General features: G+C 44.1%; 113 protein-coding genes, 11 tRNA genes, 5 pseudogenes and 1 riboswitch (1 of these 130 running past the window's edge). Of the genes and pseudogenes, 88 read left to right on the forward strand and 41 right to left on the reverse strand.

All coding sequences use genetic code 11. The features are described from left to right. Positions 1-51 precede the first annotated feature (51 nt). From WA279_RS16695 to WA279_RS16740, 10 genes are all read left to right on the forward strand, one after another. Positions 52-127, forward strand: a tRNA-Phe gene (locus tag WA279_RS16695). 5 nt (positions 128-132) lie between these two features. Continuing rightward, positions 133-205, forward strand: a tRNA-Thr gene (locus tag WA279_RS16700). Positions 206-227: 22 nt separating this feature from the next. Then, positions 228-312, forward strand: a tRNA-Tyr gene (locus WA279_RS16705). A gap of 5 nt (positions 313-317) precedes the next feature. Beyond that, positions 318-391, forward strand: a tRNA-Trp gene (locus WA279_RS16710). Between the two features lie 24 nt (positions 392-415). Further along, a tRNA-His gene (locus WA279_RS16715) sits at positions 416-491 on the forward strand. A 9-nt stretch (positions 492-500) separates the two neighbouring features. After that, positions 501-572: transfer RNA gene (locus WA279_RS16720), tRNA-Gln, on the forward strand. A gap of 49 nt (positions 573-621) precedes the next feature. Next, positions 622-696: transfer RNA gene (locus tag WA279_RS16725), tRNA-Gly, on the forward strand. A 5-nt stretch (positions 697-701) separates the two neighbouring features. Further along, positions 702-772, forward strand: a tRNA-Cys gene (locus tag WA279_RS16730). 7 nt (positions 773-779) lie between these two features. Next, positions 780-868 (forward strand) — tRNA-Leu (locus tag WA279_RS16735). 266 nt (positions 869-1,134) lie between these two features. Continuing rightward, positions 1,135-1,216: transfer RNA gene (locus tag WA279_RS16740), tRNA-Leu, on the forward strand. Positions 1,217-1,294: 78 nt separating this feature from the next. Here WA279_RS16740 and spo0M read toward each other — a convergent pair. Next, complete coding sequence (gene spo0M, locus WA279_RS16745; protein WP_003233481.1) at positions 1,295-2,071, reverse strand: sporulation control protein Spo0M; 777 nt, start codon at positions 2,069-2,071, stop codon at positions 1,295-1,297. 141 nt (positions 2,072-2,212) lie between these two features. On the opposite strand from spo0M, the gene WA279_RS16750 reads away from it, so the two are divergent. Further along, positions 2,213-2,416 carry a hypothetical protein gene (locus tag WA279_RS16750; protein WP_014479229.1) on the forward strand — a complete coding sequence of 68 codons (204 nt, stop codon included), beginning with the start codon at positions 2,213-2,215 and terminating at the stop codon, positions 2,414-2,416. Positions 2,417-2,500: 84 nt separating this feature from the next. Here the strand turns inward: WA279_RS16750 and WA279_RS16755 are convergent, their stop codons facing one another. Continuing rightward, positions 2,501-2,773, reverse strand: coding sequence for a spore coat protein (locus WA279_RS16755; protein ID WP_336156059.1), 273 nt, complete (start codon positions 2,771-2,773; stop codon positions 2,501-2,503). A 41-nt stretch (positions 2,774-2,814) separates the two neighbouring features. Here WA279_RS16755 and WA279_RS16760 point away from each other — a divergent pair, with 41 nt between their 5' ends. After that, positions 2,815-3,507 (forward strand): Type 1 glutamine amidotransferase-like domain-containing protein, encoded by a 693-nt coding sequence (locus tag WA279_RS16760; RefSeq protein ID WP_336156060.1) that lies wholly within the window; start codon positions 2,815-2,817, stop codon positions 3,505-3,507. Positions 3,508-3,576: 69 nt separating this feature from the next. Next, a riboswitch (TPP riboswitch) is annotated at positions 3,577-3,684 on the forward strand. 132 nt (positions 3,685-3,816) lie between these two features. Further along, positions 3,817-5,589, forward strand: coding sequence for a phosphomethylpyrimidine synthase ThiC (gene thiC, locus WA279_RS16765; RefSeq protein WP_336156061.1), 1,773 nt, complete (start codon positions 3,817-3,819; stop codon positions 5,587-5,589). A gap of 38 nt (positions 5,590-5,627) precedes the next feature. Here the strand turns inward: thiC and WA279_RS16770 are convergent, their stop codons facing one another. Next, the gene (locus WA279_RS16770) at positions 5,628-6,983 is read right to left on the reverse strand and encodes an FAD-binding oxidoreductase (protein ID WP_336156062.1); all 1,356 of its coding nucleotides are present in this window, start codon (positions 6,981-6,983) and stop codon (positions 5,628-5,630) included. Positions 6,984-7,233: 250 nt separating this feature from the next. On the opposite strand from WA279_RS16770, the gene senS reads away from it, so the two are divergent. Beyond that, positions 7,234-7,431 carry a transcriptional regulator SenS gene (gene senS, locus WA279_RS16775; protein ID WP_015715547.1) on the forward strand — a complete coding sequence of 66 codons (198 nt, stop codon included), beginning with the start codon at positions 7,234-7,236 and terminating at the stop codon, positions 7,429-7,431. 26 nt (positions 7,432-7,457) lie between these two features. On the opposite strand, the gene katA is transcribed toward senS, so the two are convergent. Further along, complete coding sequence (gene katA, locus WA279_RS16780; protein ID WP_014476225.1) at positions 7,458-8,909, reverse strand: catalase KatA; 1,452 nt, start codon at positions 8,907-8,909, stop codon at positions 7,458-7,460. A 406-nt stretch (positions 8,910-9,315) separates the two neighbouring features. On the opposite strand from katA, the gene WA279_RS16785 reads away from it, so the two are divergent. The 6 genes and pseudogenes from WA279_RS16785 (at position 9,316) to rpsN (ending at position 14,070) form a co-directional block, all read left to right on the forward strand. Beyond that, positions 9,316-10,083, forward strand: a complete 768-nt coding sequence (locus WA279_RS16785) for an ABC transporter ATP-binding protein (RefSeq protein WP_021479704.1) — start codon at positions 9,316-9,318, stop codon at positions 10,081-10,083. 17 nt (positions 10,084-10,100) lie between these two features. Continuing rightward, positions 10,101-11,099, forward strand: coding sequence for an aliphatic sulfonate ABC transporter substrate-binding protein (locus WA279_RS16790; protein ID WP_024572624.1), 999 nt, complete (start codon positions 10,101-10,103; stop codon positions 11,097-11,099). Continuing rightward, positions 11,096-11,926, forward strand: a complete 831-nt coding sequence (locus tag WA279_RS16795; protein ID WP_336156064.1) for an ABC transporter permease — start codon at positions 11,096-11,098, stop codon at positions 11,924-11,926. The genes WA279_RS16790 and WA279_RS16795 overlap by 4 nt, the downstream gene beginning before the upstream one ends. A gap of 22 nt (positions 11,927-11,948) precedes the next feature. Beyond that, positions 11,949-13,079 (forward strand): FMNH2-dependent alkanesulfonate monooxygenase, encoded by a 1,131-nt coding sequence (gene ssuD / locus WA279_RS16800; RefSeq protein ID WP_134154994.1) that lies wholly within the window; start codon positions 11,949-11,951, stop codon positions 13,077-13,079. 104 nt (positions 13,080-13,183) lie between these two features. Then, positions 13,184-13,689 (forward strand): annotated as a pseudogene (locus WA279_RS16805) (hypothetical protein). 111 nt (positions 13,690-13,800) lie between these two features. Beyond that, positions 13,801-14,070, forward strand: a complete 270-nt coding sequence (gene rpsN, locus WA279_RS16810; protein WP_003233455.1) for a 30S ribosomal protein S14 — start codon at positions 13,801-13,803, stop codon at positions 14,068-14,070. A 17-nt stretch (positions 14,071-14,087) separates the two neighbouring features. Here rpsN and WA279_RS16815 read toward each other — a convergent pair whose 3' ends face one another. Then, positions 14,088-14,561: a hypothetical protein gene (locus WA279_RS16815; RefSeq protein ID WP_251188519.1), complete on the reverse strand. Its 474-nt coding sequence runs from the start codon at positions 14,559-14,561 to the stop codon at positions 14,088-14,090. A 1-nt stretch (position 14,562) separates the two neighbouring features. Continuing rightward, positions 14,563-14,763 (reverse strand): helix-turn-helix transcriptional regulator, encoded by a 201-nt coding sequence (locus WA279_RS16820; RefSeq protein WP_009966860.1) that lies wholly within the window; start codon positions 14,761-14,763, stop codon positions 14,563-14,565. A gap of 193 nt (positions 14,764-14,956) precedes the next feature. On the opposite strand from WA279_RS16820, the gene WA279_RS16825 reads away from it, so the two are divergent. Then, a tRNA-Gly gene (locus WA279_RS16825) sits at positions 14,957-15,030 on the forward strand. A gap of 90 nt (positions 15,031-15,120) precedes the next feature. Here WA279_RS16825 and WA279_RS16830 read toward each other — a convergent pair. Beyond that, positions 15,121-15,744 carry a B3/B4 domain-containing protein gene (locus tag WA279_RS16830; protein WP_106610807.1) on the reverse strand — a complete coding sequence of 208 codons (624 nt, stop codon included), beginning with the start codon at positions 15,742-15,744 and terminating at the stop codon, positions 15,121-15,123. An 82-nt stretch (positions 15,745-15,826) separates the two neighbouring features. On the opposite strand from WA279_RS16830, the gene queG reads away from it, so the two are divergent. The 19 genes and pseudogenes from queG to WA279_RS16925 all read left to right on the forward strand — a co-directional run bounded on the left by queG (position 15,827) and on the right by WA279_RS16925 (position 32,061). Beyond that, entirely contained in the window at positions 15,827-16,987 is a 1,161-nt protein-coding gene (queG, locus tag WA279_RS16835) for a tRNA epoxyqueuosine(34) reductase QueG (protein WP_336156067.1), read from the forward strand. Positions 16,988-17,053: 66 nt separating this feature from the next. Continuing rightward, the gene (locus WA279_RS16840) at positions 17,054-17,989 is read left to right on the forward strand and encodes an amidase domain-containing protein (RefSeq protein WP_336156069.1); all 936 of its coding nucleotides are present in this window, start codon (positions 17,054-17,056) and stop codon (positions 17,987-17,989) included. Between the two features lie 37 nt (positions 17,990-18,026). Further along, the gene (gene trmL / locus WA279_RS16845; protein ID WP_003233442.1) at positions 18,027-18,509 is read left to right on the forward strand and encodes a tRNA (uridine(34)/cytosine(34)/5-carboxymethylaminomethyluridine(34)-2'-O)-methyltransferase TrmL; all 483 of its coding nucleotides are present in this window, start codon (positions 18,027-18,029) and stop codon (positions 18,507-18,509) included. Positions 18,510-18,634: 125 nt separating this feature from the next. Further along, positions 18,635-19,276: a YhbD family protein gene (locus WA279_RS16850; protein ID WP_336156071.1), complete on the forward strand. Its 642-nt coding sequence runs from the start codon at positions 18,635-18,637 to the stop codon at positions 19,274-19,276. Then, entirely contained in the window at positions 19,267-19,980 is a 714-nt protein-coding gene (locus tag WA279_RS16855; protein ID WP_336156072.1) for a bactofilin family protein, read from the forward strand. The genes WA279_RS16850 and WA279_RS16855 overlap by 10 nt, the downstream gene beginning before the upstream one ends. Positions 19,981-19,991: 11 nt before the next feature. Further along, positions 19,992-20,699, forward strand: coding sequence for a hypothetical protein (locus WA279_RS16860; RefSeq protein WP_336156073.1), 708 nt, complete (start codon positions 19,992-19,994; stop codon positions 20,697-20,699). A gap of 348 nt (positions 20,700-21,047) precedes the next feature. Next, the gene (gene prkA, locus WA279_RS16865; RefSeq protein WP_003239626.1) at positions 21,048-22,943 is read left to right on the forward strand and encodes a serine/threonine protein kinase PrkA; all 1,896 of its coding nucleotides are present in this window, start codon (positions 21,048-21,050) and stop codon (positions 22,941-22,943) included. A 179-nt stretch (positions 22,944-23,122) separates the two neighbouring features. After that, the gene (gene yhbH / locus WA279_RS16870) at positions 23,123-24,301 is read left to right on the forward strand and encodes a sporulation protein YhbH (protein WP_003233432.1); all 1,179 of its coding nucleotides are present in this window, start codon (positions 23,123-23,125) and stop codon (positions 24,299-24,301) included. A 159-nt stretch (positions 24,302-24,460) separates the two neighbouring features. After that, positions 24,461-24,925 (forward strand): MarR family transcriptional regulator, encoded by a 465-nt coding sequence (locus WA279_RS16875; protein ID WP_003233431.1) that lies wholly within the window; start codon positions 24,461-24,463, stop codon positions 24,923-24,925. A gap of 35 nt (positions 24,926-24,960) precedes the next feature. Beyond that, on the forward strand, positions 24,961-25,626 hold the full coding sequence (locus WA279_RS16880; RefSeq protein ID WP_014476241.1) for an HlyD family efflux transporter periplasmic adaptor subunit: 666 nt from the start codon (positions 24,961-24,963) through the stop codon (positions 25,624-25,626). A 40-nt stretch (positions 25,627-25,666) separates the two neighbouring features. Further along, a complete protein-coding gene (locus tag WA279_RS16885; protein ID WP_003233429.1) occupies positions 25,667-27,265 on the forward strand; it encodes an MFS transporter in 1,599 nt (532 codons plus the stop codon). A 22-nt stretch (positions 27,266-27,287) separates the two neighbouring features. Then, positions 27,288-27,818, forward strand: a complete 531-nt coding sequence (locus tag WA279_RS16890) for an NAD(P)H-dependent oxidoreductase (RefSeq protein ID WP_003233428.1) — start codon at positions 27,288-27,290, stop codon at positions 27,816-27,818. Positions 27,819-27,830: 12 nt separating this feature from the next. Beyond that, positions 27,831-28,205, forward strand: coding sequence for a hypothetical protein (locus WA279_RS16895; protein ID WP_003233427.1), 375 nt, complete (start codon positions 27,831-27,833; stop codon positions 28,203-28,205). Beyond that, positions 28,205-28,359 (forward strand): annotated as a pseudogene (locus WA279_RS16900) (hypothetical protein). The gene WA279_RS16895 and the pseudogene WA279_RS16900 overlap by 1 nt, the downstream one beginning before the upstream one ends. A 4-nt stretch (positions 28,360-28,363) precedes the next feature. Next, positions 28,364-29,125, forward strand: a complete 762-nt coding sequence (locus WA279_RS16905; protein ID WP_336156075.1) for a hypothetical protein — start codon at positions 28,364-28,366, stop codon at positions 29,123-29,125. A gap of 2 nt (positions 29,126-29,127) precedes the next feature. Next, positions 29,128-29,493 carry a GntR family transcriptional regulator gene (locus WA279_RS16910; protein ID WP_015252495.1) on the forward strand — a complete coding sequence of 122 codons (366 nt, stop codon included), beginning with the start codon at positions 29,128-29,130 and terminating at the stop codon, positions 29,491-29,493. Position 29,494: 1 nt separating this feature from the next. Then, positions 29,495-30,193 carry an ABC transporter ATP-binding protein gene (locus WA279_RS16915; protein WP_336156077.1) on the forward strand — a complete coding sequence of 233 codons (699 nt, stop codon included), beginning with the start codon at positions 29,495-29,497 and terminating at the stop codon, positions 30,191-30,193. Positions 30,194-30,209: 16 nt separating this feature from the next. Next, positions 30,210-31,127, forward strand: a complete 918-nt coding sequence (locus WA279_RS16920) for an ABC transporter ATP-binding protein (protein ID WP_336156078.1) — start codon at positions 30,210-30,212, stop codon at positions 31,125-31,127. Beyond that, positions 31,120-32,061, forward strand: a complete 942-nt coding sequence (locus WA279_RS16925; RefSeq protein ID WP_336156079.1) for an ABC transporter permease — start codon at positions 31,120-31,122, stop codon at positions 32,059-32,061. Before WA279_RS16920 ends, WA279_RS16925 begins: the two co-directional genes overlap by 8 nt. 91 nt (positions 32,062-32,152) lie before the next feature. Here the strand turns inward: WA279_RS16925 and cspB are convergent, their stop codons facing one another. After that, entirely contained in the window at positions 32,153-32,356 is a 204-nt protein-coding gene (gene cspB / locus WA279_RS16930; protein WP_003224086.1) for a cold shock-like protein CspB, read from the reverse strand. A gap of 435 nt (positions 32,357-32,791) precedes the next feature. On the opposite strand from cspB, the gene WA279_RS16935 reads away from it, so the two are divergent. Further along, entirely contained in the window at positions 32,792-33,622 is an 831-nt protein-coding gene (locus WA279_RS16935) for a MetQ/NlpA family ABC transporter substrate-binding protein (RefSeq protein WP_336156080.1), read from the forward strand. A gap of 2 nt (positions 33,623-33,624) precedes the next feature. On the opposite strand, the gene dgcK is transcribed toward WA279_RS16935, so the two are convergent. Then, positions 33,625-34,704, reverse strand: coding sequence for a diguanylate cyclase DgcK (gene dgcK, locus WA279_RS16940; protein ID WP_015383186.1), 1,080 nt, complete (start codon positions 34,702-34,704; stop codon positions 33,625-33,627). 172 nt (positions 34,705-34,876) lie between these two features. On the opposite strand from dgcK, the gene tcyP reads away from it, so the two are divergent. Further along, positions 34,877-36,268, forward strand: coding sequence for an L-cystine transporter TcyP (gene tcyP / locus WA279_RS16945; protein WP_336156081.1), 1,392 nt, complete (start codon positions 34,877-34,879; stop codon positions 36,266-36,268). 39 nt (positions 36,269-36,307) lie between these two features. Here the strand turns inward: tcyP and WA279_RS16950 are convergent. Beyond that, positions 36,308-36,747, reverse strand: a pseudogene (locus WA279_RS16950) (hypothetical protein). Between the two features lie 149 nt (positions 36,748-36,896). Here WA279_RS16950 and WA279_RS16955 point away from each other — a divergent pair. Together WA279_RS16955 and WA279_RS16960 are read left to right on the forward strand one after the other, a co-directional pair. Next, positions 36,897-37,472, forward strand: coding sequence for a YhcN/YlaJ family sporulation lipoprotein (locus WA279_RS16955; RefSeq protein ID WP_326223866.1), 576 nt, complete (start codon positions 36,897-36,899; stop codon positions 37,470-37,472). A 120-nt stretch (positions 37,473-37,592) separates the two neighbouring features. After that, a pseudogene (locus tag WA279_RS16960) lies at positions 37,593-38,562 on the forward strand (hypothetical protein). Here WA279_RS16960 and WA279_RS16965 read toward each other — a convergent pair. Beyond that, positions 38,494-39,147 carry a spore coat protein gene (locus WA279_RS16965; protein WP_100506262.1) on the reverse strand — a complete coding sequence of 218 codons (654 nt, stop codon included), beginning with the start codon at positions 39,145-39,147 and terminating at the stop codon, positions 38,494-38,496. The pseudogene WA279_RS16960 and the gene WA279_RS16965 overlap by 69 nt on opposite strands. 82 nt (positions 39,148-39,229) lie before the next feature. On the opposite strand from WA279_RS16965, the gene yhcR reads away from it, so the two are divergent. Further along, a complete protein-coding gene (gene yhcR / locus WA279_RS16970; protein ID WP_336156083.1) occupies positions 39,230-42,886 on the forward strand; it encodes an endonuclease YhcR in 3,657 nt (1,218 codons plus the stop codon). Then, positions 42,883-43,479 carry a sortase SrtA gene (gene srtA, locus WA279_RS16975; RefSeq protein ID WP_251188510.1) on the forward strand — a complete coding sequence of 199 codons (597 nt, stop codon included), beginning with the start codon at positions 42,883-42,885 and terminating at the stop codon, positions 43,477-43,479. The genes yhcR and srtA overlap by 4 nt, the downstream gene beginning before the upstream one ends. A gap of 29 nt (positions 43,480-43,508) precedes the next feature. Here the strand turns inward: srtA and WA279_RS16980 are convergent, their stop codons facing one another. Next, positions 43,509-44,417 (reverse strand): RluA family pseudouridine synthase, encoded by a 909-nt coding sequence (locus WA279_RS16980; RefSeq protein ID WP_336156084.1) that lies wholly within the window; start codon positions 44,415-44,417, stop codon positions 43,509-43,511. A gap of 110 nt (positions 44,418-44,527) precedes the next feature. Here WA279_RS16980 and WA279_RS16985 point away from each other — a divergent pair, with 110 nt between their 5' ends. From WA279_RS16985 to yhdA, 14 genes and pseudogenes are all read left to right on the forward strand, one after another. Next, positions 44,528-44,923 carry a YhcU family protein gene (locus WA279_RS16985; protein ID WP_003233401.1) on the forward strand — a complete coding sequence of 132 codons (396 nt, stop codon included), beginning with the start codon at positions 44,528-44,530 and terminating at the stop codon, positions 44,921-44,923. 137 nt (positions 44,924-45,060) lie between these two features. Beyond that, entirely contained in the window at positions 45,061-45,483 is a 423-nt protein-coding gene (locus WA279_RS16990; protein ID WP_003245462.1) for a CBS domain-containing protein, read from the forward strand. 127 nt (positions 45,484-45,610) lie between these two features. Further along, on the forward strand, positions 45,611-46,273 hold the full coding sequence (locus tag WA279_RS16995) for an HAD family hydrolase (protein WP_003233396.1): 663 nt from the start codon (positions 45,611-45,613) through the stop codon (positions 46,271-46,273). A 15-nt stretch (positions 46,274-46,288) separates the two neighbouring features. Further along, positions 46,289-47,830: a bifunctional GNAT family N-acetyltransferase/carbon-nitrogen hydrolase family protein gene (locus tag WA279_RS17000; protein ID WP_032725279.1), complete on the forward strand. Its 1,542-nt coding sequence runs from the start codon at positions 46,289-46,291 to the stop codon at positions 47,828-47,830. A 170-nt stretch (positions 47,831-48,000) separates the two neighbouring features. Next, positions 48,001-48,102, forward strand: a pseudogene (locus WA279_RS20910) (AEC family transporter); the annotation flags it as partial. Between the two features lie 145 nt (positions 48,103-48,247). Next, entirely contained in the window at positions 48,248-49,600 is a 1,353-nt protein-coding gene (locus WA279_RS17005; protein WP_326214135.1) for an aspartate aminotransferase family protein, read from the forward strand. Positions 49,601-49,627: 27 nt separating this feature from the next. After that, positions 49,628-50,206 (forward strand): glycerol uptake operon antiterminator GlpP, encoded by a 579-nt coding sequence (gene glpP / locus WA279_RS17010; RefSeq protein WP_003233388.1) that lies wholly within the window; start codon positions 49,628-49,630, stop codon positions 50,204-50,206. A gap of 178 nt (positions 50,207-50,384) precedes the next feature. Next, a complete protein-coding gene (glpF, locus tag WA279_RS17015; RefSeq protein WP_268549476.1) occupies positions 50,385-51,209 on the forward strand; it encodes a glycerol uptake facilitator protein GlpF in 825 nt (274 codons plus the stop codon). A gap of 18 nt (positions 51,210-51,227) precedes the next feature. After that, positions 51,228-52,718: a glycerol kinase GlpK gene (glpK, locus tag WA279_RS17020; protein WP_336156089.1), complete on the forward strand. Its 1,491-nt coding sequence runs from the start codon at positions 51,228-51,230 to the stop codon at positions 52,716-52,718. A 140-nt stretch (positions 52,719-52,858) separates the two neighbouring features. After that, entirely contained in the window at positions 52,859-54,526 is a 1,668-nt protein-coding gene (glpD, locus tag WA279_RS17025) for a glycerol-3-phosphate dehydrogenase (RefSeq protein WP_336156090.1), read from the forward strand. 131 nt (positions 54,527-54,657) lie between these two features. Next, a complete protein-coding gene (gene pgcA, locus WA279_RS17030; protein WP_336156092.1) occupies positions 54,658-56,403 on the forward strand; it encodes a phosphoglucomutase in 1,746 nt (581 codons plus the stop codon). Between the two features lie 148 nt (positions 56,404-56,551). Continuing rightward, a complete protein-coding gene (gene yhcY, locus WA279_RS17035) occupies positions 56,552-57,691 on the forward strand; it encodes a two-component system sensor histidine kinase YhcY (protein ID WP_336156093.1) in 1,140 nt (379 codons plus the stop codon). Beyond that, entirely contained in the window at positions 57,688-58,335 is a 648-nt protein-coding gene (gene yhcZ, locus WA279_RS17040) for a two-component system response regulator YhcZ (RefSeq protein ID WP_038428674.1), read from the forward strand. Before yhcY ends, yhcZ begins: the two co-directional genes overlap by 4 nt. Then, on the forward strand, positions 58,332-58,856 hold the full coding sequence (gene yhdA / locus WA279_RS17045) for an FMN-dependent NADPH-azoreductase (RefSeq protein WP_029726342.1): 525 nt from the start codon (positions 58,332-58,334) through the stop codon (positions 58,854-58,856). Before yhcZ ends, yhdA begins: the two co-directional genes overlap by 4 nt. A 14-nt stretch (positions 58,857-58,870) precedes the next feature. On the opposite strand, the gene WA279_RS17050 is transcribed toward yhdA, so the two are convergent. Next, positions 58,871-59,113 (reverse strand): YhdB family protein, encoded by a 243-nt coding sequence (locus tag WA279_RS17050; RefSeq protein ID WP_003233373.1) that lies wholly within the window; start codon positions 59,111-59,113, stop codon positions 58,871-58,873. Between the two features lie 200 nt (positions 59,114-59,313). Here WA279_RS17050 and WA279_RS17055 point away from each other — a divergent pair, with 200 nt between their 5' ends. After that, positions 59,314-59,637: a YqzG/YhdC family protein gene (locus WA279_RS17055; protein ID WP_014476269.1), complete on the forward strand. Its 324-nt coding sequence runs from the start codon at positions 59,314-59,316 to the stop codon at positions 59,635-59,637. 41 nt (positions 59,638-59,678) lie between these two features. Here WA279_RS17055 and lytF read toward each other — a convergent pair whose 3' ends face one another. From lytF to WA279_RS17070, 3 genes are all read right to left on the reverse strand, one after another. Then, on the reverse strand, positions 59,679-61,139 hold the full coding sequence (gene lytF / locus WA279_RS17060) for a peptidoglycan endopeptidase LytF (protein ID WP_038829247.1): 1,461 nt from the start codon (positions 61,137-61,139) through the stop codon (positions 59,679-59,681). Between the two features lie 152 nt (positions 61,140-61,291). Then, complete coding sequence (nsrR, locus tag WA279_RS17065) at positions 61,292-61,732, reverse strand: nitric oxide-sensing transcriptional repressor NsrR (protein ID WP_014479293.1); 441 nt, start codon at positions 61,730-61,732, stop codon at positions 61,292-61,294. A gap of 106 nt (positions 61,733-61,838) precedes the next feature. Then, positions 61,839-63,365, reverse strand: a complete 1,527-nt coding sequence (locus WA279_RS17070) for a mechanosensitive ion channel (RefSeq protein WP_442894668.1) — start codon at positions 63,363-63,365, stop codon at positions 61,839-61,841. Positions 63,366-63,527: 162 nt separating this feature from the next. Between WA279_RS17070 and spoVR the strand changes: the two genes are divergently transcribed. Continuing rightward, positions 63,528-64,934, forward strand: coding sequence for a stage V sporulation protein SpoVR (gene spoVR / locus WA279_RS17075; protein ID WP_014479295.1), 1,407 nt, complete (start codon positions 63,528-63,530; stop codon positions 64,932-64,934). A 29-nt stretch (positions 64,935-64,963) separates the two neighbouring features. On the opposite strand, the gene phoA is transcribed toward spoVR, so the two are convergent. Beyond that, positions 64,964-66,349 (reverse strand): alkaline phosphatase PhoA, encoded by a 1,386-nt coding sequence (phoA, locus tag WA279_RS17080; protein ID WP_336156098.1) that lies wholly within the window; start codon positions 66,347-66,349, stop codon positions 64,964-64,966. 529 nt (positions 66,350-66,878) lie between these two features. Between phoA and lytE the strand changes: the two genes are divergently transcribed. Beyond that, positions 66,879-67,883, forward strand: coding sequence for a peptidoglycan endopeptidase LytE (gene lytE, locus WA279_RS17085; protein WP_251188503.1), 1,005 nt, complete (start codon positions 66,879-66,881; stop codon positions 67,881-67,883). Between the two features lie 70 nt (positions 67,884-67,953). On the opposite strand, the gene citR is transcribed toward lytE, so the two are convergent. Next, positions 67,954-68,829 carry a transcriptional regulator CitR gene (citR, locus tag WA279_RS17090; RefSeq protein WP_003233357.1) on the reverse strand — a complete coding sequence of 292 codons (876 nt, stop codon included), beginning with the start codon at positions 68,827-68,829 and terminating at the stop codon, positions 67,954-67,956. Between the two features lie 108 nt (positions 68,830-68,937). Here citR and citA point away from each other — a divergent pair, with 108 nt between their 5' ends. The 4 genes from citA to WA279_RS17110 all read left to right on the forward strand — a co-directional run bounded on the left by citA (position 68,938) and on the right by WA279_RS17110 (position 74,102). Continuing rightward, on the forward strand, positions 68,938-70,038 hold the full coding sequence (gene citA / locus WA279_RS17095; protein ID WP_336156100.1) for a citrate synthase CitA: 1,101 nt from the start codon (positions 68,938-68,940) through the stop codon (positions 70,036-70,038). Positions 70,039-70,111: 73 nt separating this feature from the next. Then, positions 70,112-70,981 (forward strand): SDR family oxidoreductase, encoded by an 870-nt coding sequence (locus WA279_RS17100; protein WP_336156102.1) that lies wholly within the window; start codon positions 70,112-70,114, stop codon positions 70,979-70,981. Positions 70,982-71,230: 249 nt separating this feature from the next. Then, positions 71,231-72,628, forward strand: a complete 1,398-nt coding sequence (gene bcaP / locus WA279_RS17105) for a branched-chain amino acid transporter BcaP (RefSeq protein WP_003245791.1) — start codon at positions 71,231-71,233, stop codon at positions 72,626-72,628. A gap of 118 nt (positions 72,629-72,746) precedes the next feature. Then, on the forward strand, positions 72,747-74,102 hold the full coding sequence (locus tag WA279_RS17110) for a sodium-dependent transporter (protein WP_003245615.1): 1,356 nt from the start codon (positions 72,747-72,749) through the stop codon (positions 74,100-74,102). 34 nt (positions 74,103-74,136) lie between these two features. On the opposite strand, the gene pdxR is transcribed toward WA279_RS17110, so the two are convergent. Next, entirely contained in the window at positions 74,137-75,546 is a 1,410-nt protein-coding gene (pdxR, locus tag WA279_RS17115; protein WP_336156105.1) for a MocR-like pyridoxine biosynthesis transcription factor PdxR, read from the reverse strand. 109 nt (positions 75,547-75,655) lie between these two features. Here pdxR and WA279_RS17120 point away from each other — a divergent pair, with 109 nt between their 5' ends. Next, complete coding sequence (locus WA279_RS17120; protein ID WP_009966899.1) at positions 75,656-76,084, forward strand: GNAT family N-acetyltransferase; 429 nt, start codon at positions 75,656-75,658, stop codon at positions 76,082-76,084. A 30-nt stretch (positions 76,085-76,114) separates the two neighbouring features. On the opposite strand, the gene WA279_RS17125 is transcribed toward WA279_RS17120, so the two are convergent. Genes WA279_RS17125 through sigM form a run of 3 tightly spaced genes read right to left on the reverse strand, consistent with a single transcriptional unit; the run spans position 76,115 to position 77,950 of the window. After that, positions 76,115-76,405, reverse strand: coding sequence for an anti-sigma-M factor (locus WA279_RS17125; protein WP_003233341.1), 291 nt, complete (start codon positions 76,403-76,405; stop codon positions 76,115-76,117). Continuing rightward, a complete protein-coding gene (locus tag WA279_RS17130; RefSeq protein ID WP_010886459.1) occupies positions 76,393-77,469 on the reverse strand; it encodes an anti-sigma factor in 1,077 nt (358 codons plus the stop codon). The genes WA279_RS17125 and WA279_RS17130 overlap by 13 nt, the downstream gene beginning before the upstream one ends. Further along, the gene (sigM, locus tag WA279_RS17135; protein ID WP_003224177.1) at positions 77,459-77,950 is read right to left on the reverse strand and encodes an RNA polymerase sigma factor SigM; all 492 of its coding nucleotides are present in this window, start codon (positions 77,948-77,950) and stop codon (positions 77,459-77,461) included. Before sigM ends, WA279_RS17130 begins: the two co-directional genes overlap by 11 nt. Before the next feature lie 196 nt (positions 77,951-78,146). On the opposite strand from sigM, the gene akrN reads away from it, so the two are divergent. Further along, positions 78,147-79,142 carry an aldo/keto reductase AkrN gene (gene akrN, locus WA279_RS17140; protein WP_003245422.1) on the forward strand — a complete coding sequence of 332 codons (996 nt, stop codon included), beginning with the start codon at positions 78,147-78,149 and terminating at the stop codon, positions 79,140-79,142. Positions 79,143-79,533: 391 nt separating this feature from the next. Next, positions 79,534-80,133, forward strand: a complete 600-nt coding sequence (locus WA279_RS17145; protein WP_003233335.1) for a 1-acylglycerol-3-phosphate O-acyltransferase — start codon at positions 79,534-79,536, stop codon at positions 80,131-80,133. 68 nt (positions 80,134-80,201) lie between these two features. On the opposite strand, the gene WA279_RS17150 is transcribed toward WA279_RS17145, so the two are convergent. Continuing rightward, on the reverse strand, positions 80,202-81,536 hold the full coding sequence (locus WA279_RS17150; protein ID WP_009966903.1) for a hemolysin family protein: 1,335 nt from the start codon (positions 81,534-81,536) through the stop codon (positions 80,202-80,204). A gap of 60 nt (positions 81,537-81,596) precedes the next feature. Next, positions 81,597-82,028: a Cu(I)-responsive transcriptional regulator gene (gene cueR, locus WA279_RS17155; protein WP_010886460.1), complete on the reverse strand. Its 432-nt coding sequence runs from the start codon at positions 82,026-82,028 to the stop codon at positions 81,597-81,599. Positions 82,029-82,184: 156 nt separating this feature from the next. Between cueR and WA279_RS17160 the strand changes: the two genes are divergently transcribed. Both WA279_RS17160 and WA279_RS17165 read left to right on the forward strand, forming a co-directional pair. Beyond that, on the forward strand, positions 82,185-83,366 hold the full coding sequence (locus WA279_RS17160; protein WP_225721934.1) for a pyridoxal phosphate-dependent aminotransferase: 1,182 nt from the start codon (positions 82,185-82,187) through the stop codon (positions 83,364-83,366). A 321-nt stretch (positions 83,367-83,687) separates the two neighbouring features. Beyond that, entirely contained in the window at positions 83,688-85,073 is a 1,386-nt protein-coding gene (locus WA279_RS17165) for a hemolysin family protein (RefSeq protein WP_015252465.1), read from the forward strand. A gap of 13 nt (positions 85,074-85,086) precedes the next feature. Here the strand turns inward: WA279_RS17165 and crcB are convergent, their stop codons facing one another. The 3 genes from crcB to WA279_RS17180 are packed head-to-tail and all read right to left on the reverse strand — an operon-like array spanning position 85,087 to position 86,553. Next, positions 85,087-85,443 carry a fluoride efflux transporter CrcB gene (gene crcB, locus WA279_RS17170; protein ID WP_041335608.1) on the reverse strand — a complete coding sequence of 119 codons (357 nt, stop codon included), beginning with the start codon at positions 85,441-85,443 and terminating at the stop codon, positions 85,087-85,089. Next, a complete protein-coding gene (locus tag WA279_RS17175; RefSeq protein WP_015715584.1) occupies positions 85,440-85,835 on the reverse strand; it encodes a fluoride efflux transporter FluC in 396 nt (131 codons plus the stop codon). Before WA279_RS17175 ends, crcB begins: the two co-directional genes overlap by 4 nt. Next, positions 85,822-86,553 carry a glycerophosphodiester phosphodiesterase gene (locus tag WA279_RS17180; RefSeq protein ID WP_120027933.1) on the reverse strand — a complete coding sequence of 244 codons (732 nt, stop codon included), beginning with the start codon at positions 86,551-86,553 and terminating at the stop codon, positions 85,822-85,824. Before WA279_RS17180 ends, WA279_RS17175 begins: the two co-directional genes overlap by 14 nt. 233 nt (positions 86,554-86,786) lie before the next feature. On the opposite strand from WA279_RS17180, the gene WA279_RS17185 reads away from it, so the two are divergent. The 3 genes from WA279_RS17185 to srtN all read left to right on the forward strand — a co-directional run bounded on the left by WA279_RS17185 (position 86,787) and on the right by srtN (position 88,969). Further along, on the forward strand, positions 86,787-86,894 hold the full coding sequence (locus WA279_RS17185; RefSeq protein WP_009966908.1) for a YhdX family protein: 108 nt from the start codon (positions 86,787-86,789) through the stop codon (positions 86,892-86,894). Between the two features lie 148 nt (positions 86,895-87,042). Continuing rightward, positions 87,043-88,158 (forward strand): small-conductance mechanosensitive channel protein MscY, encoded by a 1,116-nt coding sequence (gene mscY, locus WA279_RS17190; RefSeq protein ID WP_015252461.1) that lies wholly within the window; start codon positions 87,043-87,045, stop codon positions 88,156-88,158. Positions 88,159-88,225: 67 nt separating this feature from the next. After that, positions 88,226-88,969 (forward strand): sirtuin NAD-dependent deacetylase, encoded by a 744-nt coding sequence (gene srtN, locus WA279_RS17195; protein WP_336156110.1) that lies wholly within the window; start codon positions 88,226-88,228, stop codon positions 88,967-88,969. 23 nt (positions 88,970-88,992) lie between these two features. Here the strand turns inward: srtN and WA279_RS17200 are convergent, their stop codons facing one another. Then, the gene (locus WA279_RS17200) at positions 88,993-89,841 is read right to left on the reverse strand and encodes a polysaccharide deacetylase family protein (protein ID WP_123373305.1); all 849 of its coding nucleotides are present in this window, start codon (positions 89,839-89,841) and stop codon (positions 88,993-88,995) included. Between the two features lie 284 nt (positions 89,842-90,125). Here WA279_RS17200 and dat point away from each other — a divergent pair, with 284 nt between their 5' ends. Then, positions 90,126-90,974: a D-amino-acid transaminase gene (gene dat / locus WA279_RS17205; RefSeq protein ID WP_336156112.1), complete on the forward strand. Its 849-nt coding sequence runs from the start codon at positions 90,126-90,128 to the stop codon at positions 90,972-90,974. Between the two features lie 42 nt (positions 90,975-91,016). On the opposite strand, the gene nhaC is transcribed toward dat, so the two are convergent. Together nhaC and WA279_RS17215 are read right to left on the reverse strand one after the other, a co-directional pair. After that, positions 91,017-92,378, reverse strand: coding sequence for a Na+/H+ antiporter NhaC (gene nhaC, locus WA279_RS17210; RefSeq protein ID WP_336156113.1), 1,362 nt, complete (start codon positions 92,376-92,378; stop codon positions 91,017-91,019). 126 nt (positions 92,379-92,504) lie between these two features. After that, the gene (locus WA279_RS17215; RefSeq protein ID WP_133953577.1) at positions 92,505-93,005 is read right to left on the reverse strand and encodes a universal stress protein; all 501 of its coding nucleotides are present in this window, start codon (positions 93,003-93,005) and stop codon (positions 92,505-92,507) included. 163 nt (positions 93,006-93,168) lie between these two features. Here WA279_RS17215 and WA279_RS17220 point away from each other — a divergent pair, with 163 nt between their 5' ends. The 3 genes from WA279_RS17220 to bmrD all read left to right on the forward strand — a co-directional run bounded on the left by WA279_RS17220 (position 93,169) and on the right by bmrD (position 97,225). Continuing rightward, complete coding sequence (locus tag WA279_RS17220; protein WP_160244997.1) at positions 93,169-93,330, forward strand: hypothetical protein; 162 nt, start codon at positions 93,169-93,171, stop codon at positions 93,328-93,330. Positions 93,331-93,449: 119 nt separating this feature from the next. Further along, a complete protein-coding gene (gene bmrC / locus WA279_RS17225; protein ID WP_336156116.1) occupies positions 93,450-95,207 on the forward strand; it encodes a multidrug ABC transporter ATP-binding protein BmrC in 1,758 nt (585 codons plus the stop codon). Continuing rightward, positions 95,204-97,225 carry a multidrug resistance ABC transporter ATP-binding protein/permease BmrD gene (gene bmrD, locus WA279_RS17230; protein WP_336156118.1) on the forward strand — a complete coding sequence of 674 codons (2,022 nt, stop codon included), beginning with the start codon at positions 95,204-95,206 and terminating at the stop codon, positions 97,223-97,225. The genes bmrC and bmrD overlap by 4 nt, the downstream gene beginning before the upstream one ends. A 49-nt stretch (positions 97,226-97,274) precedes the next feature. Here the strand turns inward: bmrD and WA279_RS17235 are convergent, their stop codons facing one another. The 6 genes from WA279_RS17235 to spaC form a co-directional block, all read right to left on the reverse strand. Continuing rightward, positions 97,275-97,895 (reverse strand): SDR family oxidoreductase, encoded by a 621-nt coding sequence (locus tag WA279_RS17235; protein WP_336156120.1) that lies wholly within the window; start codon positions 97,893-97,895, stop codon positions 97,275-97,277. A gap of 38 nt (positions 97,896-97,933) precedes the next feature. Further along, positions 97,934-98,044: a hypothetical protein gene (locus WA279_RS17240; protein ID WP_336156121.1), complete on the reverse strand. Its 111-nt coding sequence runs from the start codon at positions 98,042-98,044 to the stop codon at positions 97,934-97,936. Between the two features lie 105 nt (positions 98,045-98,149). Continuing rightward, positions 98,150-98,353, reverse strand: a complete 204-nt coding sequence (sspB, locus tag WA279_RS17245; protein WP_003233287.1) for a beta type acid-soluble spore protein SspB — start codon at positions 98,351-98,353, stop codon at positions 98,150-98,152. Between the two features lie 208 nt (positions 98,354-98,561). Next, positions 98,562-98,780: a YheE family protein gene (locus tag WA279_RS17250; RefSeq protein ID WP_010886462.1), complete on the reverse strand. Its 219-nt coding sequence runs from the start codon at positions 98,778-98,780 to the stop codon at positions 98,562-98,564. 149 nt (positions 98,781-98,929) lie between these two features. Then, complete coding sequence (yheD, locus tag WA279_RS17255) at positions 98,930-100,291, reverse strand: spore coat associated protein YheD (protein WP_003233284.1); 1,362 nt, start codon at positions 100,289-100,291, stop codon at positions 98,930-98,932. Then, on the reverse strand, positions 100,281-101,372 hold the full coding sequence (spaC, locus tag WA279_RS17260) for a spore coat associated protein SpaC (protein WP_003245845.1): 1,092 nt from the start codon (positions 101,370-101,372) through the stop codon (positions 100,281-100,283). Before spaC ends, yheD begins: the two co-directional genes overlap by 11 nt. A 266-nt stretch (positions 101,373-101,638) precedes the next feature. Here spaC and WA279_RS17265 point away from each other — a divergent pair, with 266 nt between their 5' ends. Both WA279_RS17265 and WA279_RS17270 read left to right on the forward strand, forming a co-directional pair. Then, positions 101,639-102,772: a DUF445 domain-containing protein gene (locus WA279_RS17265; RefSeq protein WP_021479649.1), complete on the forward strand. Its 1,134-nt coding sequence runs from the start codon at positions 101,639-101,641 to the stop codon at positions 102,770-102,772. A gap of 92 nt (positions 102,773-102,864) precedes the next feature. Further along, the gene (locus tag WA279_RS17270; protein WP_003224239.1) at positions 102,865-103,218 is read left to right on the forward strand and encodes a YlbF family regulator; all 354 of its coding nucleotides are present in this window, start codon (positions 102,865-102,867) and stop codon (positions 103,216-103,218) included. Positions 103,219-103,261: 43 nt separating this feature from the next. Here WA279_RS17270 and WA279_RS17275 read toward each other — a convergent pair whose 3' ends face one another. Then, positions 103,262-104,335, reverse strand: a complete 1,074-nt coding sequence (locus WA279_RS17275) for a DNA alkylation repair protein (protein WP_336156123.1) — start codon at positions 104,333-104,335, stop codon at positions 103,262-103,264. Positions 104,336-104,820: 485 nt separating this feature from the next. On the opposite strand from WA279_RS17275, the gene WA279_RS17280 reads away from it, so the two are divergent. Together WA279_RS17280 and WA279_RS17285 are read left to right on the forward strand one after the other, a co-directional pair. Further along, complete coding sequence (locus WA279_RS17280; RefSeq protein WP_003233277.1) at positions 104,821-105,687, forward strand: Cof-type HAD-IIB family hydrolase; 867 nt, start codon at positions 104,821-104,823, stop codon at positions 105,685-105,687. Positions 105,688-105,798: 111 nt separating this feature from the next. After that, a complete protein-coding gene (locus tag WA279_RS17285) occupies positions 105,799-107,304 on the forward strand; it encodes a coproporphyrinogen III oxidase (protein WP_014476306.1) in 1,506 nt (501 codons plus the stop codon). A 17-nt stretch (positions 107,305-107,321) separates the two neighbouring features. On the opposite strand, the gene khtU is transcribed toward WA279_RS17285, so the two are convergent. The 3 genes from khtU to khtS form a co-directional block, all read right to left on the reverse strand. Beyond that, a complete protein-coding gene (khtU, locus tag WA279_RS17290; RefSeq protein ID WP_003233272.1) occupies positions 107,322-108,539 on the reverse strand; it encodes a K(+)/H(+) antiporter subunit KhtU in 1,218 nt (405 codons plus the stop codon). A 6-nt stretch (positions 108,540-108,545) separates the two neighbouring features. Then, positions 108,546-109,043 (reverse strand): K(+)/H(+) antiporter subunit KhtT, encoded by a 498-nt coding sequence (gene khtT / locus WA279_RS17295; RefSeq protein ID WP_003233269.1) that lies wholly within the window; start codon positions 109,041-109,043, stop codon positions 108,546-108,548. Positions 109,044-109,106: 63 nt separating this feature from the next. After that, positions 109,107-109,445, reverse strand: a complete 339-nt coding sequence (khtS, locus tag WA279_RS17300) for a K(+)/H(+) antiporter modulator KhtS (protein ID WP_080475155.1) — start codon at positions 109,443-109,445, stop codon at positions 109,107-109,109. Between the two features lie 165 nt (positions 109,446-109,610). Here khtS and WA279_RS17305 point away from each other — a divergent pair, with 165 nt between their 5' ends. Next, positions 109,611-110,378, forward strand: coding sequence for an enoyl-CoA hydratase (locus tag WA279_RS17305; RefSeq protein WP_327845617.1), 768 nt, complete (start codon positions 109,611-109,613; stop codon positions 110,376-110,378). A gap of 20 nt (positions 110,379-110,398) precedes the next feature. On the opposite strand, the gene WA279_RS17310 is transcribed toward WA279_RS17305, so the two are convergent. Next, a complete protein-coding gene (locus WA279_RS17310) occupies positions 110,399-110,584 on the reverse strand; it encodes a YhzD family protein (protein ID WP_003233264.1) in 186 nt (61 codons plus the stop codon). A gap of 126 nt (positions 110,585-110,710) precedes the next feature. Between WA279_RS17310 and WA279_RS17315 the strand changes: the two genes are divergently transcribed. The 4 genes from WA279_RS17315 to sbcE form a co-directional block, all read left to right on the forward strand. Further along, a complete protein-coding gene (locus WA279_RS17315) occupies positions 110,711-111,607 on the forward strand; it encodes an ABC transporter ATP-binding protein (RefSeq protein WP_123373318.1) in 897 nt (298 codons plus the stop codon). Further along, the gene (locus WA279_RS17320) at positions 111,600-112,859 is read left to right on the forward strand and encodes an ABC transporter permease (RefSeq protein WP_003244912.1); all 1,260 of its coding nucleotides are present in this window, start codon (positions 111,600-111,602) and stop codon (positions 112,857-112,859) included. The genes WA279_RS17315 and WA279_RS17320 overlap by 8 nt, the downstream gene beginning before the upstream one ends. A 106-nt stretch (positions 112,860-112,965) precedes the next feature. Continuing rightward, positions 112,966-114,192 carry a metallophosphoesterase family protein gene (locus tag WA279_RS17325; RefSeq protein ID WP_336156131.1) on the forward strand — a complete coding sequence of 409 codons (1,227 nt, stop codon included), beginning with the start codon at positions 112,966-112,968 and terminating at the stop codon, positions 114,190-114,192. A gap of 4 nt (positions 114,193-114,196) precedes the next feature. Beyond that, positions 114,197-115,343, forward strand: the 5' end (the start) of a protein-coding gene (gene sbcE / locus WA279_RS17330; RefSeq protein WP_336156133.1) for a DNA repair/recombination ATPase SbcE. The gene runs 1,745 nt beyond the window's last position; 1,147 of the gene's 2,892 nt are visible here — the first part of the coding sequence; its start codon is at positions 114,197-114,199; its stop codon lies off the right edge, out of view.

Consider the following 115,343-nt stretch of genomic DNA (forward strand, 5'->3'; position numbering starts at 1 on the left):
CGCAGGAGGTCGCGGGTTCGAGTCCCGTCCGGACCGCCATTTAAATACTTAGGCTCGGTAGCTCAGTTGGTAGAGCAACGGACTGAAAATCCGTGTGTCGGCGGTTCGATTCCGTCCCGAGCCACCACCTATGCCGGTGTAGCTCAATTGGTAGAGCAACTGACTTGTAATCAGTAGGTTGGGGGTTCAAGTCCTCTTGCCGGCACTGTTTTTTCAAAATTTAATGTGGAGGGGTAGCGAAGTGGCTAAACGCGGCGGACTGTAAATCCGCTCCCTCAGGGTTCGGCAGTTCGAATCTGCCCCCCTCCACCATTTATAGGGGCATAGTTTAACGGTAGAACAGAGGTCTCCAAAACCTCCGGTGTGGGTTCGATTCCTACTGCCCCTGCCAAATTTATGACATCTTGAGATTATGGCGGTTGTGGCGAAGTGGTTAACGCACCAGATTGTGGCTCTGGCACTCGTGGGTTCGATTCCCATCAATCGCCCCATATTATCATTGGGCTATAGCCAAGCGGTAAGGCAACGGACTTTGACTCCGTCATGCGTTGGTTCGAATCCAGCTAGCCCAGTCTCACTTTTTATATCAACTGCATATAATGTATTAAGTCCATTAAAAATGCGGAAGTAGTTCAGTGGTAGAACACCACCTTGCCAAGGTGGGGGTCGCGGGTTCGAATCCCGTCTTCCGCTCCAATTACGGCGGCATAGCCAAGTGGTAAGGCAGAGGTCTGCAAAACCTTTATCCCCGGTTCGAATCCGGGTGTCGCCTTCTTATTGCCGGGGTGGTGGAATTGGCAGACACACAGGACTTAAAATCCTGCGGTAGGTGACTACCGTGCCGGTTCAAGTCCGGCCCTCGGCACCAATTTTACTTACATGGTAAGTTGAATTGGTGTTTGTGTTTTATCATTATAACTAATTATATTAATGATCTACTTATGTAGATCATTTTTTTAATGCTTTGATTTATCATAACAAGTTAAGTTCCGATGCCTATTATAAAGCGGCTGTATAGCTAGTCTTTCAACACTTTTATTTTATATTTCCATAAAAACTTTTTTTGAAATACGTTGACACTTTATGAGATCCATGATATATTTATATTCGTCGGTTAGATACGACGTAAAACTTGCCGGTGTGGCGGAATTGGCAGACGCGCACGACTCAAAATCGTGTTCCTTCTGGAGTGTCGGTTCGACCCCGACCACCGGTATACTGAAAAACCCGTTTCTTAATAGAAACGGGTTTTTATTTTTTATTAAAGAAAAGGAGCCGAGGCTCCTTTTTATACTTACTCAGCGTATTGATCTAGGATCTCTTCTAGCACCTCTTCTAGCTCTTCGGTATCTTCAAGCTCTGATTGGCTGAAACGGACGCGTACAAGCTGTTCTCCGTCATTATACATCTCTTCCAGCCACCCTCGGAGTCCTCTTGCCCTGCGGTCGACTTCGAAAATGATTTCCAAACCGTCTTCGTCTAAAAGGAAAATGAGCTCTAATTCATCAAGCATCTGACGATAATATCCGGAAGTCGGAACGAATTCGAATTCTTGAACGAACGGAAGACGACGCTGGAAGTAGGGCGCTTGTTCGCAGTCTGCTTCGTTAAGACGGAAGCCCAGGTTTTCGATTGCTTCAAGCACATTTTCAATCCAAGGGTGTGCTTCAACGAAAATGCGGTCATGATCGGATTTATCGATACCGCCTTGAATGTCAAGGTCTGTCACCACGGCAACCTCTACTTTCCCTACAGTGATCGGCGTATCTAGAGGCAGAGTGAATGTGAACGGAAATTGATGCTCTTCACCAGGCTGTATGGTAAATGAACCAGTGACCCGGAAAGAATGAATTGTAGCGTATTTCCGGTGCTCTTCATCGTCTTTTACAATGACATACCGTGTGCTAAGCTGTAAATCGATATAACGGATGTCCTGAGCGATTTTTCCGCCTTTGACATGTACCGTTCCCTGTACTTCTTCTCCTGGAAAATATGCGTCTTTTTCTAAAATTGTATCTACTTTTGCAGCTCCAATTCCGGCACTTGCCGCAAGCTTCTTAAAAAATGACATGTTAGATCTTCCCCTTTTTCTTTTTTCTCAACAGATATACGTAAGAAGGAGGAAAAAAGATTCATCTGATTCATACTTTTTTCCTATTATTCGTCTCGGCCTAGGGACAGACTAAGAATAATATTGAAAATAAAGGAGTGGATGGAAGTGAATAAAGAAAGTTTGGTTGCAGATGAATTACACAGAATGTTTTTGGCTGGTGAGCTGCAAATCACAGTAGAGGAGGATATAAACAATATTTCCGAAAGGCTGAGAAACGGCGATCTCAGTTTAGACCGATTAAGCGGTGAAGACGCGTTTATAAAAGAAACGGTAAATGAGGCTTTAAGAAGAGTGGAGCAATAAAAAAGAGACGGCATCTCATCTTTGAGATCCCGTCTCTTTTTGTGGTCTTTGCTGTAAGATAAAAGCGAATCGATTTGGAATTGCTCACCCGAGCCATCCCTTTTCTAACAGAAGATCTGACAGTTCATCATGGAGATATACAGTTGTATCTAATTGATCATGCAATGCTCTTCTGATGTGGGGATTTTCGGCTTCTGTTATTGCGACAGTGTATTTGTTAATGCTGGTTTTTATTGTTGTTAACAAATCAAGTATATCTTTGAGACAAAGACTTTGTTCAATGGGAAACCACCTCCTTTGTTTTTTTAGCAGCTCCTGATAAGAAAGTATTTGACTTTGTTTCTTGCTTCTATACAAAATGCTATAATAAGCAACAAATTTTGTTGGGGGGTGTGATGATGAAGCAGATTATTGCGATGGGGGGCGGGGGTTTTTCGATGGAGCCGGATAATTTGTCCCTCGATCAATATATCCTCAATCAATCAAAACGAGAGCAGCCTCGTATTTGTTTTTTGCCGACGGCGAGCGGAGATTCCCAAAATTATATTCAGCGGTTTTATCATGCATTTCAAACACTGGATTGTGTGCCGTCTCACTTATCTTTGTTTAAGCCGCCATCAACAGATTTAGCTTCTTTTGTTATGGACATGGACGTGATTTATGTTGGCGGGGGAAATACGCGGAATTTACTTGTGTTATGGAAAGAGTGGGGGCTGGATCATATTCTCAGGGAAGCATGGAAGAACGGTGTGGTTTTAGCTGGATTAAGTGCCGGTGCGATCTGCTGGTTTGAAGAAGGGGTGACGGATTCAGTCGGACCGCTGACAAGTTTGAAAAGTTTAGGTTTTTTGCAAGGGAGCTTTTGTCCCCATTATGACGGGGAAAAGGATCGGAGACCGGCATACCACCAGCTGATATCTAACAAGTTCTTATGCAGTGGCTATGCAGCGGATGATGGGGCTGGTCTCCATTTCATAAATGATCAGCTGTTTCAGACTGTGAGTTCAAGGTCGGGTGCAAAGGCATATCGGGTGATGATGGCTGAACATGAAATAGCTGAAATCCCGTTGCCGGTCAAATATTTAGGGTGAAATTGGCTGAATATTATCTATATTCCTCTTTTTTTCAGATTGGTTTTATGTTAAGATGAGGGCGAAATCAATAGTTACTGGGGGTGCCCGCTTTCGGGCTGAGAGAGAAGGTAAGCTTCTTAACCCTTTGGACCTGATCTGGTTCGTACCAGCGTGGGGAAGTAGAGGAATTGTTTTTGTTATTGTCTTGCTGGGCAATAATATGTTTCTTTCTGACTGTAACCGGGTTCATTTATATGGATCCGGTTTTTTGTGCTGGTTATGGGCTTGATTTTGTCCTTTCAAACGTAGAGAGGGGAAGGAAAAGTAATGCAAAACAATTCAGTGCAGCAAGCCAACATTTCCATTATGTCAAGTTTTTCAGGTAGCAAGAAGGTATACGTGGAGGGTTCTTCTTCGGACATCCAAGTGCCGATGAGGGAGATCCTATTGAGTCCGACGACGGGATCGTTCGGCGAAGAGGAAAACGCGCCTGTGCGTGTCTATGATACAAGCGGACCGTATACGGACCCTGAAGTAACCATTAATATTCAAGAAGGATTAAAGCCGCTCCGCCAAAAATGGATCACAGAGCGCGGTGACGTGGAAGAGTATGAAGGTCGGGCTATAAAACCAGAAGATAACGGTTATAAAAAAGCAAATCCAAACGTAAGCTACCCAGGATTAAAGCGGAAACCGCTGAGGGCGATGGCAGGTCAAAATGTCACACAAATGCACTATGCAAAAAAGGGGATCATTACACCTGAGATGGAATTTATCGCCATTCGTGAGCATGTGTCTCCTGAATTCGTCAGAGACGAGGTAGCCAGCGGCCGGGCGATTATTCCTTCAAACATTAATCACCCTGAAAGTGAGCCAATGATTATCGGCCGGAATTTTCATGTGAAGATTAATGCAAATATCGGGAATTCAGCGGTTACGTCATCTATTGAAGAAGAAGTGGAAAAAATGACGTGGGCCATCCGCTGGGGAGCGGATACGATGATGGATCTCTCTACCGGAAAAGATATTCATACGACGCGTGAATGGATTATCCGCAATTGCCCCGTGCCTGTGGGAACTGTTCCGATTTATCAGGCGCTTGAAAAAGTAAACGGCGTAGCGGAGGATTTAACGTGGGAGATTTATCGTGATACGCTAATCGAACAGGCAGAGCAGGGAGTGGATTATTTTACGATTCACGCGGGTGTTTTGCTTAGGTATGTACCGCTGACTGCCAAACGGACAACTGGTATTGTGTCACGCGGGGGAGCGATTATGGCGCAGTGGTGTCTGGCTCATCATCAAGAAAGCTTTTTATACACACATTTTGAAGAAATCTGTGAGATTATGAAAACGTATGATATTGCTTTCTCTCTTGGGGATGGTTTGCGTCCTGGATCAATTGCTGATGCCAATGACGAAGCGCAGTTTGCTGAATTAGAGACGCTTGGAGAGCTGACGCAAATTGCCTGGAAGCATGATGTTCAGGTGATGATTGAGGGTCCTGGACATGTTCCGATGCATAAAATCAAAGAGAACGTCGATAAACAAATGGACATTTGTAAAGAAGCGCCTTTTTACACATTGGGGCCGTTGACAACGGATATTGCTCCGGGATATGACCATATTACTTCAGCGATCGGAGCGGCGATGATCGGTTGGTACGGGACAGCAATGCTTTGTTATGTAACGCCGAAGGAGCATTTAGGGCTGCCAAACCGTGATGATGTTCGTGAAGGAGTCATTACATATAAGATCGCTGCGCACGCTGCGGACCTTGCAAAAGGGCATCCCGGAGCGCAAATCCGGGATGATGCGTTATCGAAAGCCCGTTTTGAATTCCGCTGGCGGGATCAGTTTAATTTATCTCTTGATCCGGAGAGAGCCCTTGAATACCATGATGAAACCCTGCCTGCTGAAGGAGCAAAAACCGCTCACTTTTGTTCCATGTGCGGTCCGAAATTTTGCAGCATGAGAATTTCACAGGATATTCGGGATTATGCGAAGAAAAACGATCTCAGTGAAGCAGAAGCCATAAATAAAGGATTAAAAGAAAAAGCAAAAGAGTTTGTCGATACGGGAAGCAATTTATATCAATAAAAAAAATGAAGATGGAGAATGCTCCATCTTCATTTTTTTTAGAAAAACAGAGAGCGCCGAAGCGGCGGAATACTCTGTTCAAAGCGGAAAACATTTTCTGGATCATATTTCGTTTTGACACGGCGGAGTCGTTCAACGTTTTCGCCGTAATATGTTCTTGGCCAGTTTCTGATTTCGATATCTGGCCAATTTACGTAGTCTCCCATTGTTTCTCTCGAAAGGGACGTTCTCAGCCCCTCAATCCAGCGGACGTTTTGTCTTTTTTCTCCAGGGGATGTCCAGTTTGTTAAGTATTCCTGGGCAATGATTGCGTCACGATAATAAAATGCCGTTTGGTCGGGAGTGATCCGTCCGGCTGCCCCGCCGAGTGCTTGCTGCCAGACACTGGCGTTTTGATTCGGAGCGTGCTCTAAAAAGTGTTTTATTGTTGAAATCGCACGTTCTGATAATGGCTTTTCAATGAAAGAGCCGGAGCGTTTCATTTTTTGAGGCTGATTGCCTCCCGGGCTGTTAAAAAAGGTTACCGCTTCGATGAACGGCATTGTTTTTATCATTCCGCTTGTTGGGCTTCCTGCTTTCAATAAAGGCTTTAACAGTTTTTTTAACTCTGTTTTTGGCCCGACAAATTGGCCGAGGGCTTCTATGCGGTTTACTTCTTTAGGCCAAAACTCTATTGATGATGTAAGCCGGTCATCTGTATACGGGGCCCAGTGCTGCCACGTGTTAAATACTTCCTCAAAATCATCCCATCCCCATGTTATAGAAAAAATCGACACTTGAGAGATGGGCACTGCTTTAAATGTCATGGAGGTGACTATGCCGAAATTGCCTCCTCCGCCTCCCTGAGACGCCCAAAATAAGTCTGGATGATTTGAACAGCTGACTGTAATTAGATCAGCGCCCTCTTTTTCGTCTGCTACGATCATCTCAAGCTGCACGAGGCTGTCGCAAGTAAGGCCGGCAGCCCTTGTTAAAAGTCCAATTCCCCCTCCGAGAGTTAAACCTGTGAGCCCTACATTAGCAATGGTGCCTGCGGGAAGCGTCAGGCCGTATTGCCAGAGTGTCCGATAGACTTCTCCCAATTCAGCCCCCGCTTCAATATAGGCCAGCTTTTTATCCTGATTCACAGTTATTTTTTTCATCTCGCTTAAATCAATAACAAGACCGTTATTTAAAAGGGAAAAGTTCTCATAGCTGTGTCTGCCGCCTCTAATACGGAAAGGCACACGGTTTTCACGCGCCCATTTCAGCGCATTGAGTGCATCCTGTTTGTTTTGGCAAAACACAATGATGTCAGGATACCTTTCTAAGCTTAGGTTAATATTGGTTCTTGCTTCGTTATAGTCCGGATCATCCCGTGTCACGATACGTCCGGTCAATTTTGTCTTTTCCACACTCCCACATCTCTTTCTCTCGTATTCTAGTTTCTCTAGCTTATGCGTCAAGGGAAAAGAGTGTATAAGGAAAAAGCGGGGATGCAATCTGATACAGTGTCAACTCCCTTAAAAAATAGTTGACAGGTCGGTATTGTATGAATTAACATGGTCAGTACAAATTTTTCAAATTTATCGCGCTGATCGGAACACCGAAGGCTCTTATCGTTTAGATAAGGGCCTTTTTTGTATGAAAAAGGAGGGATTATTGATGGGAGTCAAAAAAGAAAAGGGGAGAAAACGATTCAGGAAGCGAAAAACCTACGGGAATCAGATTTTGCCGCTTGAGCTGCTGATTGAAAAAAACAAACGAGAGATTATAAACAACGCGGAGCTCATGGAAGAAATTTATATGAAGATTGATGAGAAGCATACGCAATGTGTAACTAAATATAAAAAAACCCGCTGACTACAGCGGGTTTTTGCATTTCTACATTAAGCATCTTTTTTAATCGGCAATCCAAGGCCTTCTGCCACGCGTTTTCCGTATTCAGGATCCGCTTTGTAGAAGTGCTCGATTTGGCGCAGCTTGATTTCTTCTTTTTCTACCGGCTTCATAGCATTAACGATATTTTCAACAAGGCGGGTACGTTCATCTTCACTCATTAAACGATACAGATCACCGGCTTGAGTATAGTGATCGTTGTGATCGTAGCTTACGCTGTCAGCGATACCTTGTACCGGATATGCTGCTTGCTTATCTTCAGGTGACTCTTTTGGACCGCCGAAGCTGTTAGGCTCGTAATACACAGATCCGCCGCCGTTATCGTCAAAGCGCATTTGTCCATCACGCTGATAATTGTTTACTTTGTTGCGTGCGCGGTTGATTGGCAGCGCTTGATGGTTTGCACCGACACGGTAGCGGTGTGCATCATGATAAGCAAAAAGTCGGCCTTGAAGCATTTTATCTGGTGAAACATCAATACCAGGCACGAGGGTTCCAGGTGAAAATGTCGCTTGTTCTACCTCTGCAAAGTAGTTTTCCGGATTTCTGTCTAGAACCATGCGTCCGACCTCGATTAACGGGTAGTCTTTTTGAGACCAAACTTTTGTGACATCAAACGGATCGAAACGATACGTATTTGCATCTTCTAAAGGCATGATTTGCACATATAGTTTCCATGCAGGATAATCACCGTTTTCGATTGCGTTGAAAAGGTCTTCTGTATGGTAATCAGGGTTTTCACCGGCAATTTTTGCTGCCGTATTGACATCAAGGTTTTTCACGCCTTGTTCTGTTTTAAAGTGATATTTAATCCATACGCCTTCACCTTCGGCATTTGTCCATTTGAATGTATGGCTTCCGAAGCCGTGCATGTGGCGAAGTGTTGCAGGAATTCCGCGGTCAGACATCAGGATTGTCACTTGGTGAAGTGACTCTGGTGAAAGTGACCAGAAATCCCATACAGCCGTAGGGTTTTTTAGATGTGTTTTTGGATCTCTTTTTTGTGTATGGATAAAATCAGGGAACTTAATCGCATCGCGGATAAAGAATACAGGCGTATTGTTGCCGACGATGTCGTAGTTTCCTTCTTCAGTATAAAATTTAACAGCAAATCCGCGCGGATCGCGAACTGTGTCAGCAGAGCCAAGTTCACCGGCAACTGTTGAGAAACGGATGAACAACGGTGTGCGTTTGCCGACTTCAGAAAGGAAAGCGGCTTTCGTGTATTTTGTTACGTCGTTTGTCACTTCAAAATATCCGTGTGCGCCTGCTCCTTTGGCGTGAACAACACGTTCAGGAACACGTTCTCGGTTGAAATGGGCCAATTTTTCGAGTAAATGTACATCTTGAATTAAAGTTGGTCCGCGAGAACCGGCAGTCATTGAGTTTTGATTATCTCCAACCGGAGCGCCCCAGCTAGTTGTCAGTTTATTTGAACTCATGTTATCACCTCTTGGAATTTATAAGAACATAATATCATCTCTAAGTAAAAAGTCAATATTATTTTATAATTATTATAAAATAGTTATCTCTATTAATCGATATCTAGTATCGAAAGTGTTGAAAAACCTTGTTGTAACAGCTTTTTATGACACTTAATAATTTTTGGAGAAATAATTTTTCCTTCTCTATTTGCGAAACAAGCAGAGTAAGTGATAAACAAGGATATCAAAAATCGTATTTAAAAAAGAGTTGACATATCGGAATAATTTGAATTAACATGTTATTCAAACAAAAAAACAATTGGGCAGCTGATCGGACCGCCGAAGGCTCTCATCTCTACAAGAACAGAGATGGGGGCCTTTTTGTTTTTTTGAAGGCGGGGTTGGCAGAAAGAGAGGGATAAAAGTGGCTGTGACCATCAGCATCAAAGAAAAGGCATTTGTTCAAGAGGGCCGCAAAAACACGGTCTTAGAGAACATAGAATTATCAATCGCACCAGGCGAATTTCTAACGCTTATCGGACCGAGCGGTTGCGGAAAAAGCACCCTGTTAAAGATTATTGCAGGGCTTGATTCTGAATATGACGGGAGTGTGGAAATTAACGGCCGCAGCGTAACAGCTCCGGGTATTCAGCAAGGATTTATTTTTCAGGAACACCGCCTCTTTCCTTGGCTGACTGTTGAGCAGAATATTGCAGCCGACTTGAATTTGAAGGACCCAAAAGTCAAACAAAAGGTGGATGAACTGATCGAGATTGTCAGATTGAAAGGATCGGAAAAAGCATATCCGCGCGAGCTGTCAGGCGGCATGTCACAAAGAGTAGCCATCGCCCGGGCCCTTCTGCGGGAGCCTGAGGTGCTGCTTTTAGATGAACCGTTTGGTGCACTCGACGCTTTTACAAGAAAACACCTGCAGGACGTGCTGCTGGATATATGGAGGAGGAAAAAAACAACGATGATTCTCGTGACTCATGATATAGATGAATCTGTTTATTTAGGAAATGAGCTTGCGATCCTTAAGGCCAAACCGGGGAAAATCCATAAGCTGATGCCCATTCACCTGGCGTATCCGCGGAACCGGACGACTCCGGATTTCCAAGCGATCAGACAGAGAGTGCTGTCGGAATTCGAGAAAACAGAAGATTTGGAATACGCAGAAGGATCAGGGATATAGAAAGGGCGGAAGCGGAAATGAAAAAAGGACTCATTGTATTGGTTGCCGTTATTTTTCTGCTCGCAGGCTGTGGAGCAAATGGAGCCAGCGGTGACCACAAACAATTGAAGGAAATTCGTATTGGTATTCAGCAAAGCTTAAGCCCGCTTTTGATCGCAAAGGAGAAAGGCTGGTTCGAAGATGCATTTGAAAAAGAAGGCATCAAAGTGAAATGGGTGGAGTTTCAAAGCGGTCCGCCCCAATTTGAAGGCCTTGCGGCAGACAAACTTGATTTTTCTCAAGTCGGTAATTCGCCTGTGATCGCTGGACAGGCGGCAGGCATTGACTTTAAAGAAATCGGTTTGTCTCAGGACGGCTTGAAAGCAAACGGCATCCTTGTCAATCAAAACAGCGGCATTCAAGACGTTAAGGACTTAAAGGGGAAGAAAATTGCAGTCGCCAAAGGCAGCAGCGGGTTTGATTTTTTGTATAAAGCGCTTGATCAAGTGGGGTTGTCAGCTAACGATGTGACAATTATTCAGCTTCAGCCTGATGAAGCAGCTTCCGCATTCGAAAACGGATCCGTTGATGCCTGGTCCATTTGGGAGCCGTACTTGTCCTTAGAAACAATGAAACACGGAGCAAAAATCCTTGTGAACGGAGAAAGCACAGATTTATATTCACCAGGTTTTACTTTAGTAAGAACAAAGTTTTCAGAAGAGCATCCAGACGAAGTGGTCCGTTTTCTGAAGGTGTTTAATAAAGCCGTTGTATGGCAAAAGGAACATCTGGATGAAGCAGCGGACTTATATTCTGACATTAAAGATCTCGATAAAAAGGTCGTCGAAAATGTGCTGAAAAATACTGAGCCACTTAATGAGGTCATCAGTGACGACATTGTGAAAGCGCAGCAGGAAACAGCAGATTTTCAATTTCGAACAAAGGCGATAGATAAGAAGATTGATGTGAAGGATGTTGTCGATAACACTTTTATCAAAAAAGCATTAAAGGAACATTCCTCAGGAGGTGATCAATGATGAAAGCAGAGGCTGCGGGCTCGCTGCCCAAAACGAATGCGGAAGCGGTGCGAAAAAAGCCCGGAAGGAAGAGATACGGCTGGATGAAGGGGCTTTTACTGCCCGCTGTCATCATTGCCATCTGGCAGATCATCGGCGGGCTGGGAGTTGTGTCCGCTACAGTGCTGCCTACACCTGTTACGATTGTTCTGACCTTTAAGGAGCTTATTTTGTCCGGCGAACTGTTCGGCCATCTGCAAATCAGCATTTATCGGGCGGCGCTTGGTTTTTTGCTTGGCACGGGACTTGGATTGATGATCGGGATTTTGGCCGGATTCTCCAAACGGACGGAGCTGTATCTTGATCCGTCGTTGCAAATGCTTAGAACCGTACCTCATCTGGCCGTCACGCCGCTGTTTATTTTATGGTTCGGATTTGACGAAGTATCTAAAATTTTGCTAATTGCGCTCGGTGCCTTCTTTCCTGTCTATATCAATACGTTTAACGGCATCCGCGGGGTTGACGCGAAGCTGTTTGAAGTCGCCCGGGTGCTTGAATTTAAATGGCACCAGCAGATATCCAAAGTGATATTGCCGGCAGCCCTGCCCAATATATTGCTAGGCATTCGCTTATCGCTCGGCATTGCATGGCTCGGGCTCGTTGTGGCAGAGCTGATGGGCTCAAGCTCGGGAGTCGGCTATATGATCATGGATGCGAGACAGTTTTCACAAACGAATAAAGTCTTTGCAGGAATTATCATTTTTGCAGTGGTTGGAAAGCTGACGGATTCCTTCGTCAGGCTGCTTGAACGAAAGTTGTTAAAGTGGAGAAACAGCTACGAAGGATAAAAGATATAAAGGGGAGATGAATATGGAGATTCTTTGGTTTATACCGACTCATGGAGACGCGAGATATTTAGGATCTGAAAGTGATGGACGGACTGCGGATCATCTTTACTTTAAACAAGTCGCGCAGGCGGCAGACAGGCTGGGATATACAGGAGTTCTTCTGCCAACGGGAAGATCGTGCGAGGACCCGTGGCTTACAGCGTCGGCACTGGCAGGAGAAACAAAGGACTTAAAGTTTTTAGTCGCGGTAAGACCTGGTTTAATGCAGCCTTCTCTGGCAGCCAGAATGACATCCACCCTAGACCGCATTTCAGACGGCCGGCTGCTGATCAACGTTGTGGCAGGGGGCGATCCGTATGAGCTGGCAGGCGATGGCCTGTTTATCAGCCATGATGAGCGCTACGAAGCAACAGACGAATTTTTAACCGTTTGGCGGAGACTTTTGCAGGGAGAAACGGTTTCCTATGAAGGAAAGCATATAAAAGTGGAAAACAGCAATCTGCTTTTCCCGCCGCAGCAAGAGCCGCATCCGCCCATCTATTTCGGCGGTTCGTCACAGGCTGGGATTGAAGCTGCCGCAAAGCATACAGACGTGTACTTGACATGGGGTGAGCCGCCTGAACAAGTAAAAGAAAAGATAGAAAGAGTCAAAAAGCAAGCGGCAAAAGAAGGGAGATCCGTTCGATTTGGCATTAGGCTGCATGTCATTGCCCGTGAAACTGAACAAGAGGCATGGGAAGCGGCAGAGCGCTTGATCAGCCACTTGGATGATGACACCATTGCCAAAGCGCAGGCAGCTTTGAGCCGTTACGACTCTTCAGGCCAGCAGCGGATGGCCGTCCTTCATCACGGCGATCGGACGAAGCTTGAAATCAGCCCGAATCTGTGGGCGGGGATCGGCCTGGTCAGAGGAGGGGCAGGAACAGCTCTTGTCGGTGATCCGCAGACGATTGCCGACAGGATAGCGGAGTACCAGGCACTCGGCATAGAATCGTTTATATTCTCCGGCTATCCGCATTTAGAAGAAGCGTATTATTTTGCAGAGCTTGTATTTCCGCTTTTGCCGTTTGAAAATGATCGGACGAGAAAGCTTCAGAACAAAAGGGGAGAAGCGGTAGGAAACACTTATTTTGTCAAAGAGAAAAATGCATGAGTTTAACTAAAATACAGCCCCCCCGAACATGGTATGATATTCAAAAAAAGGGGGCTTTTTTTCTGAAAACATTGAGAAGCGCGGCAGTCATTTGCCTCATAGCTATGCTGTCTGCATGCGGACATTCAAAACAGATGGAAATCAAAGCGGCGGACATATCAGATCTTGAAAAAAACAGAATGGATGTCGCAGCTTCACAGGCATTCACTGCCGAAGCCGTCAATATCGGTGAAGGTATTTCTTCAGCTGACATGTACATCGAACATTATCAAAAGGGAAAGCTTGTTGAGAGGTTTGGACCGGTTCGTGCAGATTATTCAGAGGAAAAACCCGATACCATACAATTTGTTTATTTTGAGAATGAAGAGGGGGAAGGAAAGTGGATAAACAGGGAAATATAGCGGCTGATTCATCGGTGAAACGCGACGATAGCACAACACAGGAAATGACTCAGAATATTTCATCGCCGGAACCGATTACTTTCGAGAAGCCTGCTTTGATCGGCAGCAGTATTAGAGGGACTGACGAGACAATGCACACCTCTGAACATAAAAAAGAGCTCATTAAGCATCAAGATGCGTTACTGTATTATGTGGAATTGCATCATTAAAATGGGCGGCTTCAGGACGTCTGTTTTACAAAGCGGTATGCTTGCTTTTTTGAATGGTGCATGATACATTTTAAATCGTAACAATTTCGATTTAAAGGGAGGCTATGTGACTTGGCTAAAAAATCAAAAGTGGCAAAAGAGTTAAAACGCCAACAGCTTGTTGAGCAATACGCTGGTATTAGACGCGAGTTGAAGGAAAAAGGAGATTACGAGGCACTCAGCAAGCTGCCAAGAGATTCAGCACCGGGAAGGCTTCACAACCGCTGCATGGTAACGGGGCGCCCGAGAGCATATATGAGGAAGTTTAAAATGTCCAGAATCGCTTTCAGGGAGCTGGCCCATAAAGGCCAGATTCCCGGTGTAAAAAAAGCAAGCTGGTAAGAAAAAACTCCGGCCGATTACAGCACGCCGGAGTTTTTTTCGTTTTTCTTGAAAGAGATGACGTAGGAAAGGTGCTGGATGATCATGATGATAAACACAATAATAATAGGGAAAAACGGAATGCGCGATTGAAATAGCGGATAAAAAATGAGAAGAACCGCTGCGGCAGGCAGCGAGAAGTAGACAGCGATATATGACGCGCGACATGCTTTTGCCGTCATCATCTGCTCTCTTTCATCCTGCTCTTCAAACTCATCAGGCAGAAGAAGCTGTTTTCTGGCAGGGCGGCTTTTTTTCTGTAAGTACAAATAAACCGCAGACGCCGCAACAAACAGAATAAAGGGGGTGAGGTTTAATTCAAATACCATCCCGCCGCTCTTTGTGCCGAAAAAAGATGCTATGCCTTCTGAGGCTTCAAAGTATGAAATCAGCGTCCAGCATGCAAGGCCAAATAAAACAAGGTGAAAAGCTGCTTTTGTTTTCATGCTCATCTTAGTTTTCCTCCTCTAACCAAAAGACATCCTCCATTTTCATGGAGAAGGCTTTGCAGATTTTCAGTGCTAACAGCAGTGAGGGAACATAATCGCCTTTTTCGATAGCAGCCACAGTCTGTCTTGTGACGCCGACTGTTTCTCCTAGTTTTTCCTGAGAATAGCCGAAGCGTGCCCTCAGCTCTTTTACTTTATTTTTCATCATGACGTCTGTCCCCTTCACAATCTCGATTGATTATATTGTATAGTATACTTAACATTATGTAAATGGAACTTAACAAATTTACAAAAAGATAACTTTTTTTCGACAAAATTTTTATATTCCCTTGACGAAAAATAAATAAACATGTAATATAAAAAAAGTCAGAGCGGTACTGTTGCTGACAATCACAAATGCGGGTGTAGTTTAGTGGTAAAACCTCAGCCTTCCAAGCTGATGTCGTGAGTTCGATTCTCATCACCCGCTCCATACATACGTTATTAACGCAGTGTTTCGTTTCTCAGATAAACGAAGTATTGCGTTTTTTTATGTAAAAAAGAACACGACATTCGTGTTCTTTTACGTAAGCCAATGTACTGTATGGGTGCCGCCGTGAATTTGTTCAAACATTTTCGTTAATGATGATAAGAGGTTAACAGCGCTGCTTTTCTCAATCGATGGCGGGAAAAAAATGATTTGCAGCATATTCTTAGTCTCGTTTGAAACGGGATAGTGGTTGACGCTGTTTTTGAAATCGCCAAAAATGCCGTTTTCATCAGAGAAAAGCAGTATGTTTTCTTTTTCTCCCAATGAGATCCGGACCGGCTCATGAAGCTTTCCGGCATCATAAATCATAATAGGCAGAGAATATTTTAATGCGAAAAAATCGATTGTGTCATGGGCCGAGTCTTTACTTTCCATGAATTGTTCCTTGGATATCGGGACCAGCATGTCCTCCATTGGGGTTGTTTCTCCCTCAAATGAAGGGTTAAGCTGTTTAAAGAGTTCCTGCCATTCCTTGACGAAGGATTCATCGGATATACCGCCGTCCGCATAGTCGAAAAACAAGGATTCTTGAAACAGGCGGAGTCTGCCTTTCAGCATTTGCGGTGAGGAGCCGACTTCGATATTCTCATAAATGACAGCAGCTGCATGTAAGCCGGCCGCACGTTCAGTAATAACAGAATCAAGTTTGATATTCACTAGCATTCACTCCAGTTACGTGATATCAACCTATTATAAACGCTGTATCGTTTTATCACAAAGAAAGGAGGCTGTGCAAAACATGAACGTTTATCAGCTCAAAGAAGAATTAATTGAATACGCGAAAAGCATTGGCGTGGACAAGATTGGTTTTACGACCGCTGATACTTTTGACAGTTTAAAAGACCGTTTGATTCTTCAAGAATCACTCGGCTATCTCTCCGGCTTTGAAGAGCCGGATATCGAAAAAAGGGTGACGCCGAAGCTTCTTTTGCCGAAAGCGAAATCAATAGTGGCAATTGCTCTCGCATATCCTTCTAGAATGAAGGATGCGCCGAGAAGCACGAGAACTGAGCGCAGGGGCATTTTTTGCAGAGCTTCCTGGGGAAAAGACTATCATGATGTGTTGAGGGAAAAGCTTGATCTGCTGGAGGATTTTCTAAAAAGCAAGCATGAGGATATCAGAACGAAGTCAATGGTTGATACAGGTGAATTATCTGATCGCGCCGTTGCGGAACGTGCCGGAATTGGATTCAGTGCGAAAAACTGTATGATCACAACACCCGAGTATGGCTCCTATGTGTATTTGGCGGAAATGATCACAAATATCCCTTTTGAGCCTGATGTGCCGATTGAAGATATGTGCGGGTCCTGCACGAAATGCTTGGACGCCTGTCCGACGGGAGCACTGGTTAATCCCGGGCAGCTTAATGCGCAGCGCTGCATCTCTTTTCTGACCCAGACAAAAGGATTTTTGCCTGATGAATTCCGGACAAAAATCGGAAACCGACTGTACGGGTGCGATACGTGCCAAACGGTATGCCCTCTCAATAAAGGGAAGGATTTTCATCTTCATCCGGAAATGGAGCCTGATCCTGAGATTGCCAAACCGTTATTGAAGCCGCTTTTGACCATCAGCAATCGAGAATTTAAGGAGAAATTCGGGCATGTCTCAGGTTCTTGGCGCGGGAAAAAACCGATTCAGCGAAACGCCATTCTCGCGCTTGCGCATTTTAAGGATGCTTCCGCACTGCCTGAATTGGCGGAACTGATGCATAAGGATCCGCGTCCTGTCATCAGGGGGACAGCCGCATGGGCAATCGGAAAAATCGGAGACCCCGCATACGCGGAAGAGCTTGAAAAAGCGCTGGAAAAAGAGAAGGATGAAGAGGCAAAGCTGGAAATTGAAAAAGGGATTGATTTGCAAAAAGCTTCAGGCATGACTAAACAAGGCTTGTCCTGACATACGTATAGAGCAGAAGGAAAAAACACTTGAGATCATCCAAGTGTTTTTTCTCTATAAAAAAGTATGGCGGGTGGGGTGAGCTTGAAGCACATTTTAGAACAATTAGCGGAGGAGCGGCTGGGCTTTCTGGTTAACGGGCATGCTATGAGACAGGAGTCTCAAGTCGGAGACCTTAAAGTCATGGAGCGTAAGAAAAAGCTTCTGGAAAAACGTAAAGTTGACATCATAAAAGCGAAAGCAAAGGCCGTGATTAATCATGTGCGGGTTGAGGATGACGGAACGACCTGCCTTTCGTATACCATCCATTACGAATACGTGTGTAAGGAACAAGATGACAGCTTGTATATAGAAGAGCACATAGAGGAGCGAATGGCTTTCCTGTATGATCACATTTTGATTAGTGATCAGGAAATTGCGAAAAAGCCGGCTGGATTTCATGAAGGGACCAGTATTATTGACTATTCTGAAGCTGAAGAGGAAAGAGAAGCGTTTGGCAGGGCTTTTCAATACGATCGTCTCGGCGCTGTCCAATATGCCGAGAAATTTTGGAACAAGCGCAATTCTGCTTATAAAAATTTCAGCGATAACTGTACAAATTTTATTTCTCAGTGTCTTCATGCAGGAGGCGCGCCGATGCGCGGTCATCCGAACAGGGGATCAGGCTGGTGGATGAAACAAAGCTCATGGAGCTACAGCTGGACGGTGGCTCACTCTATGAAAATGTATTTGTCGAATTCAAAGGCCGGACTGCGTGCGGTGCGGGTGAAATCAGCGGAAGAACTGATGCCGGGCGATGTGATTTGCTATGACTTCGAAGGAGACGGCCGGTTTAATCATACAACGATTGTCGTGGCAAAGGACAAAGGCAATATGCCGCTTGTCAACGCCCAGACCTATGACAGCCGGATGAGGTATTGGTCATATGAGGATTCTACGGCATACACGCCGTCAATACGATATGCCTTTTTTCATATCGTTGATGATACGACAAAAGAGTAATTAATGTTATAATGATGGGCGGATAAGAAAAACAGAGGTGAACATTGTGGCATTACATGTCGTTTTATATCAACCAGAAATTCCCGCTAACACAGGGAATATTGCACGTACTTGTGCAGCAACCAATACAACGCTACACCTGATTCGTCCGCTCGGCTTTTCAACGGATGATAAAATGCTGAAGCGTGCCGGACTCGATTATTGGGAGTTTGTTAACGTTGTGTATCATGATTCGTTAGAAGAATTGTTTGAGGCATATGAAAAAGGCCAGTTTTTCTTTATTACAAAATTTGGCCAGCAGCCTCATACATCATTTGATTACACTGATCTTGACGAGGATTATTTCTTCGTGTTCGGAAGAGAAACAAGCGGTTTGCCAAAGGATTTAATTCAAAATAATATGGACCGCTGCCTGCGTCTTCCGATGACAGAGCACGTCAGATCGTTAAATCTGTCCAATACTGCCGCGATTCTTGTTTATGAAGCGCTGCGCCAGCAAAATTACCGTGATTTAAAATAGTGAAAAAACCCGCTCATCGATGATGGGCGGGTTTTTTTGCGGATGTTGAAATGCTTTGTTTCGTTTTTGGGCTTAACAACGTAACAGTGTTATGTTACAATGTACCCATCAAAGGAGCTGGACTTATGGAAGAACAATTAATCTCTAAAAAAGAATTACTTGAAAGAACATCGATTTCATACGGTCAGCTGTATCGATGGAAGCGGAAAAACTTAATACCTGAGGAATGGTTTATTCGTAAATCCACATTTACAGGGCAAGAGACGTTTTTTCCGAGAGAGGAGATTTTAAAACGTATATCAATGATTCAAAAGATGAAAGAAAATTTGTCTTTGGATGAAATGAGGGAAATGCTGTCGCCGAAAATGAAGGATGTCAGCATGACCGCTGATGAATTGCTTCATAAAGGTTTGGTTTCAAGGCCTGCTCTTGAAGCCTATTCAGAAGACGGAGGAAGTCGGGTTTTCTCATCCGGCGATTTGCTTTCGCTGTATGTGCTTGAGGGACTGCTGCAGTCTGGAAATGTCAGCCTTGCAGAAGCAAAAATGGCTGCAGAGGTATTAAAGAAGCATGATACTGAAGAGATTGAAAAACAGACGGAGCTGATTGTGCTTCGCAAGCTCGGTGTCACAACTTGTTTTATAGCGGCTGCGGCGGACAGCATTTTGTTTGAATCATCCGTAAAGGTTGTGGAACGGGTAGATTTATTAAAAGCTTCAGAGGAATTAAAAACAACATTTATGCAGGAGGGCCATCGATGGATGTAGTGGAAAAGCTGGTGATAAACGGATCAGGAAGTTCAAAGGGAGGAACATTTCAATCAGTTGAGATTAATGGCAGCGGGACAGTGGCGGGGGACGTGGAGTGTGACACTTTTTCTTTTAATGGAAACGGAAAAGCTGACGGCAGCGTCAAAGCGAAAGCGGTAACCATCAGCGGTTCAGGAAAGATACATGGAGACGTTGAAGCAGAATCTATCCGGATGAATGGCACTGGTTTTATTCAAGGAGAGGTATCTGCAAAACAATTGAAAATCGCTGGATCATCAACATTTGGCGGCACTGTCAAGGCTGATGGCATTGACATTAGCGGAAAAGCTGTCATGGAAGCAGATTGTGAAACAGAAACCTTTCAATCAGAAGGGAAATGCAAAATCAGCGGGCTTTTAAATGCAGACCAGGTGATCATTAAACTTTCTGCAGGGGAAAGCTATGCGCGGGAGATCGGCTGCCGCCATCTTCAAGTGACCTGCAGAAAAGGAATGCTGACATTGCTCAGATTGATGCCGCAGCCTATTCTAACAGCAGAGCTGATCGAAGGTGACGTGATTGAATTGACAAATACAAAGGCGAAAACCGTGCGCGGAAATAAAGTGGTCATCGGCCCGGATTGCCAGATTGAAACCGTCGAATACAGCGGGGACTATACCTGTGATCCAAGCGCGTCGGTTGAAACATCCACAAAGTTGTAAGGAGGATCGTAATGGAGACAACAAAACTGGGAAATTTAAAATTATATGGCGCTGGGCATGCCGCAGGAGGCGCGTATCACAATGTCAGCATCAAAGGAGAAGGTGTAGTTGGAGAAGGGCTGTCTGCTGTAGGCTGCCGCATATACGGAACGGGCCTTTTTCTCGGAAAAGCAGAGACTGAGCGGCTGCGTGTGCTCGGAGAAAGTGAATGTAAAGGCGATCTGACAGCCGGCAAAATCAATATATATGGGACAATGAAAGTCAGCGGCTCACTTCAATTTGATCGATTCAATCTGAAAGGCCAGACTGAAATTGGCGGGAATATGACTGGAGAATCCTGCGATGTGAAAGGGAAGCTTAGCGTAAAAGGTGATTGTGAAACAGAAATGTTCCATGTCACAGGCTGTGTTGATGTATCGGGGTTATTAAATTCGGGTGAGATCAAGCTGGGATTGATCCATGATATAAGCCATGTGCAGGAAATCGGTGGAACAACAATTACAGTGAAAAGACGCGCGAGTTTTTTTAACCGGAAGAAAGGGAAGCTGATCGCCGATGTCATAGAAGGAGATCGGGTTTATTTGGAGAATACCGAAGCGGCAGTTGTCAGGGGAAAAGAAGTGATCATCGGGCCGGGATGCAGCATCGGAACAATTGAGTACGAAAACAAATATGAATGCGATCCGCATTCACAGATTAAAGAAAAAACAAAACTGTAAAACATTGTTCTGTTATACAAAAAGGTGCTCTTTCAGGAGCACCCTTTTTTATTCTTTTCCAGGCTTGCTATCGTATCCTGCGGTAAAAATTGATACTAAAAAAGTGACAATGACACCCATCATGATGATTGTTTTCACCGTCTCTCCCCCTCTTCAATTTTTCCGTGCTGTCCGAGTCTGGATGATTCTGTATTTTTCTATATTATGAACGGTCGCAGTCTGCCTTGTCAACGATGTATAAGTATCTTTATTTTTAAGAAACCAAAGCATGTATCACGAGATGGCGGCATAGATTGTATCAAAGTACCTTATTTGCATAGTGTATCAAACATGATAGAGGAGGTCCTTATGGATATATTAAAGAAAATTGAACAGTACAGAGAGGAAGAGCAGCGGCTGAAATGGGAAGGAACTTTCGCCGATTATTTGGAGATTATTAAAGAAAATCCGATGGTCGCGCAATCTGCTCATTCTCGAGTTTTTAATATGATAAAAGACAGCGGGATAGAGGAGATTGACGGACGCAAGAAGTACAGTTTTTTTGACCGCGAGCTGTTTGGGCTTGAAGAATCTCTGGAGCGTCTTGTGGAAGAGTATTTTCATCCGGCTGCCAAACGTCTAGATGTCAGAAAGCGGATTCTATTGCTGATGGGGCCTGTGAGCGGCGGTAAATCCACGCTGGTCACGATGCTCAAAAAAGGTCTCGAAGCGTACACGCTGACAGATAATGGCGCTGTATATGCGATTAAAGGCTGCCCGATGCACGAGGACCCTCTACATTTAATCCCCCATCATTTACGCGATGACTTTTACAGAGAATACGGCATTAGAATAGAAGGAAGTCTTTCTCCTTTAAATGTCATGAGGCTGGAGGAAGAGTACGGAGGAAGAATTGAGGATGTGAAGGTGGAGCGCATCTTCTTTTCAGAAGATAAGCGTACGGGAATTGGAACATTCAGTCCCTCTGATCCGAAATCTCAGGATATTGCCGATTTGACGGGGAGTATTGATTTCTCAACAATCGCCGAGTACGGTTCAGAATCGGATCCGCGCGCTTACCGGTTTGACGGAGAGCTGAATAAAGCGAACCGCGGGATGATGGAATTTCAGGAGATGCTGAAATGTGATGAGAAATTTCTCTGGCATTTGCTTTCCTTGACACAGGAAGGGAATTTTAAAGCTGGGCGGTTTGCGTTAATTTCTGCTGATGAGCTGATCGTGGCTCACACGAATGAAACGGAGTATCGCTCATTTATTTCTAATAAGAAGAATGAAGCCCTGCACTCGAGAATCATCGTGATGCCGGTTCCTTATAATTTAAAAGTGTCTGAGGAAGAGAGAATTTATGAAAAAATGATCGCAGAAAGCGATGTGGCGGATGTTCATATTGCCCCGCATACGTTGAAGGTCGCCGCGATGTTCTCAATCCTTACCCGGTTAAAAGAGCCGAAGCGGTCGGATATTGATCTGGTCAAGAAAATGAGACTGTATGATGGAGAAAGTGTGGAAGGATATAATTCTGTCGACGTTGAGGATATGAAAAAAGAATATAATGATGAAGGCATGAGCGGCATTGATCCGCGGTACGTGATCAACCGGATTTCTTCAACGATTATCAGAAAAAATATGGAATCGATTAATTCTCTCGATGTCCTTCGTTCCTTAAAAGAAGGTCTTGATCAGCACCCATCAATTTCAAGCGAGGACAGGGAGCGGTATTTGAATTTTATTTCTGCCGCCCGCAAGGAATATGACGACATTGCGAAAAAGGAAGTTCAAAAAGCGTTTGTATATTCGTATGAAGAATCAGCAAAAACACTTATGGACAATTACCTCGATAACGTAGAGGCTTATTGCAATAAAAATAAGCTTCGTGATCCTTTGACAGGAGAGGAAATGAACCCTGACGAAAAGCTGATGAGATCCATCGAAGAGCAGATCGGCATTTCGGAAAACGCCAAAAAAGCGTTCCGCGAAGAAATTTTAATCCGCATCTCGGCCTATGCGAGAAAAGGCAAGCGGTTTGATTACAATTCCCATGAAAGACTGCGTGAAGCTATTCAGAAAAAGCTGTTTGCTGATCTGAAGGATGTCGTTAAAATTACGACCTCAACAAAAACGCCGGATGAGCAGCAGCTGAAAAAGGTAAATGAAGTCGTGGCCCGTTTAATTGATGAGCACGGCTACAACTCGACGAGCGCCAATGAGCTGCTGAAATATGTCGGCAGCCTGCTGAACCGATAAGCAACGTGACCCGTCCGAATAGGGCGGGTTATTTTGTCCCATTTTCTAAATAGTTTGTCAATTAAACGTGCATATGTGCATATGATGAATATAAATCTTTTCGAAAGACTTGTTTCATAATCTGGCACAAGCCGGAATACGTATGTATCACGACCACAAATGGTTAAGGAGGGGAATTCATGTCCCAAAATGACAGCGGCCATTTTTTGATTTCTGAGGAAAACTGGTCCCTCCATCGCAAAGGCTTCGATGACCAGCAGCGCCACCAGAAAAAAGTGCAGGAAGCGATCAAAAACAATCTTCCGGACCTCGTAACTGAGGAAAGCATTATTATGTCTAATGGAAAAGATGTAGTGAAGATCCCAATCCGTTCACTTGATGAGTATAAAATCCGTTATAACTATGATAAAAATAAACATGTAGGGCAAGGAGACGGCGAGAGCCAGGTTGGAGATGTTGTGGCCCGGGATGGATCAGACAAAAAACAAGGGCCTGGAAAAGGGCAAGGTGCCGGTGATCAGGCAGGCGAGGATTATTATGAAGCGGAAGTTTCATTAATGGATTTAGAAGAAGCGCTTTTTAAAGAATTAGAGCTTCCGAATCTCCAGCAAAAAGAGCGGGACAATATCATTCATACAGATATCGAGTTTAATGATATCCGTAAAACAGGGTTAACCGGTAATATTGATAAGAAAAGAACGATGATGTCAGCCTTTAAACGAAACGCAATGTCAGGAAAACCGTCGTTCTACCCAATTTATCCGGAGGACCTGAAATATAAGACGTGGAATGACATCACAAAGCCCGAATCAAAAGCCGTCGTTTTAGCCATGATGGATACAAGCGGCAGTATGGGGGTTTGGGAAAAATACATGGCCAGAAGCTTCTTTTTCTGGATGACCCGTTTTTTGCGGACAAAATACGAGACTGTGGAAATTGAATTTATTGCCCATCATACAGAAGCAAGAGTGGTCTCGGAGGAGGATTTTTTCTCAAAGGGAGAAAGCGGCGGAACCATTTGTTCTTCCGTATATCGGAAGTCGCTTGAGCTTATTGATGAAAAGTACAATCCCGCCCGCTATAACATTTACCCGTTTCATTTTTCTGACGGTGACAACCTGACATCTGATAACGCGCGCTGTGTGAAGCTGGTCAATGATATTATGAAGAAGGCCAATCTGTTTTGCTACGGCGAGGTCAATCAGTACAACAGGCATTCAACGTTAATGTCTGCATATAAAAATGTAAAAGATGAGAAATTTAAGTACTATATTTTAAAACAGAAATCTGATGTTTTTCAGGCTCTAAAGAACTTTTTCAGAAATGAAGAGTCTGGTGTAAGCCATCAATTTTCGTAATGAAAAGCCCATTTCAGGGCTTTTTTTTATTTAATAAAAGCAAGAAAACGCTTGCGAAAAAAATACGGGAGAAAAAGAAATTTTTCCTTTGACAAATCTTCTTTCATTTATTAATATTTTATCTTGTGAACTATTATTGAGGAATGAGGTGAAAAGGAGTTGACTGAATCAGAACGTGCTTTGCTCACTTTTGAACAGCTCTTCGATACGTCTCGGGCGATATATAAAAAACAGAAGAAGATATTGGAGATTGTGCTTGAGCCTTTTGATATTACAGTCCTTCAATATTTGCTGATGTTTAAAATTCATCAAAGCGGAAGCACCCCGCTAAGCAAGCTGGCAATGTCGCTTGATCTTAAGCCTGCTTCTGTGACGCGGATGACAGATATTCTGTATAAGCGCCAATTGATGAATCGATATGACAGTCCGGATGACCGCCGTATCGTCATGATTCAGTTAACCGAAGAGGGGGAAGAACTGATAGAAAAAGCCGCTGTGCAATATGCAAAAATGGGTGCCGGCTTGTACCAAAAGCTTGATACCTCCCAGCTGCAGTATTTGCGCAAACTAGCCGGAAGCTTAACGAAGCTTGCTGAAGGCTGTTCAGAAAAAAGCGGTAATTAAAAACTTCTCACATATTTTCACCAGCTTTCCGCAAAATGATAGAGGATGAAACGAAAGGAGAAAACAAAATGAACAGAGGACGTTTAATTCTGACCAACATTATCGGTTTGATTGTTGTTCTTGCAATTATAGCTGGAGGTGCTTATTACTATTATCAAAGCACAAACTACGTAAAAACAGATGAAGCAAAAGTAGCGGGCGATATGGCTGCTATTACTGCTCCAGCAGCAGGTAAAGTATCTGACTGGGATCTGGACGAAGGAAAAACAGTGAAAAAAGGCGACACAGTTGCAAAAATCAAAGGCGAACAAACTGTTGACGTAAAATCCATTATGGATGGAACAATTGTGAAAAACGAAGTGAAAAACGGACAAACCGTACAAGCTGGTACAACAATTGCACAAACGATTGACATGGACAACCTATACATCACAGCAAATATTAAAGAAACAGATATTGCGGATATTGAAGTAGGAAATAGTGTAGACGTAGTAGTTGACGGAGACCCTGATACTACATTTGACGGTACTGTAGAAGAAATTGGTTATGCGACTAACTCAACTTTTGATATGCTTCCTTCTACAAATTCAAGCGGAAACTACACAAAAGTAACACAAAAAATTCCTGTGAAAATTTCAATCAAAAACCCATCTGATAAGGTGCTTCCTGGAATGAATGCATCTGTTAAAATTTCTGAGTAAAACAGATCAGTCATCAAACCATGAAAGGAGGTTGTCTTAGATGGCTACAGGCAAAGAAAAAAATGCAAAAAACCCTATGTCATTGCTGATTGTGCTAATGGCGGGTTTATTTTTGGCAATTCTAAACCAAACACTGCTTAATGTTGCAATGCCGCACTTAATGACTGAATTTGGCGTAAGTGCAACGACGATTCAGTGGCTGACAACAGGTTACATGCTTGTTAACGGTGTATTGATTCCGTTATCTGCTTTCCTGATTACACGATTTGGCCAGCGGAGTCTCTTTCTCGTCGCGATGTTTTGTTTTACGCTCGGTACGTTAGTCTGCGGTATCGCACCTAACTTCTCTACAATGCTGATCGGCCGTTTGATTCAGGCCGTGGGCGGAGGTATCTTGCAGCCGCTCGTTATGACAACCATTCTGTTAATTTTCCCGCCTGAAAGCAGGGGGAAAGGAATGGGGATTTTCGGGCTAGCGATGATGTTTGCTCCAGCGGTCGGCCCGACTCTTTCCGGGTGGATTATTGAGCATTATACATGGCGCATTATGTTTTACGGACTTGTGCCGATCGGCGCAATTGTTATCATTGTGGCTTTCTTCATCTTTAAAAATATGGTGGAGCCGCAAAAAATCAAACTCGATACTCTTGGCGCAATCCTCTCGATTGTCGGATTCGCCTCCTTATTATACGGAGTCAGTGAAGCCGGGTCTGACGGCTGGACCGACCCGATTGTATTGTCTACAGTTATTATCGGAGCCATTGCAATTGTTGCTTTTGTTGTTCAGCAATTGCGTCATGATGATCCGATGCTTGATTTCAGAGTGTTTAAATATGACATTTTCTCACTCTCGAGTGTCATTAATATCATTATAACAGTGGCACTTTACACTGGTATGTTCCTTTTACCGATCTATCTGCAAAACCTGGTCGGCTTTACGGCGCTTCAATCCGGTCTGCTTCTGCTTCCGGGTGCGATCGTTATGCTGATTATGTCACCGATCTCAGGTATTTTGTTTGATAAATTCGGGCCGAGACCGCTTGCGATTATCGGGCTTCTCGTGACAGTGGTAACAACATATCAATACACGCAATTGACAATTGATACACCATATACACACATCATGCTGATCTATTCAATTCGTGCATTTGGTATGTCTCTCTTAATGATGCCAGTCATGACCGCCGGGATGAACCAGCTTCCTGCCCGTCTGAACAGCCACGGAACGGCGATGAGCAACACGCTTCGCCAAATCAGCGGATCAATCGGAACAAGTTTAATTACGACGATTTATACAAACCGGACGACATTCCATTATTCACAAATTGCAGATAAAACAAGCACGGCGGACCCGAACTTCCTCCATGCGTTCCAAAATGCAGTTTCGAATTTAATGGTGAATATGAATGTGTCTTATGATACGGCGAAAACATATGTGTACTCACATATTTATAAACACGCGTCACTCGATTCCAATGTCATGGGGATAAATGATGCCTTTATGTGGGCAACCTTATTCTGTGTAGCAGGTTTGATTTTAAGTATCTTCCTGCGTGACGTCAGAAAAGATAAATTGCGTAAGAAGAAAAAAGAGGAGCTTTCATTACTTCCTGCTCCAAAAGAAGCTAAGGAATCTTAATCTGTACAGGGAGGTTTCCTGAATGAAAATTTATGTAGTGTATGATAGTGAAGGCGAACATACTAAAGTGCTTGCAGAAGCAATTGCTGAAGGCGCGCGAGAAAACGACGCGGCTGAAGTGTTCATCGACCATGTAGATCAGGCTGATATCCGCAAGCTTAAAGATATGGATGCGATTATTTGGGGATGCCCAGGGCATTTCGGAACAATCAGCTCCGGTCTTAAAACTTGGATCGACAGACTTGGCTACTTGTGGGCTGAAGGCGAGCTGATCAACAAAGTCGGTGCTGTCTTCTGCACAACGGCAACAACACACGGCGGCTTGGAAATGACAATGCACAATTTAATCACGCCGATGTTCCACCAAGGCATGATTGTTGTCGGACTGCCTGGCAACGTGCCTGAAAACGCACTTTATGGCTCTTATTACGGAGCAGGTGTCACTTGTCCGGTAGACAGTGATGAGTTAATGTCTGAGGAAGGTATTCAGCTTGGACGCGCGTTGGGAAGACGTGTCAGCCAAGTCACAGGAAACCTAACAGCAGGACAGTAAGGAGAGGTTGAAATGGCCATTATTATAGCAATAATTGCTGCTGTCATTGTCATTGCGGCCCTTATTACATTTAACGTCCGCAACGCCTCACCTGGACCTGAGAAGCAAGAAGCAACCGATAGAATCGCACCTCCAGAAGAGGAAAAAAACGAAGCGCATTACCCTGCTGAAGCAAGGGCTGCCGAGCATACGCCATCCGTTGTCAAAAACGATTCTCCAAAAGAGAAGCGTGACACAATGGGTGATGATATTTACAGGCAGGCGCTGCAAAAGTTTAAGCATTCTGATGAAGTTCATGCAGAAGAAGAGGTCACTGAGGAAAGTGACAAAATGCAGGACCGCAGCTATCGTGATGCGCTGCTCTCTATGAAAAATAAGAAAAAGTAATGAAAAAGGCAAATCCGTTTACTCATGCGGGTTTGCCTTTTTGCTGTTTCCATCAATTATGTTTTTATCAAATAAATCCATGGAATATGTTGTAATCCATCTTGATCTAGTGTACTATGTTACTCATACACCGAGGATTTTTTCCGGGAGGTAAAGACATGAATTCTTTTTTAGGTTTATTAAAGAAAGATATCAAGCTTTCAAGAATGTGGCTGCTAGTATGGATATGCGGAATCATTTTCTTATTGGGAACAGGCCATATTATAGCTTCTCGCGCGAAAGAACCTCTAGTCATTTTTGGTTTTTTTGTTGCAGTTGCTTTTTTTCTGCTTTTCTTATCTCCTGTTTTTGTGTTTTATCACCTTCGCAAGGAAGGGAAATCACAGCTTTGGCTGTACAATCCAAATGGCGGCTTATGGCTGTTTTCTTCTAAATTGGCAGCATCTTTGCTCTATCAATTTGTGATTCAGTTGGCATTAACAGCCTATGGCATATGGATGTATCATATGCTCTCTGTAAAAAATCTGCTGGAGCATCAAGTTGATATAACGAGTACAGTGGCTTTGCTGAATATGTATGGGCTTATTTCTTCGTTAGATATGTCAGTAACAGTCATTGTGTTTTGGACTGTTTTTCGCTCTCTCAGAAATTGGCGCGGAATGCGGTGGGCTGCGATGGTTCTGTTGGTCGCAATGTGGTTATTCTTCGATGAATACATCATAAGCCCTTTGGTTGAATCTCAAAAGCATTTCTGGCCTGTAACAGTCTATTGCAATTTTGATTTCCACTTCCATAATGTTTGGAGATTGGAACTAAAACCTATCCATCTGTCTGTGCTAGGGTTTCCTATTGCTATAGTCATCACGTTCTTGCTGCTCATCATGGCTTCAAAACTGCTTGATCGTAAAGTAGAGGTGTAAATATGGACAATCAATTCCAATCCTCGAAACCGATTTATCTGCAGATCGCTGATCAGATCTTTTATAGACTGGTCAGGAAGGAGCTGCTCCCAGGAGACAAGCTTCCTTCAGTAAGAGAAATGGCGATTCAAACTAAGGTAAATCCCAATACAATTCAAAGAACTTACAGTGAGATGGAAAGGCTGGGTATTGTGGAGACAAGAAGAGGTCAAGGGACGTTTATTGCGGAAAAAGCAGAAATCGTAGACGAGCTGAAAGACAAGCTGACACGAGAGGTGCTGGAAGGCTTTGTCAAGCAAATGAAAGAGCTGGGGCTAACGAAAGAGGAAATGGTAGAAGGGATTAAAACATTCACAGAGGGAGGCTAAAATGGAAATCAAGCTAGAACATGTATCAAAAAAATACGGCCGCCATACGGCCGTCAATGATGTGTCAATCACCCTATCATCCGGACGGATTTATGGCCTGATCGGACCGAACGGCAGCGGCAAGTCAACGACCCTGAAAATGATGGCTGGCCTTCTGTTTCCGACTTCAGGATTTGTGAAAGTTGATGAAGAGCAGGTTACGAGAGAAATGGTGCGTCAAACGGCTTATCTTACTGAGCTTGATATGTTTTATCCGCATTTCACTGTTAAAGATATGGTGAATTTTTATCAGTCGCAGTTTCCTGATTTTCAAACAGAACAGGCTTATAAGCTATTGAATGAGATGCAGCTGAATCCGGAAAAAAAGATCAAAAAGCTATCAAAAGGAAATCGGGGCAGGCTGAAAATCGTTCTTGCTTTAGCGAGACGGGCAGACGTCATCTTGCTTGATGAACCTTTTTCCGGGCTTGATCCGATGGTCAGGGACTCCATCGTAAACAGCCTTGTGTCGTACATTGATTTTGAGCAGCAGATTGTCGTGATTGCGACACATGAAATTGATGAAATCGAGACTTTGTTAGACGAAGTAATCATCCTCGCCAATGGAGAAAAAGTTGCGCATCGTGAAGTAGAAGATATTCGTGAACAGGAAGGCATGTCTGTTTTGCAATGGTTTAAATCAAAAATGGAAGTTTGCTAGAAAGAGGAGGAATATGATGAAAACAGTGTTGGAATTGAAAAACGTGACTAAAAACATCAGAGGCCGAACGATCATTGATGATCTCAGTTTTACGATTCGTGAAGGCGAGGTATTCGGTTTTTTAGGACCAAACGGAGCGGGGAAAACGACAACCATCCGGATGATGGTGGGGTTAATGAAGCTGTCGAAAGGTGATGTCCTCATTTGCGGCCAATCAATTACGAAAGAATATGCCAAGGCGATTAAGCATATCGGAGCGATCGTTGAGAATCCCGAGCTGTATAAATTTTTGAGCGGATATAAAAATCTCCAGCAATACGCAAGGATGGTCAAGGGTGTCACGAAGGAAAAAATTGATGAAGTTGTTGAACTGGTCGGTTTAACAGACAGAATCCACGACAAGGTGAAAACATATTCTCTGGGGATGAGACAGCGTCTTGGCTTGGCACAATGCCTTCTGCACGATCCGAAAGTGCTGATTTTGGATGAACCGACAAACGGCCTTGATCCAGCGGGGATCAGAGAAATCAGAGATCATTTAAAGAAGCTGACCCGAGAAAGAGGAATGGCTGTCATCGTTTCAAGCCACCTGCTGTCAGAAATGGAACTGATGTGTGATCGAATTGCGATTCTGCAAAAAGGAAAGCTGATTGATATTCAAAATGTAAAAGATGAAAACATTGATGAGAACGATACATATTTCTTCCAGGTTGAGCAGCCGAGTGAAGCCGCTGCTGTTTTAAATCAGTACGATTTGCTGAGTAAGACAAATGGTGTAGAAATCAAACTGGCTAAAGACGAAGTCCCTGCGGTTATTGAATTGCTGGTGATGCAGCAAATCCGTATTTATGAGGTCAAGGTCATAACAAAATCATTAGAGGACCGTTTCTTAGAAATGACAGGTGAAACAAAAGAGGAGGTTCAGCATGCTTAATTTGATTTATAATGAGTGGCTCAAAATTTTCAGCCGTGCCGGAACATGGGTGATGATCGGAATTCTGGGGCTGACAATGGTTGGATTTGCATTTTTGGCGAATCATTTTTCTGCCGGTGAAGCAAATTCTCATTGGAAACAAGAACTTCAAGCACAAAACGCCGAATTAAAGAAAGAAATCAAAGACGATCCTTCACTGAAAGATGGATATAAAGAAATAATCACACTCAACAACTATCGCATTGAACATAACATCTCAAATGACACGGGCTATACTGTATGGTCTTATGTAACGGATTCAGCAGGTTTTACCATCCTTACCGGACTGTTTACCATTATTATCGCAGCCGGAATTGTCGCGAACGAATTTAATTGGGGAACCATTAAGCTGTTAATGATCCGCCCGCTCAGCCGTTTTCAAATTTTGATGTCAAAATATATTACAGTTCTCCTGTTTGGGTTCCTATTGCTGTTGATTTTATTTATCGGTTCTACTTTGTTAGGGTTGATTTTCTTCGGGACGGGTGGTGAAACCGCCGCGAATATTCATTTAATCTATAAGGATGGCCATGTCATTGAGCAAAACATGATGAGTCACTTGGCCACAACGTATCTTTCTGAATCCGTCTCGGCTTTAATGGTGGCGACGATGGCGTTTATGCTGTCTGCGGTATTCAGAAACAGCTCTCTTGCGGTTGGTTTTTCCATCTTCTTGTTGGTTGCCGGTACGACTGCAACGGCATTTATTGCAGCGAAATTTGACTGGGCAAAGTATATATTGTTTGCTAATGTCGACTTGACTCAGTATGTGGATGGCACACCGTTAATAAAAGGGATGACTATGACGTTTTCTATCGTCATGCTGGCGATCTACTTTATCATCTTCCTGTTGCTTGCTTTCGGAATCTTCATGAAGCGGGATATTGCAAACTAATAAAGAAAGCTGTTTTGCTTATGCAAAACAGCTTTTTTGTCAAAATAAAAACTGCAGGTTTGCACCTGCAGTTTTTCATATCAATATATGCTTACGCTTCTTTAGTAACGTTAGCAGCTTGTGGTCCGCGGTTTCCTTCAACGATTTCAAAAGAAACAGCTTGGCCTTCTTCTAAAGTTTTGAAGCCTTCGCCTTGAATAGCAGAGAAATGAACGAATACATCGTCTTGACCTTCTACTTCGATGAATCCGAAACCTTTTTCAGAGTTGAACCATTTTACTTTACCTTCTAACATGAAATTTCCTCCTAAAGCGATCATAACGCTTAAATTCACTATTCTTGCTCTTAACAAACTTTCAAGACGAAAACTCTTACAAAACTTTCTTCTTAAAGATAGTTCGAACAAAAATAATTACCTTTACTCTACCAGTAATCTTCAGAAAAAACAACTGCTTATTGAAATTTTTTTCGGAAAATACCATATTTATTTTTCAATTTGATATTTATTTACGGAAATTCATCTGTTTTCTCGATATGTGATCATACGTTTGCCTTAGTATTCCTTCATTTTGGGAAGATAAGTAATAGGAATTGACAACCTTATTGGATATGAGTAAGGTAAAAGTTAATCAATATTACAAATGACAACGTTTATCAACTAAGAGAGCGTATGATTTTTATGTCTGATATTGCTTGCATGCTCTAATACATAGATAGGAGTATGGTCACAATGAAAAAGTGGCTTATATGCAGTTTCGTCCTTGTTCTTCTCGTTTCATTTACTGCATGTTCACCGTCTGCAGAACATGAATCGATAAAAATCGGGATTGCTGAGTCTGACAGGGCAATATGGAGCTATATTGCTCAAAAGGCTGAAGAGGCAGGGCTGGATATTCAGCTGATCCCTTTTTCTGATTATGCGGAGTCTGATATCGCACTTGCTAACAAAGAAATTGATGCCAACGCCTTTCAAACCATTTCATATTTTCAGGCGTTCACCCAAAAATACAAACTTAATTTGGCGCCGCTCGGGACGACATACATAACGCCTATGGGCATTTATTCAAAACGATATGACCGAATCCAAGATATACCGCGAGGAGCTGTCGTTTCTGTTCCGGATAAAGCGTTCGATTTTGGCAGGGCGCTTACAGTGCTCCAGGAAGCGGGTTTGCTAACGCTGAAAAACGGATTTAACGGAACAGGTTCAGTTGATATGATTAAAGATAATCCGAGACACCTGAAATTAAAAGCTGTCCGGCAACAGGATGCAGTGAACGGTGCCGACGTGTTTGTCATGAAACCATCAGAAGCAAAAAAAGCGGGCCTGAACCCGAAAAAGCATACGCTAAAGAGCGGCGGACTCATGTCTGAGGAAGAGATGAATTTGATTGTTGTCAGAGCGGAGGATCAAGATCGGGAAGCGCTGCAAACCATTCTTGAGCTTTATCAAGCTGATGATACAGCGGCATTTATAGAAAAAGAATATCAGGGAGATCTTGTCCCGGCTTTTCTGCCTTTGAACCGTCTTTCAGATTGGAAGAATGAATTCGAACATTGAATTCATTCTTTTTTTTCTGAAAAACACACTCTGTTACGTCCCGTTTCTTTCGCTTTGTAAAGCATTTGATCGGCAAGAATGGGCAAGGATCCTGGCTGTTCCGTATTATTGGGGTAATGAGCGGCCCCTAGTGATATCGTAACTGAAAGCTCTTCGCCGTTTGTTAATACAATCGGTGCATCACTTACAGTGCTCCTGATCCGTTCAGCGATCCGGGCTGCTTTATCAAGAGAACAGTTCGGCAGGAGAACGGCAAATTCTTCACCGCCGATCCGAGCGGCAGGATCAGTATTTCGGATGCTCTGCTTCAGACGTAACCCCAGCTCTTTGAGCACCTGATCTCCTTCATGATGGCCATATTGGTCATTGATGGTCTTAAAATGATCGATATCCATATAAATCAGTGCAAATTGAAAATGCGGGGTATCGGCCGCCTGCTGATACAGAGCTTTTGTGGTTTCTTCAAACTTTCTTCGGTTATACACGCCTGTTAAAAAGTCAAAGTGCGCCTGAAACTTATATTGTTTAAAAAGAAGATGTGCATTTGTTTCATGATCAATAATATATAAACTGAGCATGCCGCCCGCTATTGATATGATCCAAAAATACAAATGAAGTTCGTATGAATGTAAATCTATAAGAAAATAAAAGGAAAAGGAGATCAAGCTATTTGTGATGATTAAAAGATAGAAAGCATGTTTTAGTTGAACTTTTTTTCTTCTAGAAACAATGAGTGACGGAATGGCAGCGATACAAATGATAATAACCGAGTATAGTGCAGATGTGTTCATCGTAATCAGCAAGCGGCCTGCAGTGATCATGGCCAGAGCCGTTGCCGTTGAAACCCAGCCTCCATAAAGAGCGGCAATCATAATAGGGATATTTCGAAGATCAATAATTGAATGCTGATAGGTAAATCCAAAAACCATCAGAATAACCCCGAGCAAACCGCAGGCCAGTCCTTTAACAGCTTGAAAAGATATGCTGTCTTTTTTATGTACTAGCCTTTCTTTAAACAGGTGGGTGAAGAGATAATTAAATGTGATTAAAATGGTCAAATTTACAAACAGTTCTTTCAGCAAATATTATCACCCTTATATAAGGTACTAAAGATGGAAGGGAAAGAAAAGAACAAAAAAGGCATTATATAAGGTTTTTTTACTTGAATTGATAAGTTAAAATAATTCGCACTTGACCCATCGGAATTAGTGTAATATAGTAAATGAGAAAATTTGAAGGGAGAGTTTACCTGCTTTGGAGACTTTACTGGTTGTATTACATGTATTTATTTTATTTTTACTTATCTTAGGGCTCTTTGTTATGCAGAAAAAACATGTTTCCTTCTCTAAACGTGTATTTACTGCGCTGGGGCTGGGGATTGTATTCGGATTTGCGCTTCAGCTGATTTACGGCCCGACTTCAAATATAGTCATTCAAACAGCCGACTGGTTTAATATTGCCGGGGGCGGATATGTCAAATTGCTTCAGATGGTTGTCATGCCGCTCGTCTTTATTTCGATTCTCGGTGCATTTACAAAGCTGAAGCTGACAAAAAATCTTGGGAAAATCAGCGGTTTGATTATCGGGATTTTAGTAGCAACAACAGCAGTTGCTGCAGCTGTCGGTATCGCGTCCGCGCTTTCATTTGATCTGCAGGCGATTCAGGTTGACCAAGGAAGTACAGAGCTTTCACGGGGGCAGGAGCTTCAGCAGAAATCAGAGGATATGACAGCGAAAACGCTGCCGCAGCAGATTGTTGAACTGCTGCCTGGAAACCCGTTTTTAGATTTTACGGGAGCTAGACCGACTTCAACGATCGCTGTCGTTATTTTTGCCGCTTTTCTTGGAGTGGCATTCCTCGGCGTAAAAAACAAACAGCCGGAACAGGCAGAAACATTTAAAAAACTGGTTGATGCCGTTTATGCCATTGTCATGCGTGTTGTCACACTCATTTTGAGACTGACGCCTTATGGGGTGCTGGCCATCATGACAAAAACAATTGCAACGAGTGATCTTGACAGCATTCTAAAACTGGGCATGTTCGTGATTGCTTCATATGCCGCGTTAATCACTATGTTTATCATTCATTTGCTGCTGCTGACGTTCAGCGGCTTGAATCCGGTGATTTACTTGAAAAAAGCGGTGCCTGTACTTGTATTTGCATTTACGTCAAGGTCTAGCGCGGGTGCTTTACCGCTGAATATTAAAACACAGAGAAGTATGGGTGTGCCGGAAGGAATCGCAAACTTTGCCGGTTCGTTCGGCCTTTCGATCGGCCAAAATGGATGTGCCGGCATTTATCCTGCGATGCTGGCGATGATGATTGCTCCGACTGTCGGCCAAAATCCATTTGACCCGGTGTTTATTATCACTGTTATCGCAGTCGTTGCCATCAGCTCCTTCGGTGTTGCCGGAGTCGGCGGCGGAGCCACATTCGCGGCGCTTCTTGTTTTATCATCATTAAACATGCCTGTCGCGCTCGCTGGTTTGTTAATCTCAATTGAACCGTTAATCGACATGGGGCGTACTGCTTTGAATGTCAGCGGAAGCATGACATCCGGTCTTATTACAAGTAAGGTCACAAAGGAAATTGATCAAGGGGCATTTCATGATCAATCCAGAGTGATTGAAACTGAAGAAGCGTAACATATGAAAACGTGTAATCCGACAGGATTACACGTTTTTTTAACGGCCGGGTTCTAAGTCCTCCAGCATTTCCATCATCGTGTTGTCGTCCATGACATTCATTGCGCTTTGTTCAAAATGGATGGGTTCAGCATAATGCGGCTGTCTTTTTTTCACGGCTGTTGCCTAGTTTGAGACTGTGTATGCTGATGCTGTGGTTGCTGCTGTCCTGCGTGCTGGTGCTGACGGCCATTTTGCCGCTGGCTTTGATGCTGCGAACGGTCCTGGTTATCACCGCTGCCGCCGCCAAATGCTTGTTTGACTATGTTTCCTACATTAGAAGCATCAAACGTGTTATTTTCTGAATTTCTTCTGTTCATTTGTCCTGTGATAAACCCGCTGATTCTTTGGCGGATCTGAGGTGATAATGCAGCAATAAGCATAGTTGATCCTATGATCAATGCTGCGGGGCTGATTCCTCTTCGCTGGTTGAACAACATGATCCCTCCTTTGCAGTGTATTCATATTTTCCCCCTCGTTAGACAAATTAACCGTTATATTTCCCGGGAAAGCATTTCCTCCAGATTTGCATGCATAATTAAAGCCAGTTAGAAAAACCTATACGTAAAGTGATAAAGGAGGAATTCACATGCTTGGAAAAAAACAAGTCCTTGCGTCTGTGCTTCTTATCCCTTTGCTTATGACTGGCTGCGGTGTGGCCGACCAAGGTGAGGGCAGACGTGATAATAATGATGTAAGAAATGTAAATTATCGAAATCCGGCCAATGACGATATGCGCAATGTAAACAACCGGGATAATGTTGACAACAATGTTACTGATAATGTCAATAACAATAACAATCGTGTAAATGACGATAATAACAACGACCGGAAACTCGAGGTTGCTGATGAAGCAGCTGATAAAGTAACAGACCTAAAAGAAGTAAAACATGCCGATATCATTGTGGCTGGAAATCAAGCCTACGTTGCAGTCGTTTTAACCAATGGAAATAAAGGTGCAGTAGAAGACAATTTGAAGAAAAAAATAGCCAAAAAGGTAAGATCTACTGACAAAAACATTGATAATGTTTACGTTTCAGCTAACCCTGATTTTGTAGAGCGCATGCAAGGATATGGAAAGCGTATTCAAAATGGTGACCCAATCGCCGGATTATTTGATGAATTTACACAAACTGTACAGCGCGTATTCCCTAACGCTGAATAAATAAAAAAAGCCGCACAAATTGTGCGGCTTTTTCTTTACGTTAATGACACACTGCGAACTCAGGCTGCATAGAGTAAAAATAAAAAGGTACAAGACGGACCGGCTCAGGGAGGGAGACGTTTGCGGGATGGCATAGGAAAGCGTGCGGCATCCGCTCTATTCCTGTGCGGAGTCCTTGTGATGCTGGCTGTAAGCTCAGCCATCGTATCAAGCGCGATGTATATCCTGTCTTTTCCAGGTCAGGCATCTGGAATAACAAAAGACCAAGTGACGAAGCACATGAAGAAAGAGTCATTCAAACAGGCCGATATTTATTACACTTCTAAGGAAAAGTCCTTACTGCCATTGACGAAAGAAACGCTTGAATATGCGGTCAGTATTAATCAGATTATGATTGGATATTCGAATCAAAAGCCTATTGACATTATTTTTTTTCCTAATGAAAAACAGATGGAGGCTTACTCCGGTTTATTGGATGTAGTCGGTTTTTATTCTGAGCGGGAGCAGTTGATTGGACTGTTGCCTGAAGAGAAAAAGAAACTGTTAGAAGGGGACGAGGTAGCGGTTTATTTGTACCAAAGATTGTTGATTCATGAATACTCGCACCATGCGTTTCATCAGAAATTGAAGGAGCTTGAGACGGATCCCGATGAGTTTCCGTTATGGTTTCATGAAGGGTTAAGCGAGTGGATTGCGAACTATGAATTGCTCATAGATCCGATCACGTTTTCTGTCGTGCCCTTTGACCGTTTGCAGACTGATCGAGACTGGCAGGAAGCCAGAGCCGAATATGACACTGATGTCTATTTGCAAAGCTTTTATATGATCGATGAGCTTACCGACAAATATGGGAAAGACATTATTTCAGAAATGATTAAGGAAACAGCAAAAAAAGGGGACTTTGAAAAAGGGTTTAAATCAGCAACAAAGGAAAGTCTTGATCAATTTGAAAAAGATTTTAAGAAAAAATTCGAAAAAAAACAGTGCGGCATTGGATAGATACTATCCAATGCCTTTGTTATTAGTGAAGTCCTTGCTGACCCATTCCGCCTTGTGTCGAAGGCATTTGTCCTTGGGCAGGGGCGAATGAATTTCTCAGCTGTTCCATATCCTGCGCATCAAGCTGAGGAACCTGGTAATAGCCGTGTTTGTTTTGGTATAGGAAAATTTCAAATGCCATTTCAACATACTCCTGAATTTGCGCAGACAGTACGCGTCTTACGGCCGGATTTGTCATTTCCAGAGAAGCCATCGTCAGCATAGAAGCTTGTGCTTTAATCGCGCAAAGCATTTGTCGGCTGATGATGCTGTCATCAATATCATTCATGGATTGAACAGGTTTTTTAGGCTGTGACGGCTGCATGCCGTAAACAGTCTGGTTGTCTTCCTTCATCATATAAGTTGCTGTTTTTTGTGAAGGTTCGCTTCCTGTTTTGAAGCATTCTGCAGTTATATTGTATTGAGATGTGATGAATTGATGTTGACGATCAAGGATGTTTAATAATTCTTGATCCTTACAGAATTGTCTTAGCATCATAAACTGATCTAGCACAGTAAGTGTTCCGGAAAGCACCTCATGCATATCAAACATTTCATGTCCGCCGTGGTTTTTATGCGGTTTGCCAGGAATACCTTTGTTCATTTGGGATTGCTGCTGCTGATTGAACTGATCCAAACCGAATTCCTCCTTTTTTTTCAGATCAGCTGTATTTTGTGTCAGTCTGCCGTGTATTATGCAGAAGCCTGAGAGGAATTATATGCTGTCTGTCGAAATGATAAGCAGACAAAATCGTTGTCATTATGTGTATATTAAGGGAGGAAATATGATGAGGCGTATTCTGCATATTGTGTTGATCACGGCATTAATGTTCTTAAATGTAATGTACACGTTCGAAGCTGTAAAGGCAGCTGAACCGCAGCAGTCTATATCAGTTGAGAAGGCAATACAGCAAAAAGAAGGACAGGCGCTTGTCGAAGGATATGCAGTCGGCCAGGCTGTTTCCCCGCAGCATTATAAGCTGACAAGCCCTTTTTCAAATGATTATAATGTCGCGCTGGCAGGCCGTAAAAACGAGACATCGCCCGAACACATCCTTCCTGTGCAAATCCCCTCCGCTTTCAGAAGCCAATTTGGGCTGCAAACCAATCCGCTTCTTCTTGGGAAAAAGATAACGGTTCAAGGAAAGCTTGAAAATTACTTTAACACGACAGGACTTAAAAACGTTCAGTCGATGAACGTAACCGATGACACGAAAACTCCGCCGGCTGAACAGCCAGTGACCATAAATGAAGCACGGGGAAGGTTGAATGAAGAAGTAACGATAAAAGGGATCATTACAGCTGATCAAAACGCAATCGGAGGCGGGAAGCTGTCGACCTTTTTGCAAGATGAAACCGGAGGCATTAACATTTATTTGCCATCCCCTGAACAATTTCCCGAATTAAAAGAGGGTATGGATGTCACGGTGACAGGGAAAATCACGTCTTACCAGGGGCTGAAAGAAATCGTTCCAAGCTCATCAGGCATTAAAATCAACCAGTCAAACCAATCCCTCCCCGCCCCCAAACACTTAACAATCAATGAACTTATTAACGGCAGCCTAGGTGATCAGTATGAAGGACGCGTTGTAAAACTAACCGCTTTTGTTTCCTCAATTCCAAGTTCTCCTGCCGGCGGCGGTTACAATGTAACAATGATTGATGACGACCATCATGCAATGACGCTCCGGGTTATGAATGAAACAGGGGTGATAAACGAGCTTGATGAGGGCAAATGGTATGACTTTACCGGTGTGTTAAGCAGATACCAAACCTTTCAGCTGCTTCCGCGAAAATCGGCTGACCTGAAGCTGCTTGAAGAGCAGCCCGCACCTCCGTCTGCGGAGGGAGAATATGAAGGGATTGTTGACCGGGTAGTTGACGGCGATACCATTCATCTCAAATCTCCGGTGCTTGGAACGACAAAAATCCGGTTTGTAAATGTAGATACACCCGAAACATATCACATACCAAAAAATGACGCAGATGAAAATCAATTAAGATTTGGCAAAAAAACATCTGACTATCTAAAAACGGTTCTGTCCCCAGGTGATAAAATTACTGTCAAGGTCGGAAGTGAAGCCAAGGACAGCTATGGCAGACTTCTCGGACAAGTCATAACCGAATCAGGATTAAACGTGAACTTAGAGCTTGTGAAAAATGGATATGCTCCGACGTATTTTATTTGGCCGGTTGACATTGAAGAGGATTATCAGCAGTTTCAGGCCGCAGTAGCCGCTGCAAAAAAAGACCAAAAAGGAATCTGGAATGAAAACGATCCGCTCATGGAAATGCCGTTTGAATTCAGAGCCAGAGAGCAAGGGAAAGGCTTGACAAGATATGTAGGGGATTCGTCGAATAAAACATATGTGCAGCCAGCTGACTGGAAGAAGGTAGCTGTGGAAAACAGAATTTTCTTCGCTTCAGCAAGTGAAGCGGAGAGCGCGGGATATAAAAAAAGGCAAACGGCACCTCAAGAACATGTGCCGCTTAGAATTCTCAGCATGAATGATTTGCATGGCAAAATCGATCAGCAATATGAGCTTGATCTTGATGGAAATGGAACTGTAGACGGCACGTTTGGACGCATGGATTATGCCGCCGCATATTTAAAAGAAAAAAAGGCTGAAAAGAAAAACTCGCTGATTGTGCACGCAGGAGATATGATCGGCGGAAGCTCTCCAGTTTCCTCTCTTCTTCAGGATGAACCGACTGTAGAACTGATGGAGGACATCGGATTTGATGTCGGAACCGTGGGAAACCACGAATTTGATGAAGGCACGGATGAACTGCTGAGGATCTTAAATGGCGGTGATCATCCGAAAGGCACAAGCGGATATGATGGACAGAACTTTCCCCTTGTATGTGCCAATTGTAAAATGAAATCAACTGGAGAGCCCTTTTTGCCGGCTTATGACATCATAAATGTGGAGGGCGTACCCGTTGCTTTTATCGGAGTTGTCACACAGTCGGCAGCTGGCATGGTTATGCCTGAAGGAATAAAAAATATCGAGTTTACAGATGAAGCAACAGCGGTGAATAAGGCGGCCAAAGAGCTGAAGAGAAAAGGCGTGAAGGCCATCGCGGTTCTCGCACATATGTCAGCTGAACAAAACGGCAACGCCATTTCCGGTGAGTCTGCTGATCTTGCAAACAAAACAGATTCTGAAATTGACGTGATTTTTGCCGCGCATAATCATCAGGTTGTTAACGGTGAAGTGAATGGAAAACTGATTGTTCAAGCGTTTGAATATGGAAAAGCGATAGGTGTCGTTGATGTAGAGATCGATAAAACGACAAAAGACATTGTCAAAAAGTCCGCGGAAATCGTATATGTTGATCAAAGTAAAATCGAACCGGATGTCAGCGCGTCAGCCATTTTAAAGAAATACGAAACAATTGCGGAACCGATTATCAGCGAGGTAGTCGGCGAAGCCGCTGTTGATATGGAAGGGGGGTATTCAAATGACGGCGATACACCTCTTGGAAACCTGATTGCGGATGGTATGAGAACTGCCATGAAAACGGATTTTGCCCTTATGAATGGCGGCGGCATACGTGAAGCGTTGAAGAAGGGCCCAATTACGTGGGGAGATCTTTACAATATTCAGCCATTTGGAAATGTGTTAACGAAGCTTGAGATTAAAGGAAAAGATTTAAGAGAGATTATCAATGCTCAAATCTCGCCGGTTTTTGGGCCTGACTACAGCATCAGCGGGTTTACGTATACGTGGGATAAAGAAACCGGAAAAGCAGTTGATTTGAAAATGGCAGATGGCACCGAGATCCAGCCCGATGCCACATATACATTGACCGTCAACAACTTTATGGCGACGGCGACAGGAACCAAATATCAGCCAATCGGACTGCTGGGAAAAAATCCGGTGACAGGGCCTGAGGATTTGGAAGCGACAGTTGAGTACGTGAAGAGTTTTGATGAGCCAATTGCGTATACAAAAGAGGGAAGAATTAAGCTTGCTGAAGTCAGTGATATTGAAGACCCTGTAACAGAAGACCCGATTACGGAAGAGCCTGGAGATGATCCGGGGACGGAGGATCCGATTAAAGAGGATCCAAGGCCAGGTGAAGATTTGCCTGATATAAAAGAAACTCCGGGAACAGCACCGGTTCATCAGCTGCCGCCTTCAGCCATTTCGAGATTCAATGAAATACCAATCAACAACACAAAAACCGCTGATACTGCTAATAGCATCAGCACATTGCCGTTACAAACCGAGACTGCGGAAAGCGGGTCTGATCATCCGCTTCCGGATACGTCAGCGGGCTACTATAACTTTATCGTAATCGGTGCGGCGGTGACATTGTCAGGAACTTATCTATATGTCAGAAGAAAAAGGAGCGCCTCCAGAACGTGAAAAAAGTTATTCCACTATTCATCATTGCTGCCGGCCTAGTGATCGTAAGCTATGGAGGCTTTAAATTGATCGATACGAATATGAAAACGGAACAGACATTAAAAGAAGCAAAACTGGCGGCTGAAAAGCCGCAGGAATTTTTGGGGACGAAAAATAGCACAGATCAAGCAAAGAACAAAGCATCATTTAAGCCTGAGACCGGCCAAGCGAGCGGCATTTTGGAAATACCGAAAATCAATGCAGAGCTTCCGATCGTGGAGGGCACCGATGCTGATGATTTAGAAAAAGGTGTCGGGCATTACAAGGACAGCTATTATCCTGATGAAAACGGACAAATTGTGCTGTCGGGGCATCGGGATACCGTGTTTCGCCGGACGGGAGAGCTGGAAAAGGGGGATCGGCTCCGTATTCTCCTGTCATATGGAGAATTCACATATGAAATTGTAAATACAAAAATTGTCGATAAGGATGACACATCTATTATCACGCTCCAGCATGAAAAGGAAGAGCTGATTCTGACGACCTGCTATCCGTTTTCATACGTCGGAAATGCCCCGAAACGCTATATTATATATGGAAAACGAGTGACTTAAAAAGCCGAGGCAGTGCCTGCGGCTTTTCTTCATGAAAAATATGTGCGGCAAAGGTTTTTCATATCAGCAGGGAAAGGGGCTTCAGCAACTATGAGCTCGTCTGTTATCGGGTGAACCGCTTGTACTTTATTGGCGTGCAGTGCCTGCCTGTTTAGCAGCTTGCTCCCGCCTCCGTAAAGCGAGTCTCCTGTCAACGGATGGCCGAGGCTCGCCAGATGAACACGGATTTGGTGTGTTCTGCCTGTTTCCAGCTCTAATTCAACGAGTGACAGCCGTTCTTTCGCATTGCTGGCCATTACCTTGAAATGAGTGACGGCTGTTTGCCCGCCTGGTGAAACCCGGCGTCTTGTCGGGTGTGACCGGTCTCTGCCGATTGGTGAATTAATTGTCCCTTTTTTCGTCCGTAGCTTACCTTCAGCGATGGCGGTATACGTACGCTTCAGCGTCTTTTTCTCTAACTGCTGGTCTAAGATGGCGTGTGCCAAACGATGCTTGGCAAAAACGATAGCGCCAGATGTATCCTGATCAAGACGATGGACGTGGCGCACCTTACATGTTTCTCCATTTATCTGATAATGATAAGCGATCAAATTAGCCAGTGTGCCGGTTTGCCCATCCTCATTCGGATGCGTCGCGATGCCAGCGGGTTTATTGACGATGAGCATGTGATTGTCCTCAAATAAAATTTCAAGCTCGCCATACTCAGGAATGACCGAAGATGCTTCACTTTCCTGAAGATCAATGAACACGCGGTCTCCCTTTTTTGCAATCATATTGTTTAAGACGGATTCGTGATTGACCTTTATCTGTTGATGGGACATCCAGTCTTGTATCACTGGTTTAGAAGCTTTGAGCGCTGTTTTGAGTACGGAAAACAGCCATTGGCCGTCCTGTTTTTCATTGATGAGGATCTCAAGCCCTCTGCCTTTTTGATTCATGTTAAATGGCTCCTTTTCGAAGCGGAAGGCTGCTGTTTCTCATAGGAAACACTTACCTTAGCTTTCGCGTTTTTTTCTGTGCTATTCTTGAGTAAGACTTAGGATATTCGATGGCAAGAAAGGTGATTGACGTGAGAATTGTGAACGCAGCAACTGCAGAACAGGAGAGCTTTATCAAGGAGCTGTCTATGGAGCTGATCCATGATGTATTTCCTCTTTATTTCTCCGAACTGGACATTCAGCGCTTTAAAAAGAAAGGCGTTCTGTCTTTAAATAACCATTATTACCAAGGAACATTAAAAGAAGCATTTCAAATTATGGCTTGTCTGCAAATGATACATATTATCCTGACCAAGCCTTCGCCGCACTCTGATTTGAGTGATCAGGCGATTTTTGAAAAAAACAGCAAGATGCTGAATGATTTTGGGATTTATTTTCCGTTTGCTTTTTCTGACTTTCAAAAGAAGACTAACAAAGCCTTTTTCGGACAAAGAAGGCTGATATAATCATGCGGCAAGGGCTTTTCTATTTTTAGAAAAGCTCTTTTTTGTATCAGAGAAATCATATCATAAAACCTTTCCTCTAACTCCCTTTTTAAACGGCTCGTGTCTGAACATACTAATGATTGAAAGGGGTGCTGACAATGAGTTCAGTTAAAGATACAATGACAACGCAGGTGGCAACCGTTTCTCCGAATCAAACGATTCAGGAAGCGGCTTCTCTAATGAAACAGCATAACGTCGGGGCGATCCCCGTTGTAGAGCAAGGTGTTTTAAAAGGAATGCTGACTGACCGTGACATTGCATTAAGAACTACAGCTCAGGGCCGTGATGGCCAGACACCCGTTTCAGAAGTGATGTCAACAGAACTCGTATCAGGAAACCCTAATATGAGTCTGGAAGACGCGTCGCAGCTGATGGCCCAGCACCAAATCCGCCGCCTTCCTATTGTAGATCAAAACAATCTAGTCGGGATCGTTGCGCTTGGAGACCTGGCAGTCAATCAGATGTCGAACGAGTCTGCGGGATCAGCGCTGACAAACATTTCTCACCAAAACATTCATTAATAAGAAAGAGCTTGCAGTGTGCAGGCTCTTTCTTCACATAAAGCTTTACTTTTTGAAAGCAGACTTGTTTCGGGGTATAGTTGAGTGTATACATATGTCTCAATTCGGACTAAAGGAGTTGTACCCAGTGATTAAAGCGTTAATTTTTGATTTTGACGGGCTTATTCTAGATACAGAAACACACGAATATGAGGTTCTTCAGGAAATATTTGAAGAGCACGGCTCAGTGCTGCCGCTATCTGTCTGGGGGAAGGTCATCGGAACTGCTGCGGGTTTCCGGCCTTTTGACTATTTAGAAGAGCAGATCGGGAAAAAGCTGAACCATGAAGAGCTCACACAATTGAGAAGAGAGCGGTTCGCCAAACGCATGGAAACAGAAAAAGCGAGACCTGGTGTCGAAGCGTATTTGAATGCGGCAAAGGATTTAGGCTTAAAAATAGGCCTTGCCTCCAGCTCTGATTATAAATGGGTTTCCGGCCATTTGAAGCAAATCGGCCTGTTTGATGATTTTGAAGTTATTCAAACGGCTGATGATGTGGAAGAGGTGAAGCCGAATCCTGAACTCTATTTATTGGCGGCAAAGAACCTCGGGGTATCGCCAGCGGAATGTCTCGCGTTTGAGGATTCTGTCAATGGTTCGATTGCTGCGAAACGTGCAGGCATGAAGTGTGTCATTGTCCCAAATAAAGTAACGGGTACCTTGATGTTTGAAGACTATGATCACAGGCTTGAATCAATGGCGGAGATGGAGCTCGCCCTATTGCTTGATCATCTGAACTCACAAAACTAGAAAGGAGCGAGTAGGTTGTCTGAGAAATTAGATTTGACCCGGTTTGAAAAGAAAATGGTTATCCGCAATATCGAAGAGAAAGACATCGACAAGATTATCGATCTTCAAAAGGACTGCTTTCCAGGAATGGAGCCTTGGAAGCGGGAGCATTTAATCAGCCATTTGGAGCATTTTCCAGAAGGGCAGTTTTGTGCAGAATTCGAAGGTGAAATTATCGGTTCGTGCTCAAGTCTCCTGATTAACTTTGATGAATATGATGACCGCCATACGTGGCAGGACATTACAGATGACGGTTATATCACCAACCATAATCCTGACGGCTTGAATATGTATGGAATTGAAGTCATGGTGGACCCGAAGTACAGACGAATGAAGATTGGCCACCGTTTGTACGAGGCGAGAAAGGACTTAGCCAGACGCTTAAACCTGAAAAGCATCATCATAGGCGGACGGATTCCAAACTATCACAAATATGCAGAGGAAATGACAGCGAGAGAGTATGTTGAACAGGTGACACGCCACCAAATTTACGATCCGGTTCTTTCTTTTCAGCTGATGAACGGCTTTACCCTTATGCGAATTAACCCGAACTATCTCCCGGATGATACAGCTTCGATCAAGTATGCGACGCTGATGGAATGGAATAATGTGGATTATCTACCGCAGCAGACAAAACGCTATTATAAATCGGCGTTCCCTGTTAGAATTTGTGTGATTCAATACGAAATGAAGAAAATTTATTCCTTTGAGGAATTTGCGAATCAAGTAGAATACTATGTCGATGTTGCTTCAGACGCAAGATCTGATTTTGCGGTGTTCCCGGAAATTTTCACAACCCAGCTGATGTCCTTCCTTGAGGAACGGTCACCGAGCTTGGCGGTGCAGAGAATTACTGAGTATACAGAAGATTACATCAGCCTGTTTACTGACTTGGCTGTGAAGTATAACGTCAACATTATCGGCGGATCTCATTTCGTCGAAGAGGAAGGCAAGATCTATAATATCGCTTACCTGTTCAGACGGGACGGAACAATCGAAAAGCAATACAAACTCCATATTACGCCGAATGAACGCAAATGGTGGGGGATCAGCGCAGGAGACCAGGTTCGCGTGTTTGATACGGACTGCGGGAAAATCGCGATCCAGATCTGTTATGACATTGAATTTCCTGAGCTTGCCCGGATTGCGGCTGATAAAGGAGCCAAAATCATCTTTACGCCATTTTGTACAGAAGATCGTCAAGGCTATCTGCGTGTCAGATACTGTTCGCAGGCTAGAGCGGTTGAAAATCAAATTTATACGGTTATCTCTGGAACGGTCGGAAACCTTCCGCAAACGGAAAACATGGATATCCAATACGCCCAGTCAGGCATCTTTGCCCCGTCTGATTTTGAATTCGCTCGTGACGGCATTGTCGGCGAAACAAACCCGAATATTGAAATGGTCGTCATCGGCGATGTTGACCTGGAAATTCTCAGAAGACAGCGCCAAAACGGTACAGTGCGCCAGCTAAAAGACAGACGGCGTGATATTTATCATATTCAATATAAAAAATAATTCCCAAAAAACCTGCCTGAATTGGCGGGTTTTTTAAAACAAAAGCGGAATTGTTTAGGTGCTATCTTTAAAATAAAAGTAGGTATAGTGGAGGTGCCTTATAGAGTTTCTGTATTTTCGCCATTTCCTATATCATACAGAAAACGGCTAGGCTTCACATTGCTATTGCAATGGCTGTCCAAGTTGTTTCGAGTGCGACCTTTATCAGTACGATGCTGAGCATTGTCACTTTGCCTGTTTTGCTTTGGAAGCTGCATCCTCTTTCTTCTTGAGAAAGGGGATGTTTTATTATTTACGCGGTTTATTGACTCTGACCCGGTCTGGCTTTATATTGAAGGCAGGGAAATCATCACCAAGACATCACATAAAGAGAAGGTCTGTTTCAATTGAATTGGCATTATAGGGAACGCTAATGAAATGGAGATGATGGGGATGGAAAACATTCAGCAAAATCAGGGATTAAAGCAAAAAGATGAGCAATTTGTGTGGCATGCCATGAAGGGAGCGCATCAAGCGGACAGCCTGATAGCCCAGAAGGCCGAGGGGGCCTGGGTAACCGACATAGACGGACGCCGCTATTTGGATGCGATGTCCGGTTTGTGGTGCGTCAACATTGGTTACGGCAGAAAGGAGCTTGCGGAGGCTGCCTATGAGCAACTAAAGGAGCTGCCTTACTACCCGTTAACGCAAAGTCACGCACCCGCAATTCAACTGGCGGAAAAGCTGAATGAATGGCTTGGCGGCGATTATGTTATCTTTTTTTCCAACAGCGGATCGGAAGCAAACGAAACTGCTTTTAAAATTGCCCGCCAGTACCATCTGCAAAACGGCGACCACAGCCGTTATAAATTCATCTCAAGATATCGGGCATACCACGGCAATACATTGGGAGCGCTCTCAGCTACCGGACAGGCGCAGCGGAAATATAAATACGAGCCTTTGAGCCAAGGGTTCCTGCATGCAGCTCCGCCAGATATATACCGGAATCCTGATGATGCAGACACGCTTGAAAGCGCAAATGAAATCGACCGCATCATGACATGGGAATTAAGCGAAACGATTGCCGGGGTCATTATGGAGCCCATCATTACAGGCGGAGGCATCCTAATGCCGCCGGACGGATATATGAAAAAGGTGGAGGACATTTGCCGGCGCCACGGAGCCCTTTTGATTTGCGATGAAGTGATCTGCGGGTTTGGACGGACAGGCGAGCCGTTCGGGTTTATGCACTACGGTGTGAAGCCTGATATCATTACGATGGCAAAAGGAATCACAAGCGCGTATCTGCCATTGTCAGCGACTGCTGTTAAACGGGACATTTTCGAAGCGTATCAGGGGGAAGCTCCTTATGACCGTTTCCGCCACGTGAACACGTTCGGCGGAAGCCCGGCTGCCTGTGCCTTGGCGTTGAAAAACCTGCAAATTATGGAGGACGAACAGCTGATTCAGCGATCCCGCGATCTTGGAGCAAAGCTTTTAGGTGAGCTTCAAGCTCTGAGAGAACACCCGGCAGTCGGGGATGTTAGAGGAAAAGGGCTGCTGATCGGAATCGAACTCGTCAAAGACAAATTGACTAAAGAGCCGGCTGATGCCGCCAAAGTAAACCAAGTGGTTGCGGCGTGCAAAGAAAAAGGGCTGATCGTCGGCAAAAACGGCGATACAGTCGCCGGCTACAACAATGTCATCCAGCTTGCGCCGCCATTTTGCCTGACAGAAGAGGACCTTTCCTTTATCGTGAAGACGGTGAAAGAAAGCTTTCAAACGATATAATATAAAAGTGATTGATTAAAGGAGTACATGATGAGTTTTCACAACCAGCCGATCTTACCGGCTATTCGCAATATGAAGCAATTTGATGAGTTTTTGAACAGTTCGTTCTCTTACGGTGTTATTCTTGATATTCATCTCGGCCAGCTGAAGGGCGTGATCAAAGAAGCGCAAAAGCATGGAAAGAACATGATGGTGCACGTCGATCTCATTCAAGGGATTAAGCATGACGAATACGGTGCGGAATTTATATGTCAGGATATCAAGCCCGCTGGGATTATTTCCACAAGATCGAACGTGATTGCCAAAGCGAAGCAGAAGAAAATTTATGCCATTCAGCGCCTGTTTTTGCTTGATACAAGCGCGATGGAGAAAAGCATGGAGTTTATCGGCAAGCATAAGCCTGACTTCATCGAAGTGCTTCCCGGCATCGTTCCGTCACTCATTCAGGAAATAAAAGAGAAAACAGGGATTCCCATCTTTGCTGGGGGTTTCATCCGTACGGAAGAGGATGTAGAGCAGGCATTGAAAGCGGGGGCTGTAGCTGTCACAACATCTAATACCAAATTGTGGAAAAAATATGAAAACTTTTTGACGGAAAGTGATTGACACCGCTTTCATGCACTGATACAATTGCACTAGGTTAATACATTGTGATGGAGAACTCGGAGACCACAGCAGCTCTTTACGGCAAATGTTTATGCACCCGTAAAGCGGTTTGTTGTGGTTTTTTTATTCTCTTCTTCTCTATCATGCTTTTTAATCGTGACTTTAGGAGGAATGTGCTATGACAGCATTTTGGGGAGAAGTCATCGGTACGATGCTGCTTATCATTTTTGGTGCAGGTGTTTGTGCAGGTGTCAATTTAAAGAAATCGCTTTCATTCCAGTCTGGCTGGATTGTTGTTGTATTTGGATGGGGATTGGGTGTTGCCATGGCGGCATACGCGGTTGGCGGCATCAGCGGTGCCCATTTGAATCCGGCGCTAACGATAGCGCTTGCATTTGTAGGAGATTTTCCTTGGAAAGAGGTTCCGGTTTATATTGCGGCGCAAATGATCGGAGCGATCATCGGTGCGGTGATTATTTATCTGCATTACCTCCCGCACTGGAAGTCAACGGATGATCCCGCTGCCAAGCTGGGTGTTTTCTCAACAGGGCCCAGCATTCCGCATACATTTGCAAACGTTTTAAGCGAAGTGATTGGGACATTTGTCCTTGTACTTGGAATCTTGGCCATTGGGGCAAATCAATTTACAGAAGGACTTAATCCTTTAATCGTCGGTTTCCTCATTGTAGCAATCGGTATTTCTCTGGGAGGCACCACCGGCTATGCTATCAATCCTGCACGTGACTTAGGTCCGCGGATAGCCCACGCTTTTCTTCCGATTCCGGGGAAGGGCTCATCAAACTGGAAATACGCATGGGTTCCGGTAGTCGGCCCGATTTTAGGCGGATCATTCGGCGGCGTATTTTACAACGCTGCATTTAGAGGGCACATCACAAGCAGCTTCTGGATTGTAAGCGTTATATTGGTTGTGGTATTGTTAGGACTCTATGTTTATACGAAATCACATTCTGCTAAAACATTATCAAATTCAAAATATATTTAATCAAAGGGGAGACATCTTATGGAAACGTACATTTTATCCTTAGATCAGGGGACGACAAGTTCAAGAGCGATTCTGTTTAATAAAGAAGGCAAAATCGTTCACTCTGCTCAAAAGGAATTTACACAATACTTCCCGCATCCTGGCTGGGTTGAGCATAATGCCAATGAAATTTGGGGCTCTGTCCTCGCGGTTATCGCCTCAGTCATCTCTGAATCAGGAATCAGCGCTTCTCAAATTGCCGGCATCGGCATCACGAACCAGCGCGAGACGACGGTTGTGTGGGATAAAGATACAGGAAGTCCTGTCTATAATGCAATCGTTTGGCAGTCCAGACAGACGTCCGGCATTTGTGAGGAACTTCGTGAAAAAGGATATAATGATAAATTCAGGGAAAAAACTGGGCTTTTAATCGATCCATACTTCTCCGGCACGAAGGTGAAGTGGATTTTAGACAATGTGGAAGGCGCAAGAGAAAAAGCGGAAAAAGGCGAGCTGCTGTTTGGAACGATTGATACGTGGCTCATTTGGAAAATGTCAGGCGGAAAAGCGCATGTGACCGATTACTCCAATGCCTCAAGAACACTGATGTTTAATATTTACGATTTAAAATGGGACGATGAACTGCTCGACATTCTAGGCGTACCGAAATCCATGCTCCCTGAAGTGAAGCCGTCCTCTCATGTGTATGCGGAGACTGTTGATTATCACTTCTTCGGAAAAAATATTCCGATTGCGGGAGCGGCAGGAGACCAGCAGTCCGCATTGTTCGGCCAGGCATGCTTTGAAGAAGGCATGGGGAAAAACACATACGGCACTGGATGTTTCATGCTGATGAATACCGGGGAAAAAGCAATTAAGTCCGAACATGGGCTTTTGACAACAATTGCTTGGGGCATTGACGGAAAAGTGAACTATGCGTTAGAAGGAAGCATTTTTGTCGCTGGCTCTGCCATCCAGTGGCTTAGAGACGGATTGAGAATGTTCCAGGACTCTTCGCTTAGCGAATCTTATGCAGAGAAAGTGGATTCAACTGACGGCGTATATGTCGTTCCGGCCTTTGTCGGACTGGGAACGCCTTACTGGGACAGCGATGTGCGCGGTTCGGTTTTCGGCCTGACAAGAGGGACAACAAAAGAGCACTTTATCCGTGCGACACTGGAGTCATTGGCTTATCAGACAAAAGATGTGCTTGACGCAATGGAAGCAGATTCAAACATTTCATTAAAGACGCTTCGTGTAGACGGAGGAGCTGTAAAAAACAATTTCCTAATGCAGTTCCAAGGAGACCTGTTGAATGTTCCTGTGGAGCGCCCGGAAATTAATGAAACGACTGCACTTGGCGCGGCTTATCTGGCAGGTATCGCTGTGGGATTCTGGAAGGACCGTTCTGAAATCGCGAACCAGTGGAATCTGGATAAACGGTTTGAACCTGGATTAGAAGAAGAAAAACGAAATGAGCTGTATAAAGGCTGGCAAAAAGCCGTAAAAGCAGCTATGGCTTTTAAATAAAGTAATACTATGGTATAATGGTTACAAGTTAATAAGAACGGTCCTGAGATGAGGAGAGACCACAGCACCAAAGTGTAAGCATGCACTTTGGCTGTTGTGGTCTCTTTTTCTATTTACCGTGACAACAAGGAGGAAACGTAATGATGAAACATCAATTTTCAAGTCTTGAAAGAGATCGCATGCTGACAGACATGACGAAAAAAACATATGACCTATTTATTATCGGAGGAGGAATTACAGGAGCCGGAACAGCTCTTGACGCGGCATCAAGGGGGATGAAGGTCGCACTAAGCGAAATGCAGGACTTTGCGGCGGGAACATCAAGCCGATCAACGAAGTTGGTACATGGCGGCTTGCGCTATTTAAAACAATTTGAAGTGAAAATGGTCGCTGAGGTAGGAAAAGAGCGGGCGATTGTGTATGAAAACGGCCCTCATGTAACTACACCGGAATGGATGCTGCTTCCGTTTCATAAAGGCGGCACATTCGGTTCATTTACAACATCTATCGGGTTAAGAGTTTATGACTTCCTTGCAGGTGTGAAAAAGTCAGAACGAAGAAGCATGCTTTCAGCAAAAGAAACGCTGCAAAAAGAGCCTTTGGTAAAAAAAGACGGCTTAAAAGGCGGCGGGTACTATGTGGAATACCGCACTGACGATGCGAGACTGACCATCGAAGTCATGAAGGAAGCGGTGAAATTCGGGGCAGAGCCTGTGAATTACTCCAAAGTGAAGGAGCTTCTTTACGAAAAAGGCAAAGCCGTCGGCGTATTAATTGAAGATGTGCTGACAAAGAAAGAATATAAAGTGTATGCGAAAAAAATTGTCAATGCTACAGGCCCTTGGGTCGATCAGCTCAGAGAAAAAGACCATTCGAAAAACGGAAAGCATTTGCAGCATACAAAAGGCATTCACCTTGTATTTGACCAGTCTGTCTTTCCGCTGAAACAGGCTGTATATTTCGATACACCTGATGGACGGATGGTATTTGCGATTCCTCGTGAAGGCAAAACATACGTTGGAACAACAGACACTGTTTACAAAGAGGCGCTGGAGCATCCGCGGATGACAACGGAGGATCGTGATTATGTCATCAATTCAATCAATTACATGTTCCCGGAACTGAATATCACTGCGAATGACATCGAATCCAGCTGGGCGGGGCTGCGTCCGCTGATTCATGAAGAAGGCAAAGATCCTTCTGAAATTTCACGGAAAGACGAGATTTGGACATCTGACTCAGGCCTGATCACCATTGCCGGCGGAAAACTGACTGGATACAGAAAAATGGCGGAGCACATCGTTGATCTTGTCAGTGATCGCTTAAAAGAAGAAGGCGAAAAGGATTTTGGACCATGTAAAACGAAAAACATGCCAATCTCTGGCGGGCACGTCGGCGGTTCGAAAAATCTTATGTCCTTCGTTACCGTGAAAACAAAAGAAGGAATTGCAGCCGGTTTATCAGAAAAAGACGCAAAACAGCTGGCGATCAGATACGGCTCTAACGTAGATCGCGTCTTTGACCGGGTAGAAGCGCTGAAAGATGAGGCCGCGAAACGCAACATTCCGGTTCATATTCTTGCTGAGGCAGAATACAGTATAGAAGAAGAGATGACTGCAACCCCTGCTGACTTCTTTGTCCGCAGAACGGGACGTTTATTTTTTGATATCAATTGGGTAAGAACATATAAAGATGCCGTTATTGATTTTATGAGCGAGCGATTCCAATGGGATGAGCAGGCGAAAAACAAACATACAGAAAACCTCAACAAGCTTTTACACGATGCGGTCGTACCGCTTGAGCAATAAATCATAACGGGCTGTCTGCAGCCCGTTATTTCTTTTTACGTGCCGAAAGGGCCAGATCTCAGGTTATCAAGTGACAGAGGCACCCGCTTCATATAAAATAATGGCATAAGCTGATACATAGGAGGACGAATATGACTTGGAGAAAGAGCTATGAACGCTGGCAACAGACAGAACATTTAGATCCGGAATTAAAAGAGCGCCTTATTGAATTAGAGGGGGATGAACAGGCCCTTGAGGACTGTTTCTATAAAGACCTTGAATTCGGTACCGGCGGAATGCGCGGGGAAATCGGCGTCGGGACAAATCGGATGAATATTTACACTGTGCGCAAAGCATCGGCCGGGTTTGCGGCATACATCTCGAAGCAAGGAGAGGAAGCGAAAAAACGGGGCGTTGTCATTGCTTATGATTCCCGCCATAAATCTCCGGAGTTCGCGATGGAAGCGGCAAAAACACTTGCGACACAAGGCATTCAAACATACGTGTTTGATGAGCTTCGCCCGACGCCAGAGCTGTCATTCGCTGTCAGACAGCTGAACGCTTATGGGGGAATAGTGGTAACGGCAAGCCATAACCCGCCTGAATATAACGGCTACAAAGTATACGGGGATGATGGCGGCCAGCTGCCTCCAAAGGAAGCGGACATCGTCATTGAGCAGGTAAACGCGATTGAAAATGAGCTGACGATCACAGTGGACGAAGAAAATAAGTTAAAAGAAAAAGGCTTAATCAAAATCATCGGTGAAGACATTGATAAAGTTTATACAGAAAAACTGACGTCGATTTCTGTACATCCTGAATTATCGGAAGAAGTAGATGTAAAGGTTGTTTTCACACCGCTGCATGGAACTGCAAATAAACCGGTCAGACGCGGTCTTGAAGCACTCGGCTACAAAAATGTAACGGTTGTCAAAGAACAGGAACTGCCGGATTCAAACTTCTCCACTGTTACATCGCCGAACCCGGAAGAGCATGCGGCATTCGAATATGCCATTAAGCTTGGGGAGGAGCAGAATGCAGATATTCTCATCGCGACAGACCCTGATGCTGACCGCCTCGGCATCGCGGTGAAAAACGATCAAGGCAAATATACAGTGCTGACAGGAAACCAAACCGGAGCGCTGCTGCTTCATTACCTGCTTTCTGAAAAGAAAAAACAAGGCATCCTGCCTGATAACGGTGTTGTTCTCAAAACGATCGTCACAAGCGAAATCGGCCGTGCTGTAGCTTCTTCATTCGGCCTTGATACGATTGATACGCTGACAGGCTTTAAGTTTATCGGTGAAAAGATTAAGGAATACGAGGCATCAGGTCAGTATACCTTCCAATTCGGTTATGAAGAGAGCTACGGTTATTTAATCGGGGATTTTGCCCGCGATAAGGACGCCATTCAGGCTGCGCTTTTGGCAGTTGAAGTTTGCGCGTTCTATAAAAAACAGGGAATGTCATTGTATGAGGCGCTCATCAATCTCTTTAACGAATATGGTTTTTATCGTGAAGGGCTGAAATCCCTGACGCTGAAAGGCAAACAAGGAGCAGAGCAAATTGAAGCGATTCTTGCTTCCTTCAGACAAAATCCGCCGCAGAAAATGGCGGGCAAACAGGTTGTCACAGCAGAAGATTACGCTGTAAGCAAACGGACGCTTCTGACTGAAAACAAAGAAGAAGCTATCGACTTGCCAAAATCAAATGTACTGAAATACTTCCTGGAAGACGGGTCTTGGTTCTGTCTTCGTCCTTCTGGAACTGAGCCGAAGGTGAAATTTTATTTCGCCGTAAAAGGGTCATCTTTGGAAGACAGTGAAAAGCGACTTGCCGTCCTTTCTGAAGATGTAATGAAGACGGTTGATGAAATTGTTGAGTCGACGGCAAAATAATTCAAGTATGAGCTGGGTCATTGTAAATGATCCAGCTTTTTCTTTTTCTCATCCAAAAGTCTGAAAGAAAATCATCCCATCAGTGAAGTAATGAAATACAAAAAACTGGTATAATCTTAAATACAAGATCAATGCCGGAGTGAGAAACGTGAGCAAAACGGGGATGGAAAAATTAAAAACGCTGAAAACGATTGCGGAAACCTTAAATCAAGGGCACGATATCAAAGCAACACTGGATGAGGTTTTAAAAGAGTTGCTGAGTCTGACAAACCTTCAATCCGGATGGATTTTTCTGATCGAAGAAGATGGGTCTTATACGTTAGCGGCCGACGCTTATCTGCCCCCGGCTTTAAGCCGCAAGGAAAAAGTGCTGATGTGCGAAGGGGAGTGTTACTGCCTGACGAAATTCAATAACGGAGGGCTTAGAAAGGCTGCAAATATCATGAACTGCAAACGCATCGAATCAGCAGAAAAACTGCATTGTTTTGACACAGAAGGAATTACGCATCATGCAACTGTGCCTTTAGAAGACGGGGACAGAAGATTCGGATTGTTAAATGTAGCGGGGGCCGGAAAAACCATGTTTGATGAGGAAGAGCTGCATTTACTCGAGTCTGTCGCCTTTCAGATCGGAACGGCAATCCAGCGTATGAGGCTTTCTGAATATCAACAAAAAAATGCTCTTTTAATGGAGCGTAACCGCCTCGCTCAGGAGCTTCACGATTCAGTCAATCAAATGCTGTTTTCCGTCAGTTTAACTGCCAAAGCTGCGAAGACACTAACAAAAGATGAAAATTTACAGCAGATGATTGATTTCATCCAAAACCTATCACAGGACGCGCTCGCAGAAATGAAAGCGTTAATTTGGCAGCTTCGCCCCGGAGGATTGGAAAAAGGGCTGGCTGAAGCCATTAAAAGCTATGGTGCGCTCATTGGATTGAAGATCATTTTTACACAAAAAGGCTGTCCTGTTCTGACTGATGAGCAGGAGCATATGCTATGGCGTGTCGTACAGGAAGCTTTAAATAACTGCAAAAAGCATGCCGGAACGGATACGGCGTATGTTAGTCTGACTGCTTCTTTGTGCCATGCGGAGCTGGATATCATCGATCATGGGGCAGGATTTCGCTATGAAGCGCATGCCGATCTGCCTTCACTTGGCATCAAGGGTATGAAAGAACGAGCGGAAAAAGCCGGAGCTAAGTTTTGGATTGAGTCAGCGCTTGGAACTGGAACAAAGCTGTCCATCAGGCTTCCGCTAACAAGCCGAAAAGGAGGGGCGGTATGAAAATTGTCATTGCTGATGATCATCATGTTGTCAGAAAGGGTCTGCGTTTTTTCTTTGCCACCCAGGATGATATTGAAGTTGTCGGAGAAGCTGCAACTGGAATAGAAGCTCTCCGTGTCATCGAAGAGACAAAGCCGGATCTTGTGCTAATGGATCTGTCTATGCCCGAGATGGACGGCATTCAAGCCATTAAAAAAGCAATACAGCAATTTCCGGAGACGAATATCATTGTGCTGACGAGCTACTCTGATCAGGAGCACGTCATCCCCGCGCTTCAGGCAGGCGCGAAGGCGTATCAATTAAAGGATACGGAGCCCGAGGAATTGGTGAAAACACTAAGACAAGTGCATGCTGGCGAATACAAGCTTTCTACAGCTATTATGCCCCATGTGCTGACACATATGAAAAATCAGCACGACCCGGAAAAAGAAAAATACTATCAATTAACAAGAAGGGAAAAAGACGTTCTGACTGAAATAGCGAACGGGAAAAGCAATAAAGAAATCGCAGCATCCTTGTTTATTTCAGAAAAAACAGTAAAAACCCATGTATCGAATCTTTTAGCAAAACTTGAAGTGGCCGATCGCACGCAAGCAGCGCTTTTCGCAGTGAAATATAATCTGAATGGAGAGATCTTAAAATGAACATGTTAGTCATAAATGGCACGCCAAGAAAACATGGCAGAACAAGAATTGCAGCATCCTATATTGCAGCTCTGTATCACACGGATTTGATTGATCTAAGCGAGTTTGTATTGCCCGTTTTTAACGGTGAAGCGGAACAATCTGAACTGTTGAAAGTACAGGAGCTTAAGCAACGCGTTACGAAAGCGGATGCGATTGTATTATTATCGCCTGAATATCACAGCGGCATGAGCGGCGCTTTAAAAAATGCATTGGATTTTCTAAGCAGCGAACAATTCAAATATAAGCCCGTTGCATTATTGGCAGTAGCGGGAGGCGGAAAAGGCGGCATCAATGCGCTGAACAATATGAGAACTGTGATGCGGGGTGTCTACGCCAATGTCATTCCGAAGCAGCTGGTGCTTGATCCGGTGCATATTGATGTTGAAAATGCTACAGTGGCTGAAAACATTAAGGAAAGCTTAAAAGAGCTTGTCGAAGAACTCAGCATGTTCGCAAAAGCAGGAAATCCCGGCGTCTAAGCGCCGGGATTTGTTTATGTGAGAAGGGCTATTTGATCTTCATAAGTCAGCTCTGTGGCATGATCAATATAACGGAGAAGGGAATACAGCATCTTTTCTAAAACGGCGTAATCCTGTTCAAAATGATACGCATGCAGAAAATGCTCAATTCGTTTTGACAACAAATCGTCCTCTGTACGCACCATTAAAATTAATAAATTATCCCATTGAGAACGATGGGTGTAATAAAGCGCTTTATCGTAATCGGCATAATCCATGAATCGCTTCTCCTTTCTTGGGTGAGAAGTTCATGATTAGTTTATGCCGCATCCTCTGTTATTGACGGGGCAAAACTTGGCGTCTGCGGTAGTAAAGGGGTAGCAATATGAGGGAGACATAAAATCAAAATGCCTGAATGAAGATATCGCTTTTGGTAAACCTATGAGGGAATATATTCTGGGTACAGGAGACTGAAAAAATGAAATCCCTGCCGTATACCATCGCGCTTCTTTTTTGCGGATTGATTATCGTGTCAATGGCTGCAAAAGGTCATTCAACGGACACAAACGAGTCCGTTCAAAAGTGGGAACAGCTTGCCTGGAGCAAAATTCAGGATGAATATAAGGGCGCTTCATTTTCTGATTATGCTTATATGGGGCGTACAGAGGTGAATGATCAGCAGACGAAAGATGTCTTTCGGGTGACAGTCAGACAGAAAGATGACACTTTTTCTGTTCGGGCCGAAGTCTATTTTCATCCGGTGACAAATCATATGATCAGCATCAACGTCTTTAGGCTCTAATAAAAAACTGTACAGCCGTTAAGGCCGCACAGTTTCTGTTTTTAGAAATATCGTTTTGCACCGAGATAGCGCTGTTTCCAGTAAGAGTTGTTCATATTGGAAATGACAACTCCGGAATCGTTGGCATTTATGAATTCCCCGTTGCCTAGGTAAATTCCAACGTGGGAAGGGCCGGCTTTATATGTTGTAAAGAAAACGAAATCTCCGACAGCAGGCTGGCTAACTGATTTCATTGTGTTCCAATATCCCGCTGCCGTTAATCTAGATACGGATGTGACTTTGTTCAGTACATAGTAAATGAATCCGCTGCAGTCAAACCCGGACGGTGTCGTGCCTCCCCAGCGATACGGAACCCCAAGCTGCGCTTTAGCGGCCGAAATCATTGTGTTAATCTTCGCACTCGTTGAGCTGGTGGTGTTTGAAGAACCGGATGAAGACGATGATGAAGCTTTTCCGGAAATGACCAGCTTTTGGCCAACCTGCAAGACATCCGTTTTTAAATTGTTTTTCTCACGAATCTGCTGAGCTGTTACATTAAATTTTTGAGCAATCACCCATAAGGAATCACCGCTTTTCACCGTGTATGTAGTCGTCGTGCCGGAGCTTGCATTTGACGAAGAAGACGACGATGATGAAGAGCCTGAAGATGCTTTACCTGTCAGCTTCAATACTTGTCCAACGTAAAGCACATCTGATTTCAGATTGTTGATATTTCGGATTTGCTGTACAGTCAGGTTATAGTTATTTGCGATTTTCCAAAGTGAATCACCGCTTTTAACGGTATATTTAGTTGTTGCTGAAGTTTGGTTCGATTTGGATGAATTGTCTTTAGAAGACGTATCAGAGCCGCTTGATTTTGTTTTCAACACCTGATTCACGTAAATGGTGTCTGATTTTAAGTTGTTCAAGACCTTCAATTCAGCGATGGACATATTGACTTTGTTTGCAATTTTCCAAAGTGAATCTCCAAGCTGCACCTTATATGTTCCCGTAGAAGATGAAGAACTTGAACTCTTATTAGAACTGCTTTTTGAACTGGAGCTTGAACTCTTATTGGAACTGCTTTTTGTACTGGAACTTGAAGAAACAGTACCGGACACCTTTAATTTCTGCCCAGCACGAATTAAATCGCTGCTTAGTCCGTTTAATTTTTTCAGTTCCTGCACCGTCATTTTAAACTCATTTGCGATCAGCCAAAGTGAATCTCCGCTTTTCACTGTGTAAACAGAACTTCCGCTCTTCTTGGTTGTTGAGCTTGAAGTAGATGAAGAAGTGCTGGATTTGCTGCCTGGAATAGTAAGCGTCTGGCCGATCGACAGAACAGTAGTCGAAAGATGATTGGCGGATGTGAGGGCCGCCACACTTGTGTTATAGGTTTGGGCCAGTTTCCATAAAGAATCTCCGCTTTTGACCTTGATCGTTGCTGCTTCAGCTGGTGTCACTACTAAAGTTGTGCCGACAATCGCAGATGCTGTCAGCCCTGCTGCTAATTTCTTTTTCATCTTAGCTCTCCTTTTTCCCCCAATGATTTTGCATTTGCTGTTTCTTTTTTATATCGGCACATTTGTCTCATCGTTTTGCCTTTTTATAAAAATAGCCAAATTATCTTAACAATAAGGGGGAAAAAGGGCATAAAAAAAGAAGGAATCTTGATCTATTCCTTCATTTTTAAAAGCTTCATGATATCTTCTTTGTTTTTGACGAGGTCGCGCAGTGTGTATTTGTCTAAAACTGCGAGGTAGGCCAAAAGCGCTTCATTCAGCACATGTTTTAAGCCGCAAACCGGGGAAATAACGCAGAGATTCTTGTTCGCATCAAAACATTCAACAATATTAAAATCGTCCTCCGTTTTTCTGACAACCTCACCGATGTTGATGTCTTCAGGTTCCATGCCTAATCGTATGCCGCCGCCCCGTCCGCGTATCGTTTCTACGTAGCCGAGCTGGCCGAGCCTGTATATGACTTTCATGAGATGATTTTTTGAAATAGAATACGTTTCGGCAATCTGTTTTATATTTGAAAGTTCTCCGGGACGCTCTGCAGCCAGAAAAATCAACACTCTTAATGAATAATCTGTATAATTGGTTAACTTCATAATAAGACCTCAGAATAAGACATTTTCTATATCTTATCATAATCGATTGAAAAATGAAAAAAAAGGAATTAAAAAACATGCACCCAGCTGGGTGCATGTTTTTTGCTTACATGTCATTCGGCGGATTTTGGTTTTTACGGTTTTTTTCGATTTCTGTGTTTTGCATTTTGCGTTCAAATGTAGACAGATAACGTGATGCAAAATCCTTACCGCCAAGGCCGAAGGATAAACCAAAAGCGAGTGCGAAGCCGCTAAGTACGATGATGAACGCGGAATTGACGATTGTCGCAGCGACACCAAGCTGATCCAGGGCCATAAAGAAAGCAAGTGCGATAATCGTATATTTAGCAATAGGCGCTAAAGACTTGAATTCCTGGCCTTTTATCATGCTTGAGAGCACTTTTCTCACCAATTCTCCTGCGTAAAGGCCGAGTCCGAGAATGAATACGGCGACAAGGACATTCGGCAGATACGCGATGATGCCGGTGGCAATTTCTACGAGGAAGTGCAGCCGAACAATTTGAAGCGCCTCAGCTGTAAAGAGCAGAATGACAATGATTTGCGCAATCATACCGACAACTTGAGACAAGGACAGCTTTGCAGGCGTTCCGGCTTCCATGCCCATTTTCCCTAAGACAGAATCAAAGCCTGCGCGATGGAGCAGTCCGGACACCATGGATTTCACCCATTTTCCTGTCCAGATACCCGCTAAAACAAGCACGATGGCAATCATGATGTTCGGAAGCATGTTTAAAATCGTATTCAGCATAGAGACAGCTGGTTTTGAAATGCCAGCGACATCCAGCTGATCAAGCGCTGAAATGACCACCGGAATCATAATCAGCACATAAGCGATTGTTCCGATGACTGCTGAAAGGCTTGTGTCTTTTAAGTAAATTGATAAACCCATACGTGCCGCGAATCTTTCCGTGCCGATGCTTGCAAGGAAATTCGTAATGATATCACGGACAAGGCGGGCAACAAGCCAGCCGATTAATACGATAAGCGCCGCTGCAAATAATTTCGGCAGAAAAGCGAGCACGCTTTCCATCATATTTGTAAAAGGACCTGAAATGCCGCTGATTTTCAAAGAAGATAAGACCCCTGGCAGAAAAACAAGCAGCACGAGATAAAAGACAATTTGTGAAGCGGTATTGACAGCCTGGTGAATATCTTTTCCTTCAGACACCAAATTCCACTTGCGCAGTTTGTCACTCGTGTTCAGCTTCATCCCGATTTTTTTGACAAGGAAGCTCAAAACAGAGGCTGCAGCCCATCCTAACAGCAGAATGAGTCCAGCTTTCAGCACGCTTGGGATCGCGGCTGCAATCGCCGAAAGCATACTGACAAACGGCGATGCCACTGTTGTCAGGTGCAAAATGTTAAAGAATAAAATAAAGACGATGATCAGTGCGATAAAATAAACGACCTTGCTTATGACTTTTTCCGAGGAATAGCGTGAAGGCTTTTTCCCAGCAAAGAGCTTGTCGTCGATTTTTGTTTTGCTGAGTCCTTTGTATACCGCTTTTTCAATGATTTTAGCAATAGCCCAGCCGATTAATAAGACGAGTAAAGCAATGATTACGTTTGGCAGCTTACTGAGATAAGAAGAAAGCACGTCTGCTACATTCAATTGGTATCGCTCCTTTTTCGTAGTATGGTGTGTGTTTACCCACTGATCCAATAAGCAAACAGATGAATGTGCCGGGGGAATTTTTTCTTGCCCGAGTGAGACTATCATCTTTTGTATGGTGGGCTCATACATTATAGATAAGTCCAAGTAGGGGGGATTCGGTTGAACGCGGAGGAGAAGAAGGGATTACAGCGGGCAATTGAGGAAATTACCGAAATTGCAAAAGGATTCGGCCTTGATTTCTACCCGATGAGATATGAAATCTGCCCGGCTGAAATTATTTATACATTTGGCGCGTACGGGATGCCGACAAGATTCAGCCACTGGAGCTTCGGCAAGCAGTTTCATAAGATGAAGCTGCACTATGATCTAGGGTTAAGTAAGATCTATGAGCTGGTCATTAACTCAGATCCATGCTACGCTTTTTTGCTGGACAGCAACTCACTGATCCAAAATAAATTGATTGTCGCACACGTTCTTGCCCATTGCGATTTCTTCAAAAACAACTGCCGTTTCCAAAACACGAAGCGCGATATGGTGGAAAGCATGGCGGCAACAGCTGAACGGATAAAACACTATGAACAGGTTCACGGGATTAAAGAAGTCGAATCTTTTTTAGATGCGATCCTTTCGATTCAGGAGCATATCGATCCGTCGTTGGTCCGACCAAAGCTCCAATGGAGTGTGGATGATGAGGAAGAGGAGATTGAAGAGGCAGCCACGCCTTACGATGATCTATGGTCTTTGGATGAAAAGAAACCGAAAAAACAAGTGAAAAAATCGAAAAAACCGTTCCCGCCGCGGCCTGAAAAAGATATCCTGCTTTTTATCGAGGAGCATTCCCGGGAGCTGGAGCCATGGCAGCGTGATATATTAACGATGATGAGAGAGGAAATGCTTTATTTCTGGCCTCAGCTGGAAACCAAGATTATGAATGAGGGCTGGGCTTCCTATTGGCACCAGCGAATTATACGTGAGCTTGATTTAACCTCTGATGAAGCGATCGAGTTCGCCAAGCTGAATGCAGGTGTCGTTCAGCCGTCCAAAACAGGTATTAATCCTTATTATTTAGGGCTAAAAATATTTGAAGACATTGAGGAGAGGTACAACAACCCGACGGAGGAAATGAAGAAAATGGGCGTGCAGCCTGACTCCGGCCGGGAGAAAATGTTTGAGGTCAGGGAGATTGAATCTGATATCTCTTTCATCCGCAATTATTTAACCAAAGAATTAGTCATGCGCGAGGATCTTTATTTGTTTCAAAAACAGGGCCGAGATTATAAAATCATCGATAAACAGTGGAAGTCGGTGCGCGACCAGCTCGTAAGCATGCGGGTAAATGGCGGTTTTCCATATTTGACAGTAAACGACGGCGATTATATGAAAAATAACGAACTCTATATTAAGCATTGGTATGAGGGTATAGAGTTAGATTTGAAATATTTGGAGAAAGTGCTCCCTTATTTATTCCAGCTTTGGGGAAGAAGCGTGCACATTGAGTCTGTGCTTGAGGATAAGGAAGTCATGTTTTCGTACGACGGAAAAGGTGTTCACCGCAGATATTTATAAAAAAGAGGATGCAGCGTTCTGCATCCTTTTTATTTTCCAGTTTTTAAAATCTTAAATATGATGTTTGCCTGGTCCGTATTGTTAATCAATCCGCGGAATTTTTCTTTTCCGGGGCCGTACGCGTATACCGGTACTTCTTCGCCGGTATGATCGGTACTCGTCCATCCGCTGTTGGAGCGAGTATTAAAAATCTTGATGATGGCTTTGTAGGCCCCTTTGCTTTTGTCAGCCTGTGCAGCTGCTTCAACGCTTTTGATTTCTTCAGATGTGACTTTCAGATTGCCATAGCGGGCGAGCACATCTTTAACCGGCTTGCCTTCACTGATTTTTTTGGCCATGAATTCAGGTGTTTTCTTAGCGGAGAGAATCGGTTCTGCGTGCCAATTCTTTTCCCCGTTTGCGCCAATGGTAAAGCCGCCGGTTGTATGGTCAGCAGCTGCAATCACAAGTGTATGTTTGTCTTTTTTCGCAAATTCAATCGCGGCTTTATAGGCCTGTTCAAAATCTTTAACCTCGCTCATAGCTCCTACTGTATCATTGTCATGGGCCGCCCAGTCAATCTGGCTCCCTTCGACCATCAAGAAAAATCCTTTTTTATTTTGGTTCAGGCGATCAATTGCTGAAACCGTCATGTCTTTGAGAGACGGTGTTTTACTGTCACGGTCGAGCGCTTTAGCAAGCCCTCCATCTGCGAAAAGCCCGAGCACCTGTTGATCTTTATTTTTTTTCAATGCTTGTTTCGTTGTCACATAGCTGTAGCCGGCTTGTTTGAATTCCTTTGTCAAGTTTCTGTCCTTGCGGTTAAAATAAGATTTTCCGCCGCCGAGCAGCACGTCTATTTTATGTTTGCCTTTTATTTTGTCATCCATATAGCTGTTGGCGATTTGGTCCATGTTTTTCCGTGATTCATTGTGGGCGCCATATGCGGCTGGAGTGGCGTGGTTAATTTCAGACGTGGCGACAAGCCCTGTTGACTTGCCTTGCTGCTTGGCCTCTTCAAGTACAGATTTCACTTTTTCCCCGTTTTTATCGACGCCAATTGCATTGTTATATGTCTTAACGCCTGTTGCTAATGCTGTTCCGGCTGCTGCTGAATCTGTAATATTATAGTCAGGGTCATCCGGATGCGTCATCATCATGCCTGTCAGGTTCCGGTCAAATTCTGTTAACTTCGGGTTATTCGGTGTGTCACCGTTATTTTTCATGGAACGGTAGGCTCTTATGTAAGGCGTCCCCATGCCGTCGCCTATCATCACAATGACATTTCTGATCTCAGCTTTGTCTTGTTTTTTGGCGCTGGCCTTTTCTGTTTGCTGCAGCTCAGCTCCGGCAAAGATTCCAGCTGTAAGGACAGAAACAGCGGCGATTGGCAGAAGTTTTGATTTCATATTTTGAAACAAACTCATTTTTTTCATGCCTCCTTTAATGTATTCCGTTTATCATATTAGGGAAATTTTGTTAAATGCGGCTGTTGATCATGTAAACAATAAGTAAAGCCTTGTAAGGAAATGAAAAAACGCTTTTCGTTATCTTTCCTTATTTGATGTAAAGCATTCATTTTTCAGAAAAATCTTTACCTCTCTGTCTTTGCATGATATGTTTGTTTAAATAAAAAAACTGCGGATAACCGCAGCTCTCCTCGAATATTCTTTATCACTCATTTTTCCGATATGTGAGCCGACCCCGAAAGTTTTTCATTTATTTCCTTTATGTTGAAAAACATCCCATAAAACATGACAAAAGCACTCGTTTTTTGTCACCTTTGCAACGAAAATGAAATATTTAATACCCTTAAAAACTTTTTTTTAGAACGAATAATTAAGAAATTTGTCACATGAAGTCAAGACTATTTCTGATGGGAATCTATCCTTATAATAGAAATCAATAAGATTAATTTAAAAAAAGAGATACATATATAGAGAGTTAACATTTGGGGAGGAAAATATGAAAAAGCAAATCATTACAGCTACGACAGCAGTTGTTTTAGGATCGACGTTATTTGCAGGAGCGGCATCTGCACAAAGCATTAAGGTGAAAAAAGGCGACACGTTATGGGATCTTTCAAGAAAATACGACACAACGATCAGTAAAATTAAATCAGAGAACCACCTTCGTACAGACATTATTTATGTGGGACAAACTTTATCGATTAACGGCAAATCTACAAGTTCAAAAAGCAGCAGCTCCTCTTCCTCTTCTTCTACATACAAAGTAAAGAGCGGGGACAGCCTTTGGAAAATTTCAAAAAAATACGGCATGACAATCAATGAACTGAAGAAGCTGAATGGCTTAAAATCAGATTTGCTTCGTGTTGGACAAGTCCTGAAACTGAAAGGTTCAACTAGTTCAAGCAGCTCCAGCTCATCAAAAGTGTCATCGTCTTCAACGTCTACTTATAAAGTGAAGAGCGGAGACAGCCTTTCTAAAATTGCGAGCAAATACGGCACTACGGTTAGCAAATTAAAAAGCTTAAACGGCTTAAAATCAGATGTAATCTATGTCAACCAAGTATTGAAGGTGAAAGGAACAAGCACAAGCAGCTCAAAACCTGCTTCATCTTCATCATCTTCAAGCAGCAAAACGTCATCTACATCACTTAATGTGAGCAAACTGGTTTCTGATGCAAAAGCGTTAGTCGGAACGCCATATAAATGGGGCGGAACGACAACTTCCGGCTTTGACTGCAGCGGATTCATTTGGTACGTACTGAATAAACAAACAAGTGTGGGTAGAACAAGCACTGCAGGATACTGGAGTTCTATGAAGAGCATTGCCAGCCCGTCTGTTGGTGATTTCGTCTTCTTCACAACATATAAATCCGGCCCTTCTCACATGGGGATTTACATTGGAAACAACAGTTTCATTCATGCAGGATCTGACGGCGTACAAATCAGCAGCCTGAACAACAGCTACTGGAAGCCTCGTTACCTCGGTGCGAAAAGATTCTAATTTTTAGAGAAAACCCGTTCATTGGAACGGGTTTTTTTCATTAGACGGAGCACAGGCGTTTTGGTTGCTCCTAAAAATGAAAATGTGATAAAAAATCCAAGAATTTTTTTTCTTTCTTATTTTCATAAAGGGCAATGGCGTAAGCGCCAGCATAGGGCAGCTGTACAGACTGATAAGGAATTCTGATCATCTGTTTCTCTGCTAACTCACGCTTTACTGTAGATAAAGGCAGAAATGAAACTCCGAGTCCTTCCTTGATAAACCGTTTCGTTATATGTGTTTGAGTGACCTTCATTGTTCTCACAAATGGAAATGTCATTCTGACTTGACGGAGCAAGTCGTCCCAGTAATCAGGATGATTGTGGGTCAAAAGCAGGTATTGTTCGAGCACCTCTTTGGCATCAATTTCGTTGTCTTCTATGAAACGCTTATCGGGCGGGGCAACAAGGACGACAGGGTCTTTGTATAAGCAGTGGCAGCTTAAAGATGAAGACTGTACCTTTAAACAGCTTAGTCCGATATCTGCTTCCCCCGCTTTAATCAGTGACGCGATTTCCGCTGATTCGAAAATCGTAACCGCCATTTCTGTTTCCGTATTCATTGCTGTGTACCGTTTCATGACAGAAGGAAGCACAGTATCTGCAATAAGCGGAGAAACCGCGAGCTGTAAGGTTTGAGAGTAGCCTTGTCTCACTCTGTGAAGCTCTGCCATGCTGTTTTCATAATCATCAAGAAGCCTGAGCGCATACGGCAAATACGCCCTGCCTTCATCAGTCAGCTGGATTTGCCTGCCTTTACGCTCGAACAGCTTGCAGCTGATTTCTTTTTCTAATTGCTTGATATGTACGGTCACAGTAGGCTGAGATAAGAAAAGCGTTTCCGCCGTTTTTCGGAAGTTCTCATATTTTGCAGCGGTCACAAAGGTGTGAAGCCATTTGAAATCCATTTCTATTCTCCTTCTGATTAATATTTTTAATTAATTCCCTTTAAAATATTCATTATTTTTTAAATATTATATTTACTATAATAACAGAAAAGGATAGGGGGAATACAAATGGTACATTACGGATTAAAGGGAATTTCATGTGTAGAAACATCCATCAGCCATATTGATGGTGAAAAAGGGCGTCTGATTTACAGAGGACATCATGCAAAAGACATCGCACTGAATCATTGCTTTGAAGAAGCGGCTTATTTGATTTTATTTGGAAAACTGCCTTCAACTGAAGAATTGCAGGTATTTAAAGATAAGCTGGCTGCGGAACGGAATCTTCCGGAACATATTGAGCGCTTGATTCAATCACTGCCAAACAACATGGACGATATGTCGGTGCTGAGAACGGTTGTTTCAGCATTGGGGGAAAATACGTACACATTCCATCCGAAAACAGAAGAAGCAATCCGGCTGATTGCAATCACGCCTTCCATCATTGCATACAGAAAAAGATGGACGCGCGGTGAACAAGCAATTGCACCTTCTTCCCAGTACGGACATGTCGAAAACTACTATTATATGCTCACAGGTGAACAGTCTTCAGAGGCAAAAAAGAAAGCGCTTGAAACCTATATGATTCTGGCCATGGAGCACGGCATGAACGCATCCACTTTTTCAGCACGAGTCACGTTATCTACAGAGAGTGATTTAGTGTCAGCCGTCACGGCTGCTCTCGGCACGATGAAAGGTCCGCTGCACGGAGGCGCTCCTTCTGCGGTGACAAAAATGCTTGAAGACATTGGAGAAAAAGAACATGCTGAAGCATATCTGAAAGAAAAACTCGAAAAAGGAGAGCGCTTGATGGGATTCGGCCACAGGGTGTACAAAACAAAAGACCCGCGGGCAGAAGCTTTGAGACAGAAAGCAGAACAGGTGGCCGGCAATGACCGTGATCTTGATCTTGCGCTGCATGTAGAAGCAGAAGCGATTCGTTTGCTTGAAATCTACAAACCGGGACGAAAGCTGTACACAAATGTTGAATTTTACGCGGCTGCAGTGATGAAGGCCATCGATTTTGACGATGAATTGTTTACTCCGACCTTTTCAGCAAGCCGAATGGTAGGGTGGTGCGCCCATGTGCTGGAACAAGCAGAAAACAACATGATTTTCCGCCCGTCAGCGAAATATACCGGTGCCATTCCCGAGGAAGTTCTTTCATAACATATTTTGGCGTTTATTCATTTCTGTCGTGTGGTAACGTTCAGTATCAACCACATGTCTAGGAGTGATGAATGTGAACCCAATGGACAGACAAACAGAAGGACAAGAACCGCAGCATCAGGACAGACAGCCGGGCATTGAGTCAAAAATGAATCCGCTGCCGCTGTCAGAGGACGAGGATTATCGAGGAAGAGGAAAACTGAAAGGAAAAGTCGCGATCATTACTGGAGGCGACAGCGGAATAGGGAGAGCAGCAGCTATTGCCTTTGCTAAAGAGGGGGCTGATATCTCCATTCTATACTTAGACGAGCATTCGGACGCAGAGGAAACACGTAAACGGATCGAAAAGGAGAATGTCCGCTGCCTGCTTATCCCGGGAGATGTCGGGGACGAGAACCATTGTGAACAAGCTGTGCAGCAAACAGTGGACCATTTTGGTAAACTCGATATCTTAGTGAACAACGCCGCTGAACAGCATCCCCAGGACAGCATTCTCAATATTTCAACAGAACAGCTGGAAAAAACCTTTCGCACAAATATTTTTTCCATGTTTCATATGACGAAGAAAGCTTTGCCTCACCTGCAAGAGGGGAGTGCCATTATTAATACGACATCGATTACCGCTTATGAAGGGGATACGGCGTTAATTGATTATTCCAGCACAAAGGGTGCGATTGTTTCCTTTACGCGTTCCATGGCGAAGTCGCTTGCAGATAAAGGCATCAGAGTGAATGCGGTGGCGCCCGGTCCGATTTGGACACCACTTATTCCGGCGACATTCCCTGAGGAAAAAGTGAAGCAGCACGGCTTGGATACCCCAATGGGAAGACCGGGACAGCCGGTTGAGCATGCAGGCGCCTATGTTCTGCTGGCGTCTGACGAATCTTCCTATATGACAGGGCAGACCATTCATGTGAATGGCGGCCGTTTTATTTCAACGTAATCAACGAAAAACCAGCTCCAGAGCTGGTTTTTTTTGTATGGAAAAAATTTAAAAATAAAAAATTTGTCGATTTTTCTAACAATTTTGTTTTCATTTTTGCAATTTTATATATAATATTGAGTAGGAGAAAGGAATGATTCGCGACCAGTACAAATATAGTAGAAAAAAAGAAAAATGACCATTGTCACTCATGAATTCAGAAAATTCAAATAAAACATATAAAAATAGATGATCGGGAGTTGAAGGGGAATGAAAGGGAGCGTTTTTAGGAAGAAAAGTATTCAGGATTTAATCGCTGCGACGAGCGGGGAAAAATCTTTAAAAAGAGAATTAGGGGCATTTGATTTAACGTTGCTTGGAATCGGCGCCATTATTGGTACAGGAATTTTTGTTCTGACGGGAACAGGTGCAGTCACGGCAGGTCCCGGACTGACCATTTCATTTGTTGTGGCGGCGCTGGCTTGTTTATTCGCCGCCCTGTCTTACGCGGAATTTGCGTCAAGTGTGCCTGTTTCAGGTTCGGTGTATACATTCACTTATGCGACATTGGGAGAGCTTATGGCCTTTATTATCGGGTGGGATTTAATTTTAGAATACATGCTGGCGGTAAGTGCAGTGTCGGTCGGCTGGTCTGGTTATTTCCAATCGTTTTTATCAGGGCTCGGCATTCATCTTCCGGTTGCTTTAACAGCGGCACCGGGCGCAGTGAAAGGCACCTTTACCCTGTTTAATCTTCCTGCATTCGTCATTGTAATGGCGATCACATATTTGCTTTATTTAGGCATCAAAGAATCAAAAAGAGTCAACAATATCATGGTTATCTTGAAGATACTGGTTGTTCTGCTGTTTATCGCAGTGGCAGCCGTTTACGTGAAGCCGCACAACTGGCAGCCGTTTATGCCAATGGGCTTTGGCGGCGTGTTCAGTGCAGCGGCGCTCGTATTCTTTGCTTTTATCGGATTTGACGCTGTATCCTCTGCTGCGGAAGAGACGAAAAATCCCGCGAAAGATCTGCCTAAAGGCATTATTTTCTCTTTACTGGTCTGCACGATTTTATATGTCACCGTATCAGCAATCATGACTGGGGTTATCCCGTTTGCTCAATTTGCGGGTGTGGATCATCCGGTTTCTCTTGTTCTTCAAAGCGCAGGGCAAAATTGGGTGGCAGGCATCATTGATATTGGCGCCGTGCTGGGAATGACAACAGTTATGCTCGTGATGCTTTACGGGCAGACCCGCGTCATGTTTGCCATGTCGCGTGACGGACTTGTGCCGGGTTCACTTTCTAAAGTGCATCCAAAGCACAAAACACCTTATGTAGCCACTTGGTTTTTCGGAACGATGTCGGCGCTTCTCGGCTCACTTGTTCCGCTGGATGAACTTGCAAAGCTGGTAAACATCGGGACGCTGTCGGCATTTGTCCTGATTTCTGTGGCAGTTATCGTTTTGAGAAAGAAACAGCCGGATCTTCCGAGAGCCTTTAAATGCCCGGGAGTTCCCGTGATCCCAGGCCTGGCGATTCTGTTCTGCCTGTTCTTGATTTTAAATCTGGGATGGGTGACGATTGTCCGCTTCCTAGTGTGGCTGCTAATCGGTTTGGTAATCTATTTTCTGTATTCAAGAAAGCATTCAAAATTAAATCAATAACCTTTTGATAAAGAGAGCGGCCATACAGGCCGCTCTCTTTTCTGTTCCTGGCAAATGAATCTATAGAAATGAAGACAAAAATAAGAGATAATATAGGCTGGAAAGGAAGTGACGTTTATTGTCTGAGCAAAAACCAGTCCAATGGGCTTCGAAAATTGGTTTCGTCATGGCAGCGGCCGGCTCGGCTATCGGCTTGGGCGCGATTTGGAAATTCCCTTACGTAGCGGGGACCAATGGGGGAGGAGCCTTTTTTCTTATCTTCGTGTTATTTACCATCCTCTTAGGCTATCCGCTTTTGGTGGGGGAATTTATTTTTGGAAGACGGAACCAGACGAATGCCATTGATGCATATAAAAAAGAAGCGCCGCGATCAGCTTGGTTTCTTACGGGGTGGATCGGCGTAGCCGCGTGTTTCTTAGTGCTGTCGTTTTACAGTGTAATTGGGGGATGGATTTTGCTGTATATCGTAAAAACGGCGTCAGGCTCACTGTCCGGGCTTTCTCAAGCACAGTATGGCGCTCTTTTTGCTTCTATTATCCAAAATCCGGTGCAGACGCTCGCGGCTCAGCTTGTCTTTATGGCACTGACTGTACTCGTTGTCGCAAGAGGGGTTCAAAAAGGGATTGAACGGGTAAGCGCGGTGATGATGCCGATTTTGTTTTTATTGTTTATTCTGCTCGTTCTTCGGTCTCTTACGCTTAATGGTGCAATGGAAGGCGTAAAGTTTCTGCTTGTGCCTCATTTCGGCGATCTGACTCCGGAATCCATATTATTCGCGCTGGGACAGGCCTTCTTTACGTTAACACTGGGGGTTTCGGTGATGGTGACCTACAGCTCCTATTTGCCGAAAACACAAAATATCCCTCGTTCGGCAGCCTCCATTGTCTTGATGAATATCATTGTGACACTCTTGGCAGGTTTGGCTATTTTTCCGGCGGTTTTCTCATTCGGTTTTCAGCCAAATGAAGGACCGACACTGCTGTTTACAGTGCTTCCGGCCGTTTTTGAACAGCTTCCGTTCGGCACGTTGTTTTTTATCGGTTTTCTCGTTGCGTTTTTATTTGCAGCCTTAACCTCAGCATTTTCGATGGTTGAAATTATCGTTGCCACAATCGGAAAAGGGGACGAAAAGAAGAGAAAAAAACTGTCATGGACGAGCGGGCTTTTGATCTTTTTGGTCGGAATCCCATGCTGCTTGTCTTATGGCGTTTTGAGTGATGTGCACCTATTTGGCAAAACGTTTTTTGATATTGCCGATTTTACCGTCAGCAATGTTTTGATGCCTTCAGGCGCTCTGTTAATTTCTCTATTTATCCCGCTGAAAATTTCGAAAAGCGAACTCTTGGCTGAAATGCGAAATGGATCAAATGCAGGTAAAGCATTCTTTTACACGTGGTTTTATTTGCTTCGTTTTATCGTGCCGCTTGCCATTATTATCGTGTTCTTAAATTTAATCGGAATTTTATCTTTTTAAAAAACAGGCTCCGTTTCCGGGGCCTGTTTTTTATTTAATAAGATGATATCAACGGTGCCCATGCCGTTTTCAGTTTTTGGATGCCGAGCCTGATGTCCTCTTCTGACAAACCGCCATAACCGATTAAGACAGAAGCAAAAGGCGTCTGTTCTTTATATGAGGGAGACACGGGATAGATGGTTACACCGTGGTCTGCGGCTGCTTGTATTGCTTCTTCCTCACTTGCTGGAAACAAAAGGCGCAGCAGGATGTGAAGCCCCGAGTTTTTACCGAGAATCTCAACGGTGTTTCCTAGTTCAGAGCGGATGGCTTCTAACAGGACAGCGTGTTTTTTTCGGTATAAGCTTCTCATTCTATTTATGTGTTTTTGCCACTCTCCGGTTTCGATGAAGTCTGCCAGTGCCAATTGCGAGTGGACAGAGACGGTCTGCTTCATTAACTGAGCATTGTTTTTGATCGGGTCCATGAGTTCATGGGGCACAATCATGAAGCTGAGCCGCAAGGAAGGCAGAAGTGACTTTGAAAAAGTGCCCAGATATATGACTCTGCCATTCGGATCAAGACCCTGTAAAGACGGAATGGGATGGCCGCTGTAGCGAAATTCTCCATCGTAATCATCTTCTATAATGAATGAATTTGTTTCTGCCGCCCATGCCAGCAGTTCCTGTCTGCGGGTAATCGTCATAATGGTCCCAATCGGAAACTGATGCGAAGGAGTCGTATACATGAGATAAGGATTCTGACGGCAGAGCTCATCCGGCAGGACGCCTTCTGCATCAGAACAAATCGGAGTGACATCCATGTGATTTGCTTCAAACATCCTTCTTGAACGGTGAAAGCCCGGTTCTTCAAAGCCGATTTTTGTACCTGGCTTTAGCGAAAGGCAAAGAATTTGCAGAAGCAAGGTGGTTCCTGCGCCGATGATAATCTGGCCGGGTTCGCAATTTACTCCCCGAGACAGCCTGATGAATCGGGCAATCATGTGCCTGAGTTCGTATTCTCCTTGAGGGTCGCCAGAGGTGTGAAACGATCCGGAATAGCGATCAAGACTTTTTACTATGCTTTTTCTCCATGCGTTAAAGGGAAAGAGGGTCGGATCAACGTTGCCTTGATGGAAGTCAATAGCAGGTGCGTTCTTTTCATGTAATCCCGGCTGTACAGACTGCTGAAAATGTTCAGAAGCTGTCGGGAATCCTGGTTCTACTTCCGCCGCGAACCAGCCGATTTTCGGCTTGCTTTTGACATAGCCCTCAGCAGTTAATTGCTCATAAGCCCGTTCTATAGTTGCCGTGCTGACATCGAGCAAGCTGGAGAGCCTGCGTTTTGACGGAAGTCTTGTTCCCTTTGTGATTCGCGCATGTGAAATTTCTTGTTTAAAAAAGCTATAGAGCTGCTCATACAGCGGTGTTTTGCTCTTTTTATCAAGAAACGGCGTAATATCCATCTCATGTCTCCTTTATATCTGGCATGGTCATTTTTTCTGATATTGGCTATTTGGCAAATGCCATTTATTAGCTATGATCATTGTAACGAAAGGAAAGGGGATTGGGAAGATGATCCATATGAAACAATTAACCTCGAAAGAAGAATGGGCTGAGTCGTATCCGATTATGAGTGAATTGAGAACAGAACTGGATATAGAGACGTATTTACAAAGGCTTGAAGCCTGTGTGCAGAAAGAATCGTATATGCTGTTTGCCTTATATGAAAATACAGCAATCAGAGCGCTGTGCGGGGCTCTGCCGAGAGTTTCCATTCATAAAGGAGAGCACTTGTGGATTGCGGATCTTGTTACAACGGCACCTTGCCGATCAAAGGGATACGGCAAAATGCTTTTGGATTATGCCTCAGACTGGGCGAGAAAAGCCGGACTTGGTTTTGTCAGTCTTTCATCTGGCCTGCAGCGTAAAGACGCACATCGATTTTATACAGATAAAATGGGTTTTACTATAGAAAGTTATTTGTTCCGAAAACCGGTATAACGAAAAAAGACGCCTGAAAAGGCGTCTTTTTTAAAAGCCAAACTGTAAATTCGTATCTACAGATACAATGGTATACACACAAATAATCACAAAGAGATTAAGGATGACGCCGAGCAGGCCTGGACCTGTGCGCCCTCTCTTGATGAAGAGTTCAACAACGCCGAACGGAACGGCAGCCATGGCGAACGGAAGCATTTGATAGGAATAAAACGTGACGTTGCTGATAATGGCCAAATTCAGCAACAGCAGGGACAGAACCGCTGTCCCGACAGAGATCCAGCCGAATACATTGTGTTCTTTAAAAATTCTTACCAGTTCCATAATTCCACCTCGCCGACATTCGCTGATTTTACAGATTTATTTTTCAGCATGCGCTGGATTTCCTTGGTTGGCCCTGTAACGACCGAACCGTATACATTGACACCGTTTTTCTCTACATAATCTAATCGGTTATCTACATTCAGGTCTTTCCGTTTTGAAATGACCTGAGCCCATTTTTCGTGTTTGGACATGAATTTTAGAGCGTTGATAAACTGATCGCCATTCGACTTGCCTTTTGTATTAAGGGCGGCCAAGAACTTTGAATCCTTTCCAGGATAGCCAAGAGGTTCTGTGGAAGCTGTCTTATTTGTGTTTTTCTCTGTTTCGATTGCGTTCCACAAAAAGCTCACATCATAGCCTTTGAATTTGTTATACACGTCTTTTGTCGGATATGCACGGTCATATGAAAGGTAGACCTCTGATACCGTTCCTTCAGGCAATGTGCTTAACGTTTTTTCTGCTTTTGCGGTCGTTTGTTCAGACTTGTTTGAAGGATGTGTAAAGTAATGGCCGGTTTTATTCACTTCTAAGTCATAGTAGTTTACTGCCGGCGCTTTTACTTTGTTATAAAACATTTCAACCCGTTCATTCCCTACGGCTGCCGTCTTCGTGCCAATCTGCTTTTGCAGCGGGAATTCCGTATTCATTCCAAATAGCTTCACTTGGCTTTTCAGTCCGGAAGTATCAACAAGAACATTCGGCATGGTCAGGGCTACAGTGACTGCGGCAGTTTCCATAAACTCATTGCCGGTGCTGTGTTTTCCACCCATTCCGTAATAGAGGTAGCTTCCCAGCGTACAAAGCGGCAAAATCATCAATGTCGAAATGACGGCAAGCACAGAAATTCGCAAATAAGACTTGCGTTTGCCGTAGGCTAAAATCGCTTTTTGTTTTTCAGGACTGATGCTGAGATCCCAATCGTTATCGTCCTCGAGTTCGCTGTCAATCAGTTCCTGATATACTTCGAGCTTCTCAAGTTCTTCCTCAAATGCAGTCATTTCCTGGTCGCTCATTTCCCCATTTTTATATTGATCAAAACGCTTTTTAAATTCTTCATTCATCATTAACACCTCTATTATAAAGTGCTTTCAGCCGCTGTCTGGCACGAAATAAAACACTTTTAAAATTCGCCTCTGAAATATTCATAATATGGGATGCTTCTTTGTAGTTTAACTCTTTTAAATAATATAGCGTTAAGGCCTCCCGATAATTATCGGGGAGCTCGGACATATAACCAGTCAGCACTTCCTTTATCTCTACCTGATGGGCAGGACTTTGAACAGCATTTTGAAAGAGGCTTCCGATTAAATCATCAGAAATGGTTACTTCTTTCTTATGCTTTCTGACGTAATCAATGAAGGCGTTTCGCGCCACTTGAAAAAGCCAGGGCTTTACTTTGCTGTGATCATAGGAGTGAATGTGTATGTATGCCCGCATAAAGGTTTCCTGCAGCAAGTCTTCAGCAAGATGCTTGTCTTTTGTCATGGAGAGCAGGAACCTGTAAACATCATTCATGTACATTTGGTAAATTTCATCGATCGTCACTGCCTTTTCTCCCCTCTATGTTATACACGCATAAGAAAGGTTTAAAGTTGCACATTACATGCAAACGGCTTTTTTATACCTAATCAAACACCATTACTATATAGTACCCAAAAATGGCCCCAAAAGATAGTGCGGAGAAATGTTTAACATTTTTTCCAGAGGGGAAAAAATAGTGAAAAAGTGAAGGAGTGGCACAATGGAATATACCAGTATAGCAGATACAGGAATAGAAGCCTCTAGAATCGGTCTCGGCACATGGGCCATTGGCGGAACGATGTGGGGAGGCACTGACGAAAAAACATCGATTGAAACAATCCGCGCCGCTCTTGATCAGGGGATTACACTGATTGACACCGCGCCGGCTTACGGCTTCGGGCAGTCCGAGGAAATCGTCGGAAAGGCAATCAAAGAGTACGGCAAAAGAGACCAGGTGATTCTCGCAACGAAAACGGCTCTGGACTGGAAAAACAACCAGCTGTTCCGCCATGCGAACAGAGCGAGAATTGTAGAGGAAGTTGAGAATTCTTTGAAACGGCTTCAAACAGACTATATTGATCTTTATCAGGTGCATTGGCCCGATCCGCTTGTGCCAATTGAAGAAACGGCTGAAGTCATGAAGGAATTATATGATGCGGGAAAAATCCGGGCGATTGGCGTCAGCAATTTTTCAATTGAGCAAATGGATACATTTCGCGCCGTCGCACCTCTCCATACGATTCAGCCTCCATATAATCTGTTTGAAAGAGAGATGGAAGAGAGTGTTCTTCCTTATGCGAAAGATAACAAGATAACAACATTATTATACGGCAGTTTATGCAGAGGGCTGTTAACAGGCAAAATGACCGAAGAGTATACATTTGAGGGCGATGATCTGCGTAATCACGATCCAAAATTCCAGAAGCCCCGCTTTAAAGAGTATCTTTCTGCTGTCAATCAATTGGATAAGCTGGCGAAGACACGTTATGGAAAATCAGTGATTCACTTGGCTGTCAGATGGATCTTAGATCAGCCGGGAGCGGATATCGCTCTTTGGGGAGCAAGAAAGCCTGGGCAGCTTGAGGCCCTATCTGAAATTACAGGCTGGACGCTGAACAGTGAAGATCAGAAAGATATCAATACTATATTGGAAAATACGATATCAGACCCTGTCGGACCGGAGTTTATGGCCCCGCCGACCAGAGAGGAAATATAACAAAAGCTGAGGGCGAATCCTCAGCTTTCAGCGTGTCGACAAACCCTCGCATTCGTTGTCAGGCCTGCGCGTCGGTGCTCACGAATGATGAAGGGACAGCGGCTAAATGCTTAGGCGTCCTGCCCAAACACCGCTGTCATCACATCCTGTGAAAGTCTGCTCCATGCTCGCCTTTCCTAGACTCAAGGGTTTTCAATCACGCTGAATAGATGACAAAATCATAAAATGAAAACCATTTTATGATTTTATCAACAATCTAAAAGCTGAGGGCGAATCCTCAGCTTTTTGGCGTTTTAACGGGAGAAATCTTAAAAATTAGTACCAGGTAATAAAAAATGTTGTTATAATAGATGACAGAAAGAATCATTGATTACGACAAAGGAAGTGCGATATGTATAAGTTTTGTGCAAATGCTTTAAAAGTTATTCTTTCTCTTCGCGGAGGAGTGAAGGTGTATAACAAAGAAAACCTTCCGGCCGATTCAGGTTTTGTCATCGCGTGTACACATTCCGGCTGGGTTGATGTGATTACACTCGGAGTCGGGATTCTTCCTTATCAAATACACTACATGGCGAAAAAAGAGCTTTTTCAAAATAAATGGATCGGTTCGTTTCTGAAGAAAATTCATGCCTTTCCGGTAGATCGGGAAAATCCCGGGCCAAGCAGTATTAAAACGCCGATTAAGCTGCTGAAAGAAGGAGAGATCGTCGGTATCTTCCCAAGCGGAACAAGAACCTCTGAGGATGTGCCTTTGAAAAGAGGTGCGGTGACGATTGCGCAAATGGGGAAAGCACCGCTTGTCCCCGCTGCATATCAGGGCCCTTCAAGCGGAAAAGAATTATTCAAAAAAGGAAAAATGAAGCTGATTATCGGTGAGCCTCTTCACCAGGCTGATTTTGCCCACCTGCCTTCAAAGGAAAGACTTGCAGCAATGACAGAGGCTTTGAATCAGCGGATTAAAGAACTAGAGAATAAACTTGATCAGCTATAAGGCGTTCTGAGAGATTGCCCTGAAACTGTGAAAATAAGAAAAGCACCTTATACAAGGTGCTTTTCTTATTATGCTTCCTGCTGGTTAGCTGTCTCCAGAAGTTCTTCTTCTTGAAGCTTTTTCACTTCAATATATGCGACGTGGTGGCCGTCAATTTCATTAATGATGAATTCGCAGCCCTCTTCGATGATGGAATCATCTTTTTCAACATCGTATTTTTGAGTAAGGAACCAGCCGCCGATTGTATCGACTTCTTCGTTCTCTAAATGGATGCCTAGCAGGTCGTTTACTTGGTCAATTAACACTTTTCCGTCAAGAATATAATGGCCTTCGCCGATTTTGCGGATTTCGCTAATTTCATCAATATCAAATTCGTCGCGGATTTCACCGACAATTTCCTCAATGATGTCCTCAACCGTCACAAGCCCGGCAGTACCGCCGTATTCATCAGACAAAATGGCCATGTGGACCCTCTCTTTTTGCATTTTGACAAGCAGGTCTTGGATCGGCGCAGATTCAATGACATGAATGATCGGGTTGACGAATTGAGAAATGGTGGAATCAACAGATACCTCACCGCTGATGCAGGCGGTCAGCACTTCTTTAATGTTAATAACCCCGATAATGTTATCTTTATCGCCCTCTTCCACAGGGTAGCGGGTATATTTTTCAATCTGAATGATGTCCATCATTTCAGAAATCTTGATATCATGCGGAAGGCTGACAATTTCGGTCCGCGGAATCATAATTTCTTTCGCGAGCCTGTCGTCAAATTCAAAGATTTTATTTACATATTTAAACTCTGATTGGTTGATTTCACCGCTTTTATAGCTTTCAGACAAAATGATTCGCAGCTCTTCTTCTGAGTGAGCCAGTTCGTTTTCTGAAACGGTCTCCAGGCCAAATGCTTTGGTCAATAACCGTGCAGAATTGTTCAAAAGCCAAATGAATGGGAACGCGATGCGGTAAAACCAAATCAGCGGTTTCGCAAACAGCATAGACACTGCTTCCGCCTTTTGGATAGCGACTGTCTTAGGTGCAAGTTCTCCGACAACAACGTGTAAGAACGTGATAATGGCATACGCAAAAATAAACGATATGACATGTGAAAGGGAACCTGGTACGTTCATTTGTACGAAAAGCGGGTGAAGCAGCCTTTCGATCGTTGATTCACCTAAAACCCCTAATCCGATGGAAGTCAATGTAATTCCGAGCTGACACGCAGATAAATATTCATCAAGGTGCGTGGTCACTTTTTTTACGGCTATTGCTGCTTTATTTCCTTCCGCGATCAGCTGATCGATCCGTGAGCCTCTGATTCTGATAATGGCAAACTCAGATGCCACGAAAAATGCCGTCAGGGCGATTAAAACAGCAACTAAAATCAAATTCACTATGTCCAATTAGAACCTTCACTCTAGCAATGAGAATGAAGGTAACACCTCCTGTTAGATAAAATGGTTTTAACTTAACAGCAGCATAAATGATTGGAACACGGCGAGCTTTTCAGGCGGGAGTTTGCTTTTCAGCTTGTCACGATCCTCGGGCTTCAGCCGTTCAAACCGATGCAAGATTCCGGAGATGTTTTGATTCATATGATCAATTTCTAATGCCAGATTTCCAATTTCATCATCAAGTTTAGCTGAAGAGGGAAACTGGTTCTCCAGTCGATCTTTAATATCGGACAGGGCCAATCGCTGCTTCTTGCAATCTACAATAAATATAAGTCGTTTGAGTGCATTTTCGTCGTAGTAACGGTAATTTGAACAGGATCTGGCCGGCGTAAGCAGACCAAGATTCGTATAATAATCAACTGTCCGTTTCGTTACTCCGGCGAGTGCCGCTAGTTCACTGATGCGATAAGTCTCAGCCCCATCTATATCCCTCCCAACCATCACGTTATAGTTATGAGAATAGTTTAATATATGAATGGTGTCTTGCACAAGTTTATTGTTTTTTTTAGACCGGAATTGGAAGTTGTGGAATTCATCATCTGATTGAAGTAACATAGGAAGATAGAATTTTCAAACTTTTATATACGGAAGGGACAGATGAAATTGGCTGGGTTATCCCGGGAAGTTGAAGAAAACTTAAATAAAGGATCATGGATTCGCAAGCTGTTTGATGAAGGTGCAAGGCTGAAGAAGGAGTTCGGGGAAGACCAGGTATTTGATTTTTCACTCGGCAACCCGATTATTGAACCGCCTGAAGCTTTTAAGAGAGCGTTAATAGAGGAAGCTGAAAAAGGCAGCCACGGATACATACAAAACCAAGGGCTTCCTGCAGCGAGAGAAAAAGTCGCGCAATTTTTGGGGTCGCGTTTTGAAGCTGATTTCTCAGCGGAGCGTATCGTCATGACGGTGGGCGCGGGAGGCGCTTTGAATGTTGCTTTAAAAAGCATCGTAAACCCTGGGGAAGAGGTCATTATTCTCGCACCTTATTTTGCCGAATATAAGTTGTATATTGAGAACTACGGGGGAAAAGCCGTCAGCTGCCCGTTGACAAGCCGGTTTGAGATCGACATTGAAGCGGTAAGGCAATCGATCACTCCACAGACGAAAGGGCTGATCCTCAATACACCGCATAACCCCACAGGCACTGTTCTCAGCCAGAAAAATATAGACGATTTAGGCGCTTTATTAAAAGAAATAGAAGAGAAGAGCGGCCAGACGATTTATGTGCTGTTTGATGAACCGTACAGTCAATTAATCTATGATGAAGAGCTGGCAAATCCGTTTCAATCGTACCATCGTGTGATATTGGCCAGCTCATTCAGTAAAGATCTCGGCATAGCCGGGGAGCGGCTCGGGTATATCGGATTGGACAGCCGAATGCCGGATGCGGACCTTTTGATCAACGCTTTTGTGTATTGTAATCGAACGCTTGGATTTGTGAATGCCCCTGTCATGATGCAGCGGGCTGTGGCACGAATGGATGATTTAAGAGTAGACGCGAGTGTTTATAAAGAGCGCCGGGATTTAATGGTAGACATTTTAAAAGAAGCCGGTTTTGAATTTGAAATGCCAAAGGGAGGTTTCTTTGTTTTTCCAAAATCGCCGATTGAAGATGAAGTTGCATTTTGCGTGCATGCCGCCCAAAAATACAAATTATTAATTGTGCCGAGCAGCGGTTTTGGAATGAGCGGGCATTTCCGATTATCCTTCAGTGTGCCGATCGAGCAGATTAAAAACTCACGGGACATTTTCATTTCTTTATATAAAGATTTTGCTTAAGAAGGCAAAGAAAACAGTTTTCAAGGCTGTTTTCTTTTTATATCCGTAAAAACCCTCCTCTTTCAATCCAGACAGGCGCAGAATTGACAAGCAGGCATACAGTTAAGGCTTTCTTCATGATAAAAGTCTAAAAATTAAAAATCATTTTTGGAATGAGTTGTGTTACAATAAAATATACAATTTATAATCAAACTTTGACTTTTGGAGGTGGTATGATGGGGCCCTCTGCTTAGGCAACAATACACCGCGTACCTCAATGTTAAGGAAAAATGATTATATCAGGAGGTGACTCCTTATCCTTTGTTGAGAGGATAGGGTTAAATGGACGATATTGACAGTCTGATTTTAATTGGCGTGCTCATTGCTTTAACCGCGTTTTTCGTTGCAAGCGAGTTTGCGATTGTTAGAGTAAGGAGATCCAGAATAGATCAGCTTATCACAGAAGGAAACAAACGGGCGATACTCGCAAGGCGTGTCATTACAGATTTGGATGAATATTTATCCGCATCCCAGCTGGGCATTACATTGACATCAATTGGACTTGGCGTACTGGGTGAACCGGCCTTTGAACGGCTGCTGCATCCACTGTTTGAACCGCTCGGCTTGCCAGACTCGGTTTCACATGCAGCCTCTTTTGCAGTCGCGTACGGCTTGATCACGTTCCTGCACGTTGTTGTAGGTGAACTGGCCCCGAAAACGGTCGCGATTCAAAAGGCAGAACAGCTGACTTTACTGATAGCGGGCCCTTTGCGTTTATTCTATTTGCTCCTGTTTCCGTTTATTTGGATCCTCAATGGATCGGCGCGGTTTTTATGCGGGATGTTCGGTTTGAAGCCTGCGTCAGAACATGATGGTTCCCATTCTGAGGAAGAACTCAGGATGCTGTTATCTGAGAGTTTAAAAAACGGAGAGATTAATCCGTCTGAATATAAATATGTGAATAAGATTTTTGAATTTGATAATCGGATCGCCAAAGAAATTATGATACCGCGGAAGGAAATGGCTGCTGTGTCAACTGAGATGACGATGGCCGAGATGCTTGAAGTCATGCTGAAGGAAAAATACACGCGCTGGCCAGTCACAGATGGAGACAAAGACAGTGTGCTCGGTTTGGTCAATACGAAGCATTTGTTTTCTGATTTGCTGTTTATGACAGAAGAAGAACGAATGAAGATGACGATCCATCCGTATGTGAGGCCGGTCATTGAAGTGATTGAAACGATCCCGGTTCATGACTTGCTGATTAAAATGCAGCGCGAGCGCATTCATATGGCTATATTGTCGGATGAATACGGAGGAACCTCGGGACTTGTGACGACAGAGGATATTCTTGAGGAAATTGTCGGAGAGATCAGAGATGAATTTGATGAAGATGAACAGCCGCTGATCCAAAAGCTTGGCGACGGCCATTATGTGATGGATGGAAAGGTTCGGATCGATCAGGTGAACAGCCTTCTTGGCGCATCGATTCAAGAAGACGTCGATACGATCGGCGGGCTGATATTAAAAGAAAACATCGATATTGAGGCTGGTGAATCCATTCGCATCGGTTCATATACGATAAAGGTGCTGAAGATGGACGGCCGATTAATCAAGCAAATCGATATAAAAGAAGAAGCCGGCAACACAACCGGGATTACGGCGCACCACAAGCTGCCGCTGCCCGAGCCTGTGATGCTGAACAGTGCAACCTTGAGCGAGAAATAAGCTCAAGGTTTTTTTACATTGTGATTGTCCAGCCGCACCAAAATGCCAAAAGCGACCCGCAAAGTGTCAGGGCGATGTACAAGATGCTTTCTATTACACGTTTGGCCATAAGGAGTTGAATACTTTCAACGCTGAAGGTGGAAAAGGTCGTAAAGGCGCCAAAAAACCCCGTGCCGATGATAAGCGAGACCGAAGCATTTGCAACGTGAAGTCCTGTAAATATTCCGAGCCCGAGAGCTCCGAGAATATTGACTGTCAGTATGCCAATGGGCAGGCTCAGACCTTTGGTTTTGGCGGTTATGACATTGCCAAGCCAGAACCGAAGCATTGCGCCAAGTCCGCCCCCTATGAAAATACCCGCTAGTGTCATCTTTCCTGCAGCCCCTTTCTTTGCTGAATGCCTGCTATGCGCCGTCCCGCAAAAACACCAATCAGTGCAAATATGATCCCTGATATCAATGAGGCTGCCACATATAAAAGAGCCAATGAGGGTTGTCCTTGCAAAAGCATCACCGTTTCCTTAGAAAACGTGGACATTGTTGTGAAGCCTCCGCAAAAGCCGGTGCCTAAAAAAGCCGACAGCAGAGGCCGTTTTGCCCCGATCATAAAAAATCCGGTCAAAATGCCTAATAGAAGGCTGCCTGCCGCATTTTCCAGCCAGGTTGCCGCCGGGAACTGACCGGTGTGTATCCATAAGTTTAATCCGTATCGGAGGCAGGCGCCAAGCGCGCCTCCGATAAAAACCGTGCTATATATTTTCATGTTTGCCATCCTTTATGATGAAATCCGGGTAATCTGTAACGATGCCGTCCACGCCCATGGCTTGTAATTTTGCCGCTGTCTTTTGATTGTTGACAGTCCATGCAAATATGTTTAAGCCATTTTTATGGACGGAGCCGATCATCAGACGGTTGAGCCGTGTGTGTTTTATATTGACATAGTTTGCAAAAGAGCGGAAGGCCTTCATCTGATTTCTGGACAGCATGCCAAAGTTGGGCCTTGTAATGACCGCTGTCGGAATCGAAGGATAAAGCTCGCGGAACCTTTGGACGGAGCGGAACTGAAAGGATTGAACAATATTATTGATAGAAAAAGAAAATTGCCCTAATAGCTGTCCTACCTCTTCTTCAATTCTGACTTGAGACGGATGGCCTTTTAGTTCAATTAAAAGGCCGATTTTTTTGTGGTAGCGCTTGAGCACCGCTTCCAGGGTCGGAATACGCTCTCCTTGAAAAGCGGGACCGTACCAGCTTCCTGCATCGAGTTTTTGCAATTCCTCCAAGGTAAAATCCTTAACAAAGCCCGATCCGTTTGTTGTTCGGTCAACCCTGTCATCGTGTATCACAACAATCTGCCTGTCTTTTGTAAGCTGGACATCCAGTTCGATCATATCTGCATTCATTTTCACCGCAAGGTCAAATGCGGCAATCGTATTTTCCGGAGCGTAGCCGGATGCTCCGCGATGGGCAATGATGTACAAGCTAAGTCAGCTCCTCGTATGGGCATTTCTGTTATTGTATCAAATCCATATATGCACCGCGATACAAACTGGTGAATTTTTTCTGCCATATCGGAATGGTCCGGGCTGAGGAATGCGTATAACTAAAAAAAGACACTCAGCGTATCAGAACACATTTCGTCAGAAAATTAGGTCTTTCGACATGTTCACAACAAAATATGATCCTTTATAATAGCAAAAAAGGAGGCGAGATCATGGGAAAAGGGAGAATCAGAGTGGAGGAAAGAATTAAAGCCGAAACGGATGCTGAAATGCAAAAAGCAACTCTCCTTGATCAGACACAAACGAAAAAAGGTAAGTGACTGTCCCTATTGAATCTGGCTGATAGATGAATTGAGAAATGACCCCGGCGTTTCGCCGGGGTTTTCTGCTGCAAAAGACATTTAAATGAACATCCTTACGAATATTTTAGTATAATAAACAATTGATTGGGATAGAGGGGAGACAGTCATGCCGGATTATCTGCAGCAGTATTTTACGCTTGATAACATCATACAAATCGGCATCAGCTTGGCGATTTTGCTGGTGTTTCTTATACTTAGAAAATTATTCACAAGATATTTCTTTAACCTGCTTTTTAATTTGACAAACCGGCCGAAAACAGAAATTTTTAAACAGGTGGTTCTGGCGTTTGATAAGCCGGCCAGATGGTTTTTTGTTGCCCTTGGGCTGTTTTTAGCGATCCGGTATTCACCGTTTTTAGATGAGCAAATGCCGGTCATCAGCAAAATATACCGCTCACTGATTGTGGCGCTCTTGTGCTGGGGTCTTTGTAATTTGACCGCAACATCGTCGTTTATCTTCCATAAGGTGAATCAGCGCTTCGAGCTTGACATGGATGACATTCTGGCCCCGTTTTTATCCAAATTGCTCCGTTTTGTGATCATTGCGCTCAGTGTCAGTGTGATCGCTCAGGAATTCAATTATGATGTCAACGGATTTGTAGCGGGCCTAGGTCTTGGCGGACTGGCTTTTGCGCTTGCCGCGAAGGATACCATCAGCAACTTCTTCGGCGGTATTATTATTATTACTGAAAAGCCGTTTACAATTGGTGACTGGGTGGAGACGTCGACAGTAACAGGATCAGTCGAGGATATTACCTTTAGGAGCACGAGATTCAGAACAGCACAGGGGGCGCTTGTAACGGTGCCGAACTCTACGCTGTCGATGGAAGCGATCACGAACTGGACAAGAATGACCAAACGCCAGATTACGTTTTCCATCCATGTGTCCTATGCTACGCCGATTGAGAACCTTGAACGCTCCATTCATTCTCTCAGAACAATGCTCTTAGAGCATGAGGGCGTTGATAATGAAACAATCATGGTCAACTTCGATACGTTTGCCGACAGCTACTACAATTTATTTTTTAACTTCTATACAAAAACGACAGTTTGGGCTGAAAACCTTAATATTAGAGAGGATATCAACTATAAAATTATTGAGATTTTAGGTGCAGAAGGTGTCCAGTTTGCATATCCCGGCCAAATGGTTGTTGTCAAGCAAAAGCACGAAAGCGACCCATTCCAGGTGAATCTAAACAAAGAGGAAAAGGAACGGGCTTAAAAGAGAGACTTCGTCTGACAGAGGCGGAGTCTTTTTCATGGTAAAATAAGAGAAAGGCGGTGTTGAGTTGGAAACATTCAAAAATATTCTACATGAAGCACAGAGAATTGTTGTGCTGACCGGAGCGGGAATGAGCACAGAATCAGGGATTCCCGACTTTCGTTCAGCAGGGGGCATTTGGACGGAAGATGCCTCAAGAATGGAAGCGATGAGCCTTGATTATTTTTTAAGTCATCCGCGTCTGTTTTGGCCAAAATTCAAAGAATTGTTCCAGATGAAAATGAGCGGCAGCTTTGAACCGAATGAAGGACACTTGCTTTTAGCTGAGCTGGAGAAGCAAGGGAAGCAGGTCGATATTTTTACGCAAAACATTGACGGTCTTCATAAAAAAGCGGGGAGCAGGCATGTATACGAACTGCATGGTTCTATCCAGACAGCAGCTTGTCCGGCATGCGGCGCCCGATATGATCTTCCCCATTTGCTGGAGCGGGAGGTGCCGGAGTGCACGGCGGCCGGAAACAATGGGGATATTTGCGGAAGGGTATTAAAAACCGATGTTGTTCTCTTTGGCGACGCCGTCATGCACTTTGACACCCTTTATGAAAAGCTGGATCAAGCAGATCTTTTATTGGTTATCGGCACGTCTCTCGAAGTGGCTCCGGCTAGATTTGTGCCTGAGGATGCAAGTCTGATTCCCGGCATGAAGAAAGTCATCATAAACCTTGAACCAACGTATTGCGACAGCTTGTTTGACATGGTCATCCATCAAAAAATCGGCGAGTTTGCCCGAAGTTTGGGCATAAAAAAGTGAGCCGCCTTATGCGCCTCACTTTTTTATTCATGAACAGGAACCATTCTGTCCTCTAACACTCCGAAGGAATAGCCTTTTTCTTTTAATTTATTGATTAGTACCGGCAGCGCGTTTACGGTAGCGGGAAGATCATGCATGAGAATCACATTCGGGCGGCCTGAAGAGCTGTGTTCCATATTTTCAAGCTGCTCTAACACGGCCGTCACATACTTTGAATTTCGGTATTTCCAGTCCATGCTGTCAATCGTCCAATCCCAGTACACAAAACCGTCTTTCTCAAGATTGCGGATTTGTGAGGGGGTTAGTGACGGCTTGCTTCCGTAGGGCGTTCTGACAAGAGCGGTTTTATATCCTGTAATGTCCTGCAGCGTGTCACGCGCCTCCTGCATTTCTTTTAGCGGAGATGTCGGTGTTTGATAGAACAATCTGTTATTGTGGGTAACGCCATGTAAACCGAGTGCGTGGCCTTCCTTTTCTGCTCTTTTCACAGCTTGTTTGAATTCGTTCATCCGCGGTGACAGCATAAAAAACGTCGCTTTTACATCAGCGCTTTTCAGTACATCGAGCAAGCGGTTTGTAAAGGCTGACGGGCCGTCATCGAAGGTTAAGTAAACTGTTTTATCTCCCATGTCCTGCTTTGTCTGCAGATGTTTTATCAGCAGATCGGGGGAGTCGTTTTTCAGCTTAAGGCTTTCCTTCTCATCTCGAAGCTGTCCGTTAGTTGTGACAGTGACTTCCTTTGCTTTCGTTGAACTGTTGGAATAACCCAAAATCACCATAAGCAAAAGCAGCATACATAAAACTGCTAAACTTGCAAATTTAAAAGCAAGCGAAACTGCAGAAGGAGAAGCCTCTCCTCTCGTTTGTCGCATAACAATCTCTCCATTGGCATAAAATCTCTACATAATGCTGTACAGCAGGCAGCTTATGAAGATGCCTTATGTTTACAACCTATGTATTACCAGTCAAGTATACAGGAATAAAACTGGAAAGCACATAGAAAATTTGTCGAAATGTCAGATTTTAAGGAAAAAATAAACTCCTTTCCGCTATAGATCTCTTGATCTTTCTGTTTTTCAGCTTGTCCAATATGGTAGAATTAGTGATAATGACAGCTTGAATGACATCAGGGACATCTCGAAAAGGGAGGGCTTTTATGAAGGTTTTAGTCAATGGCCGGCTGATTGGGCGCAGTGAAGCATCAATCGATTTGGAAGATCGCGGTTATCAGTTTGGTGACGGCATCTATGAAGTGATCAGGGTGTACAAAGGAGTATTGTTCGGCTTACGTGAGCATGCAGAGCGTTTTTTCAGAAGTGCTGCTGAAATTGGAATTTCACTGCCATTCAGTATAGAAGATCTCGAGTGGGACCTGCAAAAGCTTGTACAGGAAAATGCGGTCAGTGAGGGAGCGGTATACATTCAGACAACAAGAGGTGTGGCCCCGCGAAAACACCAGTATGAAGCCGGCCTCGAGCCGCAGACTACTGCTTATACGTTTACGGTGAAAAAACCGGAGCAAGAGCAGGCATACGGAGTGGCGGCCATTACAGATGAGGATCTACGCTGGCTAAGATGTGATATCAAAAGTCTGAATTTACTGTATAATGTCATGACGAAGCAAAAGGCCTATGAAGCGGGAGCATTTGAAGCCATTTTACTTAGGGACGGCGTTGTTACGGAGGGTACATCCTCTAACGTTTATGCCGTTATCAACGGCACGGTGCGAACACATCCGGCTAACCGGCTCATTCTCAATGGAATTACACGGATGAATATTTTAGGACTGATTGAGAAGAATGGAATCAAACTGGATGAGACTCCTGTCAGTGAAGAAGAGTTGAAACAGGTGGAAGAGATCTTTATTTCCTCAACGACGGCAGAAATTATTCCGGTTGTGACGCTCGATGGACAATCGGTCGGAAGCGGGAAACCCGGACCGGTGACCAAACAGCTTCAGGCTGCTTTTCAAGAAAGCATTCGACAGGCTGCTAGCATTTCATAAATGAACGAAGAAAAGAGCCCGCTTTATACAGCGGAGCTCTTTTTATTTTTTAACAAATCCAATCAAAATGGAGATCATCGGCGATATATAGAGGAAGAACGTAAACGGGATGTAGTCTATGACTGGAACACCAAGTGCGCTCGCCATAAATGCGCCGCTGACGCCCCAAGGAATCAATGGGTTAATTAATGTTCCGCCGTCCTCTAATGATCTTGTCAGAAATTTTCGCTGGATGTTTTGTTTGTCATATAAGGATTTAAATGATTGTCCCGGTATTAATATCGATAAATACTGTTCGCCGGTTGCCAAGTTGACGCCGATGCTTGAGCAGACAGTTGCTGCAACAAGACGGCCTTTTGAGCGGATGCCTTTCATGACGCCTTCCAATAGTGCAGAAATCAATCCGATTTTCTCCATCAATCCGCCGAGTGCAAAAGCAATCATAATGAGAGAGACAGAGCCCATCATGGATTGCAGTCCGCCTCTGTTGATAATTTTAGCGGCTGCCTCATTGTCAGTTTCAAAAGTTGTGCCATTTTGCAAAGCTGTCATAAACGCCTGCAGGCTGCTGTCGGGTACAAAAATAGTAGTCAAAATTCCCGAGGAAATAATTCCGGCAGTCAGAACGGGGATTACTGATACCCGTTTAATTGCCAGCAAAACGACTAAGAGCGGAGAAAGAAGGGCCCACGGTGTCACGTTTGCGGCATCTTTTATTCCGGTTATGACCTGCTGAATATTATCGGTTGAAGCAGCGTCCGCTGACACTGATGAACCGAGAAAGTAAAACAAAACGACAGTGATGAGCAAAGCTGGAATGGTTGTGCCCATCATATGGCGAATGTGTTCAAAGATCGGTATTTCGCCTATTCCGGCTGCAAAGTTGGTTGTGTCCGACATCGGCGACATTTTATCCCCAAAACAAGCGCCGCATATGACTGCGCCTGCTGTCCATTCAAGCGGAACGCCAGCCGCGCTCGCTACGCCAATCAGCGCTACCCCGATTGTGCTTACAGTTGTCAGGCTTGAGCCAACAAGTGTGCTGATGATCATACATGAAAACAAAGCAGTCAACAGAAGGTGGCTTGGTTCAATAAAGGATAGGGCATAAACTGTCACAGTCGGTATTGCGCCGCTGTACATCCAGGCGCCGATTAAGATGCCGATCAGCGCTAGAACAATAATCGGCTGTACGCCGTTTTTGATCCCGTCTACAATCCCTTTTTCAATACTCTTCCAGGAAAATCCAAACCATAAAGCTGCTGCTGAAAGCATGACAACACTTAAAAACAGCGGGATATGAGGTTCTACATGAAGCAAGAATAAGCAAGAAATAATAATGCATAACATGAATATAAATAAACCGACGGCTAACGGAAACGTCAGCTTTTTTTGAGAATCCAAAATAACACCCCATATTTATCTTTAATGCTTTTGTGCTTTTGGGCACGAAAGCATTATAACAGAAAAAAACGAAAATCTATGTTTTTTCACAATTATGAATATAAAAGAAGTGAGCACAGGGCGTGCTCACTTTACAATCAGGACGGGTATATCCGATTTCGCTGAAAGCTTTTCACTTACACTTCCGAATATTAGCTTTTTCAGCCTGTTTCGGTCTCTGCTTCCGGTTACGATCATATCGGCAGAAATGCGGTTTGCATGCTCGATAATTGATTCAGCCGGATCGCCTTCTAATATATCGATATCTCCATCTGCCTGCTGTTCATTCAGCATCATTCTGGCTTCGGCGATGACTTCTTCCGTACGGTCTTCATAGATCATTGGCTCAGGTGATGTTACATCCGATATCAGCGGATCAGGAACACTTGTCATGCCTCCGCTGATATAGCTTGCCTCAGCTGCGGGTCTGGGCGGGTCGATGACGGTCTGGTTGTCTTTCATATCATGTGAATGGGCGACGGTAATAGCGGCATTTACGGTTTTAGCAAGATCAATGGCTGTCTGAAGCGCTTTCTTACTATTTTCACTTCCGTCAAACGCAACGATGATACGGTCAGCATGGAACATCCTTCTCACCCTTTCAAAGCGTCTTATAACACTACTACCCGAATTTGAGCACAATTAACCTTTTCCTATTCAAGTAATGATTGACAATAAAAGGTTTTGTTTATATGATGATAAAAAGATGAAATCAGAATGGAAGGAGGGTTTGCTATGCCAAGGAATTTGCGTGTTTATCAAACAGTTTCATATTGGCGCGGCAAACCTTTTGTTCTGTTTTCGTGAACGGTTTTTTAGGTCGGACCGCGCGCTGAAAAGCGCTGTGCGTAACATATCGGTTAAAAAAGGCATGGAGCTAAACGCTTCATGCCTTTTTATATACAAAATCTAAGGAAAGACAGGTGTATGGGATGTGAAGACAAATATAGAGGCGAGGGCTGTTCGTGCCAAACTGGATGAAAAAAGCTGCAAGGAAAAAATAGAAGGCGGCTGATGAGGAGATGGGGATAGATGTTTTCAGTTTTGAAAAAGCTTGGCTGGTTTTTTAAGGCGTACTGGCTGCGCTATACGATTGCGATTGTCCTTTTATTAGCAGTCAATGTCATTGAAATGTTTCCGCCTAAGCTCTTGGGGAACGCCATAGATGATATGAAAGCAGGGGCGTTTACTGCGGAAGGGCTGCTGTTTTATATCGGTATCTTTTTTGTGCTGACGGCGGCCGTGTATATTATGTCTTATTTTTGGATGCATCAGCTGTTTGGCGGAGCGAATCTGATGGAGAAAATTCTTCGTACGAAGCTGATGGGGCATTTGCTGACTATGTCGCCGCCGTTTTATGAAAAAAACCGGACAGGCGATTTAATGGCACGAGGGACAAATGATCTTCAGGCCGTCAGTTTAACGACAGGGTTTGGCATCTTGACGTTAGTCGATTCTACGATGTTTATGATGACGATCTTTTTGACGATGGGGTTTTTGATCAGCTGGAAGCTGACCTTTGCCGCCATTATCCCGCTTCCAGTCATGGCGATTGCAATCAGTCTATATGGAAGTAAAATTCATGAGCGGTTTACTGAGGCCCAAAATGCGTTCGGGGCGCTGAATGACAGAGTGCTGGAATCTGTTTCAGGCGTGCGGGTGATTCGCGCGTATGTTCAGGAAACAAACGATGTTCGCCGGTTTAATGAAATGACCGCTGATGTTTATCAGAAAAATATGAAAGTGGCTTTTATTGATTCACTGTTTGAGCCGACGGTGAAACTGCTTGTCGGCGCAAGCTATCTGATTGGGCTCGGCTACGGAGCGTTTCTTGTATTCCGGAACGAGCTGACGCTTGGAGAGTTAGTGTCCTTTAACGTTTATCTCGGCATGATGATTTGGCCGATGTTTGCAATCGGTGAACTCATTAACGTGATGCAGCGCGGCAATGCGTCATTAGACCGGGTAAATGAAACTCTTTCTTATGAAACGGATGTGACAGATCCAAAACAGCCCGCTGATCTTAAAGAGCTTGGAGATATCGTTTTCAGTCATGTCAGCTTTACATATCCAAGCTCAACAAGTGACAATCTTCAGGATATTTCATTTACGGTGCGAAAAGGGCAGACTGTCGGGATTGCAGGTAAAACCGGGAGCGGAAAAACGACAATTATTAAGCAGCTTTTGCGCCAGTATCCTCCAGGTGAAGGGAGCATTACATTTTCAGGCGTACCGATTCAGCAAATCCCTCTTGACCGGCTCCGCGGATGGATCGGATATGTGCCTCAGGATCATTTACTGTTTTCACGGACTGTAAAAGAAAATATTTTATACGGAAAACAGGATGCAACTGATAAAGAGGTTCAGCAAGCCATTGCCGAAGCACATTTTGAAAAAGATTTGCACATGCTTCCGTCCGGTCTGGAGACAATGGTCGGTGAAAAAGGCGTGGCACTGTCAGGCGGGCAGAAACAAAGAATTTCGATTGCGAGAGCACTCATGGCGAATCCGGAAATCTTGATTCTGGATGATTCACTTTCCGCTGTAGATGCCAAAACAGAGGCTGCAATTATCAAGAACATCAGAGAAAACCGCAAAGGAAAAACGACATTTATTTTGACGCACCGATTATCCGCGGTAGAGCACGCTGACCTGATCCTTGTGATGGACGGCGGCGTCATTGCTGAGAGAGGCACGCATCAAGAACTGCTGGCCAATAATGGGTGGTACCGGGAACAATATGAAAGACAGCAGCTGTTCACGGCCGAAGAAGGGGGAGCAGGGGCATGAAAATAGGAAAAACGTTATGGAGATACGCACTTCTTTATCGAAAATTGCTGATCACAGCCGTCCTTTTGCTAGCTGTTGCCGTCGGTGCAGAACTGACTGGGCCCTTTATTGGCAAAAAAATGATAGACGACCATATCCTCGGCATTGAGAAAACATGGTATGAAGCTGCGGAAAAAGATAAAAATGCCGTTCAGTTTCACGGCGTCTCATATGTCAGAGAGGACCGATTGCATGAGCCTGTTTCAAAAGCAAAAGAAGCGCATATTTATCAAGTGGGAATGGCGTTCTATTTTGTTGATCAGGCTGTCAGCTTCGACGGGAATAGAACGGTTTCTGACGGGAAGCTGACGATCACAAACGGAGACAAGAGCCGGGCATATGCTGCCGAAAAGCTGACTAAGCAGGAACTTTTCCAGTTCTATCAGCCGGAAATAAAGGGAATGGTGTTTCTGATCTGCCTGTATGGGGGCTTGCTTGTGTTTTCGGTATTCTTTCAATACGGACAGCATTATCTGCTGCAGATGAGCGCCAATCGGATTATTCAAAAGATGAGGCAGGACGTGTTTTCGCACATACAGAAAATGCCGATTCGCTATTTTGACAACCTTCCGGCCGGAAAAGTCGTTGCGCGGATTACCAATGATACGGAGGCTATCAGGGATTTATATGTCACAGTGCTTTCAACATTTGTGACAAGCGGAATCTATATGTTCGGGATATTCACGGCTTTGTTTCTGCTTGATGTGAAGCTTGCGTTTGTATGTCTGGCAATTGTGCCGATTATCTGGCTGTGGTCGGTCATATACCGGAGATATGCGTCATATTACAACCAAAAAATCCGCTCGATCAACAGTGACATTAACGCAAAAATGAATGAGTCAATTCAAGGCATGACCATTATTCAGGCTTTCCGCCATCAAAAGGAAACAATGAGAGAATTTGAGGAATTAAATGAATCACATTTTTATTTCCAAAACAGGATGCTGAATTTAAACTCCTTAATGTCCCATAATTTGGTCAATGTCATCCGCAATCTTGCGTTCGTCTGTCTGATCTGGCATTTTGGCGGTGCGAGCCTGAATGCGGCCGGGATTGTTTCTATCGGTGTGCTGTACGCTTTTGTCGATTATTTGAACCGGTTATTTCAGCCGATCACAGGCATCGTCAATCAGTTTTCAAAGCTGGAGCTTGCAAGGGTCTCCGCCGGGCGTGTTTTTGAACTGCTTGAAGAAAAGAATACGGAAGAAGCGGGTGAACCGGCGAAGGAGCGCGCGCTGGGACGGGTTGAATTTCGTGATGTGTCATTTGCGTATCAAGAAGGTGAAGAGGTATTAAAGCATATTTCCTTTACTGCGCAAAAAGGCGAAACCGTAGCGCTCGTCGGCCATACCGGATCAGGAAAAAGCTCTATTTTGAATCTTCTGTTTCGTTTTTATGATGCGCAAAAAGGTGATGTCTTAATTGATGGAAAAAGCATTTACAACATGTCAAGACAGGAACTCAGATCCCATATGGGCATTGTGCTTCAGGACCCGTACTTATTCTCGGGCACAATCGGATCTAACGTAAGTCTGGATGACGAAAGAATGACTGAAGAAGAAATAAAAAATGCACTGCGGCAAGTCGGTGCTGAGCCTCTTCTTAAGAAGCTTCCGAAGGGCATTAATGAGCCCGTGATTGAAAAAGGCAGCACGCTATCCTCTGGAGAGCGGCAGTTAATTTCTTTCGCTAGAGCTTTGGCGTTTGATCCCGCGATCTTGATTTTAGATGAGGCAACGGCGCATATTGATACAGAGACAGAGGCCGTAATCCAGAAGGCGCTTGATGTCGTCAAACAAGGACGCACCACCTTCGTCATCGCTCACCGGCTTTCAACAATCAGAAATGCTGATCAGATTTTGGTTCTTGATAAAGGAGAAATTGTTGAGAGAGGGAACCACGAGGAACTGATGGCATTAGAAGGCCAATATTATCAAATGTATGAACTGCAAAAGGGACAGAAACATTCCATTGCATAACGCTCAAAAAACCCAAGACAATCGTGTTTTGGGTTTTTGGTTTATGTAGTCAATAAGCCAGTCCGACACGGTATCCGACATACTTACCTGTAACAAGCTCACGATATAAAAAGTCCGCAGTATCGCCGACCGAAATGCTTGTGCCGCCCTCAGGCAAAACGTTACGCTCCGTACGATATACGCCGGTTGCTGTTCCGTCCGGGAGGTAAGTGGGGCAGATGATTGTCCAGTCTGATGATGATTCTTTAAGCATTTCGTATACTTTTGCATGCTCCTTGGCTGCGCGGGTCTGCTTTCGTTTCGATTCATTTGTTTCAAACCGGTATTTTCCCGGTTCATATCGGGAATCTAGGATCCCTGCGGTGCCGATCGTAATAAGCCGTTTGATATGCTGTTCCTCCATAGCGGAGAGAATGTGTGCCATAGCAGTTGACAAGGTATCATCACCATCTGTGCCTAGACAGCTGATCACGATTTCAGCATTCTCCATTATTTTTTTCACATCTTCTAAGCGGCGGGCGTTCCCCATGACGGTTCTGTCTTTTGAAAGGGGAAGATCAGCATGTTGAGATCTGATCAGAGCGAAAATATCAAATCTTTCATCTGCTGCAGCTTGTGTTAAAAAGGCTTGTCCGACGCGGCCGCTGGCTCCTAATAAAGCGATTTTCATCAAAAAACCTCCTCGCCTTTCATTATAAAAGGATGTTCTCAGTTTGAACAGCGCGGGAAATAAACAGAACGATGGGAAACATATTCATGAATCATGGATACACTTACGAACTGAACCAGCTCCCAATTCACAATGGTGATGAATGACACCCCGATTCCCTCCCTTTTTTTTCTAGGATATGTGGAGCAGGAAAAAAGGGTGACAAAATAAAGAGAGCGCGGAAACCGCGCCCTCTATAGCCATATATTGAATTGTTATTGAACTCTGCCGCCCATTTGCTGCTGAGCGAAAGATACTAAACGTTTTGTGATTTCTCCTCCGACAGAACCGTTAGCGCGAGAAGTTGTGTCCGCTCCAAGGTTAACGCCGAATTCAGAAGCGATTTCAAGTTTCATTTGATCGATAGCCTGAGCTGCGCCAGGAACTAGTAAGTCATTTGAAGAGTTTTGGTTAGCCATGTGTAAAATCTCCTTTTTATTTAGTATGGTTGGGTTAACTGGAGTTGCACCAATCTGTGAACCCTTCTCGGGTGTCACTGCCGCCTCGGCGTAACCCAATGCTTTGCCGGCTTGTTACTACGTATTATGTTAAAATGGCCGGAAACTCATGCGGAGAATTGTGTGGTAAATCTTGAGAAATAAAAAAAGCTTAGCCGTTTAGGCTAAGCTAGTCATAAATATGAAAAAGCATCAGTTCATGTATCTCGTTTGTAAGAGCAGGCTCGTCAGCGCGGGCGGGAAACAAGTCTCCCCATTCAATTTCACCGCTCTTATGATAGATGCCTTCATAATGGGTCCCTTTATAATAAAATGAAATTTTCCATCCGGGCAGCTTTTCTTTTGGGAACAAAGGTTTCCAGCTGAAATGAGAAATCATAACGGCCACGCTCCTTACATTTGGTATCAATTGACCTGAATAAAAACGGCTTATGTTCATTGTATCATTGTTTCAGAACATCATTGAAGAGGCCTTAATATGCAGTTTGTCCCAGCTTTGGATAAAGATAAGCCCGCTTTATTAAAAAAGCGGACAGGTTACGAAGGCCACAATGCTTCAGGAGATGTGATTGCCTTCTCAGATAAATATGACGCGTATTCAAAACTTCTTCGTTTTGTAAGAGAATCAACATGATGCAAATTTGGATGAGAAAAAATGCTTCGGCCCGGGCGCGAATTCGCTTCAAACATCCATACTTTACCGTTCTGATCAATGCCAAAATCGAAACCAATCTCCCCGATAAACCCCTCGATATGATCATGAAGGACATGGCTTGCAGTCAGTGCCGCTGCAGAAAGCTTTTTAATGACCTCAACTCTTTCAGCGGGATCATCGTATACTTCCGCAAGTGTCTTTACAGTGCCGCCGTTAGAAAGATGTGTTGTAATGCTGTTCTTTCCGGAAATTTTTACGGCGATTGCTGTCACTGTCCATTTTCCTTTTCTGTTTTTATTGGTATGGACACGGAAATCCGCTGGTTTGCCTTGAAATTCGATGAGATCAACACCTTGCTGAATGAGAAAGTCGGACGGGTTGTGATGTTTTTGAAATTCTGCAAGGAATGAGGCGGCATCGGAATAATCAATTGAAGTAAAAGTTTTGGCGTCATTCGTATGCTTTACCGTCAGGCCGTCATCTGTTCTTGTCAGCTGATAAATGCCGGTGCCGAGTGCTCCATTTGCCGGTTTGATATAGACTTTTTTGTATGCGCCACAGAGCTCATCTATCAGCTCCACAGACGGTGTCAGCTCGGATCTAGGCAAAAAGGGTGCCGTTCTTGGATCTTTTTCGAGCAATTGATGAACGTTCCATTTATTGAAAAACGTTTTATTAAACCATGGGATCTGATATTCATCGATCAGCCTCTTTTTTGTATGTTGCAAGAGAAGTGAATCTTCAATTTTTCGGTTCGGCAAACGGTCATAAACGACGTTCGGCAATGGAACGATTTTTTTCTCCCAGCCGTTTTCCCTGTAAAGGAGGCCTTCAATCGTGCCTTCCTCCCAATTGATTTGGTGCGCGCCAAAAACGAAGCAGTAGCCTCCGGCTTGCTCGTGTAACGTGACAAGCTTAGAAAAAAAGAGGGAACGATCCTTAAATGGGCGTTCAAGAGATACAGTAAACCCTGCCGTAAAGATGCCGACTAACGGCCCGATATGCACTGTATGATCATGAATCAGTATATCTGCCCTGCTTCGGTGGGGAAGCAAAAGCTCATGAAACAGATTTTCAGAGAGAAGCACGGTTTGTTCCAGATGCCGTCTGTAAGCAACGTGGCATCTGACAACCTTCGTTCCGAATGCGGCATGCAAAAGTCCGTCTTGCTTCAGCGAAGAGGGCAGAAACAGGGTGTTTTCACTGGTTTTGTCTATGCCGATCAAAAACCGTTTAGGATTCACGCGGAAGAACTCCTTTCTGGCTTTGCTCAGAAAACAGATATTGGCAGCGCTTTAGGGGACAAGTGTACAGCTGTTCTTTTTGCTCGGGAGAGACACGCAGGATTGACTTCCTGCCTGGTTTGGAATTGATATCTAAAATCCAAATTCTCCCGTCCTTAGCAAGACATATATCAAGACCGAGTTCAAACAACGGCCCGTAGCGCTCGTCAAGATAATACGGAACTGATTGGGTAATCGAAAACACATCATCTAGTAAAACCACTTGCTGTTTTTTCGGTATATCTTCAAACCAGGAGTCAAATGTCAGCGCATCAGATCCGCCTGACAAATTGGCCAGCAGCCCGTGTTTGTATCCGCGTCTTACTGCCTTTCCGACTGTATTCCATTCACCTGCTTCGTTTTTTTCCATAAACAGACGAATATCACAAGGGTATTGTTCCTTATCTTGAATGTTTAAGTAAGGCTGAAGCAAATATTGATGCTGAAGCACTTTTTTGCACCAGGTTTTAAAAGAAGTCTGGTTGGAAAACGTTTTTGTCTGCTTATCCTTTCCGATGTGATAAGTAGCAGTGATGTTTTTCTTGCCCAGCTTCAAAAGAATCACGCCTCTGCCTCCCGCGCCGAATGCCGGTTTAAGGATGCAGGCTTTTTCTTTGGATAAAAAGGAGTGAATTTGTTCGTAGCGGCTCACCTTTATCGTTTCGGGAATATAGGGATTGATTACAGAGTGCTGCTGCAAATCGTGAAGGACGGTCCACTTATCGGGAAGACCCCGCCCGATAAATTCCGTTTTCGGATATTTTTTGAGCCACTCAACGATTGGTTTTGCTTTTTGGGAATGTGAATCCTTGCCGTAAAAACAGCGATCATAAATATAATCTGGAATCGCCATTTCAGTTTCGTTCCATGTGCTGCTGGCCGAATGATAGACCGATGCTTTGACACGCAAAGTGTCAGGTGAAATATCAAATGGTGTAAACCGGATGAAACGTATGCCGAATTCGGGTGCTCTTTTGGCCAGTTCTGCGGAATAATCCGCTTCATGCTGGCGGGATAAGGACATAAAACCGAGTGTTATCATGGTGAGACTCCCCCTTTTATTCAAAAGCTGCCGGCGGGTGTCCGCAGCTTTACACTAAATACATGTAAGACGAACGCAGCTGACGGTATTCTACTTTACAGAATACGATTCTTCACCTTGCCCTATTCCAAAAGAACAAGCTGATTTTCTAAGAACAGGAATTTGTCTCCTCGTTTGCTAAGTGATTGCATGAGCCTCTATAATACGTATAGGTACATAATCTATATGAAAAAAGCTGAAGCACAGATGGAGGAAGATGAATAGGAATGGGTATTGCAGGAACCTTTATTTTTATGATCGTGATCGGCGCTGCCATTGGAGCGGTGACCAATCATTTAGCAATTCAAATGCTGTTTAGGCCGTATAAAGCGTACTATTTGTTTGGGAAGCGAGTTCCTTTTACGCCCGGGCTGATTCCAAGACGGCGAGATGAACTTGCAAAACAAATGGGACTGATGGTAGTCAATCATCTCTTAACCCCTGAAGGCATTAAAAAGCGGCTCGTCTCTGATGCAGCCAAAACGCAGGCTCTTCGAGTGGGGGAACAGCTGATTCAAAAGCTGTCACTTTCTGAAGTGACAGTAAAAGAAGCGCTTGAAAAAGCCGGGATGAAGCGCCCCGAAAAAGCTGCTGATGCATGGATCAGCAGCTGGACGGATGATAAGCTGAATGAGCTTTTCCGCCAATACGGGGACCAATCGTTAAAAGAGCTGGTGCCTATAGAGGTGCAGGAAAAGCTTGAGGAAAAAATTCCGATGATTTCAGGATATATATTGTCACGGAGTGTCCGTTATTTTGAAAGTGATGAAGGAAAAATCCGTCTTGGCAATATGATTGATGACTTTTTAAAAGAGCGCGGCATGCTTGGAAGCATGGTGCAAATGTTTCTTGGCAATTCAAGCCTTGCGGATCGCGTGCTGCCGGAGCTGCTGAAATTCTTGCGGAATGAGGAAACAAATAAATTGCTTTCTGATCTCTTAAAAAACGAATGGGGCAAGCTGAGGGAGTATACGTTTAATGAAGCAGACGAAAAATGGAATGCAAAGGCGCTCATTTTCAGTTTGAAACGAAGAATGCTGCAAGCATTTTCGACTGCCCCTTTCTTCAACAATACGATTGGCACGCTTACCGTCCGCTATGAATCTGAGCTGACCCAGCAAATGCTGCCGGCACTGTTAGACAAATTGCTTGAAGGGATTTCGTCCAACCTTGAAAGTGTCTTAAAACGGTTGCGTCTTGAGGAAATCGTCAAGGAGCAGGTGGATCAGTTCCCGGTGGAGCGTCTTGAAGAAATGGTGCTGTCCATTTCAAAAAAAGAATTTAAAATGATTACCTATTTGGGGGGCCTTCTCGGCGGAATTATAGGCGCGATTCAAGCACTGTTTGTCATCCTTTTTTAAGAAGAAATGGGTTCTGATTAATGAAAGGATCTCCATAGTCTGTTATAGTGGAGTGGTATGTCAAACGGCAATGATGAAAGGAGCTATTTACAATGGCTGTTAATTTTTATGATGTAGCGTATGATCTGGAAAATGCATTACGCGGGAGCGAAGAGTTCACCCGTTTAAAAAACCTTTACGACGAAGTTAACGCAGATGAATCAGCGAAGCGCATGTTCGAAAACTTCCGTGATGTACAGCTTAGACTCCAGCAAAAACAAATGGCAGGAGAAGAGATTACACAAGAAGAAGTGACGCAGGCTCAAAAAACAGTTGCGCTTGTACAGCAGCACGAAAAAATTTCTCAGCTGATGGAAGCGGAGCAGCGCATGAGCATGCTGATTGGTGAATTGAACAAAATCATTATGAAGCCTTTGGAAGAGCTTTACGGCAGTGTTGAAGGCTAATAAGCAAAATCCCTTCTTGGATAAGAAGGGATTTTTTATTCATTCAGCAAACTTGGAAATCCAATGAATCTGTTACCTCTCCATTGATGATGACTGATAATGTATGAATTCCTTTGTAATGCTTTCTGGTGGTTAAATCCTTAAAGGATTGGATTCTTGTGTATGATTTCGTTTCGTTTTTTCGTATATTTGTTTCTGTTATTTTAAATACTTTCTGATGACGCTGGCCTCTTGCTTTTACAAAATCAATTGCGTACTCAATTCTTACTTTTTGATCCCTGTCTGAATGAATATAGAAAGAAAATTCAAGGCTTTCGCCAATAACTATACGTTTGGGCTGGCATGTTAAATCATGTAGTTGTATCGAATCAGCATTTTCATAACCAAAAAGCGCTAAGGCCTGTTTATCACCCTTTTTTAATAAGGTCCGATAGGCGTGTTTGATAATCCAGTCTGTATGGGGATGTGTTCCGTACCATTGATCTGCGACTTTTCTCAGTAAATGAGGATGCGTTTTTGATATATCATTAAGGTTGTTGGCCACGCTTTTTCTTACATATAAGGACTCGTCCTGCATCAGCTTGTCAAGGATCGGCAATACGGGGGAAGGGTCCGATTTCAAAGCCGGTATCGATTTTCCCCATGGCAGGCGGGGTCTGCTGCCTTCGCTCGCAAGTCTTCTCACGTGTTCATTTTTATGCTCAGACCATGCAAGCAATTGTGCAATCATCTTTTCTTGATCTAACAGCAAAAAAGGCCTTACAGCAAATTCTGAGGTCGAATATTGCGTAAAGTATTCCAATGCCTTTATTGATTCTTCCCAATGCGCTAACCCGTACTGTTCCACATAATCTGGAAATAAAATTCCGCTGAGTCCTTTAAAATGAGGGGCTGTATCCCGTAAAATTGTGAGCGCTTCAACGTATTGTTTTGGCAAAGTTTCGTATAAAGAAACTGTCACGCGGCGCATCCGCTCTTTTAAAGTGAGTTCAGGCCAGTCCTCCAGCCGTAATGTATCCAAGAATCTGTTTTTGTTAAAATCAGGATAGGATGACCTTACATGATGGATCAACTGAGATATCAGTTCTTCATTATATATTTCTTTTAAATCAGCCATATAAACACCGCTTTTTCGTTTATTATTTATATCGTATGGGAATGTACGTTCTGGATCAAGTGTATAGTCCTAAAAATTAACAACTGATCCTACCACGGATATACAAAAGTTGGTTACTTTTTTTAGTTAAAAAAACCCTTGTCATCGGAAAAGAAAACTGAGATAATAACATTGAAAGCGCCTACACTTACCTATTTCAAATGGATACGGTCGCATATCATGCCGTTATATAGAGGGGATAAGCAACAGAGAGTAAGTGTTCGGAGCGCATCATTGGTCAAACAAGGGGTTCCTGATACATGATTTTTCGTAAATCGAAATAACGATATTAGGGAGAATGGCTGCTTCGATCGTATCCTATCAACAAGCCATACATAAAGTCTGCTGAGCCAGGCTTTTTTTGCTTTAAGAAAAGGTTGTTCTAAACACAGAGACAGGGTCATATCCTATACACAAGTACAGTCATCAAGGAGGGGGACATCTCTGTGTCAAAACAATTGCTTGCCTTAAATATAGATGGAGCGCTGCTTCGGTCGAACGGGAAGATTCATCAGGCAACGAAAGACGCGATTGAATATGTAAAGAAAAAAGGGATTTACGTCACACTTGTGACCAACCGTCATTTTCGCTCAGCACAGAAAATAGCGAAATCGCTAAAGCTTGATGCCAAGCTGATCACCCATAGCGGGGCATATATCGCTGAGAAAATTGACGCCCCGTTTTTTGAAAAAAGAATTTCTGATGATCATACCTTTAACATTGTTCAAGTGCTGGAGAGCTATCAATGTAATATTCGGCTTCTTCACGAAAAGTATTCCATCGGAAACAAGAAAAAGGTGAATTCGAATTTATTGGGTAAAGCACTCATTCATCCGTCTGACCCGATCTTTTATCCAGTCCAGTTCGTTGAATCATTAAGCGATCTCCTCATGGATGAGCCGGTGAGTGCACCCGTCATCGAGGTGTACACGGAGCACGACATTCAGCATGACATTACAGAAACGATTACAAAAGCCTTCCCTGCAGTGGATGTGATTCGCGTAAACGATGAGAAGCTGAATATCGTCCCGAAAGGTGTCTCGAAGGAAGCGGGTTTGGCCCTCGTCGCTTCAGAGCTGGGCCTGAGTATGGATGATGTCGTGGCCATTGGGCATCAGTATGACGATCTGCCGATGATCGAACTTGCCGGTCTTGGGGTAGCGATGGGGAATGCCGTTCCGGAAATTAAGAGAAAGGCAGATTGGGTTACAAGGTCCAATGACGAGCAAGGTGTCGCTTATATGATGAAGGAATATTTCCGAATGCAGCAGCGAAAAGGATTTCTTGATAAGTTCCACATGAAACGTGTGTAAAAAAGCCGCTCGCACCCTGACAGGTGCGGCGGCTTTTTTGCCGGATTGATTTTAGCAGTTTATTTCTGTACACTAAAGAAAGTTTTGAATCTGATAAATTAGGTGATGAAGTTGCAAATTAAAATAGAAGGCATACATGATGACCGCCTGCATCGGCCTCTGCAAAATATTGCAAATTTGTTTTATGAAGAGTGCGAGCTTGCGTATGGCGGAGAGGAGCCCGCAGATTTTGTCATTTCTTTAGCGTTGTCACAAACGGATGAGCATGTGACGGTTTCGGGAGAAGTGAAGGGAACTGGCATAAAGGAACAGCATACAAAAATTTTTTCTCCCGGCATGACTGAAAAAGAAGCTTTTAAGCAAGTGAAAAACACAATTTCTTATGTGTATCTCAATCTTCTTCAGGCGCATACGGGCATTACGCAGAAGTGGGGAATCCTCACAGGAATCCGGCCCACAAAGCTGCTTCATAAAAAACTGCAAAGCGGAATGTCCAAGGAGCAAGCGCATGCTGAGTTGAAAAAAGACTATTTAATTCATGATGAAAAAATCATGCTAATGCAGGAAATTGTTGACCGTCAGCTGGCGGCAGTGCCGGATTTGTACCGAGTAAAGGATGAAGTCAGCATTTATATCGGCATTCCGTTCTGCCCGACAAAATGCGCGTATTGCACATTCCCTGCGTACGCTATCCAAGGACAGGCGGGCAGAGTCGGCTCATTCCTATGGGGACTGCATTACGAAATGCAGAAAATCGGTGAATGGCTGAAGGAGCATGATGTTAAGGTTACAACCATTTACTTTGGCGGCGGGACGCCGACAAGCATTACAGCGGAGGAGATGGATCTGCTGTATGAAGAAATGGTCCGCTCCTTCCCGGATGTGAAAAACATTCGTGAGATTACGGTGGAGGCCGGTCGTCCTGACACGATTACAGAAGAAAAACTCGCCGTTTTAAACAAATATGACATTGATCGGATCAGCATCAATCCGCAATCCTACGAAAACGAAACGCTAAAGGCGATCGGGCGGCACCATACGGTTGAAGAGACCATTGAGAAATATCATCTGTCACGCCAACACGGCATGAATAATATTAACATGGACTTGATTATTGGTTTGCCTGGGGAAGGCGTGAAGGAGTTCAGGCACAGTCTTTCAGAAACAGAAAAACTGATGCCGGAATCCCTTACCGTTCATACTCTTTCATTTAAACGGGCGTCAGAAATGACGAGAAACAAGCATAAGTACAAAGTTGCCGGCAGGGAAGAGGTTTCTCAAATGATGGAAGACGCGGTAGCCTGGACGAAAGAGCATGGGTACGTGCCTTATTATTTATACCGCCAGAAAAACATTCTTGGAAACCTTGAAAACGTCGGATACTCTTTGCCGGGACAAGAAAGCATCTACAACATTATGATTATGGAAGAGGTGCAGACGATTATTGGCATCGGCTGCGGCGCTGCTAGTAAATTTATTGATCGGGATACAGGGAAAATTACGCATTTTGCGAATCCGAAAGATCCGAAATCGTACAATGAGCGCTTCGAGCACTACACGGACGAAAAAATCAAATATTTAGAGCAGATTTTTGAAAAAACGACAAAGCAGCACTGATTACAGTGCTGCTTTTTTTATCCCTGTTTTTTTGCGGGCTGAACCTCAGGCTTCCATTTAAATACCTTGTTCAGCAAGCGGTAAATTCGTTTTGATTCCTTTGTGACAAGCGGTCCCAAAATCGCCAGAATGAGGACATATAATGCGGCAAACGGCTTTAATGTGGCCGACAGTCCGCCGGCTATCCCGAGATTCGCAACGATAATCGAAAATTCTCCCCGCGATACGATCGTCAGCCCGATATTCGATGAAGCCTTATGAGAAAGCCCTGCGCGTCGTCCTGCCACCATTCCGGCGATAAAATTTCCCAGAATGGTCAAAATCACTGCACCCAACGCAAGCCAAACCGCTTCACCAAGCGAAAACGGATCGATACTGAGGCCGAAGCTGAAAAAGAACATCGCACCGAAGAAGTCGCGAAACGGAACAACGAGGTGTTCAATCCTATCGGAATGCTCTGTTTCTGAAAAGACCAAACCGAGCAGCAGCGCGCCGATTGCTTCTGCTACATGAATCGTCTCTGAAAACCCGGCGATAAAAAAGAGTGCTGCGAAAATGACGATAATAAACACTTCGTTTGAGCGAATGTCCAACAGTTTGTTCAACAGCGGCGGGAGTTTTCTTGCTGCGATAAAAAACAGCAGCATATAACCGAAGGCGATCAAAATGGACAAGAGTGCACTCCCTACGGATGTCGCATCACCTAGTATAAGGCCGGAAACAACGGACAGATATACGGCAAGGAAAATATCTTCAAACATGATGATGCCGAGAATCAATTCGGTTTCCGGGTTGGCGGTTCTTTTTAAATCAACGAGCACTTTTGCGACAATCGCACTTGACGAGATTGTGATGACGCCTGCGAGGATGAGGACTTCCAGAAAGGAAAATCCGGTGATAAACCCGTAAAGCAGTCCGAGGCTGAAGTTAATCAAAATATAAATCGTCCCGCCGACCGCGATTGATTTTCCTGATTTGATTAACTTCCCGACAGAGAATTCGAGTCCGAGATAGAAGAGGAGGAACAGTACGCCCATTCGCCCGAAAAACTCGATGATTTCACTGCTTTGAATAAATGTTAGATCAATAATCCCCATTTTCGGCGCGTGCGGTCCAACAAGCATTCCCAGCACAATCAGAAACGGAATAATCGAAAATTTAATTTTATTGGCGATCACACTGGCGATTGCCACAAGCACAAGTGCAGTTCCGACTTCAAATACAAGATGGTCCATCGGGGCTCACACGCCCTCTCCAGAAAGAAAATCGTGAATCAGTTTCTTCAGATGCTTTCTCTCACCTGAGAGGACAAGGGTGTCATTTTCTTCAATAATCGAATCCGCTCCGGGATTTAGGAGCTTTTCCTGGTTGTGTTTGATAATCGCAATAACAGTGACATCGTAATTCTGGCGAACATCAAGCTCACCGAGTGTGCGTCCGATCGATTTGGCGCCTTTTTCGACCTTAAACCATTCAATAATAAGATCGCTGAAGGCCATTTCGATGGACTCCAGAGCTTGCGGTTTATAGACCATGCCCCCGAGAATAGCTGCAATTTGCCTTGCTTCAGAATCATCCAATGAAATATTTGAAAGAAGCTCATCCGGGTCCCGGTCATTAAACCGGTAAATTTCCCTTCTTCCGTCATCATGAATGATAATCGTCATTTTTTCGTGGCTTCTTGTTTCGATTTCAAACTTTTTGCCGATGCCCGGCAGATCGTTTTCTTTAATATTCAATGAAAATCCCTCCGAATGTAGTGTTGGCAGTATGGGGTGAGTTACAAATAAAACTTGAGCAAATTATATTCGGAGGTAATTAGACTGGTATTTGACAGGGACGGCACAAGCCTTTTCCAGCCTGTTTATCAGCGGTTCGTCAAGTGGTTTGACAGAGAGATGCCTGACAGACTGTGCCAGCGGGCTGTACTCTTTGATCAGCTCAGCCGGGTGAATGCTGCCCGGCGACGGCGTTTTTGCCGATTGTGTTTCCTGCGGATATGAGGACATAGGCACATAGCTGTCAGTGCTTGCTTCAAACTGGGAAGGCAGAACCACGTCCGAAGGGGGAAAGTACACCATAAATAAACTTAACAGAAAACTGATCAGCAATTTATCCATGTTCCTTTCCTCCCTTCTCATCAAGATATCCCTTCTTTTTCACTATATAAAACTTTATGTTTCCATTCAAACAATATGCATTTTTCAGTATCTATTGACCTTGAAAAATAAAAAGGTTTATTTGAGGATGGCGGGGAATGTATAGGAGAAAGAAAAAAAGTAAGCGCATACATGGAGGTGCTTTATATGGAGTTTGTTCAATATGCATGTAATGGGGCCGTTGCAGAGATTATCCTGAATCGGCCAGATGCCCATCACGCCCTGAATGAACAGATGCTGTCTGAATTGAAGGAGGCAGTCGAAATGGCGGCTGAAAGCGAGGCGCTCATCGTTCTCCTGAGAGGAAGCGGCAAAGGCTTTTCGGCCGGTGGTGATATCAGGATGATGACGTCAGAGCATGACTCTGATCAATTTAAACGGCTGATGGATACGATTGAGGCTGTCACCTTGAATTTATATCAGATGAAGAAAGTGACAATTGCAGCCATTCATGGCGCTGCTGCGGGACTGGGCCTGAGTTTGGCGCTTTGTGCGGACATTGTGCTCGCTGAAAAAAACGCCGTTCTCGCGATGAATTTTATCGGCATTGGGCTAGTTCCGGACGGCGGAGGACATTATTTGCTGAAGAAAAGAATCGGTGAAGCAAAAGCGAAAAAACTGATTTGGAGCGGAAAAAAACTATCTGCCTCGGAAGCTGCCGATATGGGGCTTCTTGATGGGACATTTGCCGGAGACCCTGCCGAAGGCGCAAGACCCATTATCGAAACCCTGTTGGCCTCCCCTCTTTTGGCGATGATCGAAACGAAAGCTATTTTTCAAAGCCTCCAAATTGAAGAACTGAAAAAAGTGCTATCCCTTGAGCGCAGCGCCCAAGAGAGAATGAGAAGGACCAAGGATCACCAAGAAGGAATCCGTGCCTTTTTAGAAAAACGGGAGCCGAAGTTTCAAGCGTAACAGATCAGCCGGAAAGCTGATCATCTGTGAAACAAAATCAGCTTTCCGGCTGCATTGACTAAACGATGAGTATGACTATGAAGCTCTTTTTCTTTTAAGAGGGCTTCACCATGCGTTTTTGCCGCTTCTTCATGTTCTGCCTCGAATTGCTCGTTTACCAGCGTGTTCCCCGAAGGATCAAATACGGTAAGGAAATAATCAGCCATCAGGTTTCTCCTCCATTTTAAGGTTTATCAGTCTTTCTTCATTTATATTCTAAAAAGGAAATCAAAATCCTTTATTATGCTTTATCCAAAATTAGTATATAATGGGTCAGGGAAGGAGGAGATTCAGTGCTTACAATTGATCACGTAACGAAGACATTTGGAGATTATAAAGCCGTTGACGGATTGGACTTAGATATTCCGGAACAGCAAATGTTCGGTCTATTAGGCGCAAACGGAGCGGGAAAAACAACGACGTTTCGCATGATCCTAGGATTATTAAGCATTACGGAGGGCTCAATCAGCTGGAAGGGCCGTCCTGTGAATTATCATATCAGCAACAAAATCGGTTATCTGCCGGAAGAGCGGGGCCTTTATCCGAAAATGAAGGTAAAGGATCAGCTCGTCTATCTTGCCAGATTAAAAGGGATGGAGAAGCGAGAGGCTGTAAAAGAGCTCGGTACATGGCTTGAACGCTTCAATATAACAGATTACGAGAATAAGAAGGTGGAAGAGCTTTCAAAGGGGAATCAGCAGAAAATCCAATTCATTTCGGCAGTTTTGCATAAGCCGGAGCTCCTGATTCTAGATGAACCATTCAGCGGCTTGGACCCTGTCAATGTTGAGCTCTTAAAAGAGGCTGTGATCTCGCTGAAAAACAGCGGTGTTTCTATTTTATTTTCAAGCCATCGGATGGAACATGTGGAGGAGCTTTGTGAGAACCTTTGCATATTGCAGAAAGGAAAACCGGTTGTACAAGGCAAGCTGAAGGAGATCAAGCGTTCTTTCGGTAAAAAGAATGTTACCATTCACTCCGATGACGATCTGCGCTTTTTGCAGTCCCATGAAGGCATTCTTCAATGGAAGGAAACGGCAGACGGCATCAAGCTGCAGATTGCCAATGAAGACATTTCTCAAGAGATTTTTGCGATGCTACAGGGAAAAGGGTTTATCAGAAAGTTTGAGCTTGAAGAGCCGTCACTGCATGATATTTTTATAGAAAAGGTGGGGGCCGTCTATGAATAAATTTTGGATCATGCTTTCTCATACATACAAAAATAAGATTATGGCAAAATCCTTTATTATTTCGACTGTCATCACGGTGCTGCTTGTTTTAGTTGTAACGAATCTGGAGTCGATCATTTCTTTGTTTCAAGGTGACGATGCGAAAGAAAAAATCGCCGTTGTTGATGAAACAAACGAATTATATCCGGTTTTTTCAAAGCAGCTGAAAGCGGTGGATACAGACGGCGATCTTGATGTGAAGCTGTCGAAGCAATCGGAGGATGAGGTCACAAAGCAAGTCAAAGATGAATCACTCGATGGCATGCTCATCATCAAACGAGATGAAAAAGGGACCATTTCAGGAACATATAAAGCGTTAACGATTTCTGATGAAAGCACGTATCAAACGCTGCAGCAGGCGCTGACGCAAACCAAAACAGCTGTCGGAACAGCGGAGCTCGGCGTGTCGCAGGAAACGATCAGCAGCCTTTATGCGCCCGTTACTGTGGGGCAGAAGGCGCTGAAAGAAGGGGCAAAGTCTGAGGAAGAGCTTGGCCAGACGGTAGGGCTTGTTTACATTATGCTGTTCGTCATTTATTTTTCGGTGATTATGTACGCCAGCATGATTGCGATGGAGGTCGCTACAGAAAAATCTTCGCGAGTTATGGAAATCCTGATCTCAAGTATGCCGCCGATCCAGCAAATGTTTGCAAAGCTGCTTGGTATCGGGCTTGTCGGGATCACACAGCTTGCTATTATTATAGGAGCCGGCTCTCTGTCGCTTAAGCTGAACCAAAAGAGCGAAACGGCTTCATCTGTCGGCGGATTCCTTAATTTGACCGACGTATCTGCAACCACTGTCATCTATGCTGTCATTTTCTTTTTGCTTGGATACTTTTTGTACGCGACACTTGCCGCGTTTCTCGGCAGTGTCGTCAGCAGAATAGAGGACGTGCAGCAAACGATCACGCCGATGACGCTTTTGGTTGTCGCCGGTTTTATGATCGCGATGTTCGGTTTGAATGCGCCTGACGCAGGATTTATTACGGTAACTTCGTTTATTCCGTTCTTTACGCCAATGATTATGTTCCTGCGCGTCGGCATGCTTGATATTCCGTTCTGGCAGGCGGCTGTCGGAATTGGAATCACACTGCTCACCATTGTCATACTGGCCGTTATCGGCGCCAGAATTTATAAAGGCGGTGTATTAATTTACGGCAATTCAAGCGCGTTCAAAGCGATCAAACAAGCGCTTCGTTTAGCGAAAAACTGATTGGAAAACAGCCTGGGGATTCTCAGGCTGTTTCTTTTTTGACAGAACGTGCATTCGCAAGAATTCGGTGCTAAAATAAGGGTACTTCTTCCTGGAAAGGAGCAGAATGTTGACTGATCTAACCTTTATTCATGCGGCAGATCTTCATCTTGACAGCCCGTTTTACGGGATATCGCATCTGCCGGAGCCGATTTTTGCCCGGATTAAAGAAAGCACGTTTGCAAGCGTGAGACATATGATAGACGCCGCAGTGAGAGAGCACGTTGATTTCATTTTGCTGGCGGGAGATCTGTTTGATGAAGCCAATCGAAGCTTAAAGGCTCAGCTCTTTTTGAAAAAACAGTTTGAAAGACTCAGAGAGTGCGGGATTTCAGTATACGTCATCTTTGGGAATCACGATCATCTTGGCGGGGAGTGGACGCCGATTGAATGGCCTGAGAATGTCCATATTTTTTCATCCGCTGTTCCAGAAGAAAAATCGTTTTTTAAAGAAGGCAGGCGCATAGCAAGCATTTACGGCTTCAGCTATCAAGCCAGAGCAGTGACGGAAAACCAAGCCGCCCGCTATCGGAGATCAACTGATGCACCGTTTCATATCGGCATGCTCCACGGCACGCTGTCAGGATCTGAAGGACACGATCCGTATTGCCCGTTTACACATGACGACCTCGTGAAAAGCGGGATGGATTATTGGGCGCTTGGCCATATACATAAACGCCAGGTTCTATCTGCCGAGCATCCGACAGTCATTTACCCGGGAAACACGCAAGCACGCCATATGAAGGAGACGGGAGATAAAGGCTATTATCTCGTTCATGTGACAAACGGAGAGATATCTTATGAATTTCAGAGAGCGCATGATGTCCTATGGGAAAAAGTGGCGGTTGATGTGACGGAGGCAAAGAATATGACCGCCCTCTTCCAAATGGTGGAGAACACGTTTTCGAAGCTGCGGAAAAAGGGGAGCCCTGTTTGTGTAAGGCTTGTTTTACAAGGGGCGGCGCCGGAATGGCTGCTGGAGGCGCCAAAAGGCACCTTGGATGAGTTTCTTGAAGCTCTTCAGGAACAAGAAGCGGAAGAGGAACATTTCGTTTGGCCTCTTGGATTGGACGATGAGACAGAAAACGAAGCAAACCTAACAAACCTTGATCCTTTTTTTGGCGGTTTATTTGAAGACATTGATCGCAGCGATCTGTCAGACGTGCTGGAAGGGCTTGAGCGGCATCCAGTGTATAGAAGGCACGCGGACCGGTTTAGCCAAGAGGAGGTAAAGGAAATAAAAGAGCAGGCACAGATATTATTGAAAAGACAGCTTAAGGTGCTTGATACATGAGGCGGTGACAGCTTTGCGAATTATATCTTTACATATCTACCAATACGGAAAATTTTCCAATCGGACCTTTCACTTTTCCGCCTCTCCTGTCCAAGTCATCTACGGATTAAATGAGGCAGGAAAAACGACGATGATGTCATTTATTGAAAGCATGCTGTTCGGTTTTCCGAAAACGAAAAAGTATGAACCGAAAACAGGCGGTGTCTACGGCGGTGTTCTTGAAGCTGAACATCCTGAGTATGGGGTGCTGAAGATCGAACGGACGAAAGGGACTGCCGAAAAACTAAGCGTGTACACAGAAAAGGGCGAAGTAAAGCAGGGAGATGTTTTAAAGCAGCTGTTCCAGGGCACAGACAGGTCGTTGTACAAAGCAATATATTCGTTTGACGTATTCGGGCTGCAGGAAATTCACGCCTTTAATCGGGACAGAATAGGGGAATTTTTGCTCTTTTCCAGCTTGTTTGGTGCTGAAGCCGTATCAAAGCTTGATTCAAGGCTGACGAAGGAAAGCGAAAGGCTCTATAAACCAAATGGGCGAAACCCTCAATTGAATCAGGAGCTGGAAACGCTTAAGCAGCTGGCAGTGAAGCTAAAACAGGCTGAAGCAGAGGAATCGGGCTATCATCAGCTTCTCGAGGAAAAACGAACGCTTGAAGCCCGCCTTGCAGCCGCGGAAACCGAATTGAAAGAGACGGCGGGACATATCCGAATGATTGAGGGAGCGATTGAGCGAAAACCATTGCTAAATGAAAAAGCGACACTCGAACAGGTGATTGCAGAATGTCCGGAACATGCAGGACAATTTCCTGCTGACGGACTGCATCAGCTGGAAAAATATGAATCCCATCTGCACCCGAAATCAGCACAGCTTGAGGCGCTTCGGGTGAAGATGGCGGAGTTGGACAAACAGAGGCAAAAGCTTATCCCCGATAAAGAACTATTGACGAAAGAAACGCTGATACAAGAGCTTTCGGCAGCGTTTCATATGTACCAATCCTGGGGAGAACAGCTGACCGCCATTCAGGCACAGCTGCGTCAGACGTCTGCGCAGACAGCGGCAGGGCTGGAACAGCTCAATAAAACGGATGAAAATGAGCTCCTGAATATGAACACCTCATATGATTATGAATGGCAGCTTCAGCAAGCGGTGC

The organism is Bacillus sp. 204(2023), from assembly GCF_037027505.1.
In the GTDB taxonomy this organism is placed as follows: domain Bacteria; phylum Bacillota; class Bacilli; order Bacillales; family Bacillaceae; genus Bacillus; species Bacillus subtilis.

Bases quoted from the DNA above. Each gene is read 5' to 3' on its own strand.
- spo0M (WP_003233481.1), bottom strand. From the start codon at position 2,071: ATGTCATTTTTTAAGAAGCTTGCGGCAAGTGCCGGAATTGGAGCTGCA.
- WA279_RS16750 (WP_014479229.1), top strand. From the start codon at position 2,213: ATGGAAGTGAATAAAGAAAGTTTGGTTGCAGATGAATTACACAGAATG.
- WA279_RS16760 (WP_336156060.1), top strand. From the start codon at position 2,815: ATGAAGCAGATTATTGCGATGGGGGGCGGGGGTTTTTCGATGGAGCCG.
- thiC (WP_336156061.1), top strand. From the start codon at position 3,817: ATGCAAAACAATTCAGTGCAGCAAGCCAACATTTCCATTATGTCAAGT.
- senS (WP_015715547.1), top strand. From the start codon at position 7,234: ATGGGAGTCAAAAAAGAAAAGGGGAGAAAACGATTCAGGAAGCGAAAA.
- katA (WP_014476225.1), bottom strand. From the start codon at position 8,909: ATGAGTTCAAATAAACTGACAACTAGCTGGGGCGCTCCGGTTGGAGAT.
- WA279_RS16790 (WP_024572624.1), top strand. From the start codon at position 10,101: ATGAAAAAAGGACTCATTGTATTGGTTGCCGTTATTTTTCTGCTCGCA.
- WA279_RS16795 (WP_336156064.1), top strand. From the start codon at position 11,096: ATGATGAAAGCAGAGGCTGCGGGCTCGCTGCCCAAAACGAATGCGGAA.
- ssuD (WP_134154994.1), top strand. From the start codon at position 11,949: ATGGAGATTCTTTGGTTTATACCGACTCATGGAGACGCGAGATATTTA.
- WA279_RS16815 (WP_251188519.1), bottom strand. From the start codon at position 14,561: ATGAGCATGAAAACAAAAGCAGCTTTTCACCTTGTTTTATTTGGCCTT.
- WA279_RS16820 (WP_009966860.1), bottom strand. From the start codon at position 14,763: ATGAAAAATAAAGTAAAAGAGCTGAGGGCACGCTTCGGCTATTCTCAG.
- queG (WP_336156067.1), top strand. From the start codon at position 15,827: ATGAACGTTTATCAGCTCAAAGAAGAATTAATTGAATACGCGAAAAGC.
- WA279_RS16840 (WP_336156069.1), top strand. From the start codon at position 17,054: ATGGCGGGTGGGGTGAGCTTGAAGCACATTTTAGAACAATTAGCGGAG.
- WA279_RS16850 (WP_336156071.1), top strand. From the start codon at position 18,635: ATGGAAGAACAATTAATCTCTAAAAAAGAATTACTTGAAAGAACATCG.
- WA279_RS16855 (WP_336156072.1), top strand. From the start codon at position 19,267: ATGGATGTAGTGGAAAAGCTGGTGATAAACGGATCAGGAAGTTCAAAG.
- WA279_RS16860 (WP_336156073.1), top strand. From the start codon at position 19,992: ATGGAGACAACAAAACTGGGAAATTTAAAATTATATGGCGCTGGGCAT.
- prkA (WP_003239626.1), top strand. From the start codon at position 21,048: ATGGATATATTAAAGAAAATTGAACAGTACAGAGAGGAAGAGCAGCGG.
- yhbH (WP_003233432.1), top strand. From the start codon at position 23,123: ATGTCCCAAAATGACAGCGGCCATTTTTTGATTTCTGAGGAAAACTGG.
- WA279_RS16880 (WP_014476241.1), top strand. From the start codon at position 24,961: ATGATAGAGGATGAAACGAAAGGAGAAAACAAAATGAACAGAGGACGT.
- WA279_RS16885 (WP_003233429.1), top strand. From the start codon at position 25,667: ATGGCTACAGGCAAAGAAAAAAATGCAAAAAACCCTATGTCATTGCTG.
- WA279_RS16890 (WP_003233428.1), top strand. From the start codon at position 27,288: ATGAAAATTTATGTAGTGTATGATAGTGAAGGCGAACATACTAAAGTG.
- WA279_RS16895 (WP_003233427.1), top strand. From the start codon at position 27,831: ATGGCCATTATTATAGCAATAATTGCTGCTGTCATTGTCATTGCGGCC.
- WA279_RS16905 (WP_336156075.1), top strand. From the start codon at position 28,364: ATGAATTCTTTTTTAGGTTTATTAAAGAAAGATATCAAGCTTTCAAGA.
- WA279_RS16910 (WP_015252495.1), top strand. From the start codon at position 29,128: ATGGACAATCAATTCCAATCCTCGAAACCGATTTATCTGCAGATCGCT.
- WA279_RS16915 (WP_336156077.1), top strand. From the start codon at position 29,495: ATGGAAATCAAGCTAGAACATGTATCAAAAAAATACGGCCGCCATACG.
- WA279_RS16920 (WP_336156078.1), top strand. From the start codon at position 30,210: ATGAAAACAGTGTTGGAATTGAAAAACGTGACTAAAAACATCAGAGGC.
- WA279_RS16925 (WP_336156079.1), top strand. From the start codon at position 31,120: ATGCTTAATTTGATTTATAATGAGTGGCTCAAAATTTTCAGCCGTGCC.
- cspB (WP_003224086.1), bottom strand. From the start codon at position 32,356: ATGTTAGAAGGTAAAGTAAAATGGTTCAACTCTGAAAAAGGTTTCGGA.
- WA279_RS16935 (WP_336156080.1), top strand. From the start codon at position 32,792: ATGAAAAAGTGGCTTATATGCAGTTTCGTCCTTGTTCTTCTCGTTTCA.
- WA279_RS16955 (WP_326223866.1), top strand. From the start codon at position 36,897: ATGCTTGGAAAAAAACAAGTCCTTGCGTCTGTGCTTCTTATCCCTTTG.
- yhcR (WP_336156083.1), top strand. From the start codon at position 39,230: ATGCTGTCTGTCGAAATGATAAGCAGACAAAATCGTTGTCATTATGTG.
- WA279_RS16980 (WP_336156084.1), bottom strand. From the start codon at position 44,417: ATGAATCAAAAAGGCAGAGGGCTTGAGATCCTCATCAATGAAAAACAG.
- WA279_RS16985 (WP_003233401.1), top strand. From the start codon at position 44,528: ATGGCAAGAAAGGTGATTGACGTGAGAATTGTGAACGCAGCAACTGCA.
- WA279_RS16990 (WP_003245462.1), top strand. From the start codon at position 45,061: ATGAGTTCAGTTAAAGATACAATGACAACGCAGGTGGCAACCGTTTCT.
- WA279_RS17005 (WP_326214135.1), top strand. From the start codon at position 48,248: ATGGAGATGATGGGGATGGAAAACATTCAGCAAAATCAGGGATTAAAG.
- glpP (WP_003233388.1), top strand. From the start codon at position 49,628: ATGATGAGTTTTCACAACCAGCCGATCTTACCGGCTATTCGCAATATG.
- glpF (WP_268549476.1), top strand. From the start codon at position 50,385: ATGACAGCATTTTGGGGAGAAGTCATCGGTACGATGCTGCTTATCATT.
- glpK (WP_336156089.1), top strand. From the start codon at position 51,228: ATGGAAACGTACATTTTATCCTTAGATCAGGGGACGACAAGTTCAAGA.
- glpD (WP_336156090.1), top strand. From the start codon at position 52,859: ATGATGAAACATCAATTTTCAAGTCTTGAAAGAGATCGCATGCTGACA.
- pgcA (WP_336156092.1), top strand. From the start codon at position 54,658: ATGACTTGGAGAAAGAGCTATGAACGCTGGCAACAGACAGAACATTTA.
- yhcZ (WP_038428674.1), top strand. From the start codon at position 57,688: ATGAAAATTGTCATTGCTGATGATCATCATGTTGTCAGAAAGGGTCTG.
- yhdA (WP_029726342.1), top strand. From the start codon at position 58,332: ATGAACATGTTAGTCATAAATGGCACGCCAAGAAAACATGGCAGAACA.
- WA279_RS17050 (WP_003233373.1), bottom strand. From the start codon at position 59,113: ATGGATTATGCCGATTACGATAAAGCGCTTTATTACACCCATCGTTCT.
- WA279_RS17055 (WP_014476269.1), top strand. From the start codon at position 59,314: ATGAAATCCCTGCCGTATACCATCGCGCTTCTTTTTTGCGGATTGATT.
- lytF (WP_038829247.1), bottom strand. From the start codon at position 61,139: ATGAAAAAGAAATTAGCAGCAGGGCTGACAGCATCTGCGATTGTCGGC.
- nsrR (WP_014479293.1), bottom strand. From the start codon at position 61,732: ATGAAGTTAACCAATTATACAGATTATTCATTAAGAGTGTTGATTTTT.
- phoA (WP_336156098.1), bottom strand. From the start codon at position 66,349: ATGAAAAAAATGAGTTTGTTTCAAAATATGAAATCAAAACTTCTGCCA.
- lytE (WP_251188503.1), top strand. From the start codon at position 66,879: ATGAAAAAGCAAATCATTACAGCTACGACAGCAGTTGTTTTAGGATCG.
- citR (WP_003233357.1), bottom strand. From the start codon at position 68,829: ATGGATTTCAAATGGCTTCACACCTTTGTGACCGCTGCAAAATATGAG.
- citA (WP_336156100.1), top strand. From the start codon at position 68,938: ATGGTACATTACGGATTAAAGGGAATTTCATGTGTAGAAACATCCATC.
- bcaP (WP_003245791.1), top strand. From the start codon at position 71,231: ATGAAAGGGAGCGTTTTTAGGAAGAAAAGTATTCAGGATTTAATCGCT.
- pdxR (WP_336156105.1), bottom strand. From the start codon at position 75,546: ATGGATATTACGCCGTTTCTTGATAAAAAGAGCAAAACACCGCTGTAT.
- WA279_RS17120 (WP_009966899.1), top strand. From the start codon at position 75,656: ATGATCCATATGAAACAATTAACCTCGAAAGAAGAATGGGCTGAGTCG.
- WA279_RS17125 (WP_003233341.1), bottom strand. From the start codon at position 76,405: ATGGAACTGGTAAGAATTTTTAAAGAACACAATGTATTCGGCTGGATC.
- WA279_RS17130 (WP_010886459.1), bottom strand. From the start codon at position 77,469: ATGATGAATGAAGAATTTAAAAAGCGTTTTGATCAATATAAAAATGGG.
- akrN (WP_003245422.1), top strand. From the start codon at position 78,147: ATGGAATATACCAGTATAGCAGATACAGGAATAGAAGCCTCTAGAATC.
- WA279_RS17145 (WP_003233335.1), top strand. From the start codon at position 79,534: ATGTATAAGTTTTGTGCAAATGCTTTAAAAGTTATTCTTTCTCTTCGC.
- cueR (WP_010886460.1), bottom strand. From the start codon at position 82,028: ATGGTTGGGAGGGATATAGATGGGGCTGAGACTTATCGCATCAGTGAA.
- WA279_RS17160 (WP_225721934.1), top strand. From the start codon at position 82,185: ATGAAATTGGCTGGGTTATCCCGGGAAGTTGAAGAAAACTTAAATAAA.
- WA279_RS17165 (WP_015252465.1), top strand. From the start codon at position 83,688: ATGGACGATATTGACAGTCTGATTTTAATTGGCGTGCTCATTGCTTTA.
- crcB (WP_041335608.1), bottom strand. From the start codon at position 85,443: ATGACACTAGCGGGTATTTTCATAGGGGGCGGACTTGGCGCAATGCTT.
- WA279_RS17175 (WP_015715584.1), bottom strand. From the start codon at position 85,835: ATGAAAATATATAGCACGGTTTTTATCGGAGGCGCGCTTGGCGCCTGC.
- WA279_RS17185 (WP_009966908.1), top strand. From the start codon at position 86,787: ATGGGAAAAGGGAGAATCAGAGTGGAGGAAAGAATTAAAGCCGAAACG.
- mscY (WP_015252461.1), top strand. From the start codon at position 87,043: ATGCCGGATTATCTGCAGCAGTATTTTACGCTTGATAACATCATACAA.
- WA279_RS17200 (WP_123373305.1), bottom strand. From the start codon at position 89,841: ATGCGACAAACGAGAGGAGAGGCTTCTCCTTCTGCAGTTTCGCTTGCT.
- dat (WP_336156112.1), top strand. From the start codon at position 90,126: ATGAAGGTTTTAGTCAATGGCCGGCTGATTGGGCGCAGTGAAGCATCA.
- WA279_RS17215 (WP_133953577.1), bottom strand. From the start codon at position 93,005: ATGTTCCATGCTGACCGTATCATCGTTGCGTTTGACGGAAGTGAAAAT.
- bmrC (WP_336156116.1), top strand. From the start codon at position 93,450: ATGTTTTCAGTTTTGAAAAAGCTTGGCTGGTTTTTTAAGGCGTACTGG.
- bmrD (WP_336156118.1), top strand. From the start codon at position 95,204: ATGAAAATAGGAAAAACGTTATGGAGATACGCACTTCTTTATCGAAAA.
- WA279_RS17235 (WP_336156120.1), bottom strand. From the start codon at position 97,895: ATGAAAATCGCTTTATTAGGAGCCAGCGGCCGCGTCGGACAAGCCTTT.
- sspB (WP_003233287.1), bottom strand. From the start codon at position 98,353: ATGGCTAACCAAAACTCTTCAAATGACTTACTAGTTCCTGGCGCAGCT.
- spaC (WP_003245845.1), bottom strand. From the start codon at position 101,372: ATGATAACACTCGGTTTTATGTCCTTATCCCGCCAGCATGAAGCGGAT.
- WA279_RS17265 (WP_021479649.1), top strand. From the start codon at position 101,639: ATGGGTATTGCAGGAACCTTTATTTTTATGATCGTGATCGGCGCTGCC.
- WA279_RS17270 (WP_003224239.1), top strand. From the start codon at position 102,865: ATGGCTGTTAATTTTTATGATGTAGCGTATGATCTGGAAAATGCATTA.
- WA279_RS17275 (WP_336156123.1), bottom strand. From the start codon at position 104,335: ATGGCTGATTTAAAAGAAATATATAATGAAGAACTGATATCTCAGTTG.
- khtU (WP_003233272.1), bottom strand. From the start codon at position 108,539: ATGGACCATCTTGTATTTGAAGTCGGAACTGCACTTGTGCTTGTGGCA.
- khtS (WP_080475155.1), bottom strand. From the start codon at position 109,445: ATGAGAAGGGAGGAAAGGAACATGGATAAATTGCTGATCAGTTTTCTG.
- WA279_RS17305 (WP_327845617.1), top strand. From the start codon at position 109,611: ATGGAGTTTGTTCAATATGCATGTAATGGGGCCGTTGCAGAGATTATC.
- WA279_RS17310 (WP_003233264.1), bottom strand. From the start codon at position 110,584: ATGGCTGATTATTTCCTTACCGTATTTGATCCTTCGGGGAACACGCTG.
- WA279_RS17320 (WP_003244912.1), top strand. From the start codon at position 111,600: ATGAATAAATTTTGGATCATGCTTTCTCATACATACAAAAATAAGATT.
- WA279_RS17325 (WP_336156131.1), top strand. From the start codon at position 112,966: ATGTTGACTGATCTAACCTTTATTCATGCGGCAGATCTTCATCTTGAC.